This is a genomic window from Streptomyces sp. NPDC005423 (assembly GCF_040606415.1).
In the GTDB taxonomy this organism is placed as follows: Bacteria; Actinomycetota; Actinomycetes; order Streptomycetales; family Streptomycetaceae; genus Streptomyces.
Genome location: NZ_JBEXET010000021.1, coordinates 1 through 85,021, shown reverse-complemented (window position 1 = coordinate 85,021; position 85,021 = coordinate 1). Strand labels below are relative to the sequence as shown.

Below are 85,021 nucleotides of genomic sequence, written 5' to 3'. Positions count from 1 at the left end.
GCCCCCGCCGGGGTTGCGCGGGGGGCCGCCCGGGTTCGGCCCGGGGGTGGGTGGTGGGGGCGCCGGCGCCGGGGGCCCCCCGCCCCCGGCGCGCAGTAGGCGAGGGCGGTGAAGCCCAGCAGTGCGGCCGAGGCGACGCGTATCGCGCGCATGGTGGTTCCTCCGGGTCCACGAGGAGCAGCAGCGGACCTTTTCCGCTTGCGCCGGAAATGCACCTCGATGACCGAAACGCTAGGAAGGTGTGCCACCGGGCGCGATCGCAGTCGCGCGAATGGGGCAACCGTGTGGGCCGCACAGGGGACGACACGGCTGCGGCCGGGGGACGCGCCCGGTGTGGCGGTCGTCCCCCGGCCGGCTCCCGCGGTGCGGGACGGTCAGCCCTTGATGTGCGGGAAGAGATTCAGGAACGGCTGTGTCGACGCGGTGATGCCGCGGCTGTACGGCGCGTCGAAGTCCCAGATCAGGAAGAGCAGGAAGGCGATCAGGGCGGAGAACAGCCCGGCGAGGATCAGTTCCCGGGTGGTGCGCCGGATCTGCAGCGCGAAGACCATGCCGATGGTGATCACCGCCCCGATGAGCAGCCCGAACCACACCACCGACGGCATGGTCGCCCCGGTGGAGTCCGAACGGGCGCTGCGCGCCTGGTCCAACGCGGTCACCTGGTCGACGAGCGGCTGGTAGGCCTGCGCCTCGAAGTCCGACTTGGGGTGGTAGTCGGTGACGTCCTCGCGGATCCGCTGGAGGAGGTCGGTTCCGTGCTGGGTGAGCTTCTGGTGGTCGGCCATCGACTTCCACTCGGTCGTGACGACCTGGGAGACGTAGGCGTCGACATCGGCCCGGATCCGGTCGCGGGCGTCCGGCGGGTAGACCCGGACCCGCTGCGCGATCTCGTGCGCCGCCTGGGCCTCCGCCTGGACGTGGTCCTGGGCGGCGCTGCGGGCCTCCCAGACACCGGCGATCGCGAGGCCCAGCACGATGGCGTACACCACGCCGATCCACATGGTCATGTACTCGATGACGTCCGGGGTGTCGCTGGGGTCCTCGTCCTCGGACGCGGTGCGTGCTCGCAGGAAGGTGACGATGACGACCACGGCGCAGGCCGCCGCCATCGCGAGGACGAGAACAAGCCATTCCGACAAGGGGTTCCTCCGGGGATCAACGCGGACGCAGCGCGGCGATGGCGACCACCGCGGGCACCGTGATGAGCAGGACGTAGACGACCGGTGACGTGCTGCCGTGCGTGGGCCGCGGTCGAGGGGGCCGGGCGTGGTACTGCGGATAACGGATCGGAGCCACCGAAGGGTGCGGCGGCGCGGGCCTCGGTGAGGGTTTCGGCTTCGGTACGGGCGGGGGAGCCGGCGTCGGGTGGAGTACCGGGGCGGCGGGTGCCGGTCGCGGCGGCGGGGGCGGGACGGGTTTCGGCGTGGGCCTCGGCCTGGGGGCCGGGGTGGGCGTGGGCTTCGGCGGCGGAGTGGGCCGGGGCGGCGGCGGAGGAGGAGGGGGCGGGGTGGGTCTCGGTGTGGGTGTCGGCGTGGGGCAGGGCGGCGGCGGGGTCGGTTCCGGGCAGGCCGGAGGCGTCGGCCAGGAGTCGCCGCCGGTGACCGCCACCGCCCACGTGTCGCCGGCGACCGCCACCGCCTGCGTGCCGTCGGGGCCCGTCGAGACGTACGCGCAGACGTCGGCCGCCGCCACTCCCGCCGGCGCGCCCGCGAGCAGCCAGGTGAGGGCGACCAGGGCCAGCACTCTCGCCCCTAGGGCGGTTCGGGTCGGTTCGGGTCCATGCACGACCGAGATCATGAGGCCTGGAGGGGCGATGTGTGCCGTAGCTGGCGGTGATTGCCCCGAACGGGCGAAACGCGGCGTACCCCGGTTTGAGGTGGCCGCTGTCGAGGTTGGCCGGATGTGCACGGGGGCGGGCGGGGGCCCACGGCACAGGTTCCGGAAAGAAATTTGTGCGCCGGTTGAACACTTCCCCACTTCCCGCGCGTACCTAGGACCGTGCGGCGGCACAGCAGGGCGCTGCAACATCCAGGTGATTATTGGGAGTTACAGATGAAGACCTCCTGGCGGAGCGCCTCACTCGTGGCGACGGCCGCGGCCGTCATGGCGCTGACCACGGCATGCGGCGCGGACAACGCGCCCACTCCGTCATCGGCGGCCCAGAACGTCGGCGCCACGGCGGCGGCCGGCGGATACGGGAGCATCGGGGCCACGGCGAGCCCCAGCGCCAGCACGGGGAACGGCTACGGTGCGGACGGCCAGCAGGCCGCCGCCGCGGAGCCCGCCGGGAAGCTGTCCGTTGCCACCAACCCCGATCTGGGCAAGGTGTTGAGCGACGGCGCGGGGCTCACCCTCTATCGGTTCGACGCGGACACCGCCAGCCCGCCCAAGTCGAACTGCGACGGCGACTGCGCCACCGCCTGGCCCCCGGTCCCCGCCGGCGACGCCTCGGCCGGTGCCGGTATCGACAAGTCGCTGCTGGGCGAGGTGACCCGCACCGACGGCACCAAGCAGCTGACCATCGGCGGCTGGCCCGCCTACCGGTACGTGAAGGACGTCAACGCCGGGGACGTCAACGGCCAGGGTGTGGGCGGCAAGTGGTTCGCGCTGGCCCCCGACGGCAAGAAGGCCACCCTCGCCGACCTGCCCGGCCTCTCCGTCCGCAAGGACGCCAAGCTCGGTGACATCGTGGTGGACAAGAACGGCAACACGGTCTACCGCTTCCTCAAGGACAAGGCGTGGCCCAAGTCGGTCTCGAACTGCGCCGGAGCCTGCCTGGAGAAGTGGCCCGCCGTCGGCATCGTCTCGGCGAACGACACCAAGGGCGTGCAGAAGAAGGGCCTGATGGGCTTCACCCGGCCCGACGGCGTCAAGCAGATGACCGTCAACTGCTGGCCGATTTACACCTTCTCCGGTGACACCGCTCCCGGACAGACCAACGGCCAGGGCGTGGGCGGCACTTGGTACGCCGTCTCGCCCGAGGGCAAGCCGGTCGGCGCGCCCGCGGCGTAGCGAGCCCCTTCCCCGCGCGCGGCCCCGAGGCCCGCCCCCTCCGCATCGCGCGGAGGGGGCGGGCCCCTTCGCCGTAACGGCCCCCGTGGTCAACTGGCTTTATCATTACCGGCATTCGCGGCGATTCCGCCATGTCGACGCGGCACGTGCCGCGGGCAGTGACCGGGAACGGACGGCCAATTTCCGTTTGGGCTCGCTCCGTTGGCAGGCGATCAGTAGCCTCAGCTCGAACACCGGATCGCCTACGCCTTGGAGAGATACATGGAGCGTCCCGCCTGGGCACCACGGAGCGTCGACATCTCGGTGCCGAGCGTTTCGCGTATCTACGACTACTACCTGGGCGGTTCGCACAACTTCGAGGTCGACCGTGAAGCGGCCCGCAGGGCCATGGAGTTCATGCCGGGGCTGCCCAAGATCATGCAGGCGAACCGGGCGTTCATGCGCCGTGCCGTGCGCTTCGCGGCCGCCGAGGGCATCACCCAGTTCCTGGACATCGGCTCCGGCATCCCCACGTTCGGCAACGTCCACGAAGTGGCCCGCGCGGCCGCTCCCGACGCCCGGGTGATGTACGTCGACCACGATCCGGTCGCCGTCGCGCACAGCGAGGCGGTGCTCGCCGGCAACGACGGCACGGACGTCATCGCCGCCGACCTCCGCAAGCCCCAGGAGATCCTGCGGAGCGACCGGGTCCGGCGGCTGATCGACCTGAAGCGGCCAGTGGCGCTCCTGCTCGTTGCCATACTGCACTTCGTGGAAGACGCGGACGACCCGTACGGAGCGGTGGCCGAGCTGCGCGACGCGCTCGCGCCCGGCAGCCTGCTCGTCCTCACGCACGCCTGCTACGAGGGGATCCCGCTGGCACCGGAGCGGGCCGAGGGCGCGGTGGACGTGTACAAGGACATCCGCAACCCACTGATCATGCGTTCGCGCGAGGAGATCGCGCGGTTCTTCGAGGGGTACGACATGGTGGAGCCCGGAGTGGTGCCGATGCCGCGCTGGCGGCCCGAGACGGCACCGGAGGACGAGGACCCGTACGCCTTCTCCGGGTACGCCGGCGTAGGGCGTACGGCGTGATCGCGGAGCCGGACGGGCCGGAGGACAGACTGCGCAGGTTCGCCACGATCTGGAGCCGGGCGGTGTTCCCGGCCACCTCGACCTCGCTGACCCGGCCGGAGTTCGAAGAGCAACTCCTGCCTCTCGCGCGCCGGTTGAGTCAGGCGCTGCGGGCCAGGACGTTCGACGCGGAGGAGGGCCGGGCGGTCGGCGCCGCCCTCGTCGCCGCGCACTGCACCGACCCCGAGACGCTCAGCCGCACCCTGGAGTGCGTCGACGCCTACCTGGTCCTCTACTGCGGCCGGGACGGCTCCCAGGAGGACCTGCGGATCCGCTCGGCGCGGCTCCAGCACGCCATGGCCGCCGGGTTCGCGCAGGCGCTGCGAGAGCGCACCCTCGCCGAGCAGGAGGCGATCTCCGTGGCCGCGCTCCAGGCCCAGGGCGTGGTGGCGCAGGCCCTGCACGCGACCGAGGCCCGCTTCCGCGCGGTCTTCGAGGGCGCGGCCATAGGCATCGGCATCGCCGACCTCGACGGCAACATCCTTCAGGTCAACGGCGCGCTGCTGCGCATGTTCGGCCTCTCCGACCAGGCCATGCGCGGTCGCAACGTGACGGAGTGGACCCACCCGGACGACGCCCCGCAGACCTGGAAACTCTACGAGGAGCTGGTGGGCGGCGCTCGCGAGCACTATCACGTGGAGAAGGCGTTCTACCGCCCCGACGGCACGGTGCTGTGGACCAACCTGACGGTCTCCCTGCTGCGCGACCCCGACGGCAACCCCGAGTACCAGCTCGCGCTGATGGAGGACACCACCGAGCGGCGGCTGCTCAACCTCCGGCTGCGGTACGAGGCGACCCACGACGCGCTCACCGGACTGCCCAACCGCACGCTCTTCATCGAGCGCCTGGAGAAGGCGCTGGGCGCGGGCGACGGGCAGCGCTTCGGCCTGTGCTACCTCGACCTCGACGGCTTCAAGACCATCAACGACAGTCTCGGCCACGCGGCCGGCGACCGGCTGCTCGTGGAGGTCGCCGACCGGCTCCAGTCCTGCGCGACGGCGCCCGGTGAGATGGTCGCCCGGCTCGGCGGCGACGAGTTCGTGGCGCTGACCACCGGCCGCGACACCGAGCGCGAGGTCGACGAACTGGCCGGCCGCATCATGAACGCCCTGGTCACCCCCGTCAGCATCGACGGGCGCGAACTGACCGTGCGCGGCAGCATCGGCATCGTCGAGGGACCCGCCGGTGAGCGCGGCCCGGCGGAGGTGCTGCGCAGCGCCGACATCACCATGTACCGGGCCAAGTCGGCGGGCGGCAACCGCTTCGAGCTCGCCGACCCGGAGGCCGACGCCCGCGCCATCACCCGGCACGGCCTGACCACCGCACTGCCGGCCGCGCTGGACCGGGGCGAGTTCTTCATCGAGTACCAGCCCCTGGTCCACCTCGGCGACGGCAGTGTGCGCGGCGCGGAGGCGCTGGTGCGCTGGCTGCACCCGCAGCACGGGGTGCTCGGCCCCGACCGGTTCATCCCGCTGGCCGAACACACCGGCCTGATCGTGCCGCTCGGCCGCTGGGTCCTGGAGCAGTCCGTACGGCAGGCCCGCGACTGGCAGGAACGACTCGGCGGCAACGCGGCGACCGGACCGCTGCGCGTCAACGTCAACCTCTCGCCCTGCCAGCTGAGCCACCCCGGCCTGGTCCAGGACACCGTCGACATCCTGGAGCGGGCCGGCCTGAGCCCGGACGCGCTCTGCCTGGAGGTCACCGAGTCGGCGCTGATCGGCGCCGACGACGACCTGCTCAAGCCGTTGCGCCGGCTGGCGGAGATGGGCGTCGACATCGCCCTGGACGACTTCGGCACCGGCTACTCCAACCTCGCCAACCTCCGCCGGCTGCCGGTGAGCATCCTCAAGCTGGACCGTTCCTTCACCCAGGGCATGCAGCAGTTCCCGGCCGACCCCGTCGACCTCAAGATCGTCGAGGGCATCGTCACGCTCGCCCACAGCCTCGACCTCACGGTCACCGTGGAGGGCGTGGAGACCGGCGCCCAGGCGGAACAGCTGCGCATCCTGGGCTGCGACACGGCCCAGGGCTGGTACTACGCGCGCCCCGGCCCCCCGGACCGGCTGCACGAACTGGCCCTGGTGGACGCGACGGGGTAAGACCGCGGGGCCGGCGGTCCGCCGGCCGGCCCCCGCGGTTCCCGGGGAGCCGGCCCGGGTACGGCGACGGCCGGCCCGGCACCGGCACGACGCCCCGGCGGGCCGGTCCTCACCGCTCCAGCAGCATCCGCTGCAACTCCCTGGCCGCCCGCGGCGGAGCCACGTCGCTGCGGTGGGCCAGGGCGATCGTCCGGTGCAGGCCCGGCCGGGCCAGCGGGGTCACCCGCAGCCCGCGCCCGGACCGGGTGGCCACCATCCGGGGTACGACGGCCGCCCCCAGGCCCGCCCGGACGAACCCCAGCACCGCGTCCATCTCGCCGCCCTCGACCGCGAAGACCGGTTCGAAGCCCTCGGCCCGGCAGGCGGCGACGGTCAGTTCCCGCAGGTCGTAGCCGTGCCGGAACATCACCAGCCGTTCGCCCGCCAGCTCCGCCACCCGGACCGTCGTACGGCCGTCCCCGGGAGCCGGCGCCTCCGGGGACGACACCACCACCAGGTCCTCCCGCAGCAGCTCCACCGTGGTCAGCGCCGGCGACGGCGTGGGCAGCGGCAGGACCACCAGCGCCAAGTCGAGGGCGCCGCGCGCCAGTTCACGTACGAGATCGTGGGACCCGCTCTCCTCGATCAGCAGCCGGATGCCGGGATAGCGGTCGTGGAAGGCGCGCAGCACGTCCGGCAGCAACCCCGTGCACAGGCTCGGCGTCGCACCGAGCCGCACCCGGCCGCTGCGCAGCTGGGCCAGTTCCTGCACCTCCTGCCGGGCCGTGTCCGCGTCGGCCAGGATGCGCCGGGCCAGCGGCAGCAGCGCCTCGCCCGCGTCGGTCAGCGTGATGTTGCCCCGGGCCCGCAGGAACAGGTCCGCCCCCAACTCCCGTTCCAGGGACTTGATCTGCTGGGAGAGGGAGGGCTGGGCGACATGGACCAGCTCGGCGGCCCGGGTGAAGTGCCGGGCCTCGGCGACCGCCACGAAGTACTGGAGCTGCTGGAACTGCATAGCTCCAGCATAGGCACAGCCTATGGAATCGACCTGGATCATGTCTTGGACCGATCGGCCGGGCGCCCGTAGCGTGCTGAGACATGGCACTGGCAACGCGGACGGACCGACGGCCGTCGATGGCGCGCACCGTGTGGGACAGCTCCGTCGGCAAGAAGGCGGTGATGGCCGTCAGCGGCCTGATCATGCTGCTCTACCTGGTCGCGCACATGATCGGCAACCTGAAGATCTTCTTCGGGGCGGGCGAGTTCAACCACTACGCGCACTGGCTGCGCACCGTCGGCGAACCGTTCATGCACTACGAGTGGACGCTGTGGCTCATCCGGATCGTCCTGGTGGCCGCCGTCGTCGCGCACGCCACCTCCGCCTACCAGCTCAGCCGCCGTGACCGCAGGGCCCGGCCCGCCAAGTACGTGCACAAGAAGGCCGGGGCGAGCTACGCCACCCGCACCATGCGCTGGGGCGGGATCATCCTCGCCCTCTTCATCGTCTGGCACCTCCTCGACCTGACCACCGGCACCGCGCACCCCGGCGGCTTCCAGCCCGGCCACCCGTACCAGAACGTCGTGGACACCTTCTCCACCTGGTACGGCGACGTCGTCTACATCGTCGCGATGCTCGCCCTCGGCCTGCACATCCGGCACGGCTTCCGGAGCGCCGCACAGAGCCTCGGCGTCGGCAGCCGCAGCCGCGACCGCGCCCTGAAGACCATGGCCGACGTCCTCGCGCTGCTGCTCACGGCCGGCTTCGTCGCCGTACCCGTGGGTGTCATGACCGGAGTGGTGAACTGAGATGACCACCGAATACGCCGACTTCACGAGCGGGGAACCCGTCGCCGACACCAAGGCACCCCCGGGACCCGTCAACGAGCGCTGGGACACCCGCCGTTTCGAGGCGAAGCTCGTCAACCCCGCCAACCGGCGCAAGCACACCGTGATCGTCGTCGGCACCGGCCTCGCGGGCGGCTCGGCCGGCGCGACCCTCGCCGAACAGGGCTACCACGTCGTCCAGTTCTGCTACCAGGACTCCCCGCGCCGGGCCCACTCGATCGCCGCGCAGGGCGGCGTCAACGCGGCGAAGAACTACCGCAACGACGGCGACTCCGTCCACCGCCTCTTCTACGACACCGTCAAGGGCGGCGACTTCAGGGCCCGCGAGTCCAACGTCCACCGCCTGGCGCAGATCTCCGTCGAGATCATCGACCAGTGCGTGGCCCAGGGCGTGCCCTTCGCCCGCGAGTACGGCGGACTGCTCGACACCCGCTCCTTCGGCGGCGTCCAGGTCTCCCGCACCTTCTACGCCCGCGGCCAGACCGGCCAGCAACTCCTGCTCGGCGCCTACCAGGCGCTGTCCCGCCAGATCGCCGCCGGGAACATCGAGATGCACCCGCGCACCGAGATGCTCGACCTGATCGTCGTCGACGGGCGGGCGCGCGGGATCGTCGCCCGGGACCTGGTCACGGGCCGGATCGACACCTACTTCGCGGACGCCGTCGTCCTCGCCAGCGGCGGCTACGGCAACGTCTTCCATCTGTCGACGAACGCCATGAACTCCAACGCCACCGCCGTGTGGCGGGCACACCGGCGCGGTGCCCTTTTCGCCAACCCCTGCTTCACCCAGATCCATCCGACGTGCATCCCGCGCACCGGCGACCACCAGTCCAAGCTGACCCTGATGAGCGAGTCGCTGCGCAACGACGGCCGGATCTGGGTGCCGAAGGCCAAGGGCGACGACCGGCCGGCGAACCTGATCCCCGAGGACGAACGCGACTACTACCTGGAGCGGATCTACCCCTCCTTCGGCAACCTCGTGCCCCGCGACATCGCCTCCCGCGCCGCGAAGAACGTGTGCGACGAGGGCAGGGGAGTGGGCCCCGGCGGCCAGGGCGTCTACCTCGACTTCGCCGACGCGGTCGCGCGGATGGGCAGGAAGGCCGTCGAGGAGAAGTACGGCAACCTCTTCGACATGTACGCCCGGATCACCGCCGAGGACCCGTACACGGTCCCGATGCGGATCTACCCCGCCGTGCACTACACGATGGGCGGCCTCTGGGTCGACTACGACCTCCAGACCACGGTCCCCGGCCTGTTCGCCGTCGGCGAGGCCAACTTCTCCGACCACGGCGCCAACCGCCTCGGCGCCTCCGCCCTGATGCAGGGCCTCGCCGACGGCTACTTCGTGCTGCCGGCGACCATCAACGACTACCTGGCCCGCAACCCCGGGCAGCGACCCGTCGACGCCGAACACCCGGTCGTACAGGAGGCGTTGGCCGACACCGAGGACCGGCTGAACCTCCTCCTCGCGGTGGACGACGACCGCACCCCCGACTCCTTCCACCGCGAACTGGGCGAACTCCTCTGGGAGTTCTGCGGCATGGCGCGCACCGACAGCGGACTGCGCAAGGCCCTCGAACGCATTCCGCAGATCCGCGAGGAGTTCTGGCGGTGCGTCAAGGTGCCCGGCACCGGCGCGGAGTTCAACCAGTCGCTGGAGAAGGCGAACCGCGTCGTCGACTACCTGGAGCTCGCCGAACTCATGTGCCTCGACGCGCTGCACCGCGCGGAGTCCTGCGGCGGCCACTTCCGTGAGGAGTCCCAGACCCCCGACGGGGAGGCCGCCCACCGGGACGAGGAGTTCTCCTACGCCGCCGCCTGGGAGTTCACCGGCACCGGCTCACCCCCCGTACTGCACAAGGAAGACCTGGTCTTCGAGTACGTCCACCCCACCCAGCGGAGCTACGCATGAAGCTCACCCTGCGCGTCTGGCGGCAGCACGACGCCGCCGCCGAGGGCGCCATGTCCACGTACCTGGTGGACGGCATCTCCTCCGACATGTCGTTCCTGGAGATGCTCGACACCCTCAACGAGGAACTCATCCTCACGGGAGAGGACCCGGTCGCCTTCGACCACGACTGCCGCGAGGGCATCTGCGGCGCCTGCTCGCTCGTCATCAACGGCGACGCGCACGGGCCCGAGCGCACCACCGCCTGCCAGCTGCACATGCGGTCCTTCCGGGACGGCGACACCATCGACGTCGAGCCGTGGCGCGCCGCCGCCTTCCCGGTCGTGAAGGACCTCGTCGTGGACCGGTCGGCCTTCGACCGCATCATCCAAGCCGGCGGCTACATCACCGCGCCGACCGGCGCCGCCCCCGAGGCCCATGCCACGGCGGTCCCGAAGCCGGACGCCGACTTCGCCTTCGAGCACGCCGAGTGCATCGGCTGCGGGGCGTGCGTAGCCGCCTGCCCCAACGGCGCGGCGATGCTGTTCACCTCCGCGAAGATCAACCACCTCAACGTGCTGCCGCAGGGAGCGCCCGAGCGGGAGACCCGCGTCCTCGACATGGTCGCGCAGATGGACGACGAGGGCTTCGGCGGCTGCACCCTCGCCGGCGAGTGCGCCACCGCCTGCCCCAAGGGCATCCCCCTCATGTCGATCACCGCCATGAACAAGGAGTGGCTGAGGGCGACCCGCAGGGCCGCCAAGCGCTGAACCCCCGCGCGGGACACAGACGTTCGCCGACAAGGTGCGGACGGGCGGGACCGGGAGTGGTGCTCATCCCCGGTCCCGCCAAGCACCGTGCCCACGTACCCCCGCCCCCCTCGCGCAAGCGACGTACGGGGGCGCCGTTCGGCAAGCTCACATCCCGGCTCCGGGCACAGGTCACGCGCAGGACGTCCGGCGTCGGAAGAACTGTCCTGGCCGGAATCGACGCACCGGCCAGCTCGTTCCTCCGCCGCCCCGGCCCGTGACCAGGGAGAGCCATGAACGGTGTATCCACCCTCGACCGCCCCCCGAGACCCGACGCGCCCACCCGCTGCACCGTCACCCTGGCCCGCGACGAGGACGACGTACGGGCCGCCCAGCGGCTGCGCCACGATGTCTTCGCCGGCGAGCTGGGCGCCTGGTGTCGGCCCGGGGACTGGTGGCCGGCATCGACATCCGGGCGCCATACCGTCCGGCAGCCACCCCGACCGCCGTCGCCTGTCCCGCGCCGCACAGACGGCCGTGACGACCGCGCCGGACCGTGAGCACCGCGTCCCGCTGACATGGACCCGGCGGGCAACCGTACGAGAGCGCCCCTCGCCCCGCCTGCCGGCACCAGGCCTCCACGGGAGGGGGTGAGGAGACCGGCCGCGTCCCCCGTCACCGTGGGGTCCGGACGCGGCCCGCGACGGTTCGTCGCTGACGCCCGAGCGGGCGGTGGACGGCGCCGGTGCCAGGCTGCCGCCGCGGTCACTTCACCGGTGAGCGATACTGGGACATCGGACAGCGGGTGACCCCGGGGGTGACGGCGTGGACAGTTCAGCGGAGACGGGTGTGCCGTCGGCCTCGCCGGCCTCCTCCGCGGGCGCTCTGTGCGTGCGTCCGCTCACGGACCGGCCGGGCTGGCAAGCGGCCGGTGAGATCAATCTGCTCACCCGGCAGGCCTGGGAACAGACCCTGCACCACCTTGCCCTGAGCGACGAAGAGGCGTGCCACTTGGAACTTTCCGCGGTCACCTTCATCGACGTCGCCGGCGCCTCGGCGCTGGCGGTGACCGCCCAGGGCCTGCCACAGGGGCGACGCATCGTGCTCGAAGGGCCACCCGCCACCCTGCGGCGCGTGCTGGAGATGTTCTGGCCGGACCTGCCCACTGTCGAGGTGATGGCGCGATGACGGCCGTCACGACCGAACCGTTCGTCCACCCCGCCCTGTTCTACCGGGGCGAGGAGGAGTACCTGCACGGCACGGTGGGCTTCGTCCGCGACGGCCTGAAAGCCGGGGAACCGGTGGCGGTGGCCGTGCCCGGACCGAACCTGTCCGTCCTCAGGACGGCCCTGGGCGAGGACGCCGCACACGTGCGGTTCCTCGACATGACCCAGGCGGGGCGCAACCCCGGACGGATCATCCCCAAGGTGCTGCGCGCCTTCGCTGACGCCCACCGCGAGACACGGGTGCGGATCATCGGCGAGCCGATCTGGGCCGGCCGCAGCAGCGTGGAGTACCCCGCCTGCGTCCAGCACGAGGCACTGATCAACCCGGCGTTCCAAGGCCGGGACGTCACCATCCTCTGCCCCTACGACGCCGACCGCCTCGACGAACAGACACTCACCGACGCGTACGCGACCCATCCCCTCGTCATCTCCGGCGGCGAGGAGGAGACCAGCACCGCCTACGCACCGGACCAGGTGGTCGCGCGCTACAACCAGCCCCTCGACCAGCCGGCGGCGGCCGAGGAACTCGTCTTCCACGCCGGCCACCTGCCGGGCGCCCGGCACTTCGCGGTCGAACAGGCCGCGCGGTTCGGCCTCTCCGGTATCCGCCTGGAGGACGTGGCGCTGATCGTGGCCGAGCTGACCACCAACAGCGTGCGGCACGGCGGAGGTTCAGGCACCCTGCGGGTGTGGACCGACGACGGCCAGGTGGTGTTCGAGGTGCGCGACCACGGGCACCTGAACGATCCGCTGGCCGGCCGTCGCCCGCCCGCCCGCGACCAACTCGGCGGCCGGGGCCTGCTGTTGGTGCACACCCTCGCCGACCTCGTACGCATCCACACCGCCCCCGACGGCACGGCCGTCCGCTGCTACCTCAGCACCTCCTGATCCGCCTCGACCGCTGCTGATCCGCTCGCAGCGACTGCCGCCGCCTCGCACCGGCGGAGCCCGTCGCGCCGGCTCGTCGGTCGGCGAACGCTCGGTGCGACGAACCGTGCCGCTCGGGTCCCGGGCCGGTCAGTATCCGATGGCCTCTCGGAGAAGCAGCACGGTGCCGCGCCCCGGGCGGGGTTCCGCGTTGAGGACGAGCAGGCGGTTGACGGCGCTGGGCATCCCGTACACCGCCTGGGCGCGGGCGTTCTCCAGCGGGAGGGCGTGCTCCTCGACGCGGCGCAGGGCTGTGTTGAGGTCGGGCACCACCTTCTGCGCGCCGACGATCCAGACCGCGTGGGCGGCGCCGCCCGCGTTGGCCGGGAGCTGGCTGCCGCTGCCCGAGGCGAGAACGAGCGCGCCGGTCTCGGTGACCGCGGCGACGCTGTTGACGACGAACTCCGGGGCGGCGACCAGCTTACGGATCTCGTCGGCGCCGGTGGCCCGGTCGATGGCCAGGACGCGCGGCCGGATGGCGTCGTACCGGCCGCCGGAGTTGAGGTCCTCGTCGATGCCGGACAGCCGGAGCGTCTCACTGGCTCCGGTGAGGACGCGGGCGCCCTCGGGGACCAGGTCCTCGACGCGGGCGCGCGCCGCGGCGGCGTCGTCGAGGATCTCGGCGGCGAAGCCGTTGGCACGCAGCGCGGCGGCTGTCCGTTCCAGCCGTTCGGCCGATGCCGGGCCGGCGAAGGACCCGGCCGGAGCCGGGGCGGCCGTGGCGTCCGCCGGGCCGGTCACGGAACCCTGCGCCGCGGGGGGTGCCGTGCCCGCCAGCGGGGAGGTGTCGAGGTACCTGACCTCGTACACCCGCTCGGCGAACCTCCAGCCTTCCCCGGTGCGCTGGTAACGGTCGTGATACACCGCGTAGTTCAGACCCTGGCGGCCGTCGAGGGCGCGCGCCAGTTCCTGGATGTGGGCGCGGCCGGTCGCGGTGTCGCCGTCGAGGAGGATCGTGCCGGGGTGTGTGTTCTGCACGAAGAACTCCCACTGGCTCTGCAACCGCTCGCCCCCGGCGAGGATCTCCTCGCGGCCGATCAGCTCGGCGGGGATGTTGGGCATGCGCAGGGCACCGTCCGCTGTGAACAGCGACGCCAGGCGCGGCCGGTCGCGCATCATCGCCGCGTCGGTGAACTCGCCGCGCAGTGCCTCGATCTCGACGCGGTCCGCGATGGCCTGGAAATCGTTCATGACCGTCCCCTCTTCCTCTGGTCGCCGCCCTCACCGGTGCGACACCGTTACGACCAGTCGGCGCCCCGGAATGTGAGGTGGCGCGGCGGCCTCACATTCCGGTGCGCTGTCCTGTCGTAACGGGTGGGGGACAGAGGCGATCGAGGGAGACGGCCGGACCATGACGACCAGAGTCGAGCCCGGCGACGAGCAGCGCGATCCGAACCTCGGCGCGCTCCTGAGCGAGCGGCGCCGGCTGCTCAACCTCGGCTACCGCCTCCTCGGCTCCCTCGCCGACGCCGAGGACGTCGTACAGGAGACCTACGCCCGCTGGTACGCCATGTCCGCGCGGGAGCAGGAGGCCATCGAGTCGCCCGGCGCCTGGCTGATGACGGTCGCCGGCCGCATCTGCCTGAACCTGCTCAACTCGGCGCGCGCCAGGCGGGAGACGTACGTGGGCGACTGGCTCCCGGAACCGCTGCCCGAACCCACGGAGTGGAGCACCGGGCACGCCGGCGCCGGCGGGACGGACCCGGCCGACCGGGTCACCCTCGACGAGTCGGTGACGATGGCCTTCCTGGTCGTCCTCGACGCGATGACCCCGGCCGAGCGCGTCGCGTTCGTCCTGCACGACGTCTTCCGCTACCCCTTCGGCGAGGTCGCCGAGATCGTCGGCCGCACCCCGGCGGCCTGCCGCCAACTGGCCTCGTCCGCCCGCCGGCGCGTCCGCACCGCGCGGAGCCCGGCGGGCCGGAGCGCCGGGCAGGCCGGGATCGTCAGGCGGTTCAGGACGGCGTGGGAGGCCAAGGACATCGACGCCCTGATCAGCCTGCTCGACCCGGACGCCGTCGCGACCGCCGACGGCGGCGGGCTGGCCGTCACCCACCCGCACCCGATCGTGGGCAGTGAGCGGATCGCCCGCGCCTACGCCGAGATCGCGCGGGTGTCGGGCGACCGCACCACGTTCCTGGAGTGCGCGGTCAACGGCCTGCCCGGCTTGGTCGCGCGGCAGGACGGCAACCTCTCGACCGTGTTCGCGTTCGAGACCGCGGGCGATCGGATCCGGCGTATCTGGGCGGTGAGGAACCCCGAGAAGCTCCGCCCCTGGCGGATCGGCTGAGGGGCACTCCACGACACCGGGGCGACCGGATCGTGGCCGGCCACGACCGTCGGCCGCGGCACCGCCCGGCCGCCCGGCACCACATCCCGGACAGGACCGGCCACTTGGCGGAGTCGCGCGCCGAACTCACAACGCGGGTGACCCGGTTGAGGTGCGGGATCGGTGCGCGTGACTCGCCTTGCAGTGGCGCCATGAGCAGTCACTCCCCAGCACCTGTCGCGCCCGTCGAAGCCCACGAACCCCCTTACTACGCGGCCGTCTTCACCACGGTCCGAACCCAGGACATGAGTGGCTACGGGGTTCCTGGCGGCGGTCGTAGGCGCCGTCGCACTCCTCGGGCGACTGCCGGCGAGCGTCAGGCCGCCGGGACAGGCGCGGCAGGCAGCGCACAACCCGCCGCGGCCGCCGCGGTGTTGAGGGCGGCGACAGCCGCGTCGTTGGCCGTCTTCTGGGCCGCGAGGGCTTCCGCTGCCGCGGCCTGCGCAGCGGCCGGGTTGGCGGCGATGACCAGGGCGGCGGCCATGCTCGCCGAGTACGCGACGTTGGCGGCGGCGAAGGCGGCGGCCGCCGTGGCCGCGTCCTTGAGCAGACCCACGCAGGCGGCGGCGTCAGGGGGAACGGGAGCGGTGGCAGCGGCCGGCGGTGCGGTCAGCAGCCCACCTCCGACCACCAGGACCGCGGCGGCCAGGGACATCGCGGCCGTACGACGAAGCTTCATGGTCGAACTCCTGACACGTCGATGGGATGAGTGCCCACGGGCAGCTCCAGAAGGGGAGTTGCGTCGGACGGGCCCGCAGTCGTACGACCGGCGACACGAGGTGCGTGTCCGTCGTGCGGCAAGCCGTCACGCGGCTACTGACTGGAGCTGACCACGTCCCCACCGCACCCGCATCCTCGGCAGGCCGAACGAGTCCGGGATCGACCCGGCCATCGAACGATCCCCGCCATCGAACGACCCCTGCCATCGAACGGCTCCAGCCATCGGACGCCGGGGTCCGGTCGTGGCCGCCCGAAGGCGGAACCGTCGGCGGCCTACCCTGCTCGAAGGAGCCGGCGCTCCACCCTCACCGAGCGCACAGCCGGTCGAACGCCGCCTGGCTCTCCTCGTCCGCGGCGCGGCAGATCATCAACCGCTGGTCCGTGTCCTGAAGCGGCATGAGCACCTCGAAGTGCACCGCGATGTCACCGACGACGGGATGCCGCATCGCCTTGCTCCCGCGCCCAGGGATCTTGACGTCCTGCTCGGCCCACAAGCGCGCGAACTCCAGGTCACCTGCGGTGAATTCGGTGATGAGGTCACCCAACGTCCGGTCCTCCGGATGCGCGGCCCAGGCGGAGCGCAGATGGGCGATCCCCTCCCGGACCACACGTTCGCGGTCGATGTAGAACTCGCGGATCCCCGGATGCATCAGACAGAGCCACAGCGAGTTCCGCTGCGCTGCCGGCAGGGTGCCGAAGTCCAGCAGCAACCGCGTCATGCCGCGGTTCCAGGCCAGGATGTCGAAGCGGTGATTCATCAGCATCGCCGGCAGTGGCGACAGGTCGGCGACCAGCCGGGCCAGCGACGGGGCCGCGGCGGTAGTGGGTTTGCCGGCGTCGCGCGGGCGGTGCCGGGTCAGGTCGAAGAGGTAGGCACGTTCGTCCGGGGCCAGGCGCAGAGCGCCCGCCAGTGCTTCCACCACGTCCGCCGAGGGCCGCAGCCCGCGGGCCTGTTCCAGCCGCACGATGTAGTCGATGCTGACCCCGGCCAGCTCGGCGACCTCCTCGCGGCGCAGCCCCGGGGTCCGCCGGGACTGCCTGCGCGAAGGCAGACCGAGGTCGTGCGGGTCCAGGCGTTCGCGCCGGGTGCGCAGGAACGCGGCCAGCTCCTGTGTCGGGTCCACGGGGCGGGAGATCATGTCCCCTGCAACAGCCAGGGTAGGAGTGCTGTTCCCAGGAAGTCCCTTCCCTTACGTCCGACTCGCAGCGGGCCCAAGCTCGTACTCGACCTTGGATCACCAGCACAGGAGGACATGATGGCGCTCAGCCTTGACACCTACCGGCTACTCGGCCGTTCCGGACTGCGGGTCTCGCCGCTGTCGTTGGGGGCCGCGACCTTCGGCACCGAGTCGGGCTGGGGCGCGGAACAGAGCGAGGCGCGCAAGCTGTTCGACCTCTATGTCGAGCGCGGCGGCAACTTCGTCGACACCGCCAACACCTACTCCAATGGCAGCTCCGAACGCCTGCTGGGGGAATTCACCCGCACCAACCGCGACAGCCTGGTGTTGGCCACCAAGTACACGACCCTGCGGCGGCCCGGCGACCCGAACTCCGGTGGCGCGCACCGCAAGAGCCTGTTCACCTCGGTCGAAGCCAGTCTGCGGCAGCTGAACACGGACTACATCGACCTGCTCTACCTGCACGTGTGGGACTTCACGACTCCGGTCGAGGAGATCCTGCGCGGCCTGGACGACCTGGTCCGGCAGGGCAAGGTCCTCTACGTGGCGATGTCCAACGCCCCGGCCTGGCAGGTGTCGCGCATGCAGGCGATCGCCGACCTGCGCGGCTGGTCGCCGCTGGTCGCGTTGGAGATCGAGTACAACCTCGTCCAGCGTGGCGGGGAGCGTGACCTGATCCCCATGGCACGTGAGATGGGACTGGGTGTGGTCCCCTATTCACCGCTGGCCGGCGGGGTGCTCACCGGCAAGTACGGCCGCGACGACCTGACCGCGACGACCACCGCACCCGGCGACGGCACCCGCAGAAGCTTCAACGTCGCCTTGGGTACGGTGACCGAGCGAAACCTGGATATCGCGGACACCGTCAAAGAGGTCGCCACGGAGCTGGGCCGCACCCCCGCCCAGGTCGGGCTGGCCTGGACCCTGCGGAACCCGGACGTCACGGCACCGATCATCGGCGCCCGCACGCTGGAGCAGCTGGAGGACAACCTGGGCGCCCTGGAGGTCGACTTCACCGCCGCACAACTGGCCCGCCTCGACGAAGCCAGCGCCATCGAGCTCGGCTACCCGCACGACCTGCTCGCCAGTGACCACATCCGCGCCGTGACCGCCGGCGACCTGAGGATCGAAACCCAGCGCTGACGCCCGCCGACGACGCCCACGTGAAGGACATCGCCCGCCGGGCGGCGTGGGCGCGGGCACCCTCCCGCCGCTTCGGAACCGGTGGGTCGCCGAGGCGGCGGGAGGGTGCCACGAGGGGCGACGGCTGGTCGAGAGGACGGGCAGGCAGGGCGTCTGTCCTTCGGCGGACACGTTCTCGTTGGTCACGTCGACGCGCGCGACGGCGATGACGCAGCCGAGGCCGGTCAGCAGCAGCGCGGAGTACGACTCGTCGATGTGCCCCATCTTCCAGGTCTCCTGGGTCGCGTCGGCAGGCCGTCGGTCCCCCACGCTGGTGGTGCCGGCGGTGCTGTCCTTGAGGTCCGTGTCGATCACCGGATCGGGGGCGAAGCGGGCCCACGCCCCCGCGCAGCGCGCCGAATAGCGCAAGCTCACCGTGCCGACCCGAGTTCCTGCGGGGAGCCGGTGGCCACGAAGGGTGAGCGGGCCCTGGAGCCGCACCGCGGCGACGGCGAGGCCTTCCGCGTCCTTTCCGCAGCCGCCACCTGTAACGGCTCCTCAGCGCGGCGGTTGCGGCCGGCCGGTCGACCCGGTGCCGGTTTCAGGTCGAGGCGCTCGGGTGTGACGGGCCCGTCGCCAGGAGCAGGGCCAGGACTCCCAGGGCGGCCCCCGTGACGTACCGCTGGGCCCGCAGCCAGGTCGGTCGTGTGGCGAGGAACTCGGACAGGGTGCCCGCGACCATGATGAAGAGCAGGTTCGTGGACACGCTCACCACGATCTGGATGCCGCCGAAGGCGAAGCCCTGAAGCAGCACGTGGCCCGCCCGAGGGTTCACGAACTGCGGGATCAGCGACAGGTACAGCAGGGCGATCTTGGGATTGAGGAGGTTCGTGACCAGCCCCATGAGGAAGAGCCGGCGGGTGGAGGTCTCCGACATCTCCCGCGGCGCGAAGACGGTCGCCCCGTCGGTCCGGAACGCCTGCCAGGCCAGCCAGCCCAGATAGGCCACCCCCGCGATCTTGAAGGAGGTGTACAGCACCGGGACGGTCCGCAGGAGCGCCGCCAGACCGAAGTTGGTGACCATCACGAAGACCACGGCGCCGACCGCGACCCCGCCCAGTGACACCACCCCGGCGTAACGCCCCTGGGCGATGGTCCGGGAGACGATGTACATCATGTTCGGGCCGGGGGTGATCACGAGGCCCAGGGAGATCGCGGCCACGCTGATGACGTCGCTCACGTTCATGGTCGGTGTGCTTTCGTGCTGTACGTCTTCATCATGTCCCCCGTGTGTGCGTGTCCTGTAATCCGTGTGTTGCGGGCAGAGTTGAGCCCAGGGTCGGGTGCGGAGTCGACCTCGAAGTCGGCCTTGGAGTTGAACTCGGACGCGGAGTCGGGCTCGCGGTCGAGCCCGTAGCCAGGTGCGGCGTCGGGCTCAGAGTTGGGCGCAGATCTCGTCGAGCAGCCGTCGCTCTGCCGCCTCGTCGTCGTCGACTCCGCCGAGCATGTAGCCGCCGAACTTCATGTGTCCGCGCTCCCGGCCGACGGTGATCACGCCCCGGCCGACTTCGGCGATCGCGGCCTCCACGTCGGCGAGTTCGACCTCAGTCTGCTCGCGGACGTACAGCTCGGTGAGGCGCCGGGCCGGGATGATCTCGCCGTGAGCGGCGCGGACTTCGGGATGGGTGTGGAAGCTCTCCCAGTACATCCGCGAGCCGGGGATCACCCCGGGTGCCGCGACCGAGATGGTGGTGATGGTGTCCCGGTAGGTCTCCGCGAGGGAGAGCCAGGAGTCGACCTCTTGGCGGAGCTGCTTCCGCGTGGTACCGGGCAGTCCGAGGATGCCCGAGGCGTAGATCTTGTAGTCCAGTTCCCGGGCCAGTTCGAGCGCTTCGTAGACCCGGTCGGGGCCTTTGTTGATGCCCTTGGAGTCGCCCTTGAGGAGTTTGGGGTCGAAGGCCTCCAGGCCGACGTTCCAGGTGCGGACGAAGCCCTGGCACAGTTTGGCCGACTGGAGGAACTCGTAGACGAGACCGTAGGCGAGGAGGAACCGGTGGTCACGCAGGACCGGTGAGGCGGCGCAGCGCTGGGCGAGTTCGTCGAGGTAACTGATCTCGCCGGACCACTGGGCCTGGGAGAATCCGAGTGTGGAGTCCCCGGCGGCGTAGACGTTGGCGCCGAGACCGCCGACCACCTCTTCGAGTACGGGGATGATCGTGTCCATCCGGGCGAACTTCGGGGTGAGTCCCTGGATCGAGCAGTGTTTGCACCGGCGTCCCGGACGTTTTCCCCAGGTGCAGCCGGCGTCCAGCGGGAGGGTCACCATGCGCTTCAGCTCGTAGTGATGGGCGTACCAGACGTCGAACGCCTTGTCGTAGTACCGCTCCAACTGGTCCTCGACGAGGGTGTAGTCGGGGAGCAGGCGCCGGTCGAGCGGGTAGGTGGGGGCCGGCTGGTTGACCACCTGGGAGTTGTCGCGATAAGCGAGCGAGGGGACACGTTTCAGGTCGAGTTGGCCGCGCAGGGCGTACAGGAGGCCGAGCATGGTGAAGGGGCCGTTGTTGCCGGTGCTGACGAAGTCCACGAGCCGGCTGCCGTAGTGGCCGGTGAGGATCTCGCGATGGAGGATTCCGGCGTGGTCGTTGCCGAACACGATCACCGCTTCGGGGTTCACGCGTTTCACCTCCGCGGCCACGATGAACGCCCACAGTGCGGTGGAGGTGTAGACGGTGAAGGCGGCCACGTCCGGGGGGTCGGCCGCGATGGCGGCGCGCACCTCGTGCCAGGGGATATGGCTCAAGTCGAGGTAGGTCCAGGGAAGTTCGGGCAGGAACCGCTGCTGGTAGGTGATCATCTCGACCAGGCCGGAGTGCGGGTAGACGGTTCCCTCGTTCTGATACCGCTCCTGGCCGTCCACCCCCTCGATGCGCGCACCGCCGCCGGAGTGTCCGCCACGGTGCGCCGAGGTGAGCGGCAGGGCGAAGTACCAGACCGACGGAGCGGCGGAAGCGGTGCGCGAACAGGGAGTGGGACGGGCGCCCGCCGGCGGGGGGAACTCCCACTGGAACCGGCCATCGATGCCGACCACTTCCTCCACCGGTTCCAGGCTCATCTCCACGACGACTCCCACCGCAGTGCTGTCAGGGCCCCCAGCGTCTTAGCCTCCCGGGGCCGTGTCACGCGGTGTTCCGTTCAGCGGGCCGGGGCGTCGGCGGTTCCGGCGCCTCGGCACGTCGTCCGCACGTACTGCCCCTGACCGCGGTCCCCGCCCCTGCTCGTGCCCGGGAACGACCGACTGCGCGCCGCCGCGGGTCCCCTGTACGGGCAAACACCGGCGACAGTCGGTCACCGAACGGGCGGTAACTGGCGATTGCTCTCAACGCGCGGTGACGCGGGCGAGGGCCGGATTGGTCGCGGGCGCGGCAGCGGGTGTCGGCGGTGCCGCCTCGGCAGCCGTGACGGACACCTACCAAGCCCTGAAGGAGGCGCTTGCCGAACGACTCGGGGGCTCTCCCCAGGTGCTGGAGCGCATCCGGGTCCTGGATCACCAGCCCGGAGCGCCGACCGAGCGCCTCGTCCACGACCTGATCGCGTACCGAGCCGTCGACGCGGCGGTCGTACGGCACGCACAGCAGTTGCTGGCGCTCGCCGACGCCGCCGGGTCACGTGCCGCGATCGGCCGGATCGATCTGCGCGGAGCGCGGGGCGTGCAGTTCGGGGACGGCAACACCCAGCACAACACATTCGGTCAGGCGTCCGACTGACACAACGGGCCGAAGGAAGCACCAACGTGACGAAGAGCAGCGGGATCAAGGGCGCCCAGGCCGGCGACGGCAATGTCCAGCACAGCACCTACCTTCCGCCGCGGCACGGCGCGCGCCGCTCACGGGACTACGCCCTCTCGGCGACCGTCACGGCGGGAGACCACTCCACGGTCAACCAGAAGAACACGCATCTGAGGGTACGGACACGGACGCGATCTACGTCTTGGGTGGCTACCTGGTCGCCACGAACGGCAAGTTGGCCCAGTGGACCGACCAGCAGCTCCCTACGGCGTCCAAGTGCCGGGACGCGGTGGCCAGGCATCCGCTCCGCCAGGCAGTGATCACCTCCCAAGGCCTCACCTGTTACGTGGACCGCAAGGGCAACCCCGGCTACATCCTGGTGACCGGCTCCGACAGCGAGTCCACGATCATCGATACCGCGCACCTGCGCTGAACCACGGCCGGATGCGCGCACCGCTGTCAGGTACGGGCGGGGCGGTCAGAGGGTGGCGACGCGCAGGGCGACGAGGGCGACGGCGACGGCCGTGAGGACGGCTGCCGGGGGCGCGCCCTTGTAGTCACCGACGCGCAGGTGTGTGGCGACCGCGCCGACGAAGTAGAGCGTCACGCCGACGGCGGCGGCGATTCCGAGGGGCCCCCACCAGAAGCCGGCGATGAGGCCGCCCGCACCGGCGATCTGGGCGACGCCCAGAAGCGGCAGCACAGTCGAGGGCAGGCCGAGGGTGGACATCTGGTCGACAAGCCGCTTGGGCCGGGTGAACTTGGCACCGGCCGAGGCCAGCAGCACCGTCGACATGAGTGCGGCGACGATGGCATAGGTGATGAACATGGTGAGACCTCAACTGTTGGACGGAGTAGGGCCGTTACACGTCAGGTGACCGGTTGGTGCTGTGCTGTGCCGTGCTGTGCTGAGGGTGCGGGTCAGGCGGTTTCGAGCAGCAGGGCGCTGAGCTCCGCGGGCTTGATGATCATGGAGTCGTGGCCCGACGTGAGCTCGTGGACGCGCGACGGCTCGCCGTTGGGCTGCGTCTCCGGAATGGGCCGACGGGTGACACCCGCGGGTTCGTTGCCGACGCAGAGAATGTGGGACCGGGGGATCAGCGCCTGTGCGGGGTTGTCCATCTCGACCGGCTGCTGGAAGCAGCGGACCGACTCGTCCCCGAGCGTGGTCCTGAGCCAGGCGATGTCATCGGGGTCGGTGACGCCGAAGAGGCCGAACGGCGCGGGGAGTTCAGGAAGCGGCGGTATGCGCCAGGGCTGGGCGCTCTCGGCGGCGCCGTCGATCAGGGCTTGTGTGAACGGCATGACGTCGATGGCGTTCTCGCCGTGCGTCGGCACCATCGCGTCGAGGTACACCAGGTGGGCGACGCGCTCGGGAACCCGGTTGGCCACGCCGGAGACGACCATTCCCGCGTAGCTGTGTCCGACGAGGACGATGTCGTGCACGTCCTGGTCGAGGATGAGGCCGACGATGTCGTCGACGTGGGTGGTGAGCCCGACCTCGGGGCCGAGCAGGTGTGCCTTGTCGCCGTGGCCGGTGAGGGACGGAGTGAGGACGCGGTGGCCGTGCGCGGTCAGTAGCGGGGTGACGCGGTTCCAGGACTGTCCGTCGTGCCAGGCACCGTGCACGAGGACGTAGGCGGTGGGGTTGGGCATGGCTGTTTCCTTAGGATGGGCATGGATCTGCTGTCAGGCGAGGTGGCGCGCACGCGCCCGTCCGGACCTGCGGGCGGGTGTGCCGACGCCGAAGAGGCCGAGGGGCGCGGCGTGGGCGTCGCGGTCGGCCGTGATCCCGGCACGTCCGCTGCGCGAAGTCCTGGCGGGGATTGACCGGGTCGGGCACGCGAACCGGGGTGGGTGGTCTTCAGCGACACCGCACATGTCGAGGCCTGCCCGGTCCGCGCAGAAGCCGGCGGCCACGATGTCGCGGACTCGGTGCGAGCCGGTGGCGCCCGGGACCAGGTCGGTGAGTGAGGAGACGCCGAGCTCGACCTCGGCGCCCTGCGGAAGTGGTGCGCTGCATGCCTTCGACGTTAGGCAGCCGATAGGTACCCGAAGGTACCCTTCGGCTTGTGAGCCTCCGTCCCGGAACCGTCTTCCTCGCCGACTGCCCCGCCCGCATGGCCATCGAGATCATCGCCAGCAAATGGGCCGTGGTCACGATCTTCGCCCTGAGCGACGGCCCCGTGCGCCACGGCGAGCTGGTCGAGCTCATCGGAGGCGTCTCGCGCAAAGTGCTGACGCAGACGCTGCGCCGCCTCCAGGACAACGGGCTCGTCGAGCGGCGCGTGTACGCCGAGGCGCCACCGCGCGTGGAATACGGCCTGACCGAGCTGGGGCGCACCCTTGAGGAGCCCATCAGAAGGCTCACGGAATGGGCGAGATCCAACGGTGAAGCGGTCGCCGCCTTCCATGAGGCGGCCGAGCCGGAAGACACGTAGAGCCCAACTGCCGCGTATGTCCGGCATGTCGGGCGTGATAGATGCCGGGTACCCGGCCGTCGTCGTCGCTGCCGAGCCGGCTCCGGGGCCGAGGGAAAGCCATTGCTGTCAGCTCCCTGCGAGACCTCCGTACGGCGTGACCGAGCCCACTCCGCATTCTTGGGCCGTTGCTTTGTCCCGTGCCCCGGAGGTGGGTTAGCCTGCGGCGTATTTCTCATCGCGCAAATCCGTGAACTGCGGAAATGCACAGACAAATGGCCGGGCCGCACATGGCTCCCGGCAGGGGTTGTGAGCTCTCGCCCGAGGGCTCACCGGGGAGCGGATCGAGGGTGCGCATGGCCGGCAAGGTGACCGAGGCGACCGAGACGGTCCCCGGCGATCACGAACTGAGGCGACTGCTGGCAGGTCTGACGGCCGTCCGCGACGGTGACTTCGGCACCCGCCTGCCGGACGACTCCGACGGGCTGATGGGTGACATCGCCACCGTCTTCAACGGCATGGTCGACCAGCTGTCGGTGTTCACCTCCGAGGTCACCAGGGTGGCCCGCGAGGTGGGTACCGAGGGCACCCTCGGCGGCCAGGCGGAGGTGCCGGGGGTCTCCGGCACCTGGGCCGACCTCACCGACTCCGTCAACGCGATGGCCAACAACCTGACCGGTCAGGTGCGGAACATCGCGCTGGTCACCACCGCCGTGGCCAAGGGCGACCTCTCCCAGAAGATCGATGTGCCCGCGCGCGGCGAGATCCTCCAGCTGAAGGAGACCGTCAACACGATGGTCGACCAGCTGTCGGCCTTCGCCGACGAGGTGACCCGCGTCGCCCGCGAGGTCGGTACCGAGGGCCGCCTCGGCGGACAGGCCCAGGTGCCCGGCGTCGCCGGCGTGTGGCGGGACCTCACCGACTCGGTGAACTTCATGGCGGGCAACCTCACCTCCCAGGTGCGCAACGTCGCCCAGGTCACCACCGCCGTGGCGCAGGGCGACCTGTCGCAGAAGATCACGGTGGACGCCCGGGGCGAGATCCTTGAGCTGAAGAACACGATCAACACGATGGTCGACCAGCTCTCCGCGTTCGCCGACGAGGTGACCCGCGTCGCCCGCGAGGTCGGTACCGAGGGCCGCCTCGGCGGACAGGCGGACGTCAAGGGCGTCAAGGGCACCTGGCGGGACCTCACCGACTCGGTGAACTTCATGGGGGGCAACCTCACCGCACAGGTGCGCAACGTGGCCCAGGTGGCCACGGCCGTGGCGCAGGGCGACCTGTCGCAGAAGATCACGGTGGACGCCCGGGGCGAGATCCTTGAGCTGAAGAACACGATCAACACGATGGTCGACCAGCTCTCCGCGTTCGCCGACGAGGTGACCCGCGTCGCCCGCGAGGTCGGCACGGCCGGCAACCTGGGTGGCCAGGCGACCGTGCGCGGCGTCTCCGGCACCTGGAAGGACCTCACCGACAACGTCAACGTGATGGCCTCCAACCTCACCGGTCAGGTCCGCTCCATCGCCCAGGTAGCCACCGCCGTGGCCAAGGGCGACCTCTCGCAGAAGATCACGGTCGAGGCCAAGGGCGAGGTCGCGGCGCTGGCCGACGTCATCAACACCATGGTCGACACGCTCTCCGCCTTCGCCGACGAGGTGACCCGCGTAGCCCGCGAGGTCGGCACCGAGGGCCGCCTCGGCGGACAGGCCCACGTGCCGAACGTGGCCGGCACCTGGAAGGACCTCACCGACAACGTCAACTCCATGGCCAACAACCTCACCGGTCAGGTGCGCAACATCGCGCTGGTGACCACCGCGGTCGCCAAGGGAGACCTGTCGAAGAAGATCGACGTCGACGCCCGCGGCGAGATCCTCGAACTGAAGACGACCATCAACACGATGGTCGACCAGCTCTCCGCCTTCGCCGACGAGGTCACCCGCGTCGCCCGCGAGGTCGGCACCGAGGGCCGCCTCGGCGGCCAGGCCGAGGTCGAGGGCGTCTCGGGCACCTGGAAGCGGCTCACCGAGAACGTCAACGAACTCGCGGGCAACCTCACCCGACAGGTGCGCGCCATCGCCGACGTGGCCAGCGCCGTCGCCGAGGGCGACCTGACCCGGTCGATCACCGTCGACGCCTCCGGCGAGGTCGCCGACCTCAAGGACAACATCAACTCGATGGTGGAGTCCCTGCGCGAGACCACCCGCGCCAACCAGGAACAGGACTGGCTCAAGACCAACCTGGCGCGGATCTCCGCCCTGATGCAGGGCCACCGCGACCTCCCCGTGGTCGCCGAGCTGATCATGGACGAGCTGGTGCCCCAGGTCTCCGCCCAGTACGGCGCCTTCTATCTCGCGGAGGACAGCGCGAAGGGGCCCGAACTGCGGCTCGTCGGCTCCTACGGCAGGCCCGAGGAGGACAACCGGCCCACCCGCATCGCCTTCGGCCGCTCACTGGTCGGCCAGGCCGCGCGCAGCCGCCGTACCATCGGCGTCGACCAGCTGCCGCCCGGCTACGTGACCATCTCCTCCGGGCTGGGACAGGTGGAGCCGAGCGCCCTGCTGCTGCTGCCCGTCGTCTTCGAGGAGCAGGTCCTCGGCGTCATCGAACTGGCCGCGGTCGCCGCCTTCACCCAGATCCAGCGGGACTTCCTGGAACAGCTGGTGGAGACGATCGGCGTCAACGTCAACACGATCGTCGCCAATGCCCGTACCGACGAGCTGCTGGAGGAGTCGCAGCGCCTGACGAGCGAACTCCAGGCACGCTCCGCCGAGTTGCAGGCCCGGCAGGAGGAACTTCAGAGCTCGAACGCCGAACTGGAGGAGAAGGCCTCGCTGTTGGCCGACCAGAACCGGGACATCGAGGCGAAGAACCTTCAGATCGAGCAGGCCCGGCAGGAACTGGAGGCCCGCGCCCAGCAGTTGTCGCTCGCCTCGACGTACAAGTCCGAGTTCCTCGCGAACATGAGCCACGAACTGCGCACCCCGCTCAACAGCCTGCTCATCCTCGCCCAGTTGCTCGCCCAGAACCCCTCCCGCAACCTCACGCCCAAGCAGGTCGAGTACGCGGGGATCATCCACTCCGCCGGCTCCGACCTGCTCCAGCTGATCAACGACATCCTGGACCTGTCCAAGGTCGAGGCCGGGAAGATGGACGTGACACCCGAGCGCGTCCCGCTGCGGCAGCTCATCGAGTACGTCGAGGCCACGTTCCGCCCGATGACCTCCCAGCGGAGCCTCGACTTCACCATCAGCACGGCCCCCGGCGCCCCGGGGGAGCTGCTCACCGACGACTCCCGGCTGCGGCAGATCCTGCGCAACCTGCTCTCCAACGCCGTGAAGTTCACCGAGCAGGGCAGCGTCGAACTGCGCATCGAACCCGCCTCGGACGACGAGGTGCCCCAGGGCGTGATCCGCGGCGGCACCGTCGTCGCCTTCCAGGTGAAGGACACCGGCATCGGCATCGCCGAACAGCAGCGGGAGACCATCTTCGGGGCCTTCCAGCAGGCGGACGGCACCACGAGCCGCAAGTACGGCGGCACGGGCCTCGGCCTCTCCATCACCCGGGAGATCGCCCACCTGCTCGGCGGCGCCGTCACCGTCGACAGCACCCTCGGCAAGGGCAGCACGTTCACCCTCTACCTGCCCGTCGCCCGCGCCGACTTCCAACAGGTGCTGAGCGGGGGCCGGACCGCGCAACCCGTACTGGAACAGTCCGGGACCGCCCGGCCGGCCGGGCGCGAACCCCTGGAGGGCACCGTCGTCGCCACCCGGCGGGAGCGTCCGCGACGCCTGCTGGTCGTGGAGGAACGCCCGCGCGGCCTGCTCACCCTCGTCGCCGAGAGCGTGGTCCGGGACCTCACCCACGGCCGCGGCGACGGCCAGGCCGCGGCACCCGTCGACATCATCACCGCGGTCGGCGCCCACGAGGCGGCCGGCGCCCTGGCCTCCGAACCCTGCCACTGCGTCGTCGTCGAACTGGGCGTCCCCGACGGCGAGTCGGCCATCTTCCTGGAGGCGATGCGCGGCGACTCGGCCCTGGGAAGCGTCCCCGTGCTGGTGCACAGCGCCCACCGGACGGCCCACGTCGCCGACGAGGCCGAGCGGGCCGGCTCCGGGACCGGCTCCCTGGAGTACCTCTACAGCCTGGACGAACTGCGCGAACGCATCGCCCTGCACCTCTCCGCCGAGAACCCCGGTGAGGTGCTCTCCCTGGTCCGCGGCGACGAACCGCAGCTGACGTCCTCGCTGCCGGGCGGCGACCTGGACAGCGGCCGTACCGTACTCGTGGTCGACGACGACGCGCGCAACCTGTTCGCGCTCAGCGGCATCCTCGAACTGCACGGCTTCCGGGTGCTGCACGCCGAGAACGGCCGCAAGGGCATCGAGACGCTGGTGAACCACCCGGAGATCGACATCGTCCTGATGGACGTGATGATGCCCGAGATGGACGGCTACACCGCCACGGCCGAGATCCGCAAGATGCCTCAGTACCTGAACCTTCCGGTGATCGCCGTGACCGCCAAGGCGATGCAGGGCGACCGGGAGAAGAGCCTCGCCTCCGGCGCCAGCGACTACGTCACCAAGCCGGTCGACACCGACGACCTCATCGCCTGCGTACGGCGGTGGCTGCCCGCATGAGCACCCACCAGTCCTTCGACGGGGCGCCCCGGCCGGACGGCGCGCCCGAAGCGGACCCGTCCGCCCCCGTGACCGCCGCGCCGCCGGCGCTCCCCGCGGCCGACGCCTCGGAGGGCCAGGTGCCCGAGACCTCGGGCACCTCGCCCGTCGGCAGGCTCGCCGCCACGGTGGAGCGGCTGCGCCGGGAGGTGCTGGCCGCGCAGGCGGAGGCCGAGGGGCGGGCCCTGGTCGAGCTGGCCAAGGGCATCCTCGTCGAGCGCCTGGGCTGCGGCCCGGCACAGGCCGCCCGCCAGCTCGCCGAACTGGCCGAGCAGTCGAAGGTGACCCCGCTGGAGTTCGCGGTGGAGGTCATCAACCAGGCCGCGCAGGACCGCATGTCCGAGGTGGCCGAGGCCTTCCTGGCCGCCACCCGGGAGCGGGTGGAGGCGGAGGAGTCCGCCGCCGTACGGCTGCGCGCGGCCGAGAGCGGCGCGCTGGCGGCGAACGACACCCAGGCCGTGGCCGACTCGCTCCTCGAACACGCCCTGCGCCCGCTCGGCGCGGTGGCCGTGGCCGTCTGGGCCGTGGGCTCCGACGGCTCCCTGAGCCTCGCGGGCAGCGCGGGTTTCCCGCAGGCCGAGGCCGCCCGGTGGCGGTACGTCCCGCCGGACGTCGCCACCGTGGCCCGGCGCGGACTGACCGAGCGCACCGGGCAGTGGCTGTCCTCGGTCGCCGACTCGGGGCTGCCCACGATCGGCAGGCGGCTCTACGAGACGGGTGCCCGCTTCGCCGTACCGGCCGGCACCGGAGGCCGTATCCACAGCGTGCTGGAGATCGCCTGGCCCAAGCCGGAGGAACCCCCGTCGCCGCAGGTCGTCCGCCAGGTCGAAGCCCTCGCGGAGCTGTGCGCGCACACCCTGGAGTCGACCACGCTGCGACACGGGCCCGGCGACGACCCGCGCCTGCTGCCGGACGCGGCCGAGCTGATGAACCTGGCGGACGGGCTGCACGACCCGGCGCTGGTCCTGGTGCCGCACCTGGACGCGGCCGGACACCTCATCGACTTCCGCATCCAGCACGTCAACAGCCGCTTCCTGGACCCGGCGGGCCGGCCGCGGGCCGTCGTCAACGGCGCCCTGCTGCTGGAGGCCTACCCCATGGCCGCGGGCGAGAGTGAACTGTTCCAGCGGGTGGAGCGGGTCTACGCCACCGGCGAGCCGTTCCGCACCGAGCGGATGCGGCTCACCGCGCTCGTCGACCAGGTGACGCTGGCGGCCGTCGCCGACATCAGCATCAGCCGCCACGGCGCCGGAGTGCTGCTGATCTGGCGCATCGAGGACGAGGCGGCGCGCCTGGCCAGCCTGCTCCAGAACGCCCAGCGCCTCGGCCGCATCGGCGGTTTCGAGGAGAGCCTGCTGACCGGTGAGATCACCTGGAACGGCCAGCTGTTCGACCTCTACGGCCTGCCCCTCACCAGCACCCCGGTCGCCCTGGAGGAGCTGCCCGCGCACGCACACCCCGACGACGCCGTCGCCATCCGCCGCTTCCTGCGCACGGTGCTGCACCACCGCCGGCCGGCGTCCGCCGCGTTCCGTCTGCTGCGGCCGGACGGCGTGACCCGGCACATCCGGGTGGTGGCCGAGCCGGTCCTCGACACCGACGGCCAGCTGTTCGCCGTACGCGGCGCCTACCAGGACATCTCCGCCCAGCACTGGACCGAGGTGGCCCTCGCCGCCACCCGCGACCAGCTCGCCCACAGCGAGCAGCAGGCCGACGAACGCAACCGCCTGGCCCTCCAGTTGCAGCACGCCATCATGCCCCCCGCCCAGACACCGCTACAGGTCCCGGACCTGCGCGTGGCGGTGCGCTACCGCCCGGCCGAGACCGAGCAGCTGGTCGGCGGCGACTGGTACGACGCCTTCGTCCTGCCCTCGGGACTGGTGCTGGTCTGCGTGGGGGACGTCGCCGGGCACGGCATCGAGGCGGCCACCAGCATGGTCGTCCTGCGGAACGCCCTGCGCGGCCTGGCGGTGACCGGCGCCGGCCCAGGACAGCTGATGGCCTGGCTGAACATCGTGGCGCACCACCTGACCGGAGCGGTCACCGCGACCGCCGTCTGCGGGCTCTACGACATCGAGCGCCGCACCCTGCGCTGGGCGCGCGCCGGGCATCTGCCGCCGGTCCTGGTCCGGGACGGCGAAGCGACCGCCCTGCCCACCCTCAAGGGGCTGCTCCTCGGCGCCCTGCCCGAAGCGGTCTACGAGGAGACGGAACTGCAACTGGCCGCCGGTGACACCCTGTTGATGTACACCGACGGGCTGATCGAGCGCCGGGACCGCTCCGTGGAGGAGTCCCTGTCCCATCTGCTGGCCATGGCCCGTTCCGTACCGGGCACCCTCGACCAGCAGTTGGACCGGCTGCTCACCTACAGCAGGTCGGACACCGACGACGACAGCTGCATCGTGGGCATCCGGCTGACCTAGTGCCTGAGCGGCGGTCCGCCCACCGTCCGGGACCGTGCCGGTGCCTCGACCGAGGCGGGCCGGCTCTGTGTTCACCCCGTGCCGGCCGGCGTCGAAGGAGAGGTGACCACTCAAGGACTTCCAGCCAGTGCGTGACGAGGAGCCGGGGCGGCGGGCCGTACTGACCCGGGCGCTGGGCCTCACGGCGGCGGCCGGCCTGGGCGCCGCGGCCGCGATCGGGGCGGCGTCAGGCCCGGCGGCCGCCAGAACCTCCTCGCGCGCCAAGACCGCCTCGATGCGGGTTGCCATGCCGACTGGCGCTTCTGCACCAAGTGCTACGGCCTGCCTGTTCCTCCGCGGCTACCCCAAAACCGACGGCCGTTGCCCGGCGGGCAACGCCCACTCCATGGCCGGCTACGACTTCGTCCTCCCGCACCTCTAGCGGCCCCGCGTGCCGGCAGTCCGTCCAGCCACAGTGTGCGGGCGAGGGCGCCGAGTGTCGCGCCCGGGGAGTCGGACACGCCTTCCCGCGCACCGGGCGCACCGCCCCTCCAACGGGTCCGGCACAGCGCCGCGTTCAGCTCCGCAGTTCGTAGATCAGGTTGAACGGGGTCTCCGTCGCCCGGCGGAAGTGCGTGAAGCCCGCCTCGGCGGCCACCTCCCGGGTGCGTGTCTCGCCCGCTCCGGCGCCGAGCGCCCGACCGACCGGCTGCGCCTGCGAGGCGGGGACGCAGAGCAGCGAGGAGGCGCTGTAGAAGGTCCGGCCGAGCGGGTTCAGGTTGTCGGCGAGGTCGTCCTCCATGTGCGGCTCGACCAGCATCACCACGCCGCCGTCCGCGAGCCTCGCCCGGCAGTGGGAGAGCACCCCGACCGGATCCCCCATGTCGTGCAGACAGTCGAAGAAGGTGATCAGGTCGTACGGGCCGCCACCGAAGTCCGCCGCTCCGGCCTCCTCGAAGCCGGTCCGTTCGGCCAGCCCGCTCGCCGTCGCCAGCCCGCGGGCCTGCTCGACCGAGGGCAGGTGGTAGTCGAAACCGGTGAACCGGGACGCCGGGAACGCCTGCGCCATCAGCATCGTGGAGTACCCGAGTCCGCAGCCGACGTCGGCGACGCTGCCCCCGGTGCGCAACCGTTCGACCGTGCCGTCCAGGGCAGGCAGCCAGTCCTGCACCAGGAACGCCGCGTAGCCGGGCCGGAAGAACCGGGCGGTGCCGGTGAACAGGTCCGGGTGGTGGTGCTCCCAGCCGATGCCGCCGCCCTCGACGAAGGCGCGCTCCAACTGCTCGCGGGTCTCCGGCCGCGCTGCGGCCATGAACGCCTGGAAGCCGCCGAGGGCGAAGAACGGGCTGTCCTCGTCGCAGAAAGCGGCGACCTGCTCCGGGGTGAGCCGGAACCGTCCGTCCGGTTCGAGCGCGACGTAGCCGCCGGCGGCCATCGCCGACAGCCACTCGCGGACGTTGCGCTCCTGGGTGCCGGTCTTCGCGGCCAGCTCGGCGCTGCTGAGTGGTGTGCCGTCCGCCATGGCCCGGAAGAGTCCCAGCCGATCGCCGATGGAGAGCAGCGGCGCCATCGCCACCGCCCCCAGGTCGGTGATGACGCGGCCGAGCAGGCTCTGCAGCGCGTTCTCGTCGAGCGTCTGGTCACGGACGACGTCGAGGTTGACGAAGCGGGGTGCTCCGTCGCAGGCGTGCTGCAGTTCCTCGGCGATGTGCCGGGTCTCGGGCAGGTCGCTGTTCTTCATCGCCTCCTCGTAGGAGGGGAACTCCACGATCTGCATGAAGTGCGAGGGCCTGTCGTGGTCCTTGCCGATCGTGGCGTGGTGGGCGGTCCGCTTGCCCTGGGTGATCCGCAGCCACTCGTCCATGAGCCGGTCGACGCGTTCTGCCTCGGTCGTTTCGTACTCAATTACCTGCATGAACGTCATGGTGATCAACCCCCTTTCAGAGGTACAGAACCAGGGTCCCTCTCGCGCGGAACCTCCACAAGCCGGATAATGCCGATCTTTCGGAAATCGCGGAGGTGCGCCAACGGCCCGGAGTGCGGGCGCACCGTCCGGGAACCGGGTCCGGGCTATCTCCCGTCGAGCGCCTTGTCGAGGATGAGGGCCGCGTCGATGAGGGCGAGATGTGTGAACGCCTGTGGGAAGTTGCCGAGTTGACGACCCGTCAGGTCGACCTCCTCCGAGTACAGGCCCAGATGGTTGGAGTAGCCCATCATCTTCTCGAACACCAGCCGTGCCTGGTCCGTCCGCCCGGCCCGGACGAGGGCCTCGACGTACATGAACGTGCACAGCGAGAAGGTGCCCTCCGAGCCGCGCAGGCCGTCGGGCGACGCCTCCGGGTTGTAACGGTAGACGAGGCTGTCACTGACCAGCTCCCGCTCGATGGCGTCCAGGGTCGACCCCCATATCGGGTCCTCGGGGCTGAGGAACCCGACCGTCGCCATGCGCAGCAGCGAGGAGTCCAGTACGTCGCTGCCGTAGTGCTGGACGAAGGCCCGCACCTTCTCGCTCCACCCCTTGGCCATGACCTGTTCGTAGGCGGCGTCCCGCTCGGTCCGCCACCGGGTGTACGACGACGGCCAGCCCTTCGACTCGGCGAGGCGCAGAGCGCGGTCGAACGCCACCCAGGACATGACCCGGCCGTAGGTGAAGTCCTGGCGCCCGCCGCGGGTCTCCCAGATCCCCTCCTCCGCCTGGTCCCAGTGGTCGGCCAGCCAGTCCAGGTTCTGCCGCATGGAGGTCCATCCCCCGTGCCCGATCTGGAGTCCGTGCTGGTGCGCGAAGTACATGCTGTCCAACGCCTCGCCGTAGATGTCCAGTTGGAGCTGGGTTGCGGCGCCGTTGCCGATCCGTACCGGCCCGGAGCCCGCATAGCCCTCCCAGTGGCCGAGGATCTGCTCTTCCAGGTCGGCCGAGCCGTCGACCTTGTACATGACGTTGAGCGGGCCCGTGTTCCCGCCCTGGCCGGCCCGCTCCTTGACCCGGTCGCTCAGCCAGCCGTTGAACGCCCGGGCCTCCTCCGTGAAGCCCAGCCCCAGCAGGGCGTACACGGAGAAGGAGGCGTCCCGGATCCAGGTGAAGCGGTAGTCCCAGTTGCGTTCGCCGCCCAGTTGCTCCGGGAGGGCCGCCGTCGGGGCGGCCACCAGCGCACCGCTGGGTGCGAAGGTCATGAGCTTCAGCGTGATCGCGGAACGCTCCACCATCTCCCGCCAGCGCCCGGTGTAGCGCGACTGCGCCAGCCAGGAGCGCCAGAACGCCACGGCCTCCTCGAAGAGCCGTTCGTACGCGTCCACGCGGACCTCGGCGGGTGGCCCCTCGGCGCCCATCTCCAGGATCAGGCCGCGCTGTTGACCGGCCCGCAGTGTCAGCGACAGGTGCAGGTCGGCGTCACGGTCCGTGAGAACGTCGAGGAGGCGCTCGTCCTCCGGTTCGTGGATGGGGTGCACGGTGAGTTCGGTGCCGTCCTCCGCGGCGAAGACCGCCCCGTGCTGGGAGATGTGCAGATCGTGCTTCTTGCGTCCGTAGTCGAACCGCGGCGCGATCTCCACCTCGAACGTCATGCTGCCGCGCACACAGCGGACCAGACGCACCAGCCGGTGACTGGAGGCGACCGTCGTACCGGTCACGGGCATGAAGTCGACCACCTCACCGGCGCCCGCCTCGGTCATGAACCGGGTCACCAGGATCGCCGTGCCCGGCAGGTACAACTGCTTGGCCGTATGCGGCAGTTGCGCCGGCCGGACCGTGCAGTGACCGCCCTTCTCCTGGTCCAGCAGCGCCCCGAAGACACTCGGCGAGTCGAACCGTGGCGAGCAGAACCAGTCGACCACGCCCTCGGTGGTGATCAGCGCCGCGGTCTGCAGATCGCCGACGAGACCGTGGTTCTCGATCAGTGGGTAGCCGTCCATCGGGGCGCCCCTTTCGGAGTGGGATTCACCTGGACATACCTCCTCGCACGGCTCCTCAGAGAAGGTGTTCGTCATGGTCGGTGGTCTTGCGGTTCCGGTTGGCCATCTCTTCCCAGAAGGCGTGCAACTCCCGCACGGGGATACTCACCCAGGGCGCGGTGTGCCGGCTGACGGCCGGCAGGTGCCAGCGGAAGCGGCTGCGCAGGAGTGACTGCTGCTGCCGGCAGAACAGCTCCGCCATCTCCGCCTGTGCGTTCCCGGCCTTGGGCGGATAGGGGCACAGACGGAACTCGCACGGTGACAGGCAGGTGGTGGAGGATTCGTCCCTGTCGGCCTGGCCGACGCTGCGTTCTGGGTGGAGCAGGCCGCGGTCGTGGGTGACACAGTGCGGCAGGGTGTCCTTGTTCGCGAGTTCCAGGCGTTCCTCGACGCCGTCCGGGCGTCCGCTGCCCTCGGTGAGGTTGAGCATGACCAGTACGTCGGCGAGAAGGCGTTGCGCACGGGGGTGCAGGCTGCTCCAGCCGACGGAAGGGGCGATCCACAGGTTGTGCTTGCGGTAGCGCTCCGGATCGGCGGGCGTGGAGCCGACGTTGTCGCTGGCCCCGTTCTCGTCGATCCAGATGAACCGCTCGGGGTGTCCTGTCTCCAATGCAAGGGTCACCAGATCGCCGGCCTCGGCGAGGAACGGGTGGAGGACCGTGCCGGCACCGCGCTCGTAGGCGGCACCGGTGTGGGACGGGGGCTTCGCGTGTGCGCTGCCCGCCATCGCGAGCCATCGGGTGACCGACTTGATGGGCTCCATGGGATTGCCGGCTGCCATGGAGCCGTCCGGTGTGCGGCCGGTGGCCGCCGGTGCGGAACGGCGCCGCCGGTTCGCCGCGCCGGGCCCGGAGGTGCGTCCGATGGTGTCGGGAAGCTCCCACAGGCACAGTGCGTGCAGCAGACTCAGCTGCGCGTACCAGTAGCGGCTGCGGGTGAGCATCTTCTCGGCCTGCTTGACCAGGTAGGCGCGGGTCTCCTCGTAGGCGTCCGGGTGCCGTTTCCTGCGGTTCGCCGCGTTCTTGAAGCCCTGGGCCAGAGCGTTCTCCAGCGAGAGCGGCATGAGCGGGTTCTGCTGTCCGGTCGCGGTGGTCAGGTTGCGCAACCACAGGGTCAGCCGCTCCTTGGCCTCGTCACGGTACTTCTCGGAGACGGACCCGACGACCATGGGCACCAGCCAGGCCCGGAGGGTGAAGTGGCGCCAGCACGCGGTGCGGCTCCGCTGGTACTCGTCCACGATCCTGTCGTGCTTCCGCTGCCTTCGCTCCGCCGCCTCCGGGTCGGCACCGAGGTCCGCGTCCTCTTCACGGAGCCAGGCGGTGTAGTCGTCGTCGAGTTTCCGCTTGGCGTCACGGATCTTGCCCAGGTACTGGGATATGGGATCGGTTCCGAGGGGGAACTCCGTGCGCAGGTCCTGGAAGCCCGCGTCGCCACCGGCGGCGATCTGATGCGCGATCGCGATCCGGACAGCGTGCGAGGGCTCGTGCGTGCCGATCTGGAAGAGCCGCTTGTACGGAAGAGGGGGCCGCGCGGGCTCCTGCCCCGAGCGTTCCGGACGGCGATCACTTCCCCTGGCGCGGCGGTCCCGTTCACGCAGAGCGGCTCCGAAGTTCCGTACCAGCCTCAGCTTCGCACCCTCGATGGTCCGCTGATCGCCTCTGATATCGAGGTCCGCCCACTGTTCTTCGAGGTCCTGGGCCAGCTTGTCCTGCACCGGCACCGGATCGACACAGTCAGCTTCCAGGGCCGCGGCGTACAGGTCGAAGTACTTCGCGTCGTGCCGGTACTCGGCGGCGTGGCTGAGCAACTCGGCGAGTTTCGGCGGCGTTCCACGACCGCTGGGCGCACCGGGATCGGCGGGCGGCACGGTGGCCGGCCGGTGGGCGAGGGGAGCCGCCCGGTGCCGTGAGAGCAGCACCAGGGCGATGAGCAGTTCCCGGGACGGCCCCGGGCTGTGCAGCGCCGGTTCGACGACCGCGCCGATCCTGTCGTCGGCCATCTCCCTCAGCAGGCGATGCCCCAGATACGCCTGGAGGATGCTGTGCGGGAACCGGACCTTGTTGTCGCAGCCGTACACCAGGCCGAGCAACTGTCCGTTGGCGGTGTACCGCGCCAACTCGGTCCGGCACTCGTTGGGGTAGTCCAGGGTGTTCAGCCACGGCGCCGACCCGCCGATCTTCCGGCCCAACACGCGCCAGATCTCACTGCGTTGGGTCGGGGAGAGGGTGAGGCGGGTCCCGAGCTGTCGCGTATCGCCCGGGGGTTCCTGCTGACTGCCAGGCGAGGGCGGGTGGTCACGGAGGTCGTTCATGTGCGCGCTGACGAAGTCGTCGAACGTCACCTCAAGACTGTCCTGCAACAGTCCCAGACAGGCCAGTGCCGACACCACCCACATGGTCTCCCGGCGTTCCCTGCGGTCCATCACCAGGTCGTCGAATATGCGGCCGTCCTCGATGGCCTGACGGTAGGTGTTGAGAAACCCGAGCCGGAGACTGGCGCAGTCGTTGCTGCGGGTGTCCAGCCGGTCGTGCTCGTCACGGAGGGTCAAGTGCTCCAAGAGTCCGCGCTGTTGCAGCAGCCGGGCGATCCGCAGATAGATCGGCGAGTCCACCACCTCGGCGGTCTCCACCACCCAGTCGAGGCGGCGCTCGTCCAGCTCACCGGGTTCCCGCACCAGATACTCCAGGGCCGCTTCCTCGCTCAACGGCTCCATGTCGGCGATCGCGGCCCGGGTACCCTCCAGCGGTGTGTGCGGGCGCGAGGCGATGATCAGAGGCAGCTTCTGGCGGTCCGCCCGCTCTATCGCCCGTCGGATGATGTTGTCGCGGTCCTCCTGGTACTTCTCGTCGAGAAGGGCCTCTTCCAGGCCGTCGGCGATGACGACCACCTTGTCGTCGAGTCTCAGTTGCCGCCACGTCTTGTCGATGCTGCTGCCGGCGAGCACTCCCTGGTCGGCTTCCTCCACGAAGCGGCGCCGTGCCATCTCCTCGAAGTCGAGTTCCCCGTCGCCCTTCGTGTCGCGCAGGCTTATGGGCACCGGAACGGCGGACTGCTCCGCCAGCATCCGGGTGAGCTGCACCAGCACGGCTGTCTTGCCGACGCCCACGCCGCCGACGAGCAGATAGGGCTTCCGCGTTTTCCGGTTACGGAGTGTCCGGGCCATCATCTGCGACAGTTCGCGGCGCCCGACGATCCGGTTGACGAGGGTCCCGGCCGTGGGAACCAGTTCGTGCGGACGCGTACGCGCCTTCTCGATGAGCGGCTTCTTGGTCTTGTGGTACGAGTACAGAAGGAAGAACGCCAGGAGCAGGGAGCCCGTCAGAATGGGGCTCACGATGGAGGAAACGGCGTCGAACCAGTGGGAATCCAGCACGGTGTCGAACTCTGACTTGTGGTGGGGTTGCGAGTAATCGTAGAAGTCCAGTCCCAGCCAGGCGAGCAGCACGGCCGTCCCGAGGAGAGCGTACGCACGCAGCAGGGGGCCGAGGGAGAACCACCCGGGGCGCCAGTTGTGAGCTGTGGCGACGCTCCTGTGCGCCTCCCTCTCGGTCCTGAACGTGCGCCATCTCCTGCCCGTCGCCCCTGACATCCGGGACCATGCCCGTCGCGGATACAACGTGTACCAGGGGGCGCTGCGAGGCCGTTCCTTGCCTTCGGGACGGCGGATCACCTTGGTGGGCATGAGGTCCGTTCCCTCCACGCTGCACATCATGGGCGGGACGTCGTACGAGCGCCGAGTGCGGGCGCGCGGGGAAACGGGCGAGGTGTACTCGCGATGCCACGCAGCACCGCCGCGTTCTCCGCTGCGCGCTGCCACAGCGCGATATCGCCGCCCCGCGTCGAGGGCGTCTGCCTCACGGACATCCGGTGCTTGGGCAGGTCTTCGTTTCCATGAAAGCACTGGCGGGGGAGACCGCAACACGGCCGCCGGCCGGCCCGGGCCGTCCTCCCGCGCGGCCCGGGCGTACGGACGGCGGCCTGCTCCGCACCGGGGCGTGGCGGGTCGGCAACAGGTGCGCGGTGAAGGCGAGTTGGGTGGGCAAGGTGTGCGGGGCGTCCATGGTGACCACCAGGCCGCGCGGCAAGTCGCGCACGTGGAAGCATTTCTGACGTTCTCTCAGGCAACTCCCTCTCGTCCTCCGTCAGGTCGCGGGCATGGGGAGGCCGTGCCCCGGGCCGGCCGAGTCGGCCCGGGGCGGGCGACCGCGGCTCACTCGGCGATCTTGGGGGTTCCCGCGTATCGTTGGTGGAGCGGCAGGGCTCTACGCGCCGCGTGACCAGCAGCGACACCGGACTCGCGGTGTGTACCGTGACCGTCGAAGTCGCTGTCAACGATCCGCGCTCTCCCCGCGCCGTCCATCGGCCCCGGCCTTCAGCCCCGGTACCGACGAGGACGCCGCCCATCTGTCCACCACGCGCGCCCGGGCCGAGGCTGTGTGACCGCGGCCGACCGGCTCGAACTCCGGCCGCCACGCCGGTTCCGGGCGCGCCTGGCAGTGGAGGAGTGACTTCCCATGTACGCGAAGTTCCCCGAGGGGGCGGCGCACCGCACCGATCCCGGGACGGCGGCCGAGGTCCTCTACGACGCCGTCATCGTCGGCGGCGGGATCGCCGGCGCCCTTGTCGCCCTGCGGCTGAGTGACGCCGGCAGAAGGGTGCTGCTCCTCGAAGCGGGCCCGGCCGAAGACCTCACCCTGAGAGGCTACGAGCGCTACCTCGACCGGTTCTACTCGGCCATCAGCAAGGACAACCAGGCCCCCTACCCGGCCGTCGCCAACGCCCCGATGCCCCGCTCCACCGACGCGCGGCGCATCACCCCGGGCGAGCCCGACGCCTCCGCCTACATCGTCCAGAGCGGGCCCCTGGCCACCGACACCACCTACACGCGGGTCCTCGGCGGCACCACCATGCACTGGGAGGGCAAGACGCTGCGGATGCTGCCCGAGGACTTCCGGATGCGGACGCTCTACGGCGAGGGGGCGGACTGGCCGCTCACCTACGAGGACCTCGCCCCGTACTACAACGAGGCCGAACGCGAGATCGGCGTCTCCGCCGACGTGGAGGACCAGGCCTACCTCGGGATCACCTTCGACGAGGAGTACGTCTTCCCCATGAAGGGGCTGCCCCTCTCCTACCTGGACCGGATGGTCGCCAAGGACATCGACGGGATGCCGGCCGAACTCGACGGTGAACGGCGGGAGTTGCGGGTCCGGCCGTTCCCGCAGGGCCGGAACGGGATACCGAACCCGGCCTACGACGGCGGGCGCGGATTCGTGCCGCGAGGAGCAGTGAGCGCGTACCAGGTCGAGGTCGGCGAGCGCTGCCAGGGCAACAACAACTGCGTGCCCATCTGCCCGGTGCAGGCCAAGTACAACGCGGGCAAGACCCTCGCCCTGGCCCTCCAGAGCGGCCGGGTCGACCTGGTGGCCCAGGCGGTGGCCCACAAGGTGCACGTCGACGAGGACACGCACCGGGTGACCGAGATCGAGTACCGCCGCTACGACCGGCCCGACAGTCCCGGCTACACCACGATGAGGGCCCGCGGCCGGCTCTTCGTCCTGGCCGCCAACGCGGTGGAGAACCCCCGGCTGATGCTCGCCTCCGGCCTGCGCGGTTCGAGCGGCCTGATGGGACGCAACTTCATGGACCACGCCTACCTGCTGGCGTGGGGCCTGCTGCCCGAGGTGGCCGGCACCTTCCGCGGCACGAACTGCACGGGCGGCATCACCGACCTGCGCGCCGGCCGCTTCCGCGGCCACCAGGCGGCGTTCACCGTCGACATCCACAACGACGGCTGGGGCTGGGCCCGGGGCGCGCCGATGACCGACCTGATCGGCCTGGTGGACTCCGGTGGCCGCTACGGCGAGTCCCTCCGCCAGGGCCTGGTGGACCAGGTGTCCCGCCAGTTGCAGCTGGCGTTCATGGTCGAGGTCCCCGCCGACCCGAGCAACCGGGTCACCGTGAGCCCGGACTTCACCGACAAGTTGGGGAACATGCGGCCCGTGCTCACCTACGACATACCCGAGTACACGATGCGGGGGGTGGCGTACGCCCGGCAGCTGTCGAAGCGGATCTTCGCCCGGCTGGGGGCCGAGGACCACACCGCGTACGACCCGAACTTCTGGGGCTACACCGTCCACGACGGCGTGGGGTACGAGCTCCGCGGGGGCAACCACCTCGCCGGCACCCATGTGATGGGCCGCACGCCGTCGGACTCGGTGGTGAACGCGGACCAGCGGTGCTGGGATCACGAGAACCTCTACATGGTGGGCGGCGGAAGCATGCCCACCGTGGGCACCTCGAACGTGACGCTCACCGTCGCCGCCCTGTGCCTGCGCAGCGTCCGGGCCATGCTGGCGCAGCTCGACTCCGAGACCGCGCCGATATACGTGACCTCCGACCGGCGCCTCGCGGCACCGGCCGTCCAGGGGGAGGCGGCCCCATGACCGTGTCGACCATCGAGAACCGCGACGACCTGCTCAGCTACCTGAACGCGGCGATGTCCCTGGAGCACGCGACCATCCCGCCGTACCTGACCGCGTACTACTCCATCCGTTCCGGCACCAACTCCGACGCCGCCCACATCATCCGGGTGACCGCGGTGGAGGAGATGCTGCACCTGACCCTCGTCGCCAACATCCTGAACGCCATCGGCGGCAAGCCCGACCTGACCCGGCCCGGCTTCGTGCCGTCCTATCCGGCCTACCTGCCGGACGGGGAGGACGATTTCACCGTCGACCTGCGGCCGTTCTCCCCCGAAGCGGTGGAGACGTTCTGCAAGATCGAGCGGCCGGGCAAGGCCCCGAGCGTCGACTCGCGGCTGGTGCGGACGACGGACGGCAGGACCCCGCTCCTGGTCTCCAGCCCCACGGCCGAGGAGATGCGCTTCTACAGCATCGGCGAGTTCTACGAGGAGATAAGCGAAGGGCTCGAAAAGGTGGCGGTCGGCGACCCCGCGCTGTTCTGCGGGGATCCGGCCCGTCAGGTGGGCCCCGAGTACTTCTACTCCGGCGGCGGGGAGATGATCGTCGTCTCCGACCTCGACTCGGCGCAGCAGGCGCTCCGCTTCATCGCGGGCCAGGGCGAGGGCCTCGACTCAGGCATCTACAACGCGGACGGGGAGCTGGCCCACTACTACCGGTTCCGGCAGCTGCAACTCGGGCGCTACTACCAGGTGGGCGACCACCCCGGTGCGCCCTCGGGGCCTCCGCTGAGCATCGCCTGGGACGACGTGCACCAGGTGAAGGTGAGCGTCCGGCTGGCCGACTATCCGGCGGGATCCGAACTCGCCCGGGTGGCACGGGAGTTCAACGCCGAGTACGGCGACTTCCTCGCGCTGCTCACGAAGGCGTTCAACGGGCGGCCGGGCCTCTTGCAGGAGGGCGTCTGCGAGATGTTCCGCCTGCGCGACGGGTTCAACCGGCTGGTGTGCAACCCGCTGCCCGGCAGCGACGGCCAGCACGCCGCTCCCACCTTCGAGATTCCGGCCGCGGCCGGGTCCGATCCGCCGGCCCCACCAGGCGTCGCCAGTGCGGCAGTTCGGACGGTGACGCGATGACCGCCCCGTCGTTCGAAAGGTTCCTCCTCCTGTCGGTCGACCTCACCGCCTTCGAGGAGACCGATCTGCTCGGCACCGGCATGGCCCACAAGTATCTGGCGAAAGTGCGGGCCGCCTGCGGCGACGAGGTCGTCGCCGCCCTCCTGGACGCCCACCGGGCGGCCCGGGCCGACGCCGCCGGAAGCGCCGGAAGCCACGCCCGGGCGCCACTCGACCGGGACCTGTTCGACCGGGCCCTGCGCCACCGGATTCTCAGCGACGACCGGCTCGGCCCGGTGGCCCGCAACGTGATCAAGCTCTGGTACGCCGGGCTGTGGTACGCGCTGCCGCCCGAGTGGATCGACCGCTACGGGGCCCAGACGGCGGCGGGAACCTCCACGGTCACCCCCGCCGCCTACCAGGAGGGGCTGCTGTGGCGGGCCATCGGAGCCAATCCGCCGGGTGCGAAGGCACCCGGATACGGCTCCTGGGCCCAGCCACCCCGCATCGCGGACCGCTACCTGAAAGAGGCGACAAGATGACGGACGTAACCGAGCGTCTCAGCCCGGACAAGGTGAAGCTCGGCGTCTGCTGCACCCTGTGGTGGAACGACGACTTTCCCAGCATCGACGCCGGCATCTCCTTCGGCCAGGCCGTGAGCGACATGGCGCTCGCCGGCTTCGAGGGGTGCAGCCTCGGGCACAAGTACCCCGCGGACACCGCCGAGTTGAAGGCCGCCCTCGATCTCCGCGGCCTGCGGGTGTCCGAGCCCTGGACGAGCACGTACTTCACGGTCGGCAACATGCGGCAGAAGACGATCGCCGCCTTCGAGGAGACCCTGGCCCGCATCAGGGCGCTGGGCGGGAGCGAGCTGGTGGTGGCCGAGTTCGGCGCTTCGTCGCACCTGCTGCCCGTGGACGTGTTCGCCAACCGTCCGGTCTTCACCGACCCCCAGTGGGACGCCCTCACGTCCGGCCTGGACGAGCTCGGCAAGATCGCCGGCTCGGCCGGGATGAAGCTCAGCTACCACCACCACATGGGCACCGGCGTCATGACGCGGGCCGACATCGACCGGCTGATGGCCTCGACCGATCCCGGGTATGTGCACCTGCTGCTCGACACCGGCCACATCGCCTTCGCCGGCGACGATCCGCTGGAGCTGGCCAGGGCCTACGCCGACCGTATCGGCCATGTCCACCTGAAGAGCGTCCGGCCCGAGATCGTGCGCAGGGTGCGGGAAGAGGGCCTGTCGTTCCAGGAGGGCATCGAGTTCGGCGTCTTCACCGTGCCGGGAGACGGCGGCATCGACTTCCGGCCCATCCTCGGAGCGCTGGGCGCCGCGCATTACCAGGGGTGGCTGGTCGTGGAGGCGGAACAGGACCCCAACAAGGCCGTCCCGCTCGAGTACGCCAAGAAGGCCCGCGCCTACCTCGCCGACGTCCTGGGCTGGTGACCATGAACGCGAAAGCCGGACGAGACGTACTCTTCAGCTTCTTCATGTTCACGGCCGACCTGCGGCCCGGGGACGCGCGGTATTGCCGGACACTGATCCGGCACCTCAAGACCCTCACCGACATGGGCTACGACGGTTTCGACGTGCACATCGCCGCCCAGCCCGCGACCGTCGACCACAAAGTCGAGGTCGACCGCTACGTCGGCCTCAAGAAGACCTTCGACCAAGCGGGGCTCGGCGAGGTGAAGTTCACCACCAACGTCGGGACCACGCGCACCTTCGACCCGACGTCGCCCTACGAGGAGCAGCGCCAACAGGCCCTGTCCTACCTCAAGTCACGCGTCGACATCACACGGGTCCTGGGCGGCGACTCGATCATGTCCGGGCCGTTCATCTACCCCTACGGCGTCTTCCCGGTCACGGAGACCGACGAGCCGATCTGGAGCGACGCCCTCCAGGAGTGGATGAAACCGCGCTACGAGGCGGCCCGTTCCGTCTTCGAAGAGCTGCTGGAGTACGCCGCGGCGCGAGAGGTGAGGCTCGCCGTCGAGCCCGTCAAGAGCTGGGAGACACCGCCGCCCAACATGGTCTCGGAGGTACTGGACTTCCTTGAGGGCCTTGAGCACGCGCGGGGCGGCGTGACGATCGACACGGCGCAGGTCCTGATGGAGAGCCAGGGCCCGGCGGTCCTCAGGGAGAACGTCGCGCGAGCGGTACGGCAGGACCGGCTCTACTACGTCCACATCTCCGCGCCCGACCGGGGGGCGGTGAAGGACAGCTGGATCCCGTGGGACGTCATCTCCCACGAGATCGAGCCGGTGTACCGCGGGCCGTACCTGATCGAGGTGTTCAACGCGATCCCGCCGTTCGACAGCTCCATGCGCATGGCACGCCGGCGCTTCTGGCGACCCGGCGAGGACGACCCGGTGCCCGACCGGGACAGCGCCTACGACGTGGCGAGGGCCGCGTTGGAGGAGCTGCGGGAGAAGACCGCATAACGTCGGAGAGGCCGCCCATGCTGGCTCAGATGTCGGACCCCATCATCATGGTCGTGAAGCGGACGAGCGACGTCCGTATCCACACCTTCGTCGCGTCCTTCGCGTACAACAACATCGCGAACGCCACGCACATCATCGAGACCGAGCACCGACTGGTCCTCGTCGACGGCCAGTTCCTCGCCCCCTACGCCAGGGCGTTCCGGGACTACGCGGACAGCCTGGGCAAGCCGATCGACCGGCTGTACCTCTCTCACCGGCACCCGGACCACTGGTTCGGTCTGGGGACCGCGTTCACCGACGTCCCGGTCCACACGCTCTCCGAAACCATGACGTTCATCCGTGACCACGGAGAGGATTCGAGAAGTGACCACCAGAAACTCGGTGACCTCGCCCCGGAGCGCATAGTCGTTCCCGAACATGTCGCCGGTCCCGGTGAGGAGACGATCGACGGGGTCAGGTATGTCTTCGACCGGGTGACGGACACCGAGATCGACTACCACCTCACCATCAAACTTCCCGAGACAGGCGTGTACTTCACTCAGGACCTGATCTACAGCGGCACCCATCTGTACCTGACGAAACACATGGACCACTGGATCCGGGTGCTGCAGGACATGCTGGTGTCGGAGTACGAGTTGTTCATGCCGGGCCACGGCTTGCCGGCCGACAAGAACGAGGTCGCCCGCAACATCGAGTACCTCTCCGCCGCCCGGCAGGCCGTCGACAACGGGCTGACGGGCGACGCCTTCAGGAGTTTCCTGCTCCAGCGGTATCCGGAACGCAGGTGCCCGGGCATCTTCGACATCTACCTGCCCCGGCTGTTCGGCGGCGCGAGCGACTACTGACCACGGAGGTGCGTCAACCATGAACGAGGGCTGCACTGTAGGACGGTACCTGGTGGACCGGCTCCGCCAACTGGGGTTGGAGCACCTGTTCGCGATCGCGGGCGACTACTCGATCGAGTGGCTGAACCGGTATGTCGCGCCGAGCGGCATGAACATCGTCGAGGAAGTCAACGAGGTCAACGCCGGTTACGCGGCGGACGGATACGCCAGGATCAAGGGAATCGGCGCCCTCTGCGTCACCTACTCCGCGGGCGCGCTGTGTGCCGTGAACGCTGTCGCCGGCGCCTATGTCGAGAGGGTGCCGCTCGTGCTGATCAACGGCACACCGAGCGTGAAGAAGACCATCACCTTCGAGCAGACCGGCTTCAGCGCGCATCACTTCATCAGCGGACGCGACACGGATCTCCAGTCGTTCGAGCACCTGACGGTGGCGGCCATAAGGATCGACAATCCGGACCTCGCTCCGACGCTCATCGACTACGCGCTGACCCAGTGCGTCAGCGCGCGTCGCCCGGTCTACATCGAACTGCTCCAGGACATGGTCGACTTGGAGTGCGAGCCGCCGAGGGGCGTTCTCCGGCCGGCCAGGATCATGTCGGACGAGACCAGTCTCCAACAGTCGGTCGCCCAGATATGCGCACAGCTCGAAAGCGCCGAGAATCCCCTCATCTGGCTCGGCGTGGAGATCGACCGTTTCGGCCTTCAGGACAAGGCCATGAGTTTGATCCAGCAACTGAACGTCCCCTTCGCCACGGAACTCCTCAGCAAGGCCGTCCTGTCCGAGGACGACCCGCTGTTCGTCGGCGTGCTCGACGGCCAGGCGTCGTCGACGGTCGTGACGGAGCTGGCCGGCACGTCCGACTTCGTCCTGGCCCTCGGGGTGTGGCTGACGGACATCAACTCGTTGGGCTGGGACCCGGATTACGCAAAGACCGCGTTCGCGTCGTTCGACGCGGTCAAGTTCGGCACCTATTTCGGCGGGCAGGTCGCGTTGGAGCACCTGATCGACGGCATCCTGGCGGAGAAGATCGCGCCCAAGGAGCGGAAACTGCCGGAGATCCCGGCCCGCAGCGCGCCGACCGTCGACGGGGCCGATGTCATCACGTACCAGGGGTTCTACGACTACATCCAGCAGTACGTCGACAGGAACACCATCGTCGGCGCCGACGCGAGCATGAACTACTTCGGGAGTCTGCTGCTCGAAGTGCCCAGCCGGGGCGGGTTCATCGTCCAGTCGTCCTACTCGTCGATCGGTTACAGCGCGCCGGCCGCGACGGGTATCTGCCTGGCGAAGGGTTTTGACCAGCGGGTCATGGTCTTCTCGGGTGACGGCGGCTTCCAGATGACCGCCCAATGCCTGTCGACGCAGACGCGGTTGGGGCTCGACCCGATCATCTTCGTCATCGACAACGGCGTCTACGCCGTGGAGCAGTGGCTCGCCGACGCGGCCGTGTTCCACACCGACGAGCCGTTCTACCAGCCCTGCGAGCTGCACCGCTGGAACTACAGCAAGCTGGCGGACGTCTTCGGCTGCCGGGGATGGGAGGTCGGCACGTACGGCGAGCTGGGGGAGGCCGTGACGGGTGCACTGGAGAACGCGAGGGGGCCGTCCCTCATCCAGGTGCGAGTGCCCCAGAAAACGATCCCCGAGAACGCCGGTTGGAAGGCCCATTGATCCCTCGACAGAGCCCTACCGGACCCCTCCGAGCGCCCGGGCGAGATACGGTGCCGTGGCGCTGCCCGGATCCCGGGCCACCTCGGCCGGTGGTCCCGCCGCGACGATCCGGCCGCCCGCGTCGCCGCCGCCCGGTCCGAGGTCGACCACCCAGTCGGCGCCGGCCACCACGTCCATGTCGTGCTCGACGACCACCACCGTGTGACCGGCGTCCACGAGACCGTGCAACTGGCGCAGCAGCACCTCGACATCGGCCGGATGAAGACCGGTCGTCGGCTCGTCGAGGAGGTACAGGGTGTGGCCGCGCCGCCCGCGCTGGAGTTCGTTCGCCAGCTTGATGCGCTGGGCCTCGCCGCCCGACAGGTCCGTCGCCGGCCGGCCGAGGGAGAGATAGCCGAGGCCGACGTCGAGCAGCGCGCCGAGGCTGCGGGCCACGGCCGGGGTGTCCGCGAAGAAGTCCGCCGCGGCCTCCACGGTCAGGTCCAGGACCTGCGCGATGTTCCTTCCCCGGTACGTCACTTCGAGCGTCTCGGGGTTGTAGCGCGCCCCGCCGCACTCCGGGCACGGTGCGTAGGTGCTGGGGAGGAAGAGCAGCTCCACGCTGACGAACCCCTCGCCCTGGCAGGTCTCGCAGCGTCCTCCGCCGGCGGAGGGACCCCCGGCGACGTTGAAGGAGAACCGGCCCACGCCGTAACCCCGTTGCCGGGCCTGGTCGGTGGCGGCGAACACCTTCCGGACGACGTCGAAGAGGCCGGTGTAGGTGGCGAGGTTCGAGCGCGGGGTGCGGCCGATCGGCTTCTGGTCGACCGACACCAGCCGTCCGACGCCCGGTAGTTGCTCCGTGATCTCACCGATGAGCGTCGACTTGCCGGACCCGGAGACACCGGTGACCGCGGTGAACACACCGAGCGGCACGTCGGCCGTCACCCCGCGCAGGTTGTGCCGGGTCACCGGACCCACCCCCAACCAGCCCCGCGGAGCGCGGACTTGACGGTCGGGCGCGGGGGAGCGGTCGAACAGGAAGCGGGCCGTCACCGACTCCGCCACCCGCTCCAGCCCGTCCACCGGCCCGCTGTGCAGCACCCGTCCGCCGTGCTCCCCGGCGAGCGGACCCACGTCGACCAGCCACTCGGCGCCGCGCACCACGTCGAGGTGGTGCTCGACGACGAAGACCGAGTTGCCGGCCGACTTCAGCCGCTCCAGCACCCCGAGCAGCGCCTCGGTGTCCGCCGGGTGCAGTCCGGCGGACGGCTCGTCCAGGACGTAGACGACACCGAAGAGGCCGGAGCGCAACTGCGTTGCCAGGCGCAGCCGTTGCAGCTCGCCCGCGGAGAGGGTGGGGGTGGCGCGGTCCAGGCTGAGGTAGCCGAGGCCGAGTTCGAGGACGGGGGCGATACGGGAGGTGAGGTCCTCGGTGAGGACGCGTGCGGCCTCGGAGTCCCCGCTGAGCGCGCCGGCCAGTTCCGCGAGCGGCAGCGCGGCGAGTTCGGCGATCGTACGGCCCGCGACGGTCACCGCCAGCGCCTCCGCGCGCAGCCTCGCGCCACCGCACACCGGGCACGGCGTACTGGTCAGGAACCGCTCCGCCCGGGCCCGCAGTTGGGGGCTCTTGGAGTCCGCGAACGTCTTCAGGACGTAGCGTCGTGCGCTCATGTACGTGCCCTGGTACGGCCGTTGGATCCGGTCGGCGTCCCGCACCGGGTGCACGGTCACCACCGGCTGCTCGTCGGTGAACAGGATCCACTCGCGCTCCCGGGCGGGCAGTTCGCGCCACGGCCGGTGCACGTCGTGACCGAGCGCGTCGAGGATGTCCCGCAGGTTCTTGCCCTGCCAGGCGCCCGGCCACGCGGCGATCGCGCCGTCCCGGATCGACAGCCCGGGGTCGGGGACCAGCGACTCCTCGGTCGTCCGGTGCACCCGGCCCAGACCGTGGCACTCGGGGCACGCCCCCACCGCCGTGTTGGGGGAGAAGGAGTCAGAGTCCAGCCGCGCGGCGCCCGGCGGATAGTCACCGGCGCGGGAGAAGAGCATGCGCAGGGAGTTGGAGAGGCTGGTGACCGTGCCGACGGAGGAGCGGGAGGTGGGGGCGGCGCGGCGCTGCTGGAGGGAGACGGCGGGCGGCAGGCCGGTGATCTCGCCGACCTTGGGGGCGCCGACCTGATGGATGAGCCGGCGGGCGTACGGCGCGACCGACTCGAAGTAGCGGCGCTGGGCCTCCGCGTAGATGGTGCCGAAGGCGAGCGACGACTTCCCCGAGCCGGACACCCCTGTGAACACGGTCAACACGTCCCGGGGGATGTCGACGTCCACGTTCTTCAGGTTGTGCTCGCGGGCGCCGCGGACCCGGACGTACGGGTCGGGTGAGCTGGACATCAGGGGCTGCTCCGTACGCGTCTTCGGCCGGGTCGGGACAAATCGACCGATTGTATGCACAGGTGGTGCCTGTTCCTGGACCGGAGCGGGCGGGGCCTGCCGGCGGATGCCCGCCCGGGTGCCGGCCGCTTCCGGTCGGTGCTCACCCCGTGAGCGAGGCGATCCGGGCGAGCCGCCGGAAGGAGTCCAGCAGGGCCTCCCGGTCGTAGGTGCTGGTGGTGACGAGGACCTCCTGGGCCCCCGTCTCCGCCAGCACCGCGGCCAGCTCGTGGGCGACCCGTTCCTGGGTGCCCGCGAGCCGCCCGGTCAGCCCGGACTCGTAGAAGCCGCGCTCCCTGCCGCTCATCGTCAGTGCCTCGACGCGCTCGGCGGGCGGCAGGGGCGGGAAGGTGCCGTGGGTGCGCGAGTACGCCATGGACCAGGCCTCGGGGACGAGCAGCCGCCGTGCCGCTTCCTCGGATTCGGCCACCGCGATCGCGCCCGAGACGACGACGTACGGTTTCGCCGCCCATGGCGAGGGCCGGAACTCCGTGCGGTAGCGGTCGATGCCGCGCAGCATCTTCTCCCGGTTCCCGAGGTCGCCGATGACCATGGGCAGCCCGGCCCGCGCGGCGATCTCGGCGCCCTCGCCCATGGCGAGCACGAACGGCGGCACGCTCAGCCCCTCCGCCGGCCGCGCGTGCACCCCCGTGGGGGAGGTGCCCCGGAACCAGCCCAGGAGTTCCTCGAGGTGTGCGGCGAAGTCGTCGGCGTCGCCCTTGTCGCGCCCCAGCGCCCTGCGCACGCCGTCCGTGAAGCCGACCGAGCGGCCGAGCCCCATGTCGATCCGGCCCGGGAAGAGCGCCTCCAGCACCCCGAACTGCTCGGCCACGACCAGGGGTTGGTGGTTGGGCAGCATCACTCCGCCGGTGCCGACCCGGATCGTCCGGGTGGCCGAGGCGACGGCGGCGGCCAGCACGGTCGGCGCGGAACCGGCGACCCCGGGGACGCCGTGGTGCTCCGACACCCAGAACCGGTGGTACCCCAGCCGCTCCACCTCCCGCGCCAGCCGCACGGTGTCCCGCAGCGCCTCGGCGGGCGGGCGGCCCGCACGGGTGCGGGAACGGTCGAGGACGGAGAAGGGCACGGCCGGCGGCCGGGAGCCGGCGGGTTCGGTGGCTGTCATCTGCGCTGATTCCTTTCCGCTCCGCAGCCTATGCCGGGCGCCGACCGGGGTGACGGGCAGCCGGGGAGGCGGCCGTGGGCGCCGGCCGGACCGGTCGTGCGGCGGGCACCGCCGTCAGCGGCGCGAGCGGACCCGTGCGTCCCGGGGCGGCTCGATGAACTGCAACTCCAGCGTGACGGGCGGCTCGGCGACCCCCGGCCCGCCCGCCGCCGCCCACTGGAGGAGTTCCTCGGTGCAGTCGTCGTCCATGGCGAACCCGACCCAGGCCGGCCGGCCGCCGGCCCGGCGCCCGGCGGCCGACGGCTGGACGACGATGACGTTGGCCTGGTCGCACGGGCCGAGGCACTCCGTCGTACGGACGGCGAACCCGTGCTCGGCGGCGCCCGCCCGCAGCCGCTCCAGCTGCCAGGCGTGATCCGTGCCCGGATGCTTGCGCGGATCGCCGCAGCAGCAGCCCCGGCAGACCACCAGGGTGCAGGGCCGCGCCCGCGCGGCGCCCAGCAGGAACGTACGCGGGGCGGGAGCGCCGGGAGCTGCGGGAGCGGCGGCGGAGACGGAAGGCATGGGAGAAGCATGCGGCCCGGGCCGGGACTCCCCGGCACCGGGGGCCGCTTCCGCTCCTGTCTAAGGTGAGCGGTGTGACAGATGACAGCACGCTCCCGCTCGCCGTGTTCGACCTCGACAACACGTTGGCCGACACCGCGCACCGGCAGCGGTTCCTCCAGCAGGAGCCGAAGGACTGGGACGGCTTCTTCGCCGCCGCCACGCAGGACCCGCCGCTCGCCGAGGGGGTCGCGCTGGCTCTGGCGAGCGCCGAGAAGTGCGAGGTCGTCTATCTGACCGGACGCCCCGAGCGCTGCCGCCGCGACACGATCGTCTGGCTCACCGCGCAGGGGCTGCCCGACGGGCGCGTCTTCATGCGGCGCGACTTCGACCGCAGGCCCGCCCGCCACACCAAGCTGCAGATCCTGCGGCGCCTGGCCCGGCAGCAGGAGATCAGCGTCCTGGTGGACGACGACGAGCTGGTGTGCGACGACGCCGAGCAGGCCGGGTTCACCGTGGTACGGGCCCGCTGGGGGGCCTCCTCCGCCGCGCTGGAGTCGGCGCAGGAGGACGAGGGACGGACCTGACGGTCCCCGGGCGCCCCAGGGACCCGGGCATCCGGCGAGCGGCGGCCCGGGGGCGGACCGTCAGGCCTCGTCGTCGATCCGGAAGCCCACCTTGAGGCCGACCTGGTAGTGCTCGACCTGACCGTTCTCGATCTGGCCCCTCACCTGGGTCACCTCGAACCAGTCCAGGTTGCGCAGCGTCCGCGAGGCACGGGAGACGCCGTTGCGGATGGCCTGGTCGATGCCCTCGTGAGAGGTTCCGACGATCTCGGTGACCCGGTAGGTGTGGTCGGACATGGGGTGCTCCTCTCGGCCGTGACGGGCGCGTCACGCGTGACTCCACCGTGCCCCACGGCGCGGCGGCGCGCGAGACGGCCCGTCACCCAGGGTCAGCCCACCACGCTGAGTGACAGCGCGAAGCGTTCCTCCCGGTCCGTCCACCAGTGCGCCAACTCAAGCCCCGCGGCGGCCAGTTCGGAGCGCACACCCTCCCGGCGGAACTTCGCCGAGATCTCGGTGCGCAGCTCCTCACCCGGTGCGAAGTCGACGGCGAGACCGAGGGCCCGGACCTTCACCGTCTGCTCCGTACGGGACCGCAGCCGCATCTCGATCCACTCGGCACCGGCGTCCCAGAGGGCGACGTGGTCGAAGGCGCCGGGGTCGAAGTCGGCGCCCAGTTCGCGGTTGACCACGGTCAGGACGTTCTTGTTGAACGCGGCCGTCACCCCGGCCGCGTCGTCGTAGGCCCTGACCAGGACGGTCTCGTCCTTCACCAGGTCGGTGCCGAGCAGCAGCGCGTCGCCCGGCGACAGCAGGGCGCGGACCCCGGAGAGGAACGCGGCACGCTCGGCCGGGAGCAGGTTGCCGACGGTTCCGCCGAGGAAGGCCAGCAGCCGTGGGCCCGGTGTGTCCGGCAGGGTCATGGCGGCCGTGAAGTCGGCGATCAGGGCATGCACGTCGAGGGCGGGCCGCTCCGCGATCAGGGCGTGTCCGGCCTGGGTGAGCGCGCTCTCGCTGACGTCCACGGGGACGTACAGGCGCAGGCCGGTGAGCGCGTCGAGGAGGAAGCGCGTCTTCTCCGAGGAGCCGGAGCCCAGTTCGACGAGGGTGCGGGCGCCGGTCGCCGCGGCGATGTCGGCCGCCCGGTCGAGCAGGATCTCGCGCTCGGCGCGGGTGGGGTAGTACTCGGGCAACTCGGTGATCCGCTCGAAGAGTTCGCTGCCGTGCGCGTCGTAGAACCACTTGGGCGGCAGCGACTTCGGGGTGCGGGAGAGGCCGTGCTGGACGTCGGCGCGCAGGGCGGCCTCGGTGGCGTCCTCGGGCAGGGTGCGGGTGAGGAGGAACGGACTCACGTACGGGTCTCCCTCGATGGTGCGGGTGCGGGTGCGGGGTCGGAGGTCAGCTCCTTGAGCGGGGTGAGCAGCACGTCGGTGCGGCTCGCCGCCAGCAGGGTGCGGTCGGGGACCTCCTGCCAGTGCGGGTCGTCGTCGTAGGGCTCGGAGGCGACGACGGTGCGGCGGCCGGGCTCCGCGAGGTACCAGAGGCTGTCGCCCCAGGCCGTGGCGGCGATCGTCTCGCCGTTGGTCAGCAGGAGGTTGAGCCGGGAGCCGGGGGCCGCCGCGGCGACCTCCACGACCGTGTCGGCCAGCGCCTGGCCCTCCTCGTCACCGGAGCGCAGCCGGTTCAGGACCAGGGCCCAGACGAGCGCGGAGTCGCAGCGTGCCTCCAGCGACAGCAGCTCCGCCGCGGGCAGCCGCCCGGCGAGGGCCGCGAGTGAGCGCGGCCAGCCGATGACCGCGCCGTTGTGGCTGAACAGCCAGGTGCCCGCCGCGAACGGCGCCGCCGCGGCCTCTCCGTCCGCCCCGGCCAGGGTCGCGTCCCGTACGGCGGCCAGCAGGGCCCCCGAGCGCACCACCCTGGCCAGGTCGGCGAAGGACAGGTCGGCCCAGACGGGCCCGGTGCGGCGGTAGCGGGCCGGCACCGGATCCCCGTCCGCGTACCAACCGACGCCGAAACCATCGGCGTTGACCGTTCCGTGCCGCTGCCGCCGGGGCTCCCACGACTGCCGGTACAGACTGTGCGCCGGGGCCACGAGGAGCCGCCCGAGCGGCTCCTCGGGTCCCAGGTACGCCAGGTGACGGCACATCAGGCGACCGCCGAGCGGGCCGTGCGGAAGCCGGAGAAGATCTGCCGCCGGATCGGGTAGTCCCAGTTGCGGAACGTGCCCCGGCAGGCCACCTCGTCCACCGCGAACGAGCCGCCCCGCAGCACCTTGTGCTCCGGGCCGAAGAACACCTCCGAGTACTCCTTGTACGGGAACGCGGCGAACCCGGGGTAGGGCGCCAGGTCGCTCGACGTCCACTCCCAGACGTCACCGATCAACTGCCTTACGCCGTACGGGGATTCGCCCGCCGGGTAGCTACCGGCGGGGGCCGGCCGCAGATGCCGCTGGCCGAGGTTGGCGTGCTCGGGACCCGGGTCGGCGTCGCCCCAGGGGTAGCGGGTGGAGCGGCCGGTGACCGGGTCGTGGCGGGCCGCCTTCTCCCACTCGGCCTCGGTCGGCAGCCGTCGCCCGGCCCAGCGGGCGTAGGCGTCCGCCTCGTACCAGCACACGTGCAGCACCGGCTCGTCGGCGGCCACCACCTCGGTGACACCGAAGCGCCGCCGCAGCCACTGGCCTGCCTCGCGGTACCAGAACTGCGGGGCATCGATGGAGTGTCGGCGGATGTGCGCCCAGCCGTCCGTCGTCCACCAGCGTGGGTCGTCGTAGCCGCCGTCGTCGATGAAGGCCTGGTAGGCGTGGTTGGTGACCGGTGTCGTGTCGATCCAGAAGGACGCCACCTCGCGCCGGTGTGCGGGGCGTTCGTTGTCCAGCGCCCACGGTTCCGTGGAGGTGCCCATGGTGAACGGGCCGCCCGGGACCAGGACTTCGGCCGGGCCGGTGAACGGCGGCACGGGCTCCGGGTCCGGCGCGGTCAGGACCTGAGGGCCCCGGCGCAGCTGATGGGTGATCAGCATCGTCTCGTCGTGCTGCTGTTCGTGCTGCGCGATCATCCCGAAGGCGAAGCCGGCCTCGGTCAGCCGGGTGCCGCCGAACGCGGTGCTCTCCAGCAGGTCCAGGACCCGTCCGCGTACCTCCGCCGCGTACCGGCGGGCCTCCTCCGGCGGCAGCAGCGGCAGCGTCGGGCGCTCGGAGCGCGGGTGCTCGAACGCGTCGTAGAGGCCGTCGATATCCGGTCGCAGCGCCTCCCGTCCGGCGACGGCCCGCAGCAGCCACAGCTCCTCCTGGTTGCCGATGTGGGCCAGGTCCCACACCAGCGGGGACATCAACGGCGAGTGCTGCGCGGTGAGTTCGGGGCCCTCCACGCAGCTGGTCAGCAGCGTGGTGCGGTCCCGGGCCGCGCTGAGCGTGGTCAGCGCCCGCCGCCGGAGGAGTTCGATATCGATGTCAGGGCCGACGGGCGTATCGGTGTCGGTCATGCGCGGAAGTCCTTCCCGTGCGGGCGGCTGTCCGTGCCGCGCACCTGGTCGAGCAGATCGTCGGCGGGGCAGCGGCCCCGGATGACATAGCGGTCGAGGTACGCCCGGACGGCGTCCGTGACCTCGGTGGTGGCCCCCAGCCGGGGCAGCGCGTCCAGCGCGGCCGTGAAGCACGTGACGGCCACCTCGCGCAGCTCGGGATCGGCGAGCCCGTGACGGGCCGCGTCGGTCCACAGCGGGTTGTGCGGCGCGGGCAGCGACCGGGTCCGTTCGGCCAGCGGCTTCACGGTCCGGTAGGCGGTCTCGGCGGCCTCGGGGTCGTCGAAGAGCGCCGCCGTCACGGCCAGCGGCACGATCCAGCCGTCGTCGCCGGGCTGCGCGTCGATCATCCGCAGCTCCAGATGACCGCGCGGCCTGACCGGCGGGAACAGCGTCGAGACGTGGTAGTCGAGATCCTCCCGGGTCGGCGGTCGGGGCGCCCCCGACCTGGTCCACTCCCGGAACGTGAGCCCGTCGGGCACGTCCCAGGGGCCGCTCTCCCGTCGTACGCACATCACCGGGGCGTCCATGACGTGGGCGGCCCAGGCGTCGCGCGGAGGGGCGTCCAGCGGGGGCGCGCCGGCCCGGCCGTGGCCGATCTCCGTCCAGAGCAGCTGCCGGGTGGAGAGCCAGCCGGTGGGGCGGTGACGGGCCAGCGGCGAGTTGGCGAAAGCGGCCACCAGGACCGCGCCCAGCTGGTGCGCGAGCCACCAGCGCCGCCCGAGGCCGAGCGGGCCCGGCTCCTCGTGTCCGGCGTCGAGACACACCTGGACGGAGGCGGAGGTGCACATCATGCGCCGCCCCGCACTGCCGGTGCGGTCCAGGCACCGCTCCATCGCGTCGTAGCGCGGCTCGCGCAGGAAGCGGCGCGGGGGGTGCCAGGGGTCGTGACCCATGCCGACCAGGCCGAGTCCGGCCTCGCGCAGCACGGCGCGGACGGCGTCGAGATCGGCGGAGACGGTTGCGATGCACTCCATGAGGGAGTCGGCGGGCTGGGAACTCAGCTCCAGCTGGCCGCCGGGTTCGACGGTGAGCGCCGAACTCAGGGGTACGGTCCTCAGCGTGGCATAGGCCGCCGCGAGTCTTTCGGGTGTCACGGGCTGCTGCGGACGGCGCAGCTCGTGGACGAGCCATTCCACTTCGACCCCGGTCCTGCGGGGCGGGCCGGTCTTGAAGCAGATGCCCCTTACCAGGGCCTCCACCTCTGCTTCGGTGACTGCGGTGTACGGCTTCGTACAGTCACTTACCGAATCGGACATGTCGGGATCCTCCTGAGATTCCACCATGCCACCGGCCAGGTGTCGGTTGAGTCCTGGCCGGCACACTCGTCCCACCCAAGACCCTCGCGTCGTTTCGCACAAGGGTGCGCATCGCCGCGTCCGGAGTCGGGAATCTCTCGCTCTCCGGACGTTTCCAGGTCCCGAAAACTCCGTTGCGGGGCATCACCAGCATCGCTCAGGATGCCTTCACGGGCACGGCGGGGGAGCGGCCGGGGGACTCGCGGGGTCCGGGCTCATGGCGCACACGGGGGTTGCGCCATGAGCTCCCGGCCGTCCGCGCCGGGCGTCAGTGCCAGCCGTAGCGCTCCCGCAGCCGGTGCACCACCAGGTTGAACCGCATCCGGTCGAGTGCGCACGCCTCCCGGCGCATACCGTCCTCACGCAGCCGCAGGACCCGGTCCACGGCGACCCACGAGTCGCGCCCCGACCGGTCCCACGGTCCGCTGCCTATCGGCACCCACTCGCGGTCGCCGTCGTGCCGCTTGCTGGACAACTGGACGGCGAGGAGGGTGCCGCCGTCCTCCCGGGCGACGACGAGCACCGGGCGGTCCTTGCCGCGCCCGTCGTTCTCCTCGAACGGCACCCAGGTCCAGACGATCTCACCGGGGTCGGGGTCGCCGTCGTGCGCGGGGGCGTACTCGGTCCGCACCCGGCCCACGTCACGCGGGTCGGCCTCCGTGGTCGCGGAGGCGCCGAAGCGGCCCGGGATGTTCTCATCGGTCTCATCGATAAACGCAGTCACGGGGGCACCCTAGAGTGTGCCCCCCTGACCTGCGACGCCGGGCCCGCGCCCGGCGTCTGACGGTGCGTCAGTGACGGTCAGCGACCGTCGGGGTCCACCGTCACCTTCTCCACGGCCGCCTTCGCCACCGGTCTCTTCTGCGCCGGCGGAGCCGCGATGCCGTTGTTCAGCGGTGAAGTCCCGTTCGCCGCCTCCCCGTTCGGGCTCATCGCGGCGAGCAGCTGCCGGGCCAGACCGAGTCCGGTACCGCCCATGGTGAGCGCCTTGGCGAGCATCTCCGCCACCCCGTCGGCGCCGTTGAGCACCACCATGTTGTCGACGCTGCCGAACGCGGAGGCGCCGGCCTTCACGATCTCCGGCCAGTTCTCGGCCAGTTGCTGCGCGACCACCGCCTCCTGGTTCTCGGCGAGAGCCGCTGCCCGCGCCTTGATGGTCTCCGCCTCGGCGAGCCCCTTCGCCTTCGTCGCCTCCGCCTCCGCCAGACCCCTGGCCCGGGCGGCGGCGGCCTCGGCCTCACCGGTCGCCCGGGTCGCGGTGGCGGCCGCCACGCCGCGTGCCTCGGTCGCCTCCGCCTCGGCGCTCGCCGCGGCCTTGACCCGGGTGGCCTCGGCCGCCGCCGCCAGTTCCGTCTCCCGCGCCTTGGCCTGCGCCGCCGAGATACGGGCGTCGCGTTCGGCCTCCGCGAGCGTCCGCTTCTCGTACGCCTGGGCGTCGGCCGGCTTGCGGACGTCGACCTGGAGCTGCTGCTCGCGCCGCTGCGCCTCCAGTTCGGCGACGCGGGTCTCCTGGACCACGACCTCCTGGCGGGCCGCCGCGTCGGCGAGCGGACCCGCCTGCTGTGCCTTCGCGGCGGCCTTGTCCCGCTCGGCCTGGTAGCCGGCCTGGAGGATCTCGCTGTCCCGGGTGGCCTCCGCCATCCGGGCGTACGACTGCTGCTCGGCCTCGGTGGCGAGACGGTTCGCCTCGGCCTGCGCGATCCGCGCGTCCCGCTGCACGGCCGCCGCGTGCGGCATCGCCAGGTTCTGGATGTACCCCGTGGGGTCCTCGATCTCGTGGATCTGCAGCGAGTCCACGATCAGTCCGAGCTTCTCCATCTCCGTACCGCAGGCGGCGCGGGTCTGCCCGGTCAGTTTCTCCCGGTCGCGGATCATCTCCTCGACCGTCAACCCGCCCACGATGGAACGGAGATGACCGGCGAAGACGTTGTGCACCCGCTCCGACATCATCTTCTGCTGGTCGAGGAAACGGCGGCCGGCGTTGGCGATCGACACGAAGTCGTCGCCCACCTTGAAGATGACCACGCCCCGCACCTTCAGCGGAATGCCCTGGGTGGTCGCGCAGTCCACGTGCAGCTCGGTCTCGTTCAGGTCGAGGGAGAGCTTGCGCACCGCCTGCACTCCGGGCAGCACCAGCGTGCCGCGTCCGGTGACGATACGGAACCCCATGCCCTCCTCAAGGCCCTCGGTGCGGTGCTTGGAGCCCGAGATGATGAGTGCCTCGTTCGGCTCCGCGACCCGCCACATCGCCTTGAACAGGCCGATCAATATGAGGACGGCGACTACCGCCGCCCCCGCAACGACGCCGATGATCATCGGCATACGCCCCCTTTGAATGGTGCCCTTTCGGCACCGAACGAACGGAGTGTGCGCCCGGCCGGGTCACGGGTACAGGGGCTGACGGATCCTTGTTGCAATCTTGACGCATACCGCCACAAGCGGCTCTCACCTGCGAGGGCGCGGGCTCAACTGTCGTACGCCGCCGAGACGTAGACCGTTCTCGGCGGCAGGTACTCGACGACCATCACGACCGTGCCGCGCTCGATGCGGTCGGTGCCGACGGCCGGGTACGCGAGGAAGTGTTCGGCGCCGCCGCGCACCCGGACGATCACCTCGCCGACGAGCCCGGGCCCGACCGTCCCGGTGACCCGCCCCATCAGCCCGACCATCGACGCATCGTCCATGACCACAGCGTACGGTCCCAACGCGCCGGTGCCGCCCGGGAGTCGGCGACGGCCCGACCGAGACCGACCCGGGGACCGGCTGCTCCTTCCGCCGGGACGCGCTGCCCCCGCCGACCGTGCGCGGCCCGCGTCGGGACCGGACGGAGCTCCGGCGCGGGCCTCGGCGTCCCGTCCGCTACCCGGCGGCGGGGCCGCCGGCCGGGCGCACGAGTTGAGACGCCAGTAGATGGGAGTCGAGCAGCGCCGCGTCGGCGGTGCGGTCGGCCCGTGCGTAACCGGCGAGCATGCGTTTGGTCAGGACGAGCGCCTCGGGGGAGCGCCGCAGCAGCGGTCTCGTCCAGGCAGCGACGGCCTGGTCGAGGAGTTCGAGCGGAGCCGTCCGGTGCAGCAGCCCCAACTGGTGGGCCGTCGTCGCGTCGAACTGGTCGCAGGTGAGCATGAGTTCGCGCACCCGGGCGGCGCCGGCCTCGGAGATGAGCCGCCCCATGGCGCCGCCCCAGGCGGGCGGCAGCCCCAGTCCGACCTCCGGCATCCGGAACCGGCAGCTGTCGGCGCCCGCGCGCAGGTCGCAGTAGGCGGCGAGGGCGAGGCCGGCGCCGATCACCTTCCCGTGCAGGCGGGCGATGGTGACGGCGTGGGTGTTCTCCAGGGCCTGGCAGAGGCGGTGGGCCTTGTCGGCGATGCGGCGGAGGGCGGCCCCCGTCGGGTCGGCGCCCAGGGCGCTCTCGTACTCGGTGCGGTCCGCTCCCAGACAGAAGTCGTCGCCGAGCGAGGAGAGGACCAGGACGCGGATGTCGGGCCGGTCGTGCAGACCGTCGAGGAGCGCGAGGAGGGCGTCGAGGACGGCGGCGCTCAGCGTGTCGCTCCGCCCGCCCGGGTTGAGCCGGACGTGCAGCAGCGGGCCGTCCAGCTCGACGCGGAGCGCCTCGGGCAGGACGGTGGAGTCGGCGGCGGGCGCGGATATGTGGTTCATGCGAGGGCGACGTCCAGGTTCAGCAGGCGCCGGAACGCCACCCGGGGAGCCATCGTCGGGCGGCGCACCAGGGCGAGGCGGGGCAGGCGACTGACCAGTTGGCGGAGGAGGGTCTGGGCCTCCAGGCGGGCCAGGGGCGCGCCGAGGCAGTAGTGGATGCCTCCGCTGAAGGCGAGGTGGGCGGGTTTGCGGTGGGGGTCGAAACGGTCGGGGTCGGGGTGCTTGGCCGGGTCGCGGTGGGCCGCGCCGACCATGAGGTGGACCATCTCCTCGGCCCGCACCTCCACGCCTCCCAGCGTGCAGTCCATGGCGGCGACGCGGCTGATCACATGCGAGGGAGGGTCGAAGCGCAGCGTCTCCTCCACGAACGCCGGCACCAGGTCGGGCCGGTCCGCGACCAGGTTCCACCGGTCCGGGTCCTCGACGAGGTGCAGTGTCATGAGCGACAGCAGGGTGGAGGTGGTCTCCAGGGCCGCCAGCAGGACGAACAGGGCCAGTAGGTAGACCCCTTCGTCGGCCTCCTCCTGGTCCGGCTCCAGGGAGTCCCAGGTTCTTATCCACTCGGAGACGGGGTCGTCCGCGAGGTTGTTCCGGCGGTCGCGCACCAACGCCAGGAAGTAGGAACGCAGTTCGGCCATCGCCGCGTCGGAGCGGGCCAACTGACTGGCCGACGGCAGGAGTTCCTGGGTGTAGACCTGTTCGTGGGTCCACTCGCGCAGCCGCGGCCAGTCCGCCGCCGGCAGGCCGAGCCAGTCGCCGATGGTGGCGACGGGCAGTTCCTCGCTCACCAGGGCCGCGAAGTCCGCCTCACCGTCGCGCAGTTGGTCGCTGAGGGATTCGAGGAGTCGGTCGACTGTCCGGTGCACGGTCCGGCCTATCCGCCGGATGGTGTTGCGGTCGAAGGAGCCGGCCGCCCGCCGCACCCGGGTGTGTTCGGGCGGGTTGAGCGCGGGCAGGGTCCTGCTGATCTCACGGGCCGAGGGGGCGTTCCAGCGGTGCGCGCCCTGCTTCTCCCGCCAGTGCGTGTCCGGCTCCAGCCAGTTGGCGCTGCGCAGCGTCTGGTCGCACAGCTCGAACCCGGTCACGAGGTGGCCGCCCCACGGTGCGGGTACGACTCCGCCCCTGGACCGGAGTTGCGCGTAGATCGGGAAGGGATCCCTCTGTCCCTCTGCCGTGCGGAGACGGGAGATGAGGGAGACAGTGGCGCGTCGGTCGACGGACGGAGTCGTTACTTGACCCACGATGACGGCTCCTTTCTGAGCACAGCCGCCATCCGTACCCTTCGAATGCTTGAAGCATCCAGCAACACAGTGGTCTCGTAGCGTTACTTACGTCACTCGCCCCTGGTCCAAGCCAGGAAGCGGGTGAACAGACCCCCCTTGGGCGAGGGCGAGGCATGGGCGGGCGCCGGTCGGGGAGCCGACTGCGCGGCGCGGTGCGCACCGGTGTCGGAGTGCGGCTGTGCGGCGCCCTGGGCCGCGGGGGCCGGCCGGGGGGCCGTCGGCGCGGTCACGACGCGCGGGGTGAACCGGATCGGCACGGTGACCAGGGAGCGGCTCCACGGGGCCGGCACCCAGGCCAGCTCCTTGAAGGTGACGCGCATCTCGACGTCCGGCAGCCGGTTGAGCAGCGACTCCACGGCACTGACCGCGATCATGAACGCCGGGTCCTTGGCGGGGCAGGCGTGCGGGCCGGCGCCGAACGCCAAGTGGGCCTTGGCGCTGAGCTGTTCGCGGTGCTCACGCAGCCGGGGGTCGGTGTTGGCCGCCGCGAAGGAGATCACCACCGGGTCGTTGGCCCGCAGGATCCTGCCGCCCAGCTCGACATCGTGGGTCGGGTAGTGGGCGGCGTAGTTGGCGATCGGCGCGTAGTTCCACAGCGTCTGTACGACCGCGTCCTCCACCGGCAGGTTGGACTGCCACTCGTTGCTGAGGTACAGCGCGCTGCTGGTGCCGATGGCGGCCGTCAGTGGGGCGGTGCCGCCCGACAGCAGGGTCACCAGCTGGTGCAGCACCTCCTCGTCGGTGAGCGCCGCCGAGTGCTGCATCAGCCGCGTCGTCAGGTCGTCGCCGGGGCTGCGGCGCTTGAGCGCGATGAGTTCCGCCAGCGCACCGCCCAGCACCTCGTCGGCGCCGGGGGTGCCCTCGAAGATGCCGGTGATGCCGACGATGACCCGGTCGCCCAGCTCCGGCGGGCAGCCGAACAGGTCGCTGAAGACCAGCAGCGGGAGCGGCTGGGCGTAGTCGGCCATCAGCTCCGCCTGGCCGCGCGCGTCCGAACTGAAGCGGCTGATCAGGTAGTCGGCCGACTGCTGTGTCTGGCGCACGAGGTGGAGCTCGTCGACCGTGGCGAGGCTGTCGGTGACCGCCTGCCGCAGCCGGGCGTGCGCCGCTCCGTCGCTGAACAGCGCGTTGGGGCGGTACCCCATCATGGGCAGCGCGGGACTGTCCTGCGGGACCCGCCCTTCGTTGAGCGCGTTCCAGCGACGGGAGTCCCGGACGAACGTGAGGGGGTTCTGCAGGATGTGCAGTCCGGCGTCGTAACTGGTGACCAGCTCCACCTCGACGCCCGGCGCGATGTCGACGGGAGCGCTGGGGCCGAGCGAGCGCAGGTGCGCGTAGTGGCCCTCGGGGTCGGAGCCGAACTCGGGCCCGAACAGCTGGACGTTCTGGTGCGCGGGGCAACCGGCCGGTATTCCGGTGCCGTTGAGGTGTTGCTGCATGCCGTTGCTCCTAGGCGAGAGTGGACATGAGGTGCTCCACGAGGGTGATGAGCGCCTGTCCCGTGGACTGCTCGTCGCGCACGTCGCAGTGCACGACAGGGGTCTCGTTGGACAGGTTCAGGGCCTCGCGCACCTCGTCGAGCGGGTAGTCGGTGGTTCCGTCGAACCGGTTGACGCCGATCGTGTAGGTCAGGCCGAAACGCTCGACCAGGTCCAGGATGGAGAAGCTCTCCTGGAGCCGCTCGGGGTCGACGAGGACCAGGGCGCCCAGCGCGCCCCGGGACAGCCCCTCCCACATCTCCTTGAAACGTTCCTGGCCCGGCGTCCCGAAGAGATAGAGGACCAGGGTGTCGCTGAGGGTCAGCCGCCCGAAGTCCATGGCGACCGTCGTGGTCACCTTGTCGGGCCTCCCCGAGAGGTCGTCGAAGCCCTCGCTGGCCTCGGTGATCTCCTCCTCGGTCTGCAACGGCTCGATCTCGGAGATGCTGCCGATGAAGGTCGTCTTCCCGACTCCGAAATGCCCCACTACGAGGACCTTCACTGCCTGGGCGTCTGGATCCAGGTGCACGGATTACGCTCCCAAGTGGGTCTTCAGGCCATTGAGCACAGCGCTGAGCAGTTCGCGGTCGGTGTGCGCGGCGCGCGCCACCGGCGGCCGCACCATCAGAAGGTCGTTCTCCTTCATCTGCGCCAGCAGGATCCGCACCACACCGAGCGGCAGACGGGTGTACGCCGCCACCTCGGCCACGGACAGGTAGCCGTCGGCGACCAGGTCCATGACGGCCCGCGCCTCGGGGGAGAGGGTGCGCGCCGCGTGGGCGCCCTCCTTCGCGGTGACGAGCGTGGTGTGCGAGTACTGGTGCTCGGGCGGCAGCGCGTGGCCCTGGGTGATCACGAACAGAGGGACTAAGTCGGACGTCAGCTCGAGCTCTTGCTCCGGTTCGTCACGCATGGATCGCCCCTCCGTATCCGGCCGCACCCGGGACCAGCGACGGCACGGCATCGTGCAGACGCGTGGTGAATGCCTCGATGTCGCAGTCGTGTTCGGCGGCCGCGGCCAGGAGGGCATCCTGGCCGGCCGCGATCAGGAAGATCCAGCCGTGCTGGAACTCGATGATGGTCTGCCGCCACTCGGCCTCGTCGGCCGTGCCCATGAACTGCTTCGTGGCCCGGCTGTAGGCGTGGATCCCGGTCATGGCCGCGGAGATCGTGTCCGCCATGTCCCGGCCGATCCCCGAACTCGCCCCGCGGGGCAGCCCTTCCGCGCCGAGCAGCAGGGCGTGCCGGGCGCCCGGCACCTCGGCGATCACCCGGTCCAGCTCGGCCAGGACGAACCCGGAGCCGCCCCCCGCCTGCCGTCGGCCGGAGCCGGCCTCGGGGTGCGCCGAGCCGGCCGCGGCGTTCACCCGCGGCGCGGAGGTGAGGTTGTCGCCCAGGCGGGCGACGAGCCGGTGCATCCGGAAGGAGATCTGCTGCATGTCCACGTCGGGCTCGGCGGCGGCGGCCAGGTAGGCACCCTGTCCCGCGCCGATGAGGAAGACCCAGCCCTGCGCGAACTCGATGATCGTCTGGTTCCACTGCGGGGTCTCGGCCGGGCCGGCGAAGTGGGTCGTGGCCCGACTCAGCGACTGCATGCCGGACATGGCGGCGGAGAGGGTGCTCGCGCTCTTCTCGGTGAGGCCGTCGGTGGCCCCGCGGAGAATGCCGTCCGCGGAGAGCAGTACGGCGTGCAGAGCCTTGGGGACGTTGCTGACGATGTCCTTGAGCATCCACGACAGATCTGTGGTCATTCGTCTTCGGCCCCTTCGGGCGAGGGAGCGTCCAGGTTCCGGCCCGAGAGCGTGCCCCGCTGAAGCGCGCCCAGACTGCCGACGGAGCCGCGCCGCAGAGGTCTCGGCGAGGACGGCGCGCCTTGCGTACCAGGCGTGTCGATCACGTCGGGAACGCTGGCGATGGGCGCCTGACGCGAGGCGCGCTTCGGCAGGCCGTGCGCGGTCCGCGTCGAGGACCGGGGCTGGCCCTCCCCGCGGCGGATGCTGATGGGGGCGTCGCTCTCGTCGGTCGACGGCTCCGTCTCTTCCACGGTCCACAGCTCCTCGGGCAGCAGGACGACCGCGCGGACACCGCCGTAGCGGGAGACTCCGGTGACGTCCACCTTGAATCCGTGCTGACGGGCGATCAGGCCGATGACGGGGAAGCCGAACTTCGGCTGGTTGCCGAGCAGCGACAGGCGCGGAACGGCGTCGCCGGACAGCAGCGTGGTCGCCTTCTGCCGGTCCTCGTCGTTCATGCCCACGCCGGCGTCGTCGATCACGATGCACAGGTTGCTCTGCACCCGCTGGAACGTGACCTCGATGGGAGCGTCGTGCTGCGAGAAGCTGGCGGCGTTGTCGAGCAGTTCGGCCACGGCGAGGGCGACCGGGGCGACCGCGGTCGCCTTCAGCGCGATGCCGCTCTGCTGCATGATCTCGACACGCTGGAAGTTGCGGATCTGCCCCTGTGCGCTGCGCACTACGTCGTAGACGCTGGCGGGCTTGGGGCGGCGGCCGAGCGGCGCACCGCACATGACGGCGATGCCCTGGGCCTTGCGCGCCATCTGCGCGTTGGCGTGGTGCACTTCGAGCAGGTCGGAGAGGACGGCGTGCCCTCCGTACTTGCGCTGGATGTCGTCCAGCAGCGTGGTCTGCTCGGCGGCGAGGCTCTGCAGGAAGCGTGCGGCTCCCTTGAGGACGGCCTTGGTGCTCTCCTCCGACGCCTGTGCGGCCTCGCTGATCACCGCGTCCTGTTCCTGCCGGAACCGGTGGAGGTCGGCCTGCGAGGCACTGAGATGACTCTGCGCCAGGCGCAGTTGCGCCGTGAGGGAGGCCTCTTGCGCGGTGAGGGCGGCCTCGATCCGCCCCTTCCTCACCCCCAGGGCTCTGTTACGGACGACGAGTACCACGACCGCAGCGGCGGCTACCACCGCGACTGCAACCAGGCACCACATCAGCGCGTCTTGGTTCATGGATACCTTTCCCGGCGCGTGGTTCCAGGCGATGGCCGACCCCTCGCGCGGTGACTCCGCGGCTCAGACGTCAGGGACGGATGGGCCGAATGCACCGGGCGAGCGGGTCGGCCAGGAGTGCCGAACCACAAAAGTGGATCAAGGTCGGGGACGCCGGAATGCTATCACCGTGGAACCGCGCCACCGCGCCACGGCCGGGGGTCCGGCCGATTCCAACACGACCTCCACACAGGGAAGTTGACGGGAGTTCGTCCGCCGTCGCGGTCGGCCGGCCGGAGGCCGCGCGCACTCAGCCCTTACGGCGGCGCACCAGCCAGAACGCTACGACGGCACCGGCGGCCCCCAGCAGCAGACCACGGTTGGCGCGCGCGACCTCCGCGCCCTGGGCGGCCCTCTCCCGTACCTGCTCCGGAGCCTTGTCCTCCCACAGCTGAGCGGCCTGGGCCGCCTTCGCGCGGGCCTGCTCGGTCCCCTGGGCGGCCTTCTCCCGGACCGGCTCGGGCAGGCTCTCCTGGAGCCGGGTCGTGGTCTCGGCGACCTTGGTCCGCACCGTCCCGGCCTTCAGCGCGGCCTGTTCCTTCAGCTGCGCGGCCTTCGTCGCGGCCTGCGCCCTGACCTCGGCGGCCTTCGTCGCGGCCTCCTCCTGGACCTCGTCGGCCTGGGTCGCGGCGGCGCCCCCGAACTCGTCCGCCTCCGGGTGCGCGCCGGTGGCCCCGGTCCCGGTCTCGGCGGCGAGCTCCTCCCTGGTCCCGGCGAGTTCGCCACGGGTCTCCTCGACCTGCCTGCGGAGGTCCTCGGGGGTGGCGGCGATCGGCTCGTCGTGGGGTGGTTGCGTCATGAGCTGCGTTCTCCTTCTCTGCGCGGGCTGTACATGCGGTCCCAGCGCGGGTACCCCGCAGGCCAGTTGAGAACCCCGGCCGAATCACCGAAGGTCCCCGCAACGCCCAACTGGACATATCCGCGTCCCCCTCGGCGATCAGCAGACGAAGAGCCCTGGCGGTGGCCGGCGGTGTGGCCGCCGGAGCCGCGCCTGCGGCGCACGCGGTACCGGCGTTCGCGGCCGGCGCGGCGGCCGCCGACGCCATCGTCGTCGGCGGCGGTCTCGCCGGGCTGGTCGCGACGGCGTCCCGAGGCCGTACGGGACCTACGTCGCCGGCGCGGGCCCGCGCGCCGGGCCGCCCCAACTCAGCTCATACGGGCGGCCGTTGCCTGCCCTCGGGGGGTCCGGCCTTCCGTCCACGACCACCTCACGCGGGTCAGGGCGGAGGACGAGAGATGAATTCAGCCTTCGCCCGGACAACGACCCTTGCGCGGTGCGGAGTTGCGCTGCCGGACCCGGATCCGGCCCGCGCCGCGGTCGCTCACGGGATCTTGTGCGGCTCCTCGACCACCGTGCGGCAGAGCAGCTCGCGGTCGTGGCCCACCGCGCGCTCCGGGCCGGTCAGCCGCAGGGTCACGCGGTGGCGGACGTCCGCCGGGGCGCTGGAGGCGGCCAGCCGCAGTTCGATGGCGCCGGGCTCCACGATCCGGTGACCGGCCCGGCCGGTGAACGAGGCCAGGTCGGCGTGGAAGCGCAGCCGCACCCGGCGCGCCTCGCCCGCCGCGAGGGGCACCCGGGCGTAGCCGATGAGCCGGGAGTCGGGGCGGGTGGTCTGTGCCACCGGGTCGTGCAGATACAGCTGCACCACCTCGGCGCCGTCCCTCTCACCGGTGTTGCGGACGGTCAGCGTCAGGTCGAACGCGCCGTCGGTGGGCAGTTCGGGCACTCCGGCCGGCAGGTCCTCCCAGGCGAACGAGGTGTAGGACAGGCCGTGTCCGAAGGGATACAGGGGAGTGGGATCCAGGTTGCTCACCGAGCCGGCCAGGCCCAGCGGCGGCTGGAGATACGTCCACGGCTGGCCGCCCGGACCGGCCGGCATGCTCAGGGGCAGCCGTCCGGAGGGGTTGACCCGGCCGGAGAGCACCCCCGCGACCGCCGGACCGCCTTCCTCGCCGGGGAAGAACGCCTGTACGGCGGCGGCCAGTTGACCCGCGTGGGCACCGAGGGCGTAGGGCCGCCCGGTCAGCAGGACCAGCACCACCGGGGTGCCGGTGGCCAACAGGGCGGCGAGCAGCTCCCCTTGGACACCGGGCAGCGCGAGATCGGCCGCGTCGCAGCCCTCACCCGAGGTACCGCGGCCGAACAGCCCCGCCCGGTCGCCGAGCACCGCCACGCACACCTCGGCGTCCCGGGCCGCCGCGACGGCGGCCTCGAAACCGGAGCGGTCCGGGTCCGACACGGCGCAGCCGCGGGTGCACGTCAGCTCCGCGTCCGGGAGTTCGTCGCCGAGCGACCGGAACACGGTCGGCAGCCGTATCCCGAGCGGCACCTCGGGGTGGGCGACACCGACGTGGGCCGGGAAGGAGTAGCAGCCCAGCATCGCCATGGGGTCGTCGGCGAGCGGTCCCACCACGGCGATCCGACGGGTCCGCGCCGCCAGCGGCAGAGCGCCGCCACGGTTGTCCAGCAGGATCACCGACTGCTCGGCCAGCCGCCGGGCCAGCGCCCGGTTGGCCGCCGGATCGAGATCGACGCTGCCGCGCTCCGGCCGCCCGTCGCCGCCGGGAGCGGCCGACAGCGGGGACCAGCCGGGGTCGAGCAGGCCCAGCTCGCACTTCTGGCGCAGCACCCGGTACAGCGCCCGGTCGACCAGGGCCTCGGGGATCTCACCGCGCCCGACCGCCGCGATCAGCTCCTCGCCGTACGTCCGTACGGTGGGCAGCTCCACGTCGATGCCCGCGGTCAGCGCCAGCCGGGCGGCGTCCGCGCGGTCGGCGGCGACCTTGTGCAGGGTCTCCAGGAAGCCGATGCCGAAGTAGTCGGCGACGACGGTTCCGGTGAACCCCCAGTCCCCGCGCAGGAGTTGGGTGAGCAGGGCCGGGTCGGCGGCGACCGGCAGGCCGTCGATCTCGGCGTAGGAGTGCATCACGGAGCGGGCGCCGCCCTCGCGCAGCGCCAGCTCGAACGGCGGCAGCACGACGTCGGCCAGCTCCCGGCCGCCGGCCCGTACGGGCGCCAGGTTGCGGGCCCCGGCGGAGGCGGAGTAGCCGGCGAAGTGTTTGAGGGTGGCGACGACACCGGCCGACTCCAGGCCGCGGACGTAGGCGGCGCCGACCGTGCCGACCAGGTAGGGGTCCTCGCCGATGGTCTCCTCGACCCGGCCCCAGCGCAGATCCCGTACGACGTCGAGGACCGGGGCGAGCCCCTGGTGGACGCCGACCGAGCGCAGGTCGCGGCCGATCGCCCGGGCCATCTCCTCGACCAGCGCCGGGTCGAAGGCGGCGCCCCAGGCCGGCGGCACCGGGTAGACGGTGGCGCCCCAGGCCGCGAACCCGGCGAGGCACTCCTCGTGGGCCATGGCCGGGATGCCGAACCGGTTGGCGGCCATGATCTGCTGCTGGGCGCGGGCCAGGGCGAGGGTGCCGAGGGCGGGGTCGACCGGGGCGGTGCCGAAGGGGCGGGTGAGCTGGCCCAGGCCGTCCGTGATGAGCTGCTCGAAGTCGGCGGGTTCGGCGAGGTTGTCGTGCATGTGCGGGGCGACGCCTTCGCCGTCCGCGTCGGCGCCGGCCCAGATGCTGTACAGCTGTGCGGCCTTCTCGGTGAGCGTCATCCGGCCGACGAGGTCCGCCACCCGGTCCTCGGCGGGGAGGGAGGGGTCACGCCACGGGGCCTCCGCCTCGGAAACGGGCTCGGACTCTGTCTCGGTCGCCATGGAGTCGACGATCCTCTCTGCGCTGGGGGTGTTGCCGGGAGGGGAGGAGGTGGTCACTTGCCGCCGGCTCCCATCAGGCCGCTGACGAGGGCGCGGCGGGCGACCAGGTAGACCACGAGCATGGGAATGCCGGAGAGGATGACCGCGGCGAGCGTGGCCGGGATGTTCACGCCGTACTGGCCGCTCAGCTTGTACAGGCCCGTGGTGAGGACGCGGTCGCCGTCGGACTGGGTGAGGATCAGCGGGAAGAGGAAGCCGTTCCAGGCCTGTAGCCCGGCGAAGACGGAGACGGTGCTGATGCCGGAACGGGAGAGCGGCACGACCAGTTGGAGCAGCATCCGCAGCGGACTCGCCCCGTCCAGGGCCATCGCCTCGTACAGCTCCTCCGAGATGTCCCGCATGGTGCCGACGAGGATCAGCAGGGTGACGGGCATGGCGAAGGCGGCCGTCGGCAGGATGATGGCGGTCAGGGAGTCGTACAGGCCCATCTTCCCGATCATCACGTACAGCGGCACGATGATGACCGCGGCCGGGATCGCCAGGCCGAGCAGGAAGAGCCGGAAGGCCAGGTCGGCCCAGCGGTTGCGGGTGCGCACCACGACGTAGGCGAGCGGGACGCAGAGCGCGACCACGATGGCCACGGTGGCGACCGTGACGATGACGTTGTTCAGCAGGAAGCCGAGGAAGCCGCCGTCGAGGACCAGTCGGTAGTTGGCCAGCGTCGGGTGGGTCGGCAGGGCGAAGGTGTGGCCGCTGAGCGCCTCGTCCTGCCGCATCAGCGAGGTGGTGATCATCACGTAGACCGGCACGATCACGATGACCAGCCAGACCAGCGCGCCGGCTCCGGCGAGGGGGTTGGCGCGGCGCAGCCGTCCCCTCAGCGCGCCGGGCGCGGTCACCGGCCGCCGGTCGGAGCGGACCGGTCCGGGGGAGGGGGGTGCGGGGGGCGGGGAAGGTGAGGAAGGTGTGGGACGGCTCGCGGTTCCGGCGGACACGGGGGTCACATTCCTTCCCTGGTGCTGCGCATGCCGCCGAAGCCGGTGACCTTGACCATCACGAGCGACAGCAGGGTGGAGACGACGACGAGGGCGGTGCCCAGAGCGCTGGCGTAGCCGAAGTCGAAGCTCTGGAAGGCGTTCTGGTACATCCCGTACGAGAGGGTGGTGGTGGAGGTGCCGGGGCCGCCCCCGGTGAGCAGGAAGACCGTCTCGAACGAGGTCAGCGAGCCGACGATGATCAGTACCGACGACGTGGTCACGGTGTGCCGCAGCTGCGGCAGCGTGATGTGGAAGAACTGCCGGTAGCGGCCGGCGCCGTCGATCGCCGCCGCCTGGTAAAGGACCGGGGGGATCTGCCGGGCGCCGCCCTGGTAGAGCAGGGTGTGGAAGGGCATGAACTGCCAGCCGCCCACGAAGGCGACCGCCGCCACGGCACCGTGGGCGGAGCCGATGATGTTCCCGCCGGGGAAGCCGACCCACGGCCCGATCGTCTTCGCCAGGCCGAAGTTGGGGTCGAGCAGCGCCTTGAAGAGCAGGGCGACCGCCGTGGTCGACAGCACCAGCGGGATGAAGAAGATCGCGGACAGGACGGCCCGGTTGCGCTCCCGCCCGGCGGCCCACACCCCGAGGAGCAGTGCCACCGGGGTCTGGAACAGCCAGCTGAGGACGGTCAGTACGACGGTGAGCCGGGTCGCGTCCCGCACCCCTTGGTCGTTGAAGAGCCGGGTCCAGTTGGAGGTGCCCGACAGCCGCGGTGAGCCCAGGCCGCCCCAGCTCCCGCAGAACGACAGATAGACCGCGTAGACCATGGGGACCACGGCGAAGAGCGTGAAGAAGAGCACGCCGGGCAGCGCCCACGAGATGTGCGGCCGGCCCACCCGGGCCGCGAGTGTCCTTGTCGCCATGGTTACTTGACGGCCTTCATGTCGTCGACGAACTTCTCGGGCGAGACCTGTCCGGCGAACAGCTTGCTGATCTCCGTGGTCATGGCGGTGGCCTGCGAGCTCGGCAGCGCCTGGTCCCAGGAGAGCTGGAACGACGGCGCCTTCTGCACCAGCTGGAACTGGAAGGTGGCGAACTCGGGGCTGGGCGCGCTGCCGAGGAGGCTCTGCGCGGAGGTGGTGGTCGGTATGTCCCCGTTGCTGACGAGCCTCTTGCTGTACGAGGGCTTCGCCATCGCTTTGAGGAAGGCCACGGCGGCGTCCTTGTTCTTCGTCTTGGCGCTGACCGACCAGTAGTTGGTGGGGTTGCCCACCACGTCGGCCGGGTCACCGGTGCCGCCCGGCACCTCCGGGAAGGTGGTCCAGGCCTCGTCGTTCTTGGCGAACGAGGCGTGGTTGGACAACTGGTTGGAGTAGTCCCACGACCCCATCAGGTGCATCCCGGCCTTGCCGGTGCCGAAGAGCGTGGGCGCCGCGTTGTTGGTGTACGCCACGGAGGTGAAGTTGGAGCCGAACGCCCCCTGTTTGATGAGCGACTTGACCAGCTGGGCCGCCTTGAGGACCGCCGGGTCGCCCCAGCCGGAGGCGTCACCGTTCTCGATCTTCTTGAAGGCCCCCGGTCCGCCGATCCGGTCGACCAGGTACTCCAGCCACATCTGGGAGGGCCAGGTGTCCGCGCCGCCCAGCGCGAACGGAGTGACCCCGTGCGACTTCAGGGTGGTGATCGCGGTCTGCATCGCGGACCAGGTGTCGGGCGCCTGGAGGTGGTACTTGGCGAACATGGTCTTGTTGTAGAAGAGGATGACCGGCTGCATGCCGCGCATGGGGATGCCGTAGTTCTTGCCGCCCAGCGCGCCGGCCGCGAGCACGGACGGCAGGAAGGCCTTCCGCAGCGCCGGGTCGGCCTTCAAGTACGGGGTGAGGTCCAGCAGTTGGTTGTTGTCGACGTACGGCTTGATGCTGCCGCCGCCCCAGTTGAAGAAGATGTCGGGGGCGTTGGGCGAGCCCATCGCGGCACGCAGCTTGTTGGCGTAGCCGCTGCCCGGGATCTCGTTGAGGTGCACCTTGACCTTGGCGGTCTTGTTGTACTCGGCGACCGCGGCCTCCTGCACCTTCGTCGAACCGTCGCCGTACACGTAGGCCTGGAGCGTGTTGCCGCCGCCCGCCGAGCCGCCGCCGGATCCGCAGGCGGTGGCCAGCAGGGCCAGTGACGCCGTCGCCGCGGTCAGAGCGGTCGCGGAGACTCCGCGACGGACTCTCGCGCCCGCCCCGCGACGGGCCGTTCCGCCGCGGACACCCCGGAATCCCGATCCCATGGCACACCTCCTGGAAGAATGTTTCGACGACATTGCCGAATGTTGAGGGAAAGGTACGTGCGGCCGTGGGGGGCGTCAAGGGATCGGACGGCTCGTTGTCGAACGGTCTTGGACGGCTCCGAAGTGGGGCGATCCGCAGGATGAAGTCCCCAACAGGGCTCAATTGGACTTCAGTTCCGGCTCGACAGGCGTCGGCGGTCCGTCGGTCGACGAGGTGGGCGCCGCGGGGATCCTCCGAAAGCTGGGGGTCTGCGGTCCGACAGTTTCGGCGGCACGTCGACGCCTGGGAACCTGCTGCATGGCGCGGCGACCCGGTCCCGCGCGGGCATTTGACGCTCCCGAGGGTCGCCCCTAAGGTCACCGAAGTCATTCGAAGATGAGCCCGAAACATTCGGGCGCACGGCTCCGGAAACGGTCTCGTACGCACCCGGGAAGGTGAACGGGAACGAGCACGGCCCCCGCCTCGCACCGCCTGAACAAGCGGCCGCCACAAGGGAGTTCGCCTGGGCGATGCGGACGGGGGCGACCCGGACATCAGGAGGCGTGGCTGAACCGTCGGCGCGGACGCGGTGCTCGGCGGCCTCGCGGACGCACTCGTGAGCGCCGACCGGGCGCACGCCGGTCACCCTCTCGACGCCACCACGCCCTCACCGAGAAGGTCCCGGGCCGCCCCTTCGGCGTCACACGGGCCAGGGCCGTACCGCCGCCGACATCAGCGGAGGTACGACCCTGGCGGTGGAGAACAGGCGGCGTCAGCTCCGGGGGGAGACCACCGTACGGTCGGCCGGCGCGCCGACCGCGACGGGCGCCGGGGCGGTCTTCCGCGGGGCGCGCAGCAGCACCACGGAGACCAGGGCGGCGAGCAGCGTGAGGGAGCCGGCGACGACCAGGCACAGGTGCAGCCCGTCGAGGAAGGCGTCGGAGAGGGCGCCGAGCGCGCGGCCGGTGTCGGCGCCCAGGTCCAGTCGCGCGACCGCGCCGAGGCCGTCCGCGCCGGCGGTGGCGACGACGCTCCGCCGCGTCGCCTCCGTCACCCCGGCGTCGGCGAGGTGCCCGGGCAGCGTGCCGAGCGCCTTGGTGGTGAGCAGCGCGCCGAGGACGGCCGGGCCGAGCGCGCCGCCCACCTGCCGGAAGGCGTTGTTGCCGGCCGCGGCCATACCCGCCAGGTGGTACGGCACCGAGCCGACCGCGGTGGCGGTCATCGGCGTCAGAACGGCCCCCATGCCCAGCCCCAGCAGGGCCAGCCGCCAGGCGATGGAGACGAACGACGTACCGGCGTCGATCCCGGTCAGCGAGAACAGCGCGCCGGAGACGACGAGCAGCCCGCCGGTGATCATCACGCGGGGCGGCACCCGGTGCATCAGGCGGCCGGCGGGCAGCCCCGCCAGGATGGCCGCCGCGGTGACCATCAGCAGCCGCCAGGCCGCCTGGAGCGTGTCCAGCTGCTGCACCAGACCGAAGTAGAGGCTGAGCAGGAAGAAGAAGCCGATCAGCCCCAGGAAGGTGATCATCGCGACCAGGGTGGTGGCGGTGAACGCCGGGCTGCGGAACAGCGAGAGGTCCAGCATCGGGTCGTCGCTGCGCCGCTCGGCGAAGACGAAGCCGGCCCCGGCCGCCACAGCCACGCAGAGCGCCACCAGCACCTCGACGTCGGTGAAGGAACCCGCGCCGCCCTCGATCACGCCGTACACCAGCGCGGTGACCGCCGACATGGCGGTGAGCTGGCCCGGCCAGTCGAGCCGGCGCCCGTGCGGGGCCCGCGAGTCGGGCAGCAGCCGCGCGGCGATGCCCGCGGCGAGCAGCGGGACGGGGATCGACAGCAGGTAGATCCAGCGCCAGGCGGCATGGTCGAGGATGACCCCGGCGATCAGCGGTCCGACCGCCAGCGCGACGAGCAGCGACGTGGCCCACAGGCCGATGAACTTGCCCCGCTCCCGGTGGTCGGGCACCGCGTGACTGATCAGCGCCAGCGTGGTGGGCAGCAGGGCCGCCGCCCCCAGCCCCGCCAGGGCCTGACCGACCCACAGCACCTGGACGGAGTGCGCGGACAGTGCCACGGCGGCACCGGCGGCCGAGGAGAGCAGCCCCGCCAGATAGACCTTCTTGCGCCCGTGCACATCGCCGAAGACACCGGCGGTCAGGATGAACGCGGCCATGGGGAGGACGAACGCGTCCTGCACCCACGACAGTTGGGCGGTCGTCGCGCCGAGCGCCGCCTGTATCGCGGGCAGGCTCACGGCGACGGTGGTCACCGGCAGATAGGCGACGAAGACGCCGAGGCAGGCCATGACGAGCGTGGCCGCCCGCCGTTCGGCCGGCCCGCTCGCCGGGGTCGTGACGTTCACGGGGACACTCCTCTACGGCGCGGTGCGCCGCGGTCGGTCGGTGGTGGGGGTGTCCTCCAGCGGACACAGGTCCAGATTCGGCCCCGCTACCGCCAACCGCCAAACCGGTTCCGGAAAGCGGCCCTGAACCTCCATCACCATCCGCGATCTGCCAGACTTCCCTCATGGTGGACAAGGTCGACGCGAGAATCCTCCGTGCGCTCCAGTGCTCGCCGCGTGCCTCGTTCCGGCTCGTCGGCGAGGTGGCCGGGGTCTCCGAGCAGACCGCCGCCCGCCGCTTCCAGGCGCTGCGCCGCGCAGGGGTGCTGCGCGTGGTCGGCCTGGTCGACCCCGCCGTCTACGGCGAGTCGCGCTGGGTCGCCCGGATCCGCTGCCGCCCCGACCGGGCCGGCCCGCTCGCCGACGCGCTCGCCCGGCGCCCCGACATCTCCTACGCGGGCCTCGCGTCCGGCGGTTCGGAGATCATCTGCGTGATCAGCGCGCCGGTGCACGTCCAGCGCGACGACCTCCTGCTGCGGCGGCTGCCCAAGTCCGCGTCGGTCCTCGACATGAGCATCGACCTGCTCATCCATCCGTTCAGCGGCCCCGGCACGGACGACTGGACGGGCTACGGCGGCGACCTCACGCCCGCCCAGATCCGCCGGCTCGTCGACGACCGGCCGCCCGCCCCCGTCGGACCACCGGTCCCCCTCACCGACGAGGACACCCCGCTCCTCGACGCGCTGGCGGAGGACGGCCGGGCCACCCACACCCGGCTCGCCGAGGTCACCGGCTGGTCCAAGGCCCGGCTGGCCCGCAGGCTGGAGGCCCTGGAGAGTTCCGGCGCCCTCATCTACGACGTCGACCTGCTCTCCGAACGCCTCGGGTACACACTCGACGCCCACCTCTGGCTGCGCGTCGCCCCGGCCCGCGTCCAACAGGTCGGTGAGCAACTCGCCCGCCACGACGAGGTCGCCTTCGCCGGTGCCATCAGCGGTGACTCCAACGTGCTGGTCGCCGTGATCTGCCGCGACACCGCGGACTTCTACCGCTATCTGACCACCCGGGTCGCGGCCGTACCGGGCATCGACGGCTACGGCGTCAGCATCAACGTCCACCGCCTCAAACAGGCCGCCTCCCTCATCTCCCGCGGCCGGCTGGTGCATCCGCGGTTCGCGTGACCGGGCCGTGCGCGGGGTCCGTACGACCGCCGGGCCGCACGCGAGAGCATGCGGCCCGGCGGAGTGGCCGACGTGCGGTGTGCCCGTGCGGGCCGCGGCCTCAGCGCTTGGTGTAGATGAGGCCGACCTTGTCCAGTTCGTCGCCCGCGCGGCCGTGGAACCCGGCGATCTGCCAGCCGGACGGGGCGGTTCGGGTCACACAGTCCGAGGTGGTGGTGCCACCCGCGAGGGTGTTGCCCAGGTTGGTGGTGAACTTGGCATAGAAAATGCGGGTGTTGCCGCTGTACGACCCCTCGCACAGGTAGGCGCTCGTCAGGTACTCGGTGCTGCCCAGCGTCAGTGAGGACGCGGTGCCGCCGGTGCCGCCGTGGGCGAGCGAGGTGCCGTTCGCCAGGGTGATGCCGACCTGGTCGACGCGGGAGCCGGCCCGCAGTGAGACCTTCGTGGCGCGGGCGGCGGCCGGGACGCTGCCGATGTCCTGGTAGTAGTCGCCGTGCGGGCCGCCGAACTGGTCGCTCAGCTGGTAGTCGGCGCTCTGCGACCAGGTGAAGCCGACCGTGACCGGGTCGTGGTCGGAGAGCATCAGCCCGTCGGAGGTGAGGAACTTGGCGTGCTCGTTGTTGTACGACGTGGCGTTCAGCGTGACCAGCTTGCTGCCGCGGTACAGGACCTTGTCCACGACCTCGCAGGTGTTGGGCACGGTGGCCCCGGTCTGGTCGCAGAGCAGCGCGTCGCTGCCCTTGGCGGGTGCCACTCCGCCGCGGATCAGCTTCACCCAGGCGTCGGTGAGCCCGTTGGCGGCGCCGAACTCGGCGATGGTGTCGGCGGACCGGGTGTAGCGGGTGTTGGTGTCACCCATGACGACGACGGCGTTGCCCGCCGAGTGGGACTGGATGAACGCCGTCAGCTGGCTGAGGTTGTCCGCGCGGGATGCCTCGTCACCGTCGTTGGTACCGGCGTTGGTGTGCAGATTGTAGAAGTCGACGTAGACACCCTCGGAGAGCCGCTCACGCATGAACGAGAAGCCCTTGGGGGTGAGGCAGTCGCCGGAGTCGACCTGGCAGGAGTTCCAGTGCACGCGCTCGAAGTCGTCCCCGTCCCAATTGTGGTCGGAGAGGGTGTTGAGCCCGCTGCCGATGCCCGCGCCGCCGCTGGTCGCGGTGCGGTAGGGGTGGGTGTCCGTGGCGTACAGGTAGGAGTGGTAGTTGAAGTCCTCCTGCACGTTCACGATGTCGTACGGGGCGATGCGCCGGCCGATCTCGGTGGTGCTGGTGTCCCGCGGTGTGGAGGCGCTGGACAGCGACTCCGGCAGTCCGGCCACGTTGTACGAGAGCACGCTGAAGCTGCCCGAGGTCGCGGCGGCGGCCGGTGTCGCCGCCACCGAGAGCCCGCCCAGGGCCGCGGTGGCGGCCGCCAGACAGGCGAGGATTCTGCGCATGGGGAAGGACCTCCTGCAAGGTGACAGAGGGGGAGGGTGGTGCGGCGGTCAGGTGGAAATGTAGCGACAAGCGCTTGCTGTGGCTCCCCTCCGGGCGCACCGGATCGGGAATTCCGCGTGACGGCCGGGTGGCCAAGTCCCCTTGCGTGCCTGTTTGTTCAGGTTGGAGTGCTTGCCATGCGAGTCAAGGACGGGTCAACTGCCGGGCGGTGAGCGTTAGTTGAGTCCGGCTTCCGTCCCGGTGCGAGCGCTCGTGTTCCGCGCATCCCGTCCCCGCGGGCGACACGCCGTCACGTCACCCCTTCAACAGCCGCCGCAGCCAGGCGAACTGGGCGGACCGAGAGGCCTGGGACACGGCCGCCTGTGGAACGAAGCCGTCGAAACCGTGGAAGCCTCCCGGCCAGACGTGGAGTTCGGCGACGCCTCCCGCCTGCCAGATCCGGGACGCGTAGGTGACGACCTCGTCACGGAAGGTCTCCGCCGAGCCGACGTCGAGGAAGGCCGGGGGCAGCCCGGCGAGGTCCTCGGCACGGGCCGGCGCCGCGTACGGCGGGACGTCCGGGCCGCCGCGCCGGTCACCGAGCAGGGCGGTCCAGCCCGTCTCGTTGGCCGTGCGGTCCCAGACGCCGACGCCCTCCATCTGCCGGGCGGACGGGGTGTCGTTGCGGTCGTCGAGCATCGGGTACATCAGCAACTGCCCCAGCGGGCGCGGGCCTTCACGGTCCCGGGTGAGCAGCGCCAGCGCGGCACACAGGCCGCCGCCCGCGCTCGCTCCCGCGATGACGATCCGCTCCGGATCGGCGCCGAACTCCGCCGCGTGCTCCGCCGTCCACACCAGCCCCGCGTACACGTCCTCGACGGGCGCCGGATGCGGGTGCTCGGGCGCCAGCCGGTACTCCACCGACACCACCACCGCGTCCAGTTCCCGCGCCCACTCCAGCGCCCCGGTCACCCCGACGCGGTTGGTGCCGATCACCATGCCGCCACCGTGTACGTAGTAGATGACGGGCCGCGCGCCGGCGGCCCGTGGAGCGGTGGGCCGGCAGATCAGCAACGAGATCGCGGGTTCGCCCGCGGGCCCTGGCACGTCCCGGTCCTCTATGTCGAAGGCGCCGTCCATCGTCAGGTCCAGCTGGGCGGAGAGCGTGATCGCCGGGCCCCGGCGGACCTCCGCTATGTCGTCCGTCGTCAGGCCGGGCGACATCATCTCCTTGATGCCCTCCAGCGCTGCGGCGAGCTCGGGGTCGAACGGGGGCGGGACGGACGGCATGCGCATCTCCTCGTGCTGGGCGCGGCGGCGCCTGCCGCCATCCTCCGCTTACCCGCCGCCGGTCCGGGCACCGCCGGACGGCGGAACCTCCCCGCCGTCCGACGGCTGCACCGGCGGCCCCGCGTGGCGGCCTCGGCGACCGGGCGGCCGTGGAAGGTCGCCTTCGAGAGCGCTCCAGGACCTACCGTCCCGAGGGACGGCGGAGATCCCGGGCGGAACGGAGTCGGACATGCGGGTCGGTGCGCACATCGGTGCGTGCCGCCGCCGGTCGGCCGTCCGCACCCCGAGATCATGATCGGCGGCCAGCGCCCCGGTGAACCGGCGCGCTGGATCGAGGAGTTCGCGGCACGGGCCGTCCCGCGCCCGGCCGAGCCGGACTGACCGCCCGCCGTCGGTCCGTGGAACCGCGGGGCGCGGGACGCGGGTACGCCGAGCGGCCGGAGTCGGGAGGACTCCGGCCGCTCGGCGCGGGTGGCGCGGGTCAGGCGGCGACGGCCTCGCCCGCGTGGCCGTGCAGCGCGGCGACGACCTCGGTCAGCTGGGCGGCGACCTCGGCGTCGTCCGCCGGGTGGGTCTCGGCGAAGCGGGTCACGGAACCGGGGATGGAGAGCTTGATCTCCTCGATCACCTTGCCGCCGGCGATGCCCACGGCCTTGCGGGTGTCGTCCTGCGCCCAGACGCCGCCGTACTGGCCGAAGGCGGTGCCGACCACGACGACCGGCTTGCCGCCGAAGCCGCTGGCGCCGTAGGGGCGGGACAGCCAGTCGATGGCGTTCTTCAGGACGGCCGGGATGGTGCCGTTGTACTCGGGGGAGAAGAGCAGGAAGCCGTTGGCGCTGCCGGCGGCCTCACGCAGGCGCGCGGCGGGGGCCGGGACACTGCCCTCGACGTCGATGTCCTCGTTGTAGAACGGGATGTCGGCGAGACCCTCGAAGATCTCGACGTCCGCACCCTCGGGCGCGAACTTGGCGGCCGCCTCGGCGAGCTGGCGGTTGTGGGAACCGGCGCGGAGGCTGCCGACGAGCGCGAGGATACGAACAGACATGCAAACTCCCAGAAGACGAAGACTGGTGCGGGCAGGTGACGGCAGGTGAGAACACGTGCTGACACCGCCGTGCGCAGCGGAAGGCCGTGAAACCTGGCCGCAGTGATACGGACCGAAGTCCGGTTTCTTTTGTATCAGGATAACCGGACCGCGGTCCAGTTTTCGCCCGCATGCTTTACGCTGTATTCATGTCCCGCGCCCTGCCGCCTCTGCCGAAGCCCCCGGAGTCCCTCGGCATGCCCGTGCTGGCGGAGTTCGGCACCGGTCCGGACGAGCCGTGTCTGCGGGCCGACGCCGCCCGCAACCGGGCCCGGCTGCTGGAGGCCGCCGCCCGGCTGGTCGCCGAGCACGGCGCGGCCGGGGTGACGATGGAGGCGGTGGCGGCGGCCGCCTCGGTCGGCAAGGGGACGGTCTTCCGGCGCTTCGGCGACCGCACCGGCCTGCTGCTGGCGCTGCTCGACCACTCCGAGAAGACGTTCCAGGCCGCCTTCCTCAGCGGCCCCGCGCCGCTCGGGCCCGGAGCCGCCCCGGTGGAGCGGTTGCGGGCGTTCGGCCGGGCCGCGCTGCGCCGGTCGGCGGACGCGCTGGAGCTCCAACTGGCCGCCGAACCGGGCCCGGAGCGCCGGTTCTCCATCCCGCCGCGGATGCTCCTGCACGGTCATGTCGCCATGCTCCTGCGCCAGGCCGTTCCCGGCGCCGACGCCGAACTCCTCGCGCAGACCCTCCTGGGCTACCTCGACCCCGCCCTCCTCCACCACCTCACCCAGCAGTGCGGGATGCCGCTGGAGCGGCTGGAGGCGGGCTGGGACGACCTGGTCCTGCGGGTCACCGGTGGCGGGCCGCCCGGCTGAGCTCGGTTCAGTCGTGCGACCTGATCATGTCGATCAGACCCTGTGGGGCGTCGTCGCGGAACATCATCAGTCCGTTCTGCGCCGACTCGGCCGCCGAACGCTCGCCGCGCGGGAAGAGCTTCTCCTCGTAGGCCGCGAGGGCCGCCTCGGTGTCGCCCGGGTGCGCGGCCAGGGCGAGGCCCAGTTCGGACCCGTCGAACATGGCCAGGTTGGCGCCCTCCCCGGCGAACGGGGACATCAGGTGCGCCGCGTCACCGAGCAGGGTGACGCCGGGGACCCGGTCCCAGCGGTGCCCGACCGGCAGGGCGTGGATCAGCCGCGGCATCAGCGGTCCCTCGGCGTCGGCCACCAGCCCGCGCAGGCTCTTGTCCCAGTCGGTGAAGTACTCCAGCACGAACGCCCTGGCGGCCTCGGTGTCGGTGAAGTCGACGCCGGCCAGGGTGAGTTCGGGCACCTGGAGCGCGACGTACGCGTGCACGCTGCCGTCGCTCTCGCGGTGGCAGAGGATGCCCCTGCCCGCGCCGAGCGCGAACAGGGAGCCCCCGCCGACGAGTTCGGCGCTCACCGGATGACGTACGTCCGCGTCCGGCAGGTCCGCCTCGATGAACGAGACGCCCACGTAAGCCGGTTGGGCGTCGGAGACGAGGGAGCGCACCTTGGACCAGGCGCCGTCGGCGCCGATCAGCAGATCGGTGGTGAAGGCGGTGCCGTCGGCCAGCGTCACCTCGTGCCGGCCGCCGCCGAGCGGCCGGGCGCCGTTGACCTTCGTGCCCCAGCGGACCGTGCCCTCGGGCAGTGAGCCGAGCAGCAGGTCGCGCAGCCGGCCGCGGTCGACCTCGGGACGCCCGCCGCTGCCGTCGTCGGGGCGGTCCATGCGGATCACGGCGTCCTTGCCGACGACCCGCATGGACTGGCCGCCGTGGTGGACCAGGGTGAGGAACTCCTCGTGCAGGCCGGCCGCGCGCAGCGCCTGCTGGCCGGTCTCCTCGTGGATGTCGAGCATGCCGCCCTGGGTGCGCGCGGCGGGGGAGTCGTCCAGGTCGAGGACGGCGGCCTCGATGCCGTGCACGTGCAGTACGCGGGCGAGCGTGAGCCCGCCGAGGCCGCCGCCCACGACGGCTATCGGGTGGTGAGTGGTCATGAGGGGTCTCCTTGAAGTGGTGTCCGGCCGGCGGCCGGGTCGTCCGGATCGGCGAGGTCGGCCGGGCCGGGTACGGCGGTCCGCGCGATCCCGTCGACCAGGGCCCGGAGCTTCCATGACCTGCGTGCTTGGGGGGCGCCCGAGAGCAGGTCGCCGGCGCGGGCGGCGATGTGCGGGTGGGTCCGCTCGGACGCCTCGCGCAGGGCGCGGGCGAGGGTGTTCCAGTCCTCCTGGGGAGCGCCCCCGGGCGCGTGTTCGGCGGCCGACGCGGTGGCGTGCTGGAGCAGCAGGTCCACGCCCCAGGCGGCCTGCGCGGACGGGACGCCGCCCTCGTCGAGCAGGGCCAGCAGGGTCTCGATCAGATCCAGGTAGTGCGGGCCGTTCGGCCAGGCCGTCAGCGCGGAGCGGGCGAGGGTCGGGTGCTCCATGAGCATCGTGGTGTACGCGGTGAGCACTGCCTCCAGACGCTCCCGCCAGGAGCCTCCGGCCGGTGCGGGTCCGATCGTGCCCAGCAGCTCGTCCAGGACCGCCGCGTGCAGCTCCGCGGTGTTGCGGACGTAGACGTACAGCGAGGCCGGACCGGTGTCGAGTTCCTGGGCCAGGCGCCGCATGGTCACCTTCGGCAGACCTTCGGCGCGCAGTACCGCCACGGCGGCGGCGACGATGGCCTCCCTGCTCAGGGCCGGCTTGGCGGGCCGTTCACGGCGGCTGCGCGGGGTGTCGGGGCGTGCTGTCATGGCTCCACCGTAGCGAACATGTTCGCTACGAACAAGTTCGTGGCGAACATGTTCGTAAAAGATCGAGTCATGCTGCGTGTGTGACGACCGTTCCCCCGCCGCACTGCGGGGACCCGGCTTCTGCCAAGATGCCGTACGTCATGGTGCAGATACCGAATACGCCCGCAGTCCCACCGCCCGGCCCGCTCTCCGTCCCCACGAGCGCGGATGTGGCGCGACTGGCCGGCGTCTCGCGCGCGACCGTCTCCTACGTCCTCAACAACACCAGTGCCGTCCGGATCAGCGAGCCCACCCGCCGCCGGGTCCACGCCGCCGCCAAGGAACTCGGGTACGTGCCACACGCGGCCGCCCGCAGTCTGCGCGCCGGGCACAGCCGGATGGTCCTGATGCCCGCCCCGAACGTCCCGGTCGGCGCGCTCTACAGCCAGTTCATCAGCGAACTCCAGTGGGCGCTCGGCCGCCTCGACTACACCGTCGTCCAGCACGGCACGGTCGGACCGCGCGGCGACGAGGCCGCCCGCGCCTGGGCCGAACTGCGCCCCGTCGCCGTCCTGGTGCCCGGCGCCGGACTCGGCCCGCAGGGCGTCGCGCTCCTCAAGCGCTCCGGCGCCCGGGCCGTCCTCACCCTCGGCCCCGAGCGGGTCGAGGGCGCGCACGCCCTGCTCATGGACCACGAGAGCGTCGGCCACCGCGCGGGCCGCCACCTGTACGCCCGCGGCAGGCGCCGGATCGGGGTCGTGGTGCCCGAGGAGCCCGGCCTCGAGGCCTACTCGCGGCCCCGCCTTGAGGGCGTACGCCGGGCCCTGCGCGACACCGACGCCACCGTGGCCGAACTGCCGCTCGCCTACAGCGAGGAGTCCGGCGCCCGACTCGCCGAACGCTGGTCCGCACTCGGCCTCGACGCCGTGTTCGCGTACAACGACGAGTACGCCATGCTGCTCATGCGCACGCTCCAGGACCAGGGGATCGGCGTCCCCGGCGACACGGCCGTGATCGGCGCCGACGATCTGATGCTGGGGCGATTACTGCGGCCCCGCCTGAGCACGGTCCGCATCGAGCTGCCGTCCGCCCGCGACCTCGCCGCACTGGTCGACCGCGCGGTCCGCGACCCCGCCGCGCCGCCGGAGACACACGAACTCCTCGGCGCCACCGTCGTGCACCGCGACTCCAGCTGACCGACCCCCTGATACGCGTCGAGCGCCTCCCACCGGTGCACCCCCTCGGCGGTCGACACGGCCCGGATGTTCG

Annotated in this window: 71 protein-coding genes and 2 pseudogenes; 31 read left to right on the top strand and 42 right to left on the bottom strand. The window is 71.2% G+C overall.

What is annotated here, in order from left to right; translation table 11 throughout:
• Nucleotides 1-374: 374 nt before the first annotated feature.
• Nucleotides 375-1,109, bottom strand: a complete 735-nt coding sequence (locus tag ABZT12_RS22350; protein ID WP_356387364.1) for a DUF4239 domain-containing protein — start codon at nt 1,107-1,109, stop codon at nt 375-377.
• 46 nt (nt 1,110-1,155) lie between these two features.
• Nucleotides 1,156-1,296 carry a hypothetical protein gene (locus ABZT12_RS22345; protein ID WP_356387234.1) on the bottom strand — a complete coding sequence of 47 codons (141 nt, stop codon included), beginning with the start codon at nt 1,294-1,296 and terminating at the stop codon, nt 1,156-1,158.
• A gap of 756 nt (nt 1,297-2,052) precedes the next feature.
• Here ABZT12_RS22345 and ABZT12_RS22340 point away from each other — a divergent pair.
• The 3 genes from ABZT12_RS22340 to ABZT12_RS22330 all read left to right on the top strand — a co-directional run bounded on the left by ABZT12_RS22340 (nt 2,053) and on the right by ABZT12_RS22330 (nt 6,227).
• On the top strand, nt 2,053-3,012 hold the full coding sequence (locus tag ABZT12_RS22340) for an SCO0930 family lipoprotein (protein ID WP_356387231.1): 960 nt from the start codon (nt 2,053-2,055) through the stop codon (nt 3,010-3,012).
• 261 nt (nt 3,013-3,273) lie between these two features.
• Nucleotides 3,274-4,086 carry an SAM-dependent methyltransferase gene (locus ABZT12_RS22335; RefSeq protein ID WP_356387228.1) on the top strand — a complete coding sequence of 271 codons (813 nt, stop codon included), beginning with the start codon at nt 3,274-3,276 and terminating at the stop codon, nt 4,084-4,086.
• The gene (locus tag ABZT12_RS22330) at nt 4,083-6,227 is read left to right on the top strand and encodes an EAL domain-containing protein (RefSeq protein ID WP_356387225.1); all 2,145 of its coding nucleotides are present in this window, start codon (nt 4,083-4,085) and stop codon (nt 6,225-6,227) included. Before ABZT12_RS22335 ends, ABZT12_RS22330 begins: the two co-directional genes overlap by 4 nt.
• Nucleotides 6,228-6,336: 109 nt before the next feature.
• Here the strand turns inward: ABZT12_RS22330 and ABZT12_RS22325 are convergent, their stop codons facing one another.
• Nucleotides 6,337-7,221, bottom strand: coding sequence for a LysR substrate-binding domain-containing protein (locus ABZT12_RS22325; protein ID WP_356387222.1), 885 nt, complete (start codon nt 7,219-7,221; stop codon nt 6,337-6,339).
• A gap of 119 nt (nt 7,222-7,340) precedes the next feature.
• On the opposite strand from ABZT12_RS22325, the gene ABZT12_RS22320 reads away from it, so the two are divergent.
• The 6 genes and pseudogenes from ABZT12_RS22320 (at nt 7,341) to ABZT12_RS22295 (ending at nt 12,805) form a co-directional block, all read left to right on the top strand.
• Entirely contained in the window at nt 7,341-8,012 is a 672-nt protein-coding gene (locus ABZT12_RS22320; protein ID WP_356387362.1) for a succinate dehydrogenase, read from the top strand.
• 1 nt (nt 8,013) lies between these two features.
• Entirely contained in the window at nt 8,014-9,966 is a 1,953-nt protein-coding gene (locus ABZT12_RS22315; RefSeq protein ID WP_356387219.1) for a fumarate reductase/succinate dehydrogenase flavoprotein subunit, read from the top strand.
• Nucleotides 9,963-10,712 carry a succinate dehydrogenase/fumarate reductase iron-sulfur subunit gene (locus ABZT12_RS22310; protein WP_356387216.1) on the top strand — a complete coding sequence of 250 codons (750 nt, stop codon included), beginning with the start codon at nt 9,963-9,965 and terminating at the stop codon, nt 10,710-10,712. Before ABZT12_RS22315 ends, ABZT12_RS22310 begins: the two co-directional genes overlap by 4 nt.
• Before the next feature lie 272 nt (nt 10,713-10,984).
• Nucleotides 10,985-11,125: pseudogene (locus ABZT12_RS22305) on the top strand (GNAT family N-acetyltransferase); the annotation flags it as partial.
• Nucleotides 11,126-11,582: 457 nt separating this feature from the next.
• Nucleotides 11,583-11,879, top strand: coding sequence for an STAS domain-containing protein (locus ABZT12_RS22300; RefSeq protein ID WP_356387213.1), 297 nt, complete (start codon nt 11,583-11,585; stop codon nt 11,877-11,879).
• Nucleotides 11,876-12,805 (top strand): sensor histidine kinase, encoded by a 930-nt coding sequence (locus ABZT12_RS22295; protein WP_356387210.1) that lies wholly within the window; start codon nt 11,876-11,878, stop codon nt 12,803-12,805. The genes ABZT12_RS22300 and ABZT12_RS22295 overlap by 4 nt, the downstream gene beginning before the upstream one ends.
• Before the next feature lie 129 nt (nt 12,806-12,934).
• Here ABZT12_RS22295 and ABZT12_RS22290 read toward each other — a convergent pair whose 3' ends face one another.
• Nucleotides 12,935-14,035, bottom strand: a complete 1,101-nt coding sequence (locus ABZT12_RS22290) for an LUD domain-containing protein (RefSeq protein WP_356387207.1) — start codon at nt 14,033-14,035, stop codon at nt 12,935-12,937.
• A 160-nt stretch (nt 14,036-14,195) separates the two neighbouring features.
• On the opposite strand from ABZT12_RS22290, the gene sigJ reads away from it, so the two are divergent.
• The gene (gene sigJ / locus ABZT12_RS22285) at nt 14,196-15,134 is read left to right on the top strand and encodes an RNA polymerase sigma factor SigJ (RefSeq protein ID WP_356387205.1); all 939 of its coding nucleotides are present in this window, start codon (nt 14,196-14,198) and stop codon (nt 15,132-15,134) included.
• 191 nt (nt 15,135-15,325) lie between these two features.
• Nucleotides 15,326-15,430, top strand: a pseudogene (locus ABZT12_RS22280) (antibiotic biosynthesis monooxygenase); the annotation flags it as partial.
• Between the two features lie 59 nt (nt 15,431-15,489).
• Here ABZT12_RS22280 and ABZT12_RS22275 read toward each other — a convergent pair.
• A complete protein-coding gene (locus ABZT12_RS22275) occupies nt 15,490-15,852 on the bottom strand; it encodes a hypothetical protein (RefSeq protein WP_356387370.1) in 363 nt (120 codons plus the stop codon).
• Between the two features lie 346 nt (nt 15,853-16,198).
• Nucleotides 16,199-17,032 (bottom strand): helix-turn-helix transcriptional regulator, encoded by an 834-nt coding sequence (locus tag ABZT12_RS22270; RefSeq protein WP_356387202.1) that lies wholly within the window; start codon nt 17,030-17,032, stop codon nt 16,199-16,201.
• A 117-nt stretch (nt 17,033-17,149) separates the two neighbouring features.
• Here ABZT12_RS22270 and ABZT12_RS22265 point away from each other — a divergent pair, with 117 nt between their 5' ends.
• Together ABZT12_RS22265 and ABZT12_RS22260 are read left to right on the top strand one after the other, a co-directional pair.
• Complete coding sequence (locus ABZT12_RS22265; protein WP_356387199.1) at nt 17,150-18,214, top strand: aldo/keto reductase; 1,065 nt, start codon at nt 17,150-17,152, stop codon at nt 18,212-18,214.
• A 178-nt stretch (nt 18,215-18,392) separates the two neighbouring features.
• On the top strand, nt 18,393-18,617 hold the full coding sequence (locus tag ABZT12_RS22260; RefSeq protein WP_356387196.1) for a hypothetical protein: 225 nt from the start codon (nt 18,393-18,395) through the stop codon (nt 18,615-18,617).
• 177 nt (nt 18,618-18,794) lie between these two features.
• On the opposite strand, the gene ABZT12_RS22255 is transcribed toward ABZT12_RS22260, so the two are convergent.
• Nucleotides 18,795-19,439 (bottom strand): LysE family translocator, encoded by a 645-nt coding sequence (locus ABZT12_RS22255; protein ID WP_356387194.1) that lies wholly within the window; start codon nt 19,437-19,439, stop codon nt 18,795-18,797.
• A 189-nt stretch (nt 19,440-19,628) separates the two neighbouring features.
• Nucleotides 19,629-21,305, bottom strand: a complete 1,677-nt coding sequence (locus ABZT12_RS22250) for a hypothetical protein (RefSeq protein WP_356387191.1) — start codon at nt 21,303-21,305, stop codon at nt 19,629-19,631.
• A gap of 343 nt (nt 21,306-21,648) precedes the next feature.
• On the opposite strand from ABZT12_RS22250, the gene ABZT12_RS22245 reads away from it, so the two are divergent.
• The gene (locus tag ABZT12_RS22245; RefSeq protein WP_356387188.1) at nt 21,649-21,957 is read left to right on the top strand and encodes a hypothetical protein; all 309 of its coding nucleotides are present in this window, start codon (nt 21,649-21,651) and stop codon (nt 21,955-21,957) included.
• A 223-nt stretch (nt 21,958-22,180) separates the two neighbouring features.
• Nucleotides 22,181-22,411 carry a hypothetical protein gene (locus ABZT12_RS22240; protein ID WP_356387185.1) on the top strand — a complete coding sequence of 77 codons (231 nt, stop codon included), beginning with the start codon at nt 22,181-22,183 and terminating at the stop codon, nt 22,409-22,411.
• A gap of 45 nt (nt 22,412-22,456) precedes the next feature.
• On the opposite strand, the gene ABZT12_RS22235 is transcribed toward ABZT12_RS22240, so the two are convergent.
• Together ABZT12_RS22235 and ABZT12_RS22230 are read right to left on the bottom strand one after the other, a co-directional pair.
• Nucleotides 22,457-22,807 carry a DoxX family protein gene (locus ABZT12_RS22235; RefSeq protein WP_356387182.1) on the bottom strand — a complete coding sequence of 117 codons (351 nt, stop codon included), beginning with the start codon at nt 22,805-22,807 and terminating at the stop codon, nt 22,457-22,459.
• 92 nt (nt 22,808-22,899) lie between these two features.
• Nucleotides 22,900-23,634 (bottom strand): alpha/beta hydrolase, encoded by a 735-nt coding sequence (locus ABZT12_RS22230; protein WP_356387179.1) that lies wholly within the window; start codon nt 23,632-23,634, stop codon nt 22,900-22,902.
• 464 nt (nt 23,635-24,098) lie between these two features.
• Between ABZT12_RS22230 and ABZT12_RS22225 the strand changes: the two genes are divergently transcribed.
• The 4 genes from ABZT12_RS22225 to ABZT12_RS22210 all read left to right on the top strand — a co-directional run bounded on the left by ABZT12_RS22225 (nt 24,099) and on the right by ABZT12_RS22210 (nt 31,918).
• Nucleotides 24,099-24,419 carry a helix-turn-helix domain-containing protein gene (locus ABZT12_RS22225; protein WP_356387176.1) on the top strand — a complete coding sequence of 107 codons (321 nt, stop codon included), beginning with the start codon at nt 24,099-24,101 and terminating at the stop codon, nt 24,417-24,419.
• A gap of 335 nt (nt 24,420-24,754) precedes the next feature.
• The gene (locus ABZT12_RS22220; RefSeq protein ID WP_356387173.1) at nt 24,755-29,035 is read left to right on the top strand and encodes a HAMP domain-containing protein; all 4,281 of its coding nucleotides are present in this window, start codon (nt 24,755-24,757) and stop codon (nt 29,033-29,035) included.
• Nucleotides 29,032-31,497 carry a SpoIIE family protein phosphatase gene (locus ABZT12_RS22215; protein WP_356387171.1) on the top strand — a complete coding sequence of 822 codons (2,466 nt, stop codon included), beginning with the start codon at nt 29,032-29,034 and terminating at the stop codon, nt 31,495-31,497. The genes ABZT12_RS22220 and ABZT12_RS22215 overlap by 4 nt, the downstream gene beginning before the upstream one ends.
• Before the next feature lie 127 nt (nt 31,498-31,624).
• Nucleotides 31,625-31,918: a hypothetical protein gene (locus ABZT12_RS22210; protein ID WP_356387168.1), complete on the top strand. Its 294-nt coding sequence runs from the start codon at nt 31,625-31,627 to the stop codon at nt 31,916-31,918.
• Between the two features lie 135 nt (nt 31,919-32,053).
• Here ABZT12_RS22210 and ABZT12_RS22205 read toward each other — a convergent pair whose 3' ends face one another.
• The 3 genes from ABZT12_RS22205 to ABZT12_RS22195 form a co-directional block, all read right to left on the bottom strand.
• Nucleotides 32,054-33,391 carry a methyltransferase domain-containing protein gene (locus ABZT12_RS22205; protein ID WP_356387165.1) on the bottom strand — a complete coding sequence of 446 codons (1,338 nt, stop codon included), beginning with the start codon at nt 33,389-33,391 and terminating at the stop codon, nt 32,054-32,056.
• Nucleotides 33,392-33,546: 155 nt separating this feature from the next.
• Nucleotides 33,547-35,385, bottom strand: coding sequence for a glycoside hydrolase family 15 protein (locus ABZT12_RS22200; protein WP_356387162.1), 1,839 nt, complete (start codon nt 35,383-35,385; stop codon nt 33,547-33,549).
• Nucleotides 35,386-35,440: 55 nt separating this feature from the next.
• Nucleotides 35,441-39,106 (bottom strand): ATP-binding protein, encoded by a 3,666-nt coding sequence (locus ABZT12_RS22195; protein WP_356387159.1) that lies wholly within the window; start codon nt 39,104-39,106, stop codon nt 35,441-35,443.
• 832 nt (nt 39,107-39,938) lie between these two features.
• Between ABZT12_RS22195 and ABZT12_RS22190 the strand changes: the two genes are divergently transcribed.
• From ABZT12_RS22190 to ABZT12_RS22160, 7 genes are read left to right on the top strand one after another with little or no spacing between them, the layout of a single operon-like run.
• On the top strand, nt 39,939-41,870 hold the full coding sequence (locus tag ABZT12_RS22190) for a GMC family oxidoreductase (RefSeq protein WP_356387156.1): 1,932 nt from the start codon (nt 39,939-39,941) through the stop codon (nt 41,868-41,870).
• Entirely contained in the window at nt 41,867-42,982 is a 1,116-nt protein-coding gene (locus tag ABZT12_RS22185; protein WP_356387153.1) for a ferritin-like protein, read from the top strand. Before ABZT12_RS22190 ends, ABZT12_RS22185 begins: the two co-directional genes overlap by 4 nt.
• Nucleotides 42,979-43,503, top strand: a complete 525-nt coding sequence (locus tag ABZT12_RS22180; RefSeq protein ID WP_356387150.1) for a hypothetical protein — start codon at nt 42,979-42,981, stop codon at nt 43,501-43,503. The genes ABZT12_RS22185 and ABZT12_RS22180 overlap by 4 nt, the downstream gene beginning before the upstream one ends.
• On the top strand, nt 43,500-44,414 hold the full coding sequence (gene iolE, locus ABZT12_RS22175; RefSeq protein WP_356387147.1) for a myo-inosose-2 dehydratase: 915 nt from the start codon (nt 43,500-43,502) through the stop codon (nt 44,412-44,414). The genes ABZT12_RS22180 and iolE overlap by 4 nt, the downstream gene beginning before the upstream one ends.
• Nucleotides 44,415-44,416: 2 nt before the next feature.
• Nucleotides 44,417-45,412, top strand: coding sequence for a sugar phosphate isomerase/epimerase family protein (locus ABZT12_RS22170; protein WP_356387144.1), 996 nt, complete (start codon nt 44,417-44,419; stop codon nt 45,410-45,412).
• Nucleotides 45,413-45,441: 29 nt separating this feature from the next.
• Nucleotides 45,442-46,257, top strand: a complete 816-nt coding sequence (locus ABZT12_RS22165; protein ID WP_356387141.1) for an MBL fold metallo-hydrolase — start codon at nt 45,442-45,444, stop codon at nt 46,255-46,257.
• Nucleotides 46,258-46,276: 19 nt separating this feature from the next.
• On the top strand, nt 46,277-47,932 hold the full coding sequence (locus ABZT12_RS22160) for a thiamine pyrophosphate-dependent enzyme (protein ID WP_356387138.1): 1,656 nt from the start codon (nt 46,277-46,279) through the stop codon (nt 47,930-47,932).
• 15 nt (nt 47,933-47,947) lie between these two features.
• Here the strand turns inward: ABZT12_RS22160 and ABZT12_RS22155 are convergent, their stop codons facing one another.
• From ABZT12_RS22155 to ABZT12_RS22145, 3 genes are all read right to left on the bottom strand, one after another.
• Nucleotides 47,948-50,305: an excinuclease ABC subunit UvrA gene (locus tag ABZT12_RS22155; protein ID WP_356387135.1), complete on the bottom strand. Its 2,358-nt coding sequence runs from the start codon at nt 50,303-50,305 to the stop codon at nt 47,948-47,950.
• A gap of 142 nt (nt 50,306-50,447) precedes the next feature.
• Complete coding sequence (locus tag ABZT12_RS22150) at nt 50,448-51,470, bottom strand: LLM class flavin-dependent oxidoreductase (protein WP_356387133.1); 1,023 nt, start codon at nt 51,468-51,470, stop codon at nt 50,448-50,450.
• Between the two features lie 114 nt (nt 51,471-51,584).
• The gene (locus ABZT12_RS22145; RefSeq protein WP_356387130.1) at nt 51,585-52,034 is read right to left on the bottom strand and encodes a (2Fe-2S) ferredoxin domain-containing protein; all 450 of its coding nucleotides are present in this window, start codon (nt 52,032-52,034) and stop codon (nt 51,585-51,587) included.
• Nucleotides 52,035-52,108: 74 nt separating this feature from the next.
• Between ABZT12_RS22145 and ABZT12_RS22140 the strand changes: the two genes are divergently transcribed.
• Nucleotides 52,109-52,600: a hypothetical protein gene (locus ABZT12_RS22140; protein WP_356387127.1), complete on the top strand. Its 492-nt coding sequence runs from the start codon at nt 52,109-52,111 to the stop codon at nt 52,598-52,600.
• A gap of 60 nt (nt 52,601-52,660) precedes the next feature.
• Here the strand turns inward: ABZT12_RS22140 and ABZT12_RS22135 are convergent, their stop codons facing one another.
• From ABZT12_RS22135 to ABZT12_RS22035, 21 genes are all read right to left on the bottom strand, one after another.
• Nucleotides 52,661-52,876 carry a dodecin gene (locus tag ABZT12_RS22135; RefSeq protein WP_356387124.1) on the bottom strand — a complete coding sequence of 72 codons (216 nt, stop codon included), beginning with the start codon at nt 52,874-52,876 and terminating at the stop codon, nt 52,661-52,663.
• Nucleotides 52,877-52,968: 92 nt separating this feature from the next.
• Nucleotides 52,969-53,931, bottom strand: coding sequence for an L-histidine N(alpha)-methyltransferase (egtD, locus tag ABZT12_RS22130; RefSeq protein ID WP_356387121.1), 963 nt, complete (start codon nt 53,929-53,931; stop codon nt 52,969-52,971).
• Entirely contained in the window at nt 53,928-54,725 is a 798-nt protein-coding gene (gene egtC, locus ABZT12_RS22125; protein WP_356387118.1) for an ergothioneine biosynthesis protein EgtC, read from the bottom strand. The genes egtD and egtC overlap by 4 nt, the downstream gene beginning before the upstream one ends.
• A complete protein-coding gene (egtB, locus tag ABZT12_RS22120) occupies nt 54,725-56,059 on the bottom strand; it encodes an ergothioneine biosynthesis protein EgtB (protein WP_356387115.1) in 1,335 nt (444 codons plus the stop codon). The genes egtC and egtB overlap by 1 nt, the downstream gene beginning before the upstream one ends.
• Entirely contained in the window at nt 56,056-57,357 is a 1,302-nt protein-coding gene (gene egtA, locus ABZT12_RS22115; RefSeq protein ID WP_356387112.1) for an ergothioneine biosynthesis glutamate--cysteine ligase EgtA, read from the bottom strand. Before egtA ends, egtB begins: the two co-directional genes overlap by 4 nt.
• Nucleotides 57,358-57,664: 307 nt before the next feature.
• Nucleotides 57,665-58,120, bottom strand: a complete 456-nt coding sequence (locus ABZT12_RS22110) for a type II toxin-antitoxin system PemK/MazF family toxin (RefSeq protein ID WP_356387109.1) — start codon at nt 58,118-58,120, stop codon at nt 57,665-57,667.
• Between the two features lie 77 nt (nt 58,121-58,197).
• Nucleotides 58,198-59,718, bottom strand: coding sequence for an SPFH domain-containing protein (locus ABZT12_RS22105; protein ID WP_356387106.1), 1,521 nt, complete (start codon nt 59,716-59,718; stop codon nt 58,198-58,200).
• A gap of 143 nt (nt 59,719-59,861) precedes the next feature.
• Nucleotides 59,862-60,080 carry a hypothetical protein gene (locus ABZT12_RS22100; protein WP_356387103.1) on the bottom strand — a complete coding sequence of 73 codons (219 nt, stop codon included), beginning with the start codon at nt 60,078-60,080 and terminating at the stop codon, nt 59,862-59,864.
• A gap of 175 nt (nt 60,081-60,255) precedes the next feature.
• On the bottom strand, nt 60,256-61,053 hold the full coding sequence (locus tag ABZT12_RS22095) for an enoyl-CoA hydratase/isomerase family protein (RefSeq protein WP_356387100.1): 798 nt from the start codon (nt 61,051-61,053) through the stop codon (nt 60,256-60,258).
• Nucleotides 61,050-62,294, bottom strand: coding sequence for a cytochrome P450 (locus ABZT12_RS22090; RefSeq protein WP_356387097.1), 1,245 nt, complete (start codon nt 62,292-62,294; stop codon nt 61,050-61,052). Before ABZT12_RS22090 ends, ABZT12_RS22095 begins: the two co-directional genes overlap by 4 nt.
• Before the next feature lie 92 nt (nt 62,295-62,386).
• Nucleotides 62,387-63,775 carry a cytochrome P450 gene (locus ABZT12_RS22085; RefSeq protein ID WP_356387094.1) on the bottom strand — a complete coding sequence of 463 codons (1,389 nt, stop codon included), beginning with the start codon at nt 63,773-63,775 and terminating at the stop codon, nt 62,387-62,389.
• A 10-nt stretch (nt 63,776-63,785) separates the two neighbouring features.
• Nucleotides 63,786-64,343, bottom strand: a complete 558-nt coding sequence (locus tag ABZT12_RS22080) for an ATP/GTP-binding protein (RefSeq protein ID WP_356387092.1) — start codon at nt 64,341-64,343, stop codon at nt 63,786-63,788.
• A 3-nt stretch (nt 64,344-64,346) separates the two neighbouring features.
• Nucleotides 64,347-64,727, bottom strand: coding sequence for a DUF742 domain-containing protein (locus tag ABZT12_RS22075; protein WP_356387090.1), 381 nt, complete (start codon nt 64,725-64,727; stop codon nt 64,347-64,349).
• Nucleotides 64,720-65,565: a roadblock/LC7 domain-containing protein gene (locus ABZT12_RS22070; RefSeq protein WP_356387087.1), complete on the bottom strand. Its 846-nt coding sequence runs from the start codon at nt 65,563-65,565 to the stop codon at nt 64,720-64,722. The genes ABZT12_RS22075 and ABZT12_RS22070 overlap by 8 nt, the downstream gene beginning before the upstream one ends.
• Nucleotides 65,562-66,779: an ATP-binding protein gene (locus ABZT12_RS22065; RefSeq protein ID WP_356387084.1), complete on the bottom strand. Its 1,218-nt coding sequence runs from the start codon at nt 66,777-66,779 to the stop codon at nt 65,562-65,564. The genes ABZT12_RS22070 and ABZT12_RS22065 overlap by 4 nt, the downstream gene beginning before the upstream one ends.
• Before the next feature lie 289 nt (nt 66,780-67,068).
• Nucleotides 67,069-67,617 (bottom strand): hypothetical protein, encoded by a 549-nt coding sequence (locus ABZT12_RS22060; protein ID WP_356387081.1) that lies wholly within the window; start codon nt 67,615-67,617, stop codon nt 67,069-67,071.
• A gap of 523 nt (nt 67,618-68,140) precedes the next feature.
• Complete coding sequence (locus ABZT12_RS22055; RefSeq protein WP_356387078.1) at nt 68,141-70,531, bottom strand: glycoside hydrolase family 3 N-terminal domain-containing protein; 2,391 nt, start codon at nt 70,529-70,531, stop codon at nt 68,141-68,143.
• 53 nt (nt 70,532-70,584) lie between these two features.
• The gene (locus tag ABZT12_RS22050) at nt 70,585-71,430 is read right to left on the bottom strand and encodes a carbohydrate ABC transporter permease (protein ID WP_356387075.1); all 846 of its coding nucleotides are present in this window, start codon (nt 71,428-71,430) and stop codon (nt 70,585-70,587) included.
• Nucleotides 71,431-71,531: 101 nt separating this feature from the next.
• The gene (locus tag ABZT12_RS22045) at nt 71,532-72,434 is read right to left on the bottom strand and encodes a sugar ABC transporter permease (RefSeq protein WP_356387072.1); all 903 of its coding nucleotides are present in this window, start codon (nt 72,432-72,434) and stop codon (nt 71,532-71,534) included.
• Between the two features lie 2 nt (nt 72,435-72,436).
• Nucleotides 72,437-73,786 carry an extracellular solute-binding protein gene (locus ABZT12_RS22040; protein ID WP_356387069.1) on the bottom strand — a complete coding sequence of 450 codons (1,350 nt, stop codon included), beginning with the start codon at nt 73,784-73,786 and terminating at the stop codon, nt 72,437-72,439.
• Nucleotides 73,787-74,538: 752 nt separating this feature from the next.
• On the bottom strand, nt 74,539-76,131 hold the full coding sequence (locus ABZT12_RS22035; RefSeq protein WP_356387066.1) for an MFS transporter: 1,593 nt from the start codon (nt 76,129-76,131) through the stop codon (nt 74,539-74,541).
• Between the two features lie 164 nt (nt 76,132-76,295).
• On the opposite strand from ABZT12_RS22035, the gene ABZT12_RS22030 reads away from it, so the two are divergent.
• Nucleotides 76,296-77,291: an AsnC family transcriptional regulator gene (locus ABZT12_RS22030; protein WP_356387063.1), complete on the top strand. Its 996-nt coding sequence runs from the start codon at nt 76,296-76,298 to the stop codon at nt 77,289-77,291.
• A gap of 100 nt (nt 77,292-77,391) precedes the next feature.
• Here the strand turns inward: ABZT12_RS22030 and ABZT12_RS22025 are convergent, their stop codons facing one another.
• Together ABZT12_RS22025 and ABZT12_RS22020 are read right to left on the bottom strand one after the other, a co-directional pair.
• Nucleotides 77,392-78,729, bottom strand: a complete 1,338-nt coding sequence (locus tag ABZT12_RS22025) for an endonuclease/exonuclease/phosphatase family protein (protein WP_356387061.1) — start codon at nt 78,727-78,729, stop codon at nt 77,392-77,394.
• Nucleotides 78,730-79,024: 295 nt separating this feature from the next.
• Nucleotides 79,025-79,999, bottom strand: coding sequence for an alpha/beta hydrolase (locus ABZT12_RS22020; RefSeq protein WP_356387058.1), 975 nt, complete (start codon nt 79,997-79,999; stop codon nt 79,025-79,027).
• A 255-nt stretch (nt 80,000-80,254) separates the two neighbouring features.
• Between ABZT12_RS22020 and ABZT12_RS22015 the strand changes: the two genes are divergently transcribed.
• Nucleotides 80,255-80,380, top strand: a complete 126-nt coding sequence (locus ABZT12_RS22015) for a hypothetical protein (protein WP_356387055.1) — start codon at nt 80,255-80,257, stop codon at nt 80,378-80,380.
• Between the two features lie 100 nt (nt 80,381-80,480).
• On the opposite strand, the gene ABZT12_RS22010 is transcribed toward ABZT12_RS22015, so the two are convergent.
• Nucleotides 80,481-81,044 (bottom strand): NAD(P)H-dependent oxidoreductase, encoded by a 564-nt coding sequence (locus tag ABZT12_RS22010; RefSeq protein WP_356387052.1) that lies wholly within the window; start codon nt 81,042-81,044, stop codon nt 80,481-80,483.
• Between the two features lie 170 nt (nt 81,045-81,214).
• On the opposite strand from ABZT12_RS22010, the gene ABZT12_RS22005 reads away from it, so the two are divergent.
• A complete protein-coding gene (locus tag ABZT12_RS22005) occupies nt 81,215-81,895 on the top strand; it encodes a TetR/AcrR family transcriptional regulator (protein ID WP_356387049.1) in 681 nt (226 codons plus the stop codon).
• 7 nt (nt 81,896-81,902) lie between these two features.
• Here the strand turns inward: ABZT12_RS22005 and ABZT12_RS22000 are convergent, their stop codons facing one another.
• Together ABZT12_RS22000 and ABZT12_RS21995 are read right to left on the bottom strand one after the other, a co-directional pair.
• Nucleotides 81,903-83,036, bottom strand: a complete 1,134-nt coding sequence (locus tag ABZT12_RS22000; RefSeq protein WP_356387047.1) for an NAD(P)/FAD-dependent oxidoreductase — start codon at nt 83,034-83,036, stop codon at nt 81,903-81,905.
• On the bottom strand, nt 83,033-83,773 hold the full coding sequence (locus ABZT12_RS21995; protein ID WP_356387044.1) for a TetR/AcrR family transcriptional regulator C-terminal domain-containing protein: 741 nt from the start codon (nt 83,771-83,773) through the stop codon (nt 83,033-83,035). The genes ABZT12_RS22000 and ABZT12_RS21995 overlap by 4 nt, the downstream gene beginning before the upstream one ends.
• A 128-nt stretch (nt 83,774-83,901) precedes the next feature.
• Between ABZT12_RS21995 and ABZT12_RS21990 the strand changes: the two genes are divergently transcribed.
• A complete protein-coding gene (locus tag ABZT12_RS21990; RefSeq protein WP_356387359.1) occupies nt 83,902-84,948 on the top strand; it encodes a LacI family DNA-binding transcriptional regulator in 1,047 nt (348 codons plus the stop codon).
• The last annotated feature ends 73 nt before the right edge of the window (nt 84,949-85,021 follow it).

Bases quoted from the DNA above. Each gene is read 5' to 3' on its own strand.
- ABZT12_RS22025 (WP_356387061.1), bottom strand. From the start codon at position 78,729: ATGCGCAGAATCCTCGCCTGTCTGGCGGCCGCCACCGCGGCCCTGGGC.
- ABZT12_RS22200 (WP_356387162.1), bottom strand. From the start codon at position 35,385: ATGGACGGCTACCCACTGATCGAGAACCACGGTCTCGTCGGCGATCTG.
- ABZT12_RS22075 (WP_356387090.1), bottom strand. From the start codon at position 64,727: ATGCGTGACGAACCGGAGCAAGAGCTCGAGCTGACGTCCGACTTAGTC.
- ABZT12_RS22145 (WP_356387130.1), bottom strand. From the start codon at position 52,034: ATGCCTTCCGTCTCCGCCGCCGCTCCCGCAGCTCCCGGCGCTCCCGCC.
- egtC (WP_356387118.1), bottom strand. From the start codon at position 54,725: ATGTGCCGTCACCTGGCGTACCTGGGACCCGAGGAGCCGCTCGGGCGG.
- ABZT12_RS22105 (WP_356387106.1), bottom strand. From the start codon at position 59,718: ATGCCGATGATCATCGGCGTCGTTGCGGGGGCGGCGGTAGTCGCCGTC.
- ABZT12_RS22150 (WP_356387133.1), bottom strand. From the start codon at position 51,470: ATGACAGCCACCGAACCCGCCGGCTCCCGGCCGCCGGCCGTGCCCTTC.
- ABZT12_RS22220 (WP_356387173.1), top strand. From the start codon at position 24,755: ATGGCCGGCAAGGTGACCGAGGCGACCGAGACGGTCCCCGGCGATCAC.
- ABZT12_RS22325 (WP_356387222.1), bottom strand. From the start codon at position 7,221: ATGCAGTTCCAGCAGCTCCAGTACTTCGTGGCGGTCGCCGAGGCCCGG.
- ABZT12_RS22170 (WP_356387144.1), top strand. From the start codon at position 44,417: ATGAACGCGAAAGCCGGACGAGACGTACTCTTCAGCTTCTTCATGTTC.
- ABZT12_RS22040 (WP_356387069.1), bottom strand. From the start codon at position 73,786: ATGGGATCGGGATTCCGGGGTGTCCGCGGCGGAACGGCCCGTCGCGGG.
- ABZT12_RS22205 (WP_356387165.1), bottom strand. From the start codon at position 33,391: ATGCAGGTAATTGAGTACGAAACGACCGAGGCAGAACGCGTCGACCGG.
- ABZT12_RS22070 (WP_356387087.1), bottom strand. From the start codon at position 65,565: ATGACCACAGATCTGTCGTGGATGCTCAAGGACATCGTCAGCAACGTC.
- ABZT12_RS22250 (WP_356387191.1), bottom strand. From the start codon at position 21,305: ATGAGCCTGGAACCGGTGGAGGAAGTGGTCGGCATCGATGGCCGGTTC.
- ABZT12_RS22155 (WP_356387135.1), bottom strand. From the start codon at position 50,305: ATGTCCAGCTCACCCGACCCGTACGTCCGGGTCCGCGGCGCCCGCGAG.
- ABZT12_RS22065 (WP_356387084.1), bottom strand. From the start codon at position 66,779: ATGAACCAAGACGCGCTGATGTGGTGCCTGGTTGCAGTCGCGGTGGTA.
- ABZT12_RS22045 (WP_356387072.1), bottom strand. From the start codon at position 72,434: ATGGCGACAAGGACACTCGCGGCCCGGGTGGGCCGGCCGCACATCTCG.
- ABZT12_RS21995 (WP_356387044.1), bottom strand. From the start codon at position 83,773: ATGACAGCACGCCCCGACACCCCGCGCAGCCGCCGTGAACGGCCCGCC.
- ABZT12_RS22185 (WP_356387153.1), top strand. From the start codon at position 41,867: ATGACCGTGTCGACCATCGAGAACCGCGACGACCTGCTCAGCTACCTG.
- ABZT12_RS22310 (WP_356387216.1), top strand. From the start codon at position 9,963: ATGAAGCTCACCCTGCGCGTCTGGCGGCAGCACGACGCCGCCGCCGAG.
- sigJ (WP_356387205.1), top strand. From the start codon at position 14,196: ATGACGACCAGAGTCGAGCCCGGCGACGAGCAGCGCGATCCGAACCTC.
- ABZT12_RS22085 (WP_356387094.1), bottom strand. From the start codon at position 63,775: ATGCAGCAACACCTCAACGGCACCGGAATACCGGCCGGTTGCCCCGCG.
- ABZT12_RS22160 (WP_356387138.1), top strand. From the start codon at position 46,277: ATGAACGAGGGCTGCACTGTAGGACGGTACCTGGTGGACCGGCTCCGC.
- ABZT12_RS22235 (WP_356387182.1), bottom strand. From the start codon at position 22,807: ATGTTCATCACCTATGCCATCGTCGCCGCACTCATGTCGACGGTGCTG.
- ABZT12_RS22165 (WP_356387141.1), top strand. From the start codon at position 45,442: ATGTCGGACCCCATCATCATGGTCGTGAAGCGGACGAGCGACGTCCGT.
- ABZT12_RS22340 (WP_356387231.1), top strand. From the start codon at position 2,053: ATGAAGACCTCCTGGCGGAGCGCCTCACTCGTGGCGACGGCCGCGGCC.
- ABZT12_RS22030 (WP_356387063.1), top strand. From the start codon at position 76,296: ATGGTGGACAAGGTCGACGCGAGAATCCTCCGTGCGCTCCAGTGCTCG.
- ABZT12_RS22215 (WP_356387171.1), top strand. From the start codon at position 29,032: ATGAGCACCCACCAGTCCTTCGACGGGGCGCCCCGGCCGGACGGCGCG.
- ABZT12_RS22190 (WP_356387156.1), top strand. From the start codon at position 39,939: ATGTACGCGAAGTTCCCCGAGGGGGCGGCGCACCGCACCGATCCCGGG.
- ABZT12_RS22295 (WP_356387210.1), top strand. From the start codon at position 11,876: ATGACGGCCGTCACGACCGAACCGTTCGTCCACCCCGCCCTGTTCTAC.
- ABZT12_RS22010 (WP_356387052.1), bottom strand. From the start codon at position 81,044: ATGTCTGTTCGTATCCTCGCGCTCGTCGGCAGCCTCCGCGCCGGTTCC.
- ABZT12_RS22195 (WP_356387159.1), bottom strand. From the start codon at position 39,106: ATGCCCACCAAGGTGATCCGCCGTCCCGAAGGCAAGGAACGGCCTCGC.
- ABZT12_RS22335 (WP_356387228.1), top strand. From the start codon at position 3,274: ATGGAGCGTCCCGCCTGGGCACCACGGAGCGTCGACATCTCGGTGCCG.
- ABZT12_RS22060 (WP_356387081.1), bottom strand. From the start codon at position 67,617: ATGACGCAACCACCCCACGACGAGCCGATCGCCGCCACCCCCGAGGAC.
- ABZT12_RS22320 (WP_356387362.1), top strand. From the start codon at position 7,341: ATGGCGCGCACCGTGTGGGACAGCTCCGTCGGCAAGAAGGCGGTGATG.
- ABZT12_RS22055 (WP_356387078.1), bottom strand. From the start codon at position 70,531: ATGGCGACCGAGACAGAGTCCGAGCCCGTTTCCGAGGCGGAGGCCCCG.
- egtB (WP_356387115.1), bottom strand. From the start codon at position 56,059: ATGACCGACACCGATACGCCCGTCGGCCCTGACATCGATATCGAACTC.
- ABZT12_RS22135 (WP_356387124.1), bottom strand. From the start codon at position 52,876: ATGTCCGACCACACCTACCGGGTCACCGAGATCGTCGGAACCTCTCAC.
- ABZT12_RS22000 (WP_356387047.1), bottom strand. From the start codon at position 83,036: ATGACCACTCACCACCCGATAGCCGTCGTGGGCGGCGGCCTCGGCGGG.
- ABZT12_RS22180 (WP_356387150.1), top strand. From the start codon at position 42,979: ATGACCGCCCCGTCGTTCGAAAGGTTCCTCCTCCTGTCGGTCGACCTC.
- ABZT12_RS22255 (WP_356387194.1), bottom strand. From the start codon at position 19,439: ATGAACGTGAGCGACGTCATCAGCGTGGCCGCGATCTCCCTGGGCCTC.
- egtA (WP_356387112.1), bottom strand. From the start codon at position 57,357: ATGTCCGATTCGGTAAGTGACTGTACGAAGCCGTACACCGCAGTCACC.
- ABZT12_RS22265 (WP_356387199.1), top strand. From the start codon at position 17,150: ATGGCGCTCAGCCTTGACACCTACCGGCTACTCGGCCGTTCCGGACTG.
- ABZT12_RS22100 (WP_356387103.1), bottom strand. From the start codon at position 60,080: ATGGACGATGCGTCGATGGTCGGGCTGATGGGGCGGGTCACCGGGACG.
- ABZT12_RS22270 (WP_356387202.1), bottom strand. From the start codon at position 17,032: ATGATCTCCCGCCCCGTGGACCCGACACAGGAGCTGGCCGCGTTCCTG.
- ABZT12_RS22290 (WP_356387207.1), bottom strand. From the start codon at position 14,035: ATGAACGATTTCCAGGCCATCGCGGACCGCGTCGAGATCGAGGCACTG.
- ABZT12_RS22350 (WP_356387364.1), bottom strand. From the start codon at position 1,109: ATGGCGGCGGCCTGCGCCGTGGTCGTCATCGTCACCTTCCTGCGAGCA.
- ABZT12_RS21990 (WP_356387359.1), top strand. From the start codon at position 83,902: ATGCCGTACGTCATGGTGCAGATACCGAATACGCCCGCAGTCCCACCG.
- ABZT12_RS22230 (WP_356387179.1), bottom strand. From the start codon at position 23,634: ATGCCCAACCCCACCGCCTACGTCCTCGTGCACGGTGCCTGGCACGAC.
- ABZT12_RS22005 (WP_356387049.1), top strand. From the start codon at position 81,215: ATGCTTTACGCTGTATTCATGTCCCGCGCCCTGCCGCCTCTGCCGAAG.
- ABZT12_RS22275 (WP_356387370.1), bottom strand. From the start codon at position 15,852: ATGAAGCTTCGTCGTACGGCCGCGATGTCCCTGGCCGCCGCGGTCCTG.
- ABZT12_RS22020 (WP_356387058.1), bottom strand. From the start codon at position 79,999: ATGCCGTCCGTCCCGCCCCCGTTCGACCCCGAGCTCGCCGCAGCGCTG.
- iolE (WP_356387147.1), top strand. From the start codon at position 43,500: ATGACGGACGTAACCGAGCGTCTCAGCCCGGACAAGGTGAAGCTCGGC.
- ABZT12_RS22315 (WP_356387219.1), top strand. From the start codon at position 8,014: ATGACCACCGAATACGCCGACTTCACGAGCGGGGAACCCGTCGCCGAC.
- ABZT12_RS22095 (WP_356387100.1), bottom strand. From the start codon at position 61,053: ATGAACCACATATCCGCGCCCGCCGCCGACTCCACCGTCCTGCCCGAG.
- ABZT12_RS22225 (WP_356387176.1), top strand. From the start codon at position 24,099: ATGGCCATCGAGATCATCGCCAGCAAATGGGCCGTGGTCACGATCTTC.